102 protein-coding genes and 1 tRNA gene (2 of these 103 running past the window's edge) are annotated in these 113825 nt (G+C 68.5%); 47 read left to right on the plus strand and 56 right to left on the minus strand.

Annotated elements, in window-relative coordinates; genetic code table 11:
• A protein-coding gene (locus ASG62_RS00910) for a translocation/assembly module TamB domain-containing protein (RefSeq protein WP_056694641.1) crosses the window boundary here: on the plus strand, positions 1–1160 show its final stretch. It extends 4804 nt beyond the left edge of the window; the window shows 1160 of its 5964 coding nt (coding positions 4805–5964); its start codon lies off the left edge, out of view; its stop codon occupies positions 1158–1160.
• A 216-nt stretch (positions 1161–1376) separates the two neighbouring features.
• Here ASG62_RS00910 and ASG62_RS00915 read toward each other — a convergent pair whose 3' ends face one another.
• Positions 1377–1685, minus strand: a complete 309-nt coding sequence (locus ASG62_RS00915) for a hypothetical protein (protein WP_056694639.1) — start codon at positions 1683–1685, stop codon at positions 1377–1379.
• 370 nt (positions 1686–2055) lie between these two features.
• On the opposite strand from ASG62_RS00915, the gene pgi reads away from it, so the two are divergent.
• From pgi to ASG62_RS00960, 9 genes are all read left to right on the plus strand, one after another.
• Complete coding sequence (pgi, locus tag ASG62_RS00920) at positions 2056–3675, plus strand: glucose-6-phosphate isomerase (protein ID WP_056695002.1); 1620 nt, start codon at positions 2056–2058, stop codon at positions 3673–3675.
• The gene (locus tag ASG62_RS00925; RefSeq protein WP_082537194.1) at positions 3672–6176 is read left to right on the plus strand and encodes a glycogen/starch/alpha-glucan phosphorylase; all 2505 of its coding nucleotides are present in this window, start codon (positions 3672–3674) and stop codon (positions 6174–6176) included. The genes pgi and ASG62_RS00925 overlap by 4 nt, the downstream gene beginning before the upstream one ends.
• Before the next feature lie 197 nt (positions 6177–6373).
• Positions 6374–7639 carry a glucose-1-phosphate adenylyltransferase gene (gene glgC / locus ASG62_RS00930; protein ID WP_056694638.1) on the plus strand — a complete coding sequence of 422 codons (1266 nt, stop codon included), beginning with the start codon at positions 6374–6376 and terminating at the stop codon, positions 7637–7639.
• A gap of 5 nt (positions 7640–7644) precedes the next feature.
• Positions 7645–9090 (plus strand): glycogen synthase GlgA, encoded by a 1446-nt coding sequence (glgA, locus tag ASG62_RS00935; RefSeq protein ID WP_056694636.1) that lies wholly within the window; start codon positions 7645–7647, stop codon positions 9088–9090.
• Complete coding sequence (locus tag ASG62_RS00940) at positions 9087–10718, plus strand: alpha-D-glucose phosphate-specific phosphoglucomutase (protein WP_200944695.1); 1632 nt, start codon at positions 9087–9089, stop codon at positions 10716–10718. Before glgA ends, ASG62_RS00940 begins: the two co-directional genes overlap by 4 nt.
• A gap of 137 nt (positions 10719–10855) precedes the next feature.
• Entirely contained in the window at positions 10856–11248 is a 393-nt protein-coding gene (locus ASG62_RS00945) for a VOC family protein (protein ID WP_056694631.1), read from the plus strand.
• Between the two features lie 138 nt (positions 11249–11386).
• The gene (gene glgX, locus ASG62_RS00950; protein WP_056694629.1) at positions 11387–13438 is read left to right on the plus strand and encodes a glycogen debranching protein GlgX; all 2052 of its coding nucleotides are present in this window, start codon (positions 11387–11389) and stop codon (positions 13436–13438) included.
• Positions 13439–13742: 304 nt separating this feature from the next.
• A complete protein-coding gene (gene mutL / locus ASG62_RS00955) occupies positions 13743–15563 on the plus strand; it encodes a DNA mismatch repair endonuclease MutL (RefSeq protein WP_056694627.1) in 1821 nt (606 codons plus the stop codon).
• An 84-nt stretch (positions 15564–15647) separates the two neighbouring features.
• Complete coding sequence (locus ASG62_RS00960) at positions 15648–15884, plus strand: DUF2093 domain-containing protein (RefSeq protein ID WP_056694625.1); 237 nt, start codon at positions 15648–15650, stop codon at positions 15882–15884.
• Positions 15885–15897: 13 nt separating this feature from the next.
• Here ASG62_RS00960 and ASG62_RS00965 read toward each other — a convergent pair whose 3' ends face one another.
• The 7 genes from ASG62_RS00965 to ASG62_RS00995 form a co-directional block, all read right to left on the minus strand.
• On the minus strand, positions 15898–16386 hold the full coding sequence (locus tag ASG62_RS00965) for a GNAT family N-acetyltransferase (protein WP_056694623.1): 489 nt from the start codon (positions 16384–16386) through the stop codon (positions 15898–15900).
• 89 nt (positions 16387–16475) lie between these two features.
• On the minus strand, positions 16476–17507 hold the full coding sequence (gene lpxK / locus ASG62_RS00970; RefSeq protein ID WP_056694622.1) for a tetraacyldisaccharide 4'-kinase: 1032 nt from the start codon (positions 17505–17507) through the stop codon (positions 16476–16478).
• A 40-nt stretch (positions 17508–17547) separates the two neighbouring features.
• On the minus strand, positions 17548–18879 hold the full coding sequence (gene waaA / locus ASG62_RS00975) for a lipid IV(A) 3-deoxy-D-manno-octulosonic acid transferase (RefSeq protein ID WP_056694619.1): 1332 nt from the start codon (positions 18877–18879) through the stop codon (positions 17548–17550).
• Positions 18876–19679 (minus strand): lysophospholipid acyltransferase family protein, encoded by an 804-nt coding sequence (locus tag ASG62_RS00980; RefSeq protein WP_082537193.1) that lies wholly within the window; start codon positions 19677–19679, stop codon positions 18876–18878. Before ASG62_RS00980 ends, waaA begins: the two co-directional genes overlap by 4 nt.
• A 5-nt stretch (positions 19680–19684) precedes the next feature.
• A complete protein-coding gene (locus ASG62_RS00985; RefSeq protein ID WP_056694617.1) occupies positions 19685–19921 on the minus strand; it encodes a DUF4170 domain-containing protein in 237 nt (78 codons plus the stop codon).
• Positions 19922–19970: 49 nt separating this feature from the next.
• Positions 19971–20786 carry a 3'(2'),5'-bisphosphate nucleotidase CysQ gene (locus ASG62_RS00990; protein WP_244487569.1) on the minus strand — a complete coding sequence of 272 codons (816 nt, stop codon included), beginning with the start codon at positions 20784–20786 and terminating at the stop codon, positions 19971–19973.
• Positions 20787–20791: 5 nt separating this feature from the next.
• Positions 20792–22156: a TldD/PmbA family protein gene (locus tag ASG62_RS00995; RefSeq protein WP_056694996.1), complete on the minus strand. Its 1365-nt coding sequence runs from the start codon at positions 22154–22156 to the stop codon at positions 20792–20794.
• Positions 22157–22291: 135 nt separating this feature from the next.
• Between ASG62_RS00995 and ASG62_RS01000 the strand changes: the two genes are divergently transcribed.
• On the plus strand, positions 22292–24067 hold the full coding sequence (locus tag ASG62_RS01000; RefSeq protein ID WP_056694994.1) for a monovalent cation:proton antiporter-2 (CPA2) family protein: 1776 nt from the start codon (positions 22292–22294) through the stop codon (positions 24065–24067).
• A 20-nt stretch (positions 24068–24087) separates the two neighbouring features.
• Here the strand turns inward: ASG62_RS01000 and ASG62_RS01005 are convergent, their stop codons facing one another.
• The 6 genes from ASG62_RS01005 to ASG62_RS01030 all read right to left on the minus strand — a co-directional run bounded on the left by ASG62_RS01005 (position 24088) and on the right by ASG62_RS01030 (position 30700).
• Entirely contained in the window at positions 24088–24309 is a 222-nt protein-coding gene (locus tag ASG62_RS01005; protein WP_056694614.1) for a DUF2945 domain-containing protein, read from the minus strand.
• Between the two features lie 157 nt (positions 24310–24466).
• The gene (locus tag ASG62_RS01010; RefSeq protein WP_056694613.1) at positions 24467–25330 is read right to left on the minus strand and encodes a patatin-like phospholipase family protein; all 864 of its coding nucleotides are present in this window, start codon (positions 25328–25330) and stop codon (positions 24467–24469) included.
• Positions 25331–25358: 28 nt separating this feature from the next.
• Positions 25359–26702: a M16 family metallopeptidase gene (locus tag ASG62_RS01015; RefSeq protein WP_056694612.1), complete on the minus strand. Its 1344-nt coding sequence runs from the start codon at positions 26700–26702 to the stop codon at positions 25359–25361.
• 20 nt (positions 26703–26722) lie between these two features.
• A complete protein-coding gene (locus ASG62_RS01020) occupies positions 26723–28171 on the minus strand; it encodes a M16 family metallopeptidase (RefSeq protein ID WP_056694610.1) in 1449 nt (482 codons plus the stop codon).
• A 66-nt stretch (positions 28172–28237) separates the two neighbouring features.
• On the minus strand, positions 28238–28810 hold the full coding sequence (gene rsmD / locus ASG62_RS01025) for a 16S rRNA (guanine(966)-N(2))-methyltransferase RsmD (protein WP_056694608.1): 573 nt from the start codon (positions 28808–28810) through the stop codon (positions 28238–28240).
• 6 nt (positions 28811–28816) lie between these two features.
• Positions 28817–30700, minus strand: a complete 1884-nt coding sequence (locus tag ASG62_RS01030; RefSeq protein ID WP_056694606.1) for a pseudouridine synthase — start codon at positions 30698–30700, stop codon at positions 28817–28819.
• 82 nt (positions 30701–30782) lie between these two features.
• Between ASG62_RS01030 and ASG62_RS01035 the strand changes: the two genes are divergently transcribed.
• Positions 30783–31229 carry a nucleoside deaminase gene (locus ASG62_RS01035; RefSeq protein WP_056694605.1) on the plus strand — a complete coding sequence of 149 codons (447 nt, stop codon included), beginning with the start codon at positions 30783–30785 and terminating at the stop codon, positions 31227–31229.
• A 6-nt stretch (positions 31230–31235) separates the two neighbouring features.
• Here the strand turns inward: ASG62_RS01035 and ASG62_RS01040 are convergent, their stop codons facing one another.
• The 4 genes from ASG62_RS01040 to ASG62_RS01055 all read right to left on the minus strand — a co-directional run bounded on the left by ASG62_RS01040 (position 31236) and on the right by ASG62_RS01055 (position 37203).
• Positions 31236–31922, minus strand: coding sequence for a hypothetical protein (locus tag ASG62_RS01040; RefSeq protein ID WP_056694992.1), 687 nt, complete (start codon positions 31920–31922; stop codon positions 31236–31238).
• Between the two features lie 168 nt (positions 31923–32090).
• Positions 32091–35117, minus strand: a complete 3027-nt coding sequence (gene ileS, locus ASG62_RS01045) for an isoleucine--tRNA ligase (protein ID WP_056694604.1) — start codon at positions 35115–35117, stop codon at positions 32091–32093.
• A 248-nt stretch (positions 35118–35365) separates the two neighbouring features.
• The gene (locus ASG62_RS01050; protein ID WP_056694603.1) at positions 35366–36346 is read right to left on the minus strand and encodes a bifunctional riboflavin kinase/FAD synthetase; all 981 of its coding nucleotides are present in this window, start codon (positions 36344–36346) and stop codon (positions 35366–35368) included.
• Complete coding sequence (locus ASG62_RS01055; protein WP_082537192.1) at positions 36343–37203, minus strand: TIGR01459 family HAD-type hydrolase; 861 nt, start codon at positions 37201–37203, stop codon at positions 36343–36345. Before ASG62_RS01055 ends, ASG62_RS01050 begins: the two co-directional genes overlap by 4 nt.
• Positions 37204–37798: 595 nt before the next feature.
• Here ASG62_RS01055 and ASG62_RS01060 point away from each other — a divergent pair.
• The 11 genes from ASG62_RS01060 to fumC all read left to right on the plus strand — a co-directional run bounded on the left by ASG62_RS01060 (position 37799) and on the right by fumC (position 48092).
• A complete protein-coding gene (locus tag ASG62_RS01060) occupies positions 37799–38095 on the plus strand; it encodes a co-chaperone GroES (protein ID WP_056694601.1) in 297 nt (98 codons plus the stop codon).
• 79 nt (positions 38096–38174) lie between these two features.
• Positions 38175–39830: a chaperonin GroEL gene (gene groL / locus ASG62_RS01065; protein ID WP_056694988.1), complete on the plus strand. Its 1656-nt coding sequence runs from the start codon at positions 38175–38177 to the stop codon at positions 39828–39830.
• Positions 39831–40095: 265 nt separating this feature from the next.
• Positions 40096–40821, plus strand: coding sequence for a DNA helicase (locus tag ASG62_RS01070; RefSeq protein WP_056694600.1), 726 nt, complete (start codon positions 40096–40098; stop codon positions 40819–40821).
• A gap of 183 nt (positions 40822–41004) precedes the next feature.
• Positions 41005–41775, plus strand: coding sequence for a sulfite exporter TauE/SafE family protein (locus tag ASG62_RS01075; protein ID WP_056694597.1), 771 nt, complete (start codon positions 41005–41007; stop codon positions 41773–41775).
• 96 nt (positions 41776–41871) lie between these two features.
• Complete coding sequence (locus ASG62_RS01080) at positions 41872–42057, plus strand: CsbD family protein (protein WP_200944683.1); 186 nt, start codon at positions 41872–41874, stop codon at positions 42055–42057.
• A 284-nt stretch (positions 42058–42341) separates the two neighbouring features.
• Positions 42342–42800 (plus strand): (2Fe-2S)-binding protein, encoded by a 459-nt coding sequence (locus tag ASG62_RS01085; protein WP_056694596.1) that lies wholly within the window; start codon positions 42342–42344, stop codon positions 42798–42800.
• A 4-nt stretch (positions 42801–42804) separates the two neighbouring features.
• The gene (locus ASG62_RS01090; RefSeq protein ID WP_056694595.1) at positions 42805–44958 is read left to right on the plus strand and encodes a xanthine dehydrogenase family protein molybdopterin-binding subunit; all 2154 of its coding nucleotides are present in this window, start codon (positions 42805–42807) and stop codon (positions 44956–44958) included.
• Between the two features lie 11 nt (positions 44959–44969).
• Positions 44970–45608 (plus strand): hypothetical protein, encoded by a 639-nt coding sequence (locus ASG62_RS01095; RefSeq protein WP_056694985.1) that lies wholly within the window; start codon positions 44970–44972, stop codon positions 45606–45608.
• Positions 45609–45678: 70 nt separating this feature from the next.
• Positions 45679–45900 (plus strand): hypothetical protein, encoded by a 222-nt coding sequence (locus tag ASG62_RS01100; RefSeq protein WP_056694592.1) that lies wholly within the window; start codon positions 45679–45681, stop codon positions 45898–45900.
• Between the two features lies 1 nt (position 45901).
• Positions 45902–46510 carry an AAA family ATPase gene (locus ASG62_RS01105; protein ID WP_056694588.1) on the plus strand — a complete coding sequence of 203 codons (609 nt, stop codon included), beginning with the start codon at positions 45902–45904 and terminating at the stop codon, positions 46508–46510.
• Between the two features lie 142 nt (positions 46511–46652).
• A complete protein-coding gene (gene fumC / locus ASG62_RS01110; protein ID WP_056694587.1) occupies positions 46653–48092 on the plus strand; it encodes a class II fumarate hydratase in 1440 nt (479 codons plus the stop codon).
• A gap of 137 nt (positions 48093–48229) precedes the next feature.
• Here fumC and ASG62_RS01115 read toward each other — a convergent pair whose 3' ends face one another.
• From ASG62_RS01115 to ASG62_RS01140, 6 genes are all read right to left on the minus strand, one after another.
• A complete protein-coding gene (locus ASG62_RS01115) occupies positions 48230–49540 on the minus strand; it encodes a GGDEF domain-containing protein (protein ID WP_244487567.1) in 1311 nt (436 codons plus the stop codon).
• 140 nt (positions 49541–49680) lie between these two features.
• On the minus strand, positions 49681–50379 hold the full coding sequence (gene hisG, locus ASG62_RS01120) for an ATP phosphoribosyltransferase (protein WP_056694586.1): 699 nt from the start codon (positions 50377–50379) through the stop codon (positions 49681–49683).
• Positions 50376–51509 carry an ATP phosphoribosyltransferase regulatory subunit gene (locus tag ASG62_RS01125; RefSeq protein WP_056694585.1) on the minus strand — a complete coding sequence of 378 codons (1134 nt, stop codon included), beginning with the start codon at positions 51507–51509 and terminating at the stop codon, positions 50376–50378. The genes hisG and ASG62_RS01125 overlap by 4 nt, the downstream gene beginning before the upstream one ends.
• A gap of 4 nt (positions 51510–51513) precedes the next feature.
• Positions 51514–53127: a histidine--tRNA ligase gene (hisS, locus tag ASG62_RS01130; RefSeq protein ID WP_056694584.1), complete on the minus strand. Its 1614-nt coding sequence runs from the start codon at positions 53125–53127 to the stop codon at positions 51514–51516.
• Positions 53128–53248: 121 nt separating this feature from the next.
• On the minus strand, positions 53249–53941 hold the full coding sequence (locus ASG62_RS01135; protein ID WP_056694583.1) for a DNA-3-methyladenine glycosylase I: 693 nt from the start codon (positions 53939–53941) through the stop codon (positions 53249–53251).
• Between the two features lie 55 nt (positions 53942–53996).
• The gene (locus tag ASG62_RS01140) at positions 53997–54194 is read right to left on the minus strand and encodes a hypothetical protein (protein WP_056694582.1); all 198 of its coding nucleotides are present in this window, start codon (positions 54192–54194) and stop codon (positions 53997–53999) included.
• A gap of 364 nt (positions 54195–54558) precedes the next feature.
• Here ASG62_RS01140 and ASG62_RS01145 point away from each other — a divergent pair, with 364 nt between their 5' ends.
• From ASG62_RS01145 to ASG62_RS01155, 3 genes are all read left to right on the plus strand, one after another.
• Complete coding sequence (locus ASG62_RS01145) at positions 54559–55263, plus strand: DUF2927 domain-containing protein (protein WP_056694581.1); 705 nt, start codon at positions 54559–54561, stop codon at positions 55261–55263.
• A gap of 182 nt (positions 55264–55445) precedes the next feature.
• Positions 55446–56315 carry a L,D-transpeptidase gene (locus ASG62_RS01150; RefSeq protein WP_413814166.1) on the plus strand — a complete coding sequence of 290 codons (870 nt, stop codon included), beginning with the start codon at positions 55446–55448 and terminating at the stop codon, positions 56313–56315.
• 194 nt (positions 56316–56509) lie between these two features.
• Positions 56510–57229, plus strand: coding sequence for a L,D-transpeptidase (locus ASG62_RS01155; RefSeq protein WP_056694580.1), 720 nt, complete (start codon positions 56510–56512; stop codon positions 57227–57229).
• A gap of 68 nt (positions 57230–57297) precedes the next feature.
• Here ASG62_RS01155 and glcF read toward each other — a convergent pair whose 3' ends face one another.
• The 5 genes from glcF to ASG62_RS01180 all read right to left on the minus strand — a co-directional run bounded on the left by glcF (position 57298) and on the right by ASG62_RS01180 (position 62445).
• A complete protein-coding gene (gene glcF / locus ASG62_RS01160; protein ID WP_056694579.1) occupies positions 57298–58635 on the minus strand; it encodes a glycolate oxidase subunit GlcF in 1338 nt (445 codons plus the stop codon).
• On the minus strand, positions 58636–59391 hold the full coding sequence (locus ASG62_RS01165) for an endonuclease NucS domain-containing protein (RefSeq protein WP_056694578.1): 756 nt from the start codon (positions 59389–59391) through the stop codon (positions 58636–58638).
• A complete protein-coding gene (locus ASG62_RS01170; RefSeq protein WP_057180248.1) occupies positions 59381–59602 on the minus strand; it encodes a DUF433 domain-containing protein in 222 nt (73 codons plus the stop codon). Before ASG62_RS01170 ends, ASG62_RS01165 begins: the two co-directional genes overlap by 11 nt.
• A gap of 35 nt (positions 59603–59637) precedes the next feature.
• Complete coding sequence (gene glcE, locus ASG62_RS01175) at positions 59638–60867, minus strand: glycolate oxidase subunit GlcE (protein WP_056694576.1); 1230 nt, start codon at positions 60865–60867, stop codon at positions 59638–59640.
• An 84-nt stretch (positions 60868–60951) separates the two neighbouring features.
• Positions 60952–62445: an FAD-linked oxidase C-terminal domain-containing protein gene (locus ASG62_RS01180; protein ID WP_056694575.1), complete on the minus strand. Its 1494-nt coding sequence runs from the start codon at positions 62443–62445 to the stop codon at positions 60952–60954.
• A 157-nt stretch (positions 62446–62602) separates the two neighbouring features.
• Between ASG62_RS01180 and ASG62_RS01185 the strand changes: the two genes are divergently transcribed.
• The 5 genes from ASG62_RS01185 to ASG62_RS01205 all read left to right on the plus strand — a co-directional run bounded on the left by ASG62_RS01185 (position 62603) and on the right by ASG62_RS01205 (position 66434).
• On the plus strand, positions 62603–63403 hold the full coding sequence (locus ASG62_RS01185) for a (Fe-S)-binding protein (protein WP_056694981.1): 801 nt from the start codon (positions 62603–62605) through the stop codon (positions 63401–63403).
• An 82-nt stretch (positions 63404–63485) separates the two neighbouring features.
• Positions 63486–63989: a DUF29 domain-containing protein gene (locus tag ASG62_RS01190; RefSeq protein ID WP_056694574.1), complete on the plus strand. Its 504-nt coding sequence runs from the start codon at positions 63486–63488 to the stop codon at positions 63987–63989.
• Positions 63989–64318 carry a DUF29 domain-containing protein gene (locus tag ASG62_RS01195; protein ID WP_056694573.1) on the plus strand — a complete coding sequence of 110 codons (330 nt, stop codon included), beginning with the start codon at positions 63989–63991 and terminating at the stop codon, positions 64316–64318. The genes ASG62_RS01190 and ASG62_RS01195 overlap by 1 nt, the downstream gene beginning before the upstream one ends.
• On the plus strand, positions 64309–65757 hold the full coding sequence (locus ASG62_RS01200; RefSeq protein WP_056694572.1) for a LutB/LldF family L-lactate oxidation iron-sulfur protein: 1449 nt from the start codon (positions 64309–64311) through the stop codon (positions 65755–65757). The genes ASG62_RS01195 and ASG62_RS01200 overlap by 10 nt, the downstream gene beginning before the upstream one ends.
• Positions 65754–66434 (plus strand): LutC/YkgG family protein, encoded by a 681-nt coding sequence (locus ASG62_RS01205; protein WP_056694570.1) that lies wholly within the window; start codon positions 65754–65756, stop codon positions 66432–66434. Before ASG62_RS01200 ends, ASG62_RS01205 begins: the two co-directional genes overlap by 4 nt.
• Before the next feature lie 51 nt (positions 66435–66485).
• On the opposite strand, the gene xseA is transcribed toward ASG62_RS01205, so the two are convergent.
• Positions 66486–68078: an exodeoxyribonuclease VII large subunit gene (xseA, locus tag ASG62_RS01210; RefSeq protein WP_056694567.1), complete on the minus strand. Its 1593-nt coding sequence runs from the start codon at positions 68076–68078 to the stop codon at positions 66486–66488.
• 46 nt (positions 68079–68124) lie between these two features.
• Complete coding sequence (locus tag ASG62_RS01215; protein WP_056694975.1) at positions 68125–69075, minus strand: LysR family transcriptional regulator; 951 nt, start codon at positions 69073–69075, stop codon at positions 68125–68127.
• A 249-nt stretch (positions 69076–69324) separates the two neighbouring features.
• Between ASG62_RS01215 and ASG62_RS01220 the strand changes: the two genes are divergently transcribed.
• Complete coding sequence (locus tag ASG62_RS01220; protein WP_056694565.1) at positions 69325–69591, plus strand: DUF1127 domain-containing protein; 267 nt, start codon at positions 69325–69327, stop codon at positions 69589–69591.
• Between the two features lie 88 nt (positions 69592–69679).
• On the opposite strand, the gene ASG62_RS01225 is transcribed toward ASG62_RS01220, so the two are convergent.
• From ASG62_RS01225 to ASG62_RS01240, 4 genes are all read right to left on the minus strand, one after another.
• Positions 69680–70996 carry a hemolysin family protein gene (locus tag ASG62_RS01225; RefSeq protein ID WP_056694563.1) on the minus strand — a complete coding sequence of 439 codons (1317 nt, stop codon included), beginning with the start codon at positions 70994–70996 and terminating at the stop codon, positions 69680–69682.
• A gap of 240 nt (positions 70997–71236) precedes the next feature.
• Positions 71237–72169: a hypothetical protein gene (locus ASG62_RS01230; RefSeq protein WP_156385353.1), complete on the minus strand. Its 933-nt coding sequence runs from the start codon at positions 72167–72169 to the stop codon at positions 71237–71239.
• Between the two features lie 207 nt (positions 72170–72376).
• A complete protein-coding gene (locus tag ASG62_RS01235) occupies positions 72377–73750 on the minus strand; it encodes a glutamate--cysteine ligase (RefSeq protein WP_056694560.1) in 1374 nt (457 codons plus the stop codon).
• Positions 73751–73874: 124 nt separating this feature from the next.
• The gene (locus ASG62_RS01240; RefSeq protein ID WP_056694558.1) at positions 73875–74621 is read right to left on the minus strand and encodes a 16S rRNA (uracil(1498)-N(3))-methyltransferase; all 747 of its coding nucleotides are present in this window, start codon (positions 74619–74621) and stop codon (positions 73875–73877) included.
• Between the two features lie 99 nt (positions 74622–74720).
• Between ASG62_RS01240 and ASG62_RS01245 the strand changes: the two genes are divergently transcribed.
• Complete coding sequence (locus ASG62_RS01245; protein ID WP_056694556.1) at positions 74721–75518, plus strand: SDR family NAD(P)-dependent oxidoreductase; 798 nt, start codon at positions 74721–74723, stop codon at positions 75516–75518.
• 110 nt (positions 75519–75628) lie between these two features.
• Here ASG62_RS01245 and ASG62_RS01250 read toward each other — a convergent pair whose 3' ends face one another.
• The 6 genes from ASG62_RS01250 to ASG62_RS01275 form a co-directional block, all read right to left on the minus strand.
• Positions 75629–77140, minus strand: a complete 1512-nt coding sequence (locus tag ASG62_RS01250) for an ABC transporter substrate-binding protein (RefSeq protein WP_056694554.1) — start codon at positions 77138–77140, stop codon at positions 75629–75631.
• Positions 77137–78207: an ABC transporter ATP-binding protein gene (locus tag ASG62_RS01255; RefSeq protein ID WP_082537188.1), complete on the minus strand. Its 1071-nt coding sequence runs from the start codon at positions 78205–78207 to the stop codon at positions 77137–77139. The genes ASG62_RS01250 and ASG62_RS01255 overlap by 4 nt, the downstream gene beginning before the upstream one ends.
• Complete coding sequence (locus tag ASG62_RS01260; protein ID WP_056694552.1) at positions 78204–79202, minus strand: ABC transporter ATP-binding protein; 999 nt, start codon at positions 79200–79202, stop codon at positions 78204–78206. The genes ASG62_RS01255 and ASG62_RS01260 overlap by 4 nt, the downstream gene beginning before the upstream one ends.
• Positions 79199–79966, minus strand: coding sequence for an ABC transporter permease (locus tag ASG62_RS01265; RefSeq protein ID WP_082537229.1), 768 nt, complete (start codon positions 79964–79966; stop codon positions 79199–79201). Before ASG62_RS01265 ends, ASG62_RS01260 begins: the two co-directional genes overlap by 4 nt.
• A gap of 98 nt (positions 79967–80064) precedes the next feature.
• Positions 80065–81003 (minus strand): ABC transporter permease, encoded by a 939-nt coding sequence (locus tag ASG62_RS01270; RefSeq protein ID WP_056694550.1) that lies wholly within the window; start codon positions 81001–81003, stop codon positions 80065–80067.
• A gap of 35 nt (positions 81004–81038) precedes the next feature.
• A complete protein-coding gene (locus tag ASG62_RS01275; protein ID WP_056694548.1) occupies positions 81039–81932 on the minus strand; it encodes a proline iminopeptidase-family hydrolase in 894 nt (297 codons plus the stop codon).
• A gap of 163 nt (positions 81933–82095) precedes the next feature.
• Here ASG62_RS01275 and ASG62_RS01280 point away from each other — a divergent pair, with 163 nt between their 5' ends.
• Positions 82096–82857 carry a LuxR family transcriptional regulator gene (locus ASG62_RS01280; RefSeq protein WP_056694547.1) on the plus strand — a complete coding sequence of 254 codons (762 nt, stop codon included), beginning with the start codon at positions 82096–82098 and terminating at the stop codon, positions 82855–82857.
• Positions 82858–82967: 110 nt separating this feature from the next.
• On the opposite strand, the gene ASG62_RS01285 is transcribed toward ASG62_RS01280, so the two are convergent.
• The 4 genes from ASG62_RS01285 to ASG62_RS01300 form a co-directional block, all read right to left on the minus strand.
• Positions 82968–83243 (minus strand): BrnA antitoxin family protein, encoded by a 276-nt coding sequence (locus tag ASG62_RS01285; RefSeq protein WP_056694546.1) that lies wholly within the window; start codon positions 83241–83243, stop codon positions 82968–82970.
• Entirely contained in the window at positions 83203–83475 is a 273-nt protein-coding gene (locus tag ASG62_RS01290; protein WP_056694544.1) for a BrnT family toxin, read from the minus strand. Before ASG62_RS01290 ends, ASG62_RS01285 begins: the two co-directional genes overlap by 41 nt.
• 406 nt (positions 83476–83881) lie before the next feature.
• A tRNA-His gene (locus ASG62_RS01295) sits at positions 83882–83958 on the minus strand.
• Between the two features lie 162 nt (positions 83959–84120).
• A complete protein-coding gene (locus ASG62_RS01300) occupies positions 84121–84630 on the minus strand; it encodes a phasin (RefSeq protein WP_082537187.1) in 510 nt (169 codons plus the stop codon).
• Between the two features lie 274 nt (positions 84631–84904).
• On the opposite strand from ASG62_RS01300, the gene ASG62_RS01305 reads away from it, so the two are divergent.
• The 3 genes from ASG62_RS01305 (at position 84905) to ASG62_RS01315 (ending at position 91831) form a co-directional block, all read left to right on the plus strand.
• A complete protein-coding gene (locus tag ASG62_RS01305) occupies positions 84905–88753 on the plus strand; it encodes a histidine kinase dimerization/phospho-acceptor domain-containing protein (RefSeq protein WP_056694542.1) in 3849 nt (1282 codons plus the stop codon).
• Between the two features lie 224 nt (positions 88754–88977).
• Positions 88978–90024: a Fe(3+) ABC transporter substrate-binding protein gene (locus ASG62_RS01310; RefSeq protein WP_056694541.1), complete on the plus strand. Its 1047-nt coding sequence runs from the start codon at positions 88978–88980 to the stop codon at positions 90022–90024.
• A gap of 112 nt (positions 90025–90136) precedes the next feature.
• Positions 90137–91831 (plus strand): ABC transporter permease, encoded by a 1695-nt coding sequence (locus tag ASG62_RS01315; protein ID WP_056694539.1) that lies wholly within the window; start codon positions 90137–90139, stop codon positions 91829–91831.
• Between the two features lie 37 nt (positions 91832–91868).
• On the opposite strand, the gene ASG62_RS01320 is transcribed toward ASG62_RS01315, so the two are convergent.
• Entirely contained in the window at positions 91869–92837 is a 969-nt protein-coding gene (locus tag ASG62_RS01320) for a quinone oxidoreductase family protein (RefSeq protein WP_056694537.1), read from the minus strand.
• A 92-nt stretch (positions 92838–92929) separates the two neighbouring features.
• Between ASG62_RS01320 and ASG62_RS01325 the strand changes: the two genes are divergently transcribed.
• Positions 92930–93766, plus strand: coding sequence for a LysR family transcriptional regulator (locus ASG62_RS01325; RefSeq protein WP_056694535.1), 837 nt, complete (start codon positions 92930–92932; stop codon positions 93764–93766).
• Between the two features lie 7 nt (positions 93767–93773).
• On the opposite strand, the gene ASG62_RS01330 is transcribed toward ASG62_RS01325, so the two are convergent.
• Positions 93774–95729 (minus strand): acetoacetate--CoA ligase, encoded by a 1956-nt coding sequence (locus ASG62_RS01330; RefSeq protein WP_082537185.1) that lies wholly within the window; start codon positions 95727–95729, stop codon positions 93774–93776.
• Positions 95730–95976: 247 nt separating this feature from the next.
• On the opposite strand from ASG62_RS01330, the gene ASG62_RS01335 reads away from it, so the two are divergent.
• Both ASG62_RS01335 and ASG62_RS01340 read left to right on the plus strand, forming a co-directional pair.
• Positions 95977–97752, plus strand: coding sequence for an AsmA-like C-terminal region-containing protein (locus ASG62_RS01335; RefSeq protein ID WP_057180252.1), 1776 nt, complete (start codon positions 95977–95979; stop codon positions 97750–97752).
• A gap of 48 nt (positions 97753–97800) precedes the next feature.
• Entirely contained in the window at positions 97801–98922 is a 1122-nt protein-coding gene (locus ASG62_RS01340) for a hypothetical protein (protein ID WP_056694530.1), read from the plus strand.
• Positions 98923–98962: 40 nt separating this feature from the next.
• Here the strand turns inward: ASG62_RS01340 and ASG62_RS01345 are convergent, their stop codons facing one another.
• From ASG62_RS01345 to ASG62_RS01375, 7 genes are all read right to left on the minus strand, one after another.
• Positions 98963–99781, minus strand: a complete 819-nt coding sequence (locus tag ASG62_RS01345) for an ABC transporter permease (protein WP_056694528.1) — start codon at positions 99779–99781, stop codon at positions 98963–98965.
• A complete protein-coding gene (locus ASG62_RS01350) occupies positions 99781–100701 on the minus strand; it encodes an ABC transporter permease subunit (protein ID WP_056694526.1) in 921 nt (306 codons plus the stop codon). The genes ASG62_RS01345 and ASG62_RS01350 overlap by 1 nt, the downstream gene beginning before the upstream one ends.
• A gap of 12 nt (positions 100702–100713) precedes the next feature.
• Positions 100714–101865: an ABC transporter ATP-binding protein gene (locus ASG62_RS01355; protein WP_056694525.1), complete on the minus strand. Its 1152-nt coding sequence runs from the start codon at positions 101863–101865 to the stop codon at positions 100714–100716.
• 240 nt (positions 101866–102105) lie between these two features.
• The gene (locus ASG62_RS01360) at positions 102106–103200 is read right to left on the minus strand and encodes a polyamine ABC transporter substrate-binding protein (RefSeq protein ID WP_056694524.1); all 1095 of its coding nucleotides are present in this window, start codon (positions 103198–103200) and stop codon (positions 102106–102108) included.
• Positions 103201–103324: 124 nt separating this feature from the next.
• The gene (locus tag ASG62_RS01365; protein ID WP_056694523.1) at positions 103325–103885 is read right to left on the minus strand and encodes a hypothetical protein; all 561 of its coding nucleotides are present in this window, start codon (positions 103883–103885) and stop codon (positions 103325–103327) included.
• Positions 103882–104682: an aspartyl/asparaginyl beta-hydroxylase domain-containing protein gene (locus ASG62_RS01370; RefSeq protein ID WP_082537228.1), complete on the minus strand. Its 801-nt coding sequence runs from the start codon at positions 104680–104682 to the stop codon at positions 103882–103884. Before ASG62_RS01370 ends, ASG62_RS01365 begins: the two co-directional genes overlap by 4 nt.
• Positions 104683–104767: 85 nt before the next feature.
• Positions 104768–106186 (minus strand): helix-turn-helix domain-containing protein, encoded by a 1419-nt coding sequence (locus tag ASG62_RS01375; RefSeq protein WP_056694519.1) that lies wholly within the window; start codon positions 106184–106186, stop codon positions 104768–104770.
• Positions 106187–106431: 245 nt separating this feature from the next.
• Here ASG62_RS01375 and aceA point away from each other — a divergent pair, with 245 nt between their 5' ends.
• The 4 genes from aceA (at position 106432) to ASG62_RS01395 (ending at position 108918) form a co-directional block, all read left to right on the plus strand.
• Positions 106432–107718, plus strand: a complete 1287-nt coding sequence (aceA, locus tag ASG62_RS01380) for an isocitrate lyase (protein WP_056694518.1) — start codon at positions 106432–106434, stop codon at positions 107716–107718.
• A gap of 204 nt (positions 107719–107922) precedes the next feature.
• Positions 107923–108186, plus strand: coding sequence for a hypothetical protein (locus ASG62_RS01385; RefSeq protein WP_056694517.1), 264 nt, complete (start codon positions 107923–107925; stop codon positions 108184–108186).
• Between the two features lie 149 nt (positions 108187–108335).
• On the plus strand, positions 108336–108590 hold the full coding sequence (locus ASG62_RS01390; RefSeq protein WP_056694516.1) for a BrnT family toxin: 255 nt from the start codon (positions 108336–108338) through the stop codon (positions 108588–108590).
• Positions 108574–108918 carry a BrnA antitoxin family protein gene (locus ASG62_RS01395; RefSeq protein WP_056694514.1) on the plus strand — a complete coding sequence of 115 codons (345 nt, stop codon included), beginning with the start codon at positions 108574–108576 and terminating at the stop codon, positions 108916–108918. The genes ASG62_RS01390 and ASG62_RS01395 overlap by 17 nt, the downstream gene beginning before the upstream one ends.
• Positions 108919–109090: 172 nt before the next feature.
• Here the strand turns inward: ASG62_RS01395 and ASG62_RS01400 are convergent, their stop codons facing one another.
• Positions 109091–109546, minus strand: a complete 456-nt coding sequence (locus tag ASG62_RS01400; protein WP_056694512.1) for a hypothetical protein — start codon at positions 109544–109546, stop codon at positions 109091–109093.
• A 1-nt stretch (position 109547) separates the two neighbouring features.
• Entirely contained in the window at positions 109548–109754 is a 207-nt protein-coding gene (locus ASG62_RS26140) for a hypothetical protein (RefSeq protein WP_156381911.1), read from the minus strand.
• A 219-nt stretch (positions 109755–109973) separates the two neighbouring features.
• Between ASG62_RS26140 and ASG62_RS01405 the strand changes: the two genes are divergently transcribed.
• The 3 genes from ASG62_RS01405 to ASG62_RS01415 form a co-directional block, all read left to right on the plus strand.
• Complete coding sequence (locus ASG62_RS01405) at positions 109974–111515, plus strand: glutamine synthetase family protein (protein ID WP_082537184.1); 1542 nt, start codon at positions 109974–109976, stop codon at positions 111513–111515.
• The gene (locus ASG62_RS01410; protein ID WP_056694509.1) at positions 111515–112831 is read left to right on the plus strand and encodes an NAD(P)/FAD-dependent oxidoreductase; all 1317 of its coding nucleotides are present in this window, start codon (positions 111515–111517) and stop codon (positions 112829–112831) included. The genes ASG62_RS01405 and ASG62_RS01410 overlap by 1 nt, the downstream gene beginning before the upstream one ends.
• A 405-nt stretch (positions 112832–113236) precedes the next feature.
• Positions 113237–113825 carry the 5' portion of a biliverdin-producing heme oxygenase gene (locus tag ASG62_RS01415; protein WP_056694507.1) on the plus strand. The gene runs 125 nt beyond the window's last position, so the window shows 589 of its 714 coding nt (coding positions 1–589); it begins with the start codon at positions 113237–113239; its stop codon lies off the right edge, out of view.

Raw genomic sequence — 113825 nt, forward strand, 5'->3', positions numbered from 1 at the left:
CCGCGCCGGAGGTGAACGGCACGATCCGTGCGAGCGGCGCCTCCTTCGTCGACACCGGCTCGAACGTCGCGGTCAACAACATCAATGCCACGATCACCCTGGCCGGCAAGACGGCGACGATCAGCGCCTTCTCCGCCAATCTCGCGGCCGGCGGCACGATCGCCGTCTCCGGCACGATCGGGCTCGACCAGGGCTTCCCCGCCGATATCCGCATCCGGATGAACCAGGGGCGCTACAACGACGGCGAGCTGATCGCCGCGCGTCTCGACGCGGACCTCACCATCACCGGATCGCTGATCGGAACGCCCCTTCTGGCCGGCACGATCGACGCGCGCCAGATCGACATCCTCGTCCCCGACCGCCTGCCGACCTCGCTCGCCCGCATCGACGTGCGCCATGTCAACACGTCCGAGGCCGTCCGGAAGCAGGCCCGCGAGATCGCGCCGAAATCGTCGGGCGGCGGCGGCGGGGGCGGCATCGCGCTCGACATCCGCTTCAACGCGCCGAACCAAGTCTATGTGCGCGGCCGCGGACTGGACATCGAGCTTGGCGGCGCCATCGCCATTGCCGGCACGGCATCGGCCCCCGCGATCACCGGCGCGCTGGAGCTGCGGCGCGGACGCTTCAACATCCTGGCGAACCGGCTCGACTTCACGCGCGGCATCCTGACCTTCAGCGGCGATCTCGTGCCGACGCTGGATCTCGTGGCGACCTCGGATGCCGGCGACGTCACCGTCCAGATTTCCGTCACCGGCCCCGCGACGGACCCGAGCTTCAACTTCTCCTCGACGCCGGCCCTGCCGCAGGACGAGGTGCTGGCTCGGCTGATCTTCGGCCAGGGGACGGCCGACCTCTCGCCGCTCCAGATCGCCCAGCTCGCGGAGGCGGCCTCGCAGCTGGCGGGCGTCGGTGGCTCGACGGGCCTTCTGGAGAACCTGCGCGCCCAGCTCGGCGTCGACGACGTCGACATCAAGACCAATGCCGACGGCAAGACCTCGGTCGGCGTCGGCAAATATCTTAACGACAACACCTATCTCGGCGTCGACTCCACCGGCCGCGTCTCGATCGACCTCGATCTCGGCGCCGGCCTGAAGGCCAGGGGCGCGGTCTCGGCCAGCGGCGGCGGCGAGGTCGGCGTCTTCTACGAGAAGGAATACTGAGGGCGCGTTCTAGGCATGGCGGGATCGCAGGGTCCCGCCGAAGGATTCGGCGGCAGAGACTCTCCTAAGAGAGCGCGACTCCTCTGCGCCGACGGTCGAGACCTCGACGGTCGGCGCCGTCATGCAGGATGCTTTCGACCTTGAAGGTTCTCCAAACGAAAAAGGCGCCGTCCGAAGACGACGCCCTTTCCATCAAAGTCCGATCTCGATGAGAGATCAGGAACCCTTGCCGTAGAGTTCGACCTGGCCGTTCGGCTTGATCTGGATCGAACCGATGTCGGCGGTGTTGATGCCGTTGTTCTTCAGAGCCTCGGCGAGACCGGGGTTGGCGTCGATCGTGCGCTGCACCTGCGCCATGTCGGTCTTCGTGTTCGTCGGGTTCTGGGCCGCGAGGTTGTTGACGATCGTGTAGTTGCCCGTGAGATCCGTCGACGCGGTCGTCGCGTTGTCGGTGGCCGTCTGCGCGAACGAAGCGGCGGGGATCATGAACGTGGCGACGGTGGCGGCGAGAATGAGCTTCTTCATGGATCTGAAACCTTTCGATGTTGGCTTCCGGATCACTCCCCGTCTCCGGGGACTGCAGCGGGCTAAAAGCCTCGCCGCGTCCGGTGTCGGGCTGATAACTGGCTCTTCCGACTTCCGTTCCCGATGGAATTTCCGAAAGTCGGCGCGATAACGCGCCTGTGATCGCCCTGCCCTGCCGGGATGCGGTCTTGCGCTCTGCTTTTTCTGCAGGCAAAAATCGCTCGTGCCCTTGAGAGTTCATTATCGTTCGCAGCTATACTGACAGAGGCCGGGCGGTTAAGCGTCTGTCCCCGATAGTGGAGCCTCGCTCCTCGTTCCAGCTCGGACCGATGCCTTGACCGACCATGTTGCGGACTTCAGAGGGGATCGGATCGCGGCGCTCGCGACGTCGGGGAGCGCCGCGCGCGCCGCCGGCATCGCGGAGCGGTTTACCGCCGATCCCGCCCGTTTCCAGACCTTTTCCTACCGTCTCGACGATCTCCTGATCGACGTGTCCAAATGCGCGATCGGCGATTCGGACCTCGAGGGTCTCTTCGATCTCGCGCGCACGGTCGGGCTCGAGGAAAAGCGCGACGCCATGTTCGCCGGCGCTCGCATCAACGCGACCGAGAACCGTTCCGTCCTCCATGTCGCCCTGCGCGGCCACGAGAGCGACGGCTTTTCGGTGGACGGCCGGCCCGTCGGCGGCGATGTCGAGGGCGTGTTCCAGGCCATGGGCGCCTTCGCCCGCAGCCTGCGCGACGGCACGCGCAAGGGCGCGACCGGCAAGGCCTTCACCGATGTCGTCAACATCGGCATCGGAGGCTCCGATCTCGGGCCCGCCATGGTCACGCTGGCGCTGGCGCCCTTCCACGACGGGCCGCGCGCGCATTTCGTCTCCAATGTCGACGGCGCCCATATCGCCGACACGCTGAAGACCCTCGATCCCGAGACGACGCTGTTCATCGTCGCCTCCAAGACCTTCACCACCATCGAGACCATGACGAACGCGGCGACCGCTCGGCGCTTCATCGCGGAGGCGCTCGGCGAGGCGGCCGTGTTCCAGCACTTCGCCGCCGTCTCCACCGCGCTCGAAAAGGTCGCGGCCTTCGGCATCGATCCCGACCTCGTCTTCGGCTTCTGGGACTGGGTGGGCGGACGCTACTCGGTCTGGTCGGCGGTCGGCCTCCCCGTGATGATCGCGATCGGCCCCGAGCGATTCCGCGCCTTCCTCGACGGCGCGCGCGATCTCGACCGGCACTTCAAGTCCGCGCCGCTGGAGGAGAACCTTCCCGTCATCCTCGGCCTCGTCGGCTGGTGGCACCGCGTCGCGCAGGCCTATCCCGCCCGCGCGATCCTGCCCTACGACCAGCGCCTCCTGCGCCTGCCCGCCTATCTCCAGCAGCTCGACATGGAATCCAACGGCAAGCGCGTCGGGCTCGACGGCGAGCCGGTGACGACGCCGACGGGCCCGCTCGTCTGGGGCGAGCCCGGCACCAACGGCCAGCACGCCTTCTATCAGCTGATCCACCAGGGCACCGACCCGATCCCGGCCGAGTTCATCGTGGCGGCCAAGGGCCACGAGGCGAGCTTGAGCATCCACCACGAGCTGCTTCTGGCCAATTGCCTCGCCCAGAGCGAGGCGCTGATGGTCGGCCGCTCGCTGGAGACGGCGCGCCGGCAGCTTCTCGACAAGGGCGCGGACGCGGCGGAGGCCGAGCGGCTGGCGCCGCATCGCGCCTTCCCCGGAAACCGGCCCTCCATCACCATTCTCCACGAGACGCTCGACCCCTATTCCCTCGGGCGCCTCGTTGCGCTCTATGAACACAGGGTCTTCGTGGAGGCCCAGCTTTTCGGGATCAATGCCTTCGACCAGTGGGGCGTCGAACTCGGCAAGGAACTCGCCACCGGTCTCCTGCCGGTGGTGCAAGGACAGGTCGCAACCACGGGACGGGACGGCTCCACGGCCGGGCTCGTCGGCGTTCTGCGCGAGATGAGGAAGACCAAATGACGTCCGCACTCGAAGCCCGCACGTCCGAGGGCGAACCCGCCACCGAGCGCCCGACCCCCATGGCCGAGCCCCGCCGCAACGACGCGGACACGCTGGCGCTGGAAATCCTGGAAAAGCTCACCTACGCCGTCGGCAAGGACCCGGCCGCCGCCCGCCGCCACGACTGGCTGGAGGCGACGACGCTCGCCGTGCGCGACCGCATCATCGACCGCTGGTTCAAGTCGACGCACGAGATCTACGAGAACCAGCAGAAGCGCGTCTGCTACCTCTCGATGGAGTTCCTGATCGGCCGTCTCCTGCGCGACGCGATCAACAATCTCGGTCTCACGGAGGAGGTGCGCGCCGCCCTCTCGCGCTACGACGTCGACATCGACATGATCGAGCTTCTCGAGCCCGATGCCGCGCTCGGCAACGGCGGTCTCGGCCGCCTCGCCGCCTGCTTCATGGAGAGCATGGCCTCGACGGGCGTCCCCGCCTTCGGCTACGGCATCCGCTACGTCCACGGCTTCTTCCGGCAGGAGATCGTCGGCGGCGAGCAGGTCGAGCTGCCCGAGACCTGGCTCGCCCACGGCAACCCCTGGGAGTTCGAGCGCCGCGAGGCCTCCTACGAGATCGGCTTCGGCGGCAAGGTCGCGGCCATCGACGAGCCCGGCAAGCCGCCGCGCCAGGTCTGGCGCCCGGCCGAGCGCGTTCTCGCCGTCGCCTACGACACGCCCGTCGTCGGCTGGCGCGGCAAGCACGTCAACACGCTGCGCCTCTGGAGCGCGCAGTCGCTCGATCCGATCCTCCTCGACGCCTTCAATTCCGGCGACCATATCGGCGCCGTGCGCGAGGCGAACAAGGCAGAGGCGATCACCCGCGTCCTCTATCCCGCCGATTCCCATCAGGCCGGCCAGGAGCTGCGCCTGCGCCAGGAGTATTTCTTCTCCTCGGCCTCGCTGCAGGACATCATCCGCCGCCATCTCAGCCAGTACGGCGACCTGACGAACCTCTCCGACAAGGTCTCGATCCAGCTGAACGACACGCATCCGGCGGTCTCGGTCGCCGAGCTGATGCGGCTTCTGATCGACGTCCACGGCTTTGCCTGGGACGACGCCTGGACGCTGACCAAGTCGACCTTCTCCTACACCAACCACACGCTCCTGCCCGAAGCGCTGGAGACCTGGCCGATCCATCTCTTCGAGCGCCTCCTGCCGCGCCAGATGCAGATCATCTACGCGATCAACGCGCAGGTCATCCGCGAGGCGTCCCAGGAGAAGGGCCTCGACGGCGCGCGGGTCGCCGCGATCTCCCTCATCGACGAGAACCACGGCCGGCGCGTGCGCATGGGCCAGCTCGCCTTCGTCGGCTCGCACACGATCAACGGCGTTTCCGCCCTCCACACGGAGCTGATGAAGCAGACCGTCTTCCACGATCTGCATGTGCTTTATCCGACGCGCATTCAGAACAAGACCAACGGCGTCACGCCCCGGCGCTGGCTGATGCAGTGCAATCCCGGCCTCACCGACCTCGTGACGGACGCGGTCGGCCCCGCCTTCCTCGACGACATCGACCGTCTGGCCGATCTCGACAAGCTCGCCACGGACGGCGCCTTCCGCGAGCGCTTCATGGGGGTCAAGCGCGAGAACAAGGCGCGGCTCGCCCAGACGATCGAGGACCGGCTCGCCATCTCGGTCGATCCGTCCGCGATCTTCGACATCCAGGTCAAGCGCATCCACGAATACAAGCGCCAGTTCCTGAACATCATCGAGGCGGTCGCCCTCTACGACCAGATCCGCTCGCATCCCGAGCTGAACTGGCAGCCGCGCGTCAAGATCTTCGCCGGCAAGGCGGCGCCGAGCTACGCGCAGGCCAAGGAGATCATCCACCTCATCAACGACGTCGCACGCGTCGTGAACTCCGATCCTTCGGTCCGCAATCTCCTGAAGGTCGTGTTCATCCCGAACTACAATGTGAGCCTCGCCGAGATCATCATGCCGGCGGCCGACGTCTCCGAGCAGATCTCGACGGCGGGCCTGGAAGCATCCGGCACCGGCAACATGAAGTTCGCCCTCAACGGCGCGCTGACGATCGGCACGCTCGACGGCGCCAATGTCGAGATGCTGGAGCATATCGGCGAGGAGAACATCTTCATCTTCGGCCTCACCGCCGACGAGGTCGCCCAGCGCCGGCGCGAGACCCATAGCGGGCGCTCGATCATCGAGTCCTCGCAGATCCTGCAGAACGCCCTCTCCTCCATCACCAAGGGCGTCTTCTCGCCGGACGGCGCGGAGCGCTTCCAGGGTCTGGTCGAAAATCTCTACAACAACGACTGGTGGATGATCGCGGCCGACTTCGAAGCCTACTGGAAGACGCAGCGCCAGATCGACGAGACCTGGATCGACACGGCGTCCTGGGGCGAGAAGGCCGTGCGCAACACGGCCCGCATGAGCTGGTTCTCCTCCGACCGCTCCATCCGCGAATACGCCAAGGACATCTGGCGGACCGGCAGCGACGCCTGACGAAGCGTCAGTCGGCCGGTGGCACGTTTTGCCGCCGGCCGATCCGTTTTCCGGGTGCGGAACCCGTGGATGAAAAGCCACTGAACCCTATGTTTCGAGGCGTGGCCGTGTAGGATGGCCAAGAACGCCGAAACGGCGACCGGGTCGGGCGGTGCCAGCCGAGATCGCCTCCGGGACCACATCTGGGAGGATGACGAATGGTACAACGCAAGCCCGGACCGATCTCGCGCGATACGATGGCCTATGTGCTGGCGGGCGGCCGTGGAAGCCGGCTGATGGAGCTGACCGACACGCGCGCCAAGCCCGCGGTCTATTTCGGCGGCAAGACGCGCATCATCGATTTCGCGCTTTCGAACGCTCTGAACTCCGGCATCCGGCGCATCGGCGTCGCCACGCAGTACAAGGCGCACTCGCTGATCCGCCATCTGCAGCGCGGCTGGAACTTCCTGCGGCCCGAGCGCAACGAGAGCTTCGACGTGCTGCCCGCCTCGCAGCGCGTGTCCGAGGACCAGTGGTATGCCGGCACGGCCGACGCGGTCTATCAGAACATCGACATCATCGAAGACTATGCGCCCCAGTATATCGTGATCCTGGCGGGCGACCACGTCTACAAGATGGACTACGAGATCATGCTCCAGCAGCATGTGGATTCCGGCGCCGACGTCACCGTCGGCTGCCTGGAGGTCCCGCGCATGGAGGCGGTCGGCTTCGGCGTCATGCATGTCGACGAGACCGGCAAGATCACCGATTTCGTGGAGAAGCCGAAGGACCCGCCCGCCATTCCCGGCCGGCCCGACACCGCGCTCGCCTCCATGGGCATCTACGTCTTCGAGACGAAGTTCCTGATGGACCAGCTGCGCCGCGATGCCGCCGATCCGAAGTCGGACCGCGACTTCGGCAAGGACATCATCCCCCACATCGTTCGCCACGGCTACGCGCAGGCCCATTCCTTCAGCAATTCGGTCGTGCGCTCGGCCAACGAAACCGATGCCTACTGGCGCGACGTCGGCACGGTGGACGCCTATTGGCAGGCCAATATCGACCTGACCGACGTCGTTCCCCCGCTCGACATCTACGATCGCGACTGGCCGATCTGGACCTATTCGGAGATCACCCCGCCGGCCAAGTTCGTGCACGACGTCGACGGGCGGCGCGGGCAGGCCGTGTCCTCGCTCGTCTCCGGCGACTGCATCATCTCCGGCGGCTCGCTGAACCGCTCGCTCCTCTTCACCGGCGTCCGCCAGCGGTCCTATTCGCATCTCGACCACGCGGTCGTGCTGCCACAGGCCCATATCGGCCGCAACGTGCGCATCAGCAAGGCGGTCATCGATCGCGGCGTCCACATCCCGGACGGACTGGTGATCGGCGAGGACCCCGAGCTCGACGCGCAGCGCTTCCGCCGCACGGAGAACGGGGTCTGCCTCGTCACCAAGCCGATGATCGACCGGCTCAACTACCGGTGAGCGCAATGAAGGTCCTTTCGGTCGCTTCCGAGGTCTATCCCTTCGTCAAGACGGGCGGGCTCGCGGACGTGGCGGGCGCCTTGCCTCTGGCTCTGACCGAGCGCGGGAAGGAGGTGAAGACCCTCCTCCCGCTCTATCCGGAGGTCGCGGCCGCGATCCCGCTCGGCGACGGCGAGCCGGTGCTGGCTCTGGAGGACCTTTTCGGCGGCCCCGCGCGGATCCACGCCGCGACGGCGGCCGGGCTCGACCTTCTCCTCATCGACGCGCCCCATCTCTACGATCGGCCGGGCGGCCCCTACCTCACCACCGCCGGCCAGGAACACCTGGACAACTGGGCGCGCTTCGCCGCTCTCGGGCGCGTCGGCGCGATGATCGGCCAGGGCGCGACGGGCTGGCAGCCCGACATCCTCCACGCCCACGACTGGCAGGCCGCGCTCGCACCGGTCTATCTCTCCTTCTCGGCCGGCCCGCGCCCGAAGACGGTCCTGACGATCCACAACCTCGCCTTCCAGGGCAATTATCCCCGCGAGATCCTGCCCGGGCTGAACCTTCCCTCCTCCGCCTGGTCGCTGGAGGGGCTCGAATATTACGGCTCCGTCGGCTTCCTGAAAGGCGGCCTCCACGCCGCCGACGCGGTGACGACGGTCAGCCCGACCTATGCCGAGGAGATCGTGACGCCGGAGGGCGGCATGGGCCTCGACGGGCTCCTGCGCGGCCGCTCCAGCCGCCTCGTCGGCATCGTCAACGGCATCGACACCGCCGTCTGGGACCCCGCCTCCGATCCGCTGATCGACACGCGCTACGGCGCCAAGACGCTGAAGACGCGCGCCGCCAACAAGCGCGCGATCGAGGCCGAGTTCGGCCTTGCGCCGGGCGAGGGCCCGATCTTCGCCGTGGTGAGCCGCCTCACCTGGCAGAAGGGCATGGACGTTCTCGCCGGCCTCACCGAGGAGATCGTGGCGCTCGGCGCGCGTCTGGCCATCATCGGCTCGGGCGAGCCGCTGATCGAGGGCGCCTTCCTCGCCGCCCATGCGCGTCATCCGGGGCAGGTCGGCGTGCGCATCGGCTATTCCGAGCCCCTGTCGCACCATCTCCAGGCCGGCGCGGACGGGCTGCTCATTCCCTCGCGCTTCGAGCCCTGCGGCCTGACCCAGCTCTATGCCCTGCGCTACGGCTGCATCCCCGTCGTCTCCAAGGTCGGCGGGCTCGCCGACACGGTGATCGACGCGAACTACGCCGCCGTCGCCGCCAAGGTCGCGACGGGCGTCATCTTCGACACCGTGGCCCCGACCCCGCTTCTCGACGCCATCTCCCGCGCCTGCCGGCTTTACGAGGATGCGCCGGTCTGGCAAGCCATGCAGCGGCGCGGCATGGCGACGGATGTCGGCTGGACCGCCAGCGCCGCCCGCTATGCCGACCTCTACGCCTCACTGTTGAAGGATGCCGCCTGATGCTCCAAACCGTCGCGACGACGCCGTTCGACGACCAGAAGCCGGGCACGTCCGGCCTTCGCAAGAAGGTCCCCCACTTCAGCCGGCCGAACTATGCCGAGAACTTCATCCAGTCGATCTTCGACGTCGCCGAACGGGGCGCCGGCGCGACGCTGGTGATCGGCGGCGACGGACGGTTCCTCAACCGCGAGGTCATCGGCAAGGCGATCCGCATGGCGGCGGCGAACGGCTTCGGCCGCGTCGTGGTCGGCCGGGACGGCATCCTCTCGACGCCGGCCGCCTCCAACCTCATCCGCAAGCGCAAGGCCGCGGGCGGGCTGATCCTCTCGGCCAGCCACAATCCCGGCGGCCCCGACGGCGATTTCGGCATCAAGTACAACATCGCCAATGGCGGCCCCGCCCCCGAGGCGATCACCGAGGCGACCTACCGCCGCTCGCGCGAGATCGACGCCTACAAGATCTCCGACGCGCCGGAGCCCGACCTTTCGACGATCGGCGAGACAACGATCGAGGACATGGTGCTCGAGGTCGTCGATCCCGTCGACGACTATGCCGAGCTGATGGCCGAGCTCTTCGATTTTCCGAAGATCCGCGCGCTGATCGCGGGCGACTTCACGCTCTCCTTCGACGCCATGCACGCCGTCACCGGCCCCTATGCCAAGCGCATCCTGGAAGAGACGCTCGGCGCGCCCGCCGGCACGGTCGTCAACGGCGTGCCGCTGGAGGATTTCGGCGGCGGGCATCCCGATCCGAACGCGGTCTATGCCGCCGATCTCATCGCCCGCCTGATGGCGCCGGACGGTCCCGACTTCGGCGCGGCCTCAGACGGCGACGGCGACCGCAACCTGATCGTCGGCCGCGGCATCGTCGTCTCGCCGTCGGACTCGCTGGCGATCCTCGCGGCCAACGCGCATCTGGCGCCCGGCTACGCCAAGGGCATCGCCGGCATCGCGCGCTCCATGCCCACGAGCCAGGCCGCCGACCGCGTCGCCCGCAAGCGCGGGCTGAACATCTACGAGACGCCGACGGGCTGGAAGTTCTTCGGCAATCTTCTGGACGCCGGCAAGGTGACGATCTGCGGCGAGGAGAGCGCGGGAACGGGCTCCGACCACGTCCGCGAGAAGGACGGGCTCTGGGCCGTTCTCCTCTGGCTGAACATCCTGGCCGAGCGCGGCGAGAGCGTGAAGGCGATCGTCGAGAGCCACTGGACCGAGTTCGGCCGCACCTACTACCAGCGGCACGACTATGACGAGATCGACAAGGAGAAGGCGGACGGCCTGATGGGCTCGCTGCGGGACCGGCTCGCCTCCATGTCCGGCCAGCGCTTCGGCACGCTCGTCGTCTCGGAGGCCGACGACTTCTCCTACAAGGACCCGATCGACGGCTCGATCTCGACCGGCCAGGGCGTGCGCATCCTCTTCTCCGGCGGCTCGCGCATCGTCTACCGCCTGTCCGGCACGGGCACGGTCGGCGCGACGCTTCGCGTCTATATCGAGCGCTACGAGCCCGACACGTCCCGCCACGGCGCTGCGCCGGAAGAGGCGCTGAAGGAGCTGATCGAGACCGCCGACGTCATCGGCGAGATCAAGAAGCGCACCGGCCGCACCGCGCCCGACGTCGTGACCTGATCCGCTCCGCCCGGCGACGCCTCCATGCGGTGCCGGACGACTTCGGCAGCGGCACGAACGCGTGCAGGCGGGATTGCCAACGGGCCGACGCCGGGCTTTCATGAGCGATCGGCCGCTCAGTCTTGCTCGGACCCCGCATGCTGCACCATGTCGAACTCTATGTATCCGACCTCGATGCATCGCTCGCCTTCTGGGCAAACATCCTCGGCATGATCGGCTACGAGAAGACAGGGCATTGGGATGACGGCTTCACGCTGTCCAACGGCAAGGACGCCTATCTGACCTTCGTGCAGGTCGCGGAAAAGCATCGGTCGCACCCCTATCACCGGTGCGGGGTCGGACTGAATCATCTCGCTTTCAAGGTCGATGCCCGCGAAATCGTCGACCGTCTGCGGCGGTACTGCCTCGACCATGGAATCCAGAACCTCTACGACGAGCGATATCCCTTCGCGAATGGCGGCGATGCGTATTACGCCTTGTTCGTCGAGGACCCCGACCGCATGAAGGTCGAGTTCACCGCGAGCGATTGAGGCTGACGAAGCGGCCTTCCCCCTCGACAGGGGCCTCGGCTCGTCCGAGGTTCAAAGGCAGCGTCGTCGCCGGCAGCCACGCTGGCACGGCGCGGCGTCCCGCCCCCATCCCTTGCTACGCTCCGAAGGGCTCTCCGCATGGCGACATCCATCACCGCCGAGCGCGGCAAGCCCGCCAGCCTCGGCGCGACGATCGAGGCGGACGGCGTCCATTTCGCCGTCTATTCCGAGAATGCGGACGCGCTCGAGCTCTGCCTCTTCGACGAGGCGGGCACGCTGGAGACCGAGCGCCTGGAGCTTCCGGGCTCGGACGGCGGCACGCGCTTCGGCTTCGTGCCGGGTCTGGCAGAGGGCGCGCGTTACGGGTTGCGCGCCAAGGGCCCGTTCGATCCGAGGGCCGGCCACCGCTTCGACCCTTCCAAGCTTCTCGTCGATCCCTATGCGCTCCGGCTCGACCGGCCCTTCCTCTACGAGCCCTCGCTGGCGGCGCCGCCCGAGCGGGAGCTGGACAGCGCCGCCTTCCTGCCGCGCGCGATCGTCACCGCGCCCCCGCGCGATGCGGAAGCCCTTCCCTTCGCGGCTCCGGGCTTCACCTACGAGCTTCTCGTGCGCGCCTTCAGCCAGGCCGATCCCGAAATCTCGTCCGAGCTTCGCGGCACGATCTCCGCGCTCGCCGAGCCGCGCACGCTCGACCATCTCGCCCGGATCGGCATCGACACGATCGAGCTGATGCCGCTCGCCGCCTGGATCGACGAGGGCCATCTGACCGCCCGCAACCTCACCAATGCCTGGGGCTACAATCCCGTCACCCACATGGCGCCGGACCCGCGCCTCTCGCCGGGCGGGCTCGCCGAGATCCGGCGGGTGGTGGCGGCGCTGCACGAGCGCGGCATCCGCGTTCTTCTCGACGTCGTCTTCAACCATTCCGGCGAAGGCGACGATGCCGGCCCGACCATCTCCTATCGCGGCCTCGACAACCGGCTCTACTATGCGCACGAGGAGGAGCGGCCGGACGTGCTTGTCAACGTCACTGGCACTGGCAACACCTTCGCCGCCTGGAAGGAACCGGTCGCGTGTCTTTTCGTCGATGCCGCGCGGACCTGGGTCGAGACGACCGGCATCGACGGCTTCCGCTACGATCTCGCCACCGTGCTCGGCCGCTTCCCCGAGGGCTTCCGCGAAGACGCGCCGTACTTCCGCATGATCGCCGAGGACCCGGTGCTGAAGGACCGCATCCATCTCGCCGAGCCCTGGGACATCGGCATGGGGGGCTATCAGGTCGGCCGGTTCCCGAAACCCTTCCTCGAATGGCAGGACCGGTTTCGCGACGACGTGCGCAAGTTCTGGCGCGGCGAGGACGGGCGCATTCCGGGCCTCGCGACACGCCTTGCCGGCTCGGCCGATCTCTACGACCGCGAGGGCCGCAAGCCGTCGGCCAGCGTCAACTTCGTCGCGGCGCATGACGGCTTCAGCCTGGCCGACCTCGTCATGTACGAGGAGAAGCACAACGAGGCGAACGGCGAGGACAATCGCGACGGCTCCAACGACAACCATTCCTGGAACAACGGCGCGGAAGGGCCGACCGACGATCCCGCCATCATCGAGGCCCGCGGCCGCGACATGCGCGCGCTTCTGGCGACGCTGATGGTAGCGCGCGGCAATCCGATGATCGTCGCCGGCGACGAGTTCGGCCGCACGCAGAAGGGCAACAACAACGGCTATGCCCAGGACAACGAGATCACCTGGCTCGACTGGGCCGGGGCCGACGAGAACCTGATCGCCTTCACCGCCGATCTCGCCGCCCTTCGCCGCAGCCATCCCGCCCTTGTCGCCGACGCCTTCCTGACCGGGACGGCACAAGGAAGCGCCCTGCCGGACGTCGTCTGGCGCCGCGAGGACGGCGCGGCGATGGCCGAGCCCGACTGGCACGATCCCGCCCGCCGCTTCCTCGCCATGGACCTCGCCGCACCGGGCGCGGACGGGACGACGGAACGCGCGCTGGTCTACCTCAATGCCGGGCGCGACGACGCGACCGTCACCCTGCCCTCGCCGCAGCCCGAGCGCCACTGGACGCTGCGCCTCCAATCGGACTGGCCGGCCCTCGAGCCGCGCTCGCTGGACGCCGGAGCCGGGCTCATTGTGAAGGCGCGCTCGGTCTTCGTGCTGGTGGAGCGGACGGAGGGCGGATGAGCTTGGGAGAACCAGCCGGCGAGGTTGTGAGGGACACGAGCCGGTGAGGTTCGGTGCGAGCACCCTCCTCTGCCCTGCCGGGCATCTCCACCGCAAGGAGGGAGATGACGCTCGTCGCCGACACCGGCGAGTTCGATCCGCCGGCAAAGCTGCCGATCTCCCTCCTTGCGGGGGAGATGGCCGGCAGGCCAGAGGGGGGTGCCTCCCGCCGACCCGTCAAATTGCACCGGCGTCTAAGAGACCGAAGACCGCACGTCACCGCACCCCGTTGTGACCCGCCGCGCAAACCCGTAAAACCCGCCCCATGCCCATTCGCGCCCTCACCGAGACCCAGATCGACCAGATCGCCGCCGGCGAGGTGGTGGAGCGGCCGGCGAGCGTGGTGAAGGAACTGGTCGAGAACGCGGTGGACGCGGGCTCGCGGCGGATCGAGATCGTCACGGCGGGCGGCGGCAAGAGCCTCATCCGCGTCTCCGACGACGGGTCCGGCATTCCCGCCGACGAACTGCCGCTCGCCGTGCGCCGCCATTGCACGTCGAAGCTCGACGGCGGGCTCGCAGCGATCGAAACGCTCGGCTTTCGCGGCGAGGCCCTGCCCTCGATCGGCTCGGTCGCGCGGCTGACGCTGCGCTCGCGCCATCGCGGGGCGGAGGGCGCGCACGAGATCGAGGTCCATGGCGGGCGCACCTCGCCGGTCCGGCCGGCGGCGCACGGCGCGGGCACGATGGTCGAGGTCCGCGACCTCTTCCATGCCGTCCCCGCCCGCCTGAAGTTCCTGAAGACCGAGCGGGCCGAAAGCGCGGCCATCGCCGATGTTATCAGGCGCATCGCCATCGCGGCGCCCGCGATCCGCTTCGAGCTCTCCGGCCCCGACCGCACGACCCTGACACTGGAGGCGGGCGACGATCTTTCCCGCATCGCCGCCGTCGTCGGCGACGACTTCGCCGAGGATTCCATCCCGCTCGACGCCGCGCGCGAGGGCGTCGGCCTCGCCGGCTTTGCGGGCCTGCCGAGCACCGGGCGGGGCAATGCGCAGTTCCAGTATCTCTACGTCAACGGCCGCCCCGTCCGCGACAAGATGATGCTCTCGGCGCTGCGCGCCGCCTATGCCGACGCCATGGCGCGCGACCGGCATCCCGTCGCCGTCCTCTTTCTCTCCATCGATCCGGCGCTGGTCGACGTCAACGTCCACCCCGCCAAGGCCGATGTGCGCTTCCGCGACCCCGGCCTCGTGCGCGGCCTCATCGTCGGCTCGATCCGTCAGGCGCTGGCCGAGCGCGGCCTTCGGCGCTCGGCCGCGGGCGCCTCGGACATGCTGCAGAAGTTCCAGGCCGGCGCCCCGGCGCCGTCTCCCGCCTGGCAGTCCTCCTTCGCGGGCGGGCCGCGCGCCTTCGGCGAGCGGCCGCAGGCGCCCTACAGCACGGAGGCCTCGCCCTTCCGCCCGCTGGAGCCGCGCGCCGCCGCCTTCGAGACCGCGGCCGAAGCCGGCTTCGCCCCGGCCGCGCGCATCGCCGACGAAACGCCCGTCGAGATCGGCGCCGCCGACCATCCGCTCGGCGCGGCGCGGGCGCAGGTCCACGACAATTACGTCATCGCCGAGACGCCGGACGGCATCGTCATCGTCGACCAGCACGCCGCGCACGAGCGCCTCGTCTACGAGACGCTGAAGACGGCGATCCACGGGCGCCCGCTCCCCGCCCAGCTCCTGCTTCTGCCCGAGATCGTGGATGTGGCGAGCGACGATGCCGATCGGCTGGCGCTGGCGGCCGAGAGCCTGGAGCGCTTCGGCCTGTCGCTCGAGCGCTTCGGCCCCGGCGCCGTCGCCGTGCGCTCGACGCCCGCGATTCTCGGCGCCGTCGACGTGCCCGCCCTCGTGCGCGATCTCGCCGACGAACTGGCCGAGCACGAGACCGCCGACGGGCTGAAGGGCCGCATCGACGCGGTCGCGGCGACGATCGCCTGCCACGGCTCCGTGCGCTCGGGACGGCGGCTGCGCGGCGAGGAGATGAACGCGCTCCTGCGCCAGATGGAAGCGACGCCGGGCTCGGGCACCTGCAATCACGGACGCCCCACCTTCGTGGAACTGAAGCTCGCCGATATCGAACGGCTCTTCGGGCGCCGATGACCTCTTCCGAGGCGCATGTTGACAGGCCGGGAGCGATCCTGTTTCACGGACGGCGATGAGGCAAGCGAACGGAGCCGGCCGGCGATGATGAACCGCATGGAAAGCTCGGGCGAGGCGCGCGTGCGCTACGGCGACGGCGACTTCGAGATCCAGCGCCCCGGCGCCTATGTGCGCTGCGCCGTCACGGGCGAGACGATCCCGCTCGACATGCTGCGCTATTGGAGCGTCGCGCGCCAGGAGGCCTATGTCGACTGCGCCGCCTCGCTGAAGCGCGAACTCGCCTGCAACCCCAAGCTCGCCGCGATCGCCGCCAGGGCGTAGGCCGTGGCCGGCCTCATGGAGAGCCGTTTTCCACCGCGTAGATGTTGACCCCGCCGACATCGGCTTCGACGAGGCTCCAGCCGAGCTTCTCGTAGAGCGCGGAGACCGCCGGCACGGCGTTCAGGTAGAGCCGTTCGATCGGCAGGCGAAACGCCCTTTTTGTCGCGTGCCGCACGAGCGAGGCCGCGATCCCGGCTCCGCGCGCCTCAGGCTCCACGAAGACCGCCGCGAGCCAGGGCGTAAAGGCCGGCCGGGCCGCCAGATCGTTCGCGATGACCGAGGCCGTGCCGAGGAACGTGTCGCCGCGATGCGCGACGAGCGTGAAGGGCAGAGGCGCGCCGCGAAGGCTCTCGCCGACCAGCGCCTCCATCCCGGCCGCCGACAGGCCCTCCGCGCGCCACCAGGCCTGCCAGAGCCGATCGGCGACGACGGGCAGGAAGTCCGGCCGGTCCTTTAGGTCGGAGATGGCATGACCGGACATGGCAGGGCTGGAAAGGTCCATGTCTTCGGTCTCCGAACGATGCGCCTTTGCGCGAAGGATGCCACTCTTTCGCGCCGAGTCGGCGAGGCGTCCACGCCTTGCGGCCAAGCCTATAGACCGCGCAGGCGCCGGTCCGCGAAGGCCTGCAGCGTCTGGCGGATCAGCCTCGGCCCGAGCGTCGGGGGATCGAAGACGAGGTCGATGTCGAGCACTGCGACCTCGCCTGCGAAGGCTCTGGCCGTCGCCCCGCCGCCGGCAAGGCGCGCGTGATCCTTGCGCGTCGTCACCAGGGTCAGCCCGTCGCGTTCGGCGCTGGCGCGCAGCTCGGCGATCTCGGCCTCGCTCAAAGGGTGGTGGTCGGGAAAGTCGGCCGTGGCGGCGAGTGTCGCGCCGAGCCCTTCCAGGCTGCGATAGAGCTTCTCTGGATCGGCAATGCCGGCGAAGGCGAGAACCCGCTCGCCGGCGAAACGCTCGGCATCGCGGGGCAGAACCCGCGCCTCGTGGATCGGCTTGGCCGCCCGCGCGCCCGCGCGGATCGCCGGATCGCCGGCCGCGCCCGTGCCGACGAGGAGAAGCGCGTCCGCATGGCGGATCTGGTCGAGAAGCGGCGCGCGCAAGGGGCCGGCGGGGAGGACGCGCCGGTTGCCGAGCCCCCGCCCGGCATCCACCACGAGAAGCGCCAGATCGATCGCGAGGCGCGCGGACTGGAACCCGTCGTCCATGATGACGATCTCGACCCCGGCTTCTTTCAGAAGCGCCGCGCCCCGCCGCCGGTCGGCGGAGACGGCGGTCGTGGCGAGGGCGGCCAGAAGCATCGGCTCGTCGCCGACGAGGCCGGCGCCGTGCCGAGCGGGATCGACGATCATCGCCTCGCGCGCCGAGCCGCCATGGCCGCGCGACAGGAACCCGGGCTTCAGGCCGAGCTCAATCGCGGCGCGGCCGAGCGCCAGCGCCGTCGGCGTCTTGCCGCCGCCGCCCACGGTGAAATTGCCGACGCAGAGGACGGGAAGCCCGGCATCGGCGCGCTCGCCATGGTCGAGACGCCAGCGGGCGGCCGTGCCATAGGCCCGGGCGACGGGCCAGAGAAGGGCCGACTGCCAGCCCGGCTCCGACCACCAGAAGTCCGGCGCCTCCCGCGTCACGGAATCGGCCGGGGCCGCGCGAGACCGCCGTCCGCCGCCCTCATCGCCCCTGCGCCCCGCGATCCGACCGCTCCAGCCGGATCGCGAGCTTCATCGGATGGAGGAAGGGTTCGAGCGCCTGCATGGTCCGCTGGAGCGCGCCGCGCATTTCGCCGACCGTGTTGGCGGCCGATTCGATCATGCGGCGGCGAAGCGCGGGATCGCCGAGCAGCTGGCCGACCATGTCGCTCAGCCCGTCCTCGTCCTTCACCAGCCGCGCGCCGCCGTTCTTCAGAAGCCGCTGATAGGCGTCGCGAAAGTTCTGGACGTAGCGCCCCGATAGGATCGCGGTGCCGAGCATGGCCGCTTCCAGCGGGTTCTGCCCGCCCTGCCCCTGCAGCGAGCGGCCGACGAAGGCGATCTCGGTCAGACGCAGATAGAGCCCCATCTCGCCCATCGTATCGCCGAGGAAAATGTCGGTTTCCGGCGGCACCGGCTCGTAGGCGCTGCGCCGCGCCACGGTCAGCCCTTTGGCGATAAAGGACTTCTCCAGCGCGTCCGCGCGCTCGACATGGCGCGGCACGATGATCGTGACAAGGCCGGGATGGCGCACCTTCAGCGTCCGGTGAACCTCGGCGGCGATCTCCTCCTCGCCGGCATGGGTCGACACGGCGGCCCAGACCGGACGCCCCTTCAGATCGGCCTTCAGCGCCTGAAGCGCGATCGGCTCGAAGGGCGGCGGGTTGGTGTCGGCCTTCAGGTTGCCGGCAACCGTCACCGCCCGCGCGCCGAGGAGGTGATAGCGCTCGCCGTCGATGTCGGACTGGGCGACGACATGCGACAGGTTCTCCAGAAGCGCCTCGGCGAGCGAAGGCGCCGCCTTCCAGCGCTGGAACGACCGGTCGGACAGGCGCGCGTTGACCAGGACCTGCGGAATGCGCCGGCGGCCGAGTTCGAGCACCGTCATCGGCCAGATCTCGCTTTCGGCGACGATGGCGAGATCGGGCCGCCAATGGTCGAGGAAGCGCATGATCGAGGGCTTCAGATCGAGCGGCACATATTGGTGGATCACGGCGCTGCCGAGCCGGTCCTGCACCAGGGCGGCCGACGTCACGGTGCCCGTCGTCATGACGATGTGGATGTTCTCGGCCGCGATCTCGCGCACCATCGGCATGACGGCCGTGCTCTCGCCGACGCTGGCGGCATGGACCCAGACGAGCGGCCCCGCGCCCGGGCGGTCGGCGCCGGGATAGCCGTAGCGCTCGCGGCGGCGCGCACGCTCCTCCTTGCCGCGCGAGGCGCGCCAGCCGACATAGGGTCCGATCAGCGGATAGGCGGCCGCACCGAAGAGGCGATAAGCGCCGAGCGCGGCGCGCGCGAAGGCATCGCTCATGGGCGCGCTCCCGCCAGTTCGATGGCGCGGTGGTTCGCCGCTTCGATCGCGAGCGTCACGGCGACGCGCTTCTCCTCCAGAAGCGCGTCGTCGGCATCGGCGGGAACGTGGATCGGCTCGCCCAGCACCACGGCGATGCGCCCGAAGGGCAGCGGCAGGGACGTCTTGTCCCAGGAGCTCATCACGATGCGGCGCCGGCTCGTCACCGCGGCGGAGGGGATGATCGGCCGGCCGGAAATGCGCGCCAGCGTCACGATGCCGAGCCCCGCCTGGCGCGGAACGCCCTTCGGCACGTCGGCGATCATGCAGACGCCGACGCCGTCATGCAGCATCCGCCGGAGCACGATCAAAGCGCGCGCGCCGCCCTTCTGCGCGACCGCGCCGCGCACCCGCCCGCCGGAGCCGCGCACGGTCCCGATGCCGAAGCGCTCGACGACGGCAGCGTTGATCGCCGCGTCCGCGTTCTTCGACAGAAGCGCCACGTAGGGCAGCGACTTCGGGCGGAAGAAGGGGGCGAGCAGATGCTGCCCGTGCCAGAGGGCGACGATCGCCGGATGCTCGCGGGCAAGCACGGTCTCGAAGTCGCTGGAGCCCTCGGCCTGCCTCTGCGTGCCGTGGATCGCCCGAAGCGCGCCGTAGATCACCCCGCCGATGGCCGCCGTCGCCCGGCGGTCGCGCGTCAGCTTGCGGCCGAGCTGCTTCCAGCGGCGCGCGAGCGCGCGGAAGATGGGGCGCGGCGTCTCCGGGACATCCGGCTTTCCCGCCTCCACCTCGGCCGGCTGGACCCTCGGCGCGTCCATGATCGCTAAAGACCGTCCGGCTCGAGAAGGCGGTGCATGTGGACGATGAAGTAGCGCATCGCGGCATTGTCCACGGTCTGCTGCGCCTTGGAGCGCCAGGCGGTCAGCGCGGAGGCGTAGTCGGGGAAGATGCCGACGATGTCGAGACCGTCGAGATTCTTGAAATCGACCGAGTCGAGGCTCTTCAGCTCGCCGCCGAAGACGAGGTGAAGCCGCTGCTTCGATTCCTGTTCGCTAACCATGGGCAATCCTTCAGCTCGGAAGAGGACGGCGTCGTCGGTGAAAAAGGCGTCAGGCCGGGCTCGATGCCTCGGCCATGGATGTCAGGCGCGATAGAGCATGTTCGGCCGCCGCGACCAAGAGCCCGTGCTTGCGCCCGGATATATCGTAGAGCCGGGCGGCACCGGAGAGGTCCACCAGCGAGCCGCCGGCCAGCTCCAGAATGAGGTCGCCGGCCGCGATGTCCCAGTCGTTGGCGTTCGGCCGGATCACCGTTCCGTCGAAGCGCCCGGCGGCGATCTCGGCCAGCCGGTAGGCGAGCGAGGGCGCGGCCTTGGCGAAGGCCAGATGCCCCGCCGCCCGCTCCGGCTCGAAGCGCTTGACCATTCCGTCCGGCACGGCGACGGACAGGATGCCGCCGCCCGCCGGGGCGACGCGGATGGGCGCGCCGTTCAGCAGCGCCTCGCCGCCCGAAACCGCCGTGAAGACCTCGCCCTTGGCCGGCGCGTCGATGACGCCCGCATGCGGCCGCTTGGCGTCGATCACCGCGACCGAGACGCACCAGGTGCTTTCGCCGCGCAGGAAGGACCGCGTCCCGTCGATCGGATCGACCACGAAGAAGCGCTCCGCGCCGGCCGCGCCGAGCACCGTCTCGGTCTCCTCCGAGAGCCAGCCATAGGTCGGGCGGGCCGCCAGCAGCACGCGCTTCAGATAGGCATCGACCGCGAAATCGGCCTCGGAGACCGGCGAATTGCCGGTCTTCATCCAGACCTCCGGCGCCGCGCCGAAGAAGCCGAGCGCGATCCGCCCGGCCTCGTGCGCGGCCGCCGTCAGGAGCGCCAGATCGTCGGCGGCCGTGAAGGTCTCCATCGGAGCGGTCGAGCCCAAGTCCGTCATTCTCCCGCGACGGTCATGGCCTCGATGCGCATGGTCGGCGCGACGACCGAGAAGCGCGGGTCGAGGTCGTCGGCGAGCGTCAGACCGAGGAGCATCTCCTTCAACGTGCCCGCGATCGTCACCTCCGAGATCGGCACGGTCAGCTTTCCGTCCTCGATGAGGAAGCCGGAGATGCCGCGGCTGTAGTCGCCGGTGACGAGGTTGACGCCCTGCCCGATCAGTTCGGTCACGTAGATGCCGCGATGCGTCTCGGCGATCAGCGCCTCCGGCGAGAGCGCGCCGGGCGAGACGAGGACATTGGTCGAGGCCGGCGAGACGCCGCTCGACGAGCGCGAACCGCGCCCGTTGGTGACGAGGCCGAGTTCGCGCGCGGTGGCGCCGTCGAGAATCCAGCTCTGGAGGACGCCGTCCTCCACCAGCGCCAGCCGCTCGCCGCGCACGCCCTCGCCGTCGAAGGCGCGCGAGCCCGGGCGCCGCGCCAGGAGAGGGTCGTCGGTGATGGAGACGCCGGAGGGCAGGATGCGCTCGCCCATCCGGTCCTTCAGGAAGCTCGTGCCGCGCGCGATGGCCGCGCCGTTGATCGCGGAGAGGACATGGCCGACGAGCCCGCGCGAGACGCGGGGGTCGAAGACGATCGGATAGCGCCCGGTCGGCACCTTTCGCGGGTTCGCACGGCGCACCGTGCGCTCGCCGGCCCGCCGGCCGATCGCCGCCGCCTCGTCGAGATCGCCGTAGTGGATGCGCGAATCGAAATCGTAGTCGCGCTGCATGGCCGTGCCCTCGCCGGCGATGACGCCGACGGAGCGCGAGAAGCCCGAACGCGTCCGCTCGCCCGAAAAACCCGCGGAGGTCGCGAGAACGAGGCCGGACACGCTGTAGCCCGCGCCCGCGCCGCTGGAGTTCGACACGCCGGGCACGGCCCGCGCGGCCTCCTCCAGCGCCATCGCGGCGTCCACGAGATCGCGCCCGGAGAGCTCGGTCGGATCGAAGAGGTCGAGATCGACGATCTCGGTCGCCAGCTGCCCCGGCTCGGCGAGCCCTGCGAACGGGTCCTCCGGCGAGACCTTCGCCATGGCGACGGCGCGCTCGACGAGCGGCGCGAGATCGGCATGGACATCCGCCGAGACGGTGGCGACGCGCCGGCCGACGAAGACGCGCAGCGCGACGTCCTCGCTCTCGGAGGATTCGGTATCCTCCACCCGGCCGAGGCGCACCGAGGCGCCGGCGGAGCGCGAGCGCACCACGGCGACGTCGGCGGCATCGGCCCCGGCCTTGAGGGCCATCTGGATCATCCGGTCGGCGGTGTCGAGAAGACCGCCCGCCCCGTTGCCCCGTTCGCTCGTGTCGGCTGGTTTTAGCATCCGAACCATTTATGGTGCCGTGCGGTGGGCAGCAATGCCCTTCGCGACGATGGCGGGCCGAACCCGCCGCTTTCTTTCCGCCAATGGAACGGCCCGCCCCCCGTGGAACAATCGCAGCTCTTTCTCGGCGTCCTCATGCTGCTGGGCGGAGGCATTCTCGCCGGCACGCTCTTCAAGCGCATCGGGCTCGGTACCGTGCTCGGCTATCTCTTCGCCGGCGTCGTCATGGGGCCGATCCTGCGCCTCTTCGAAGGCCGGGGAGAGGAGATTCTCCATGTCGGCGAGCTCGGCGTCGTCTTCCTTCTCTTCATCATCGGCCTGGAGCTGAAGCTCAGCCGGCTCTGGTCTCTCCGGCGCCAGATCTTCGGCCTCGGCCTCGCGCAGGTCGTGCTGACCGGCGCCGTCCTGGTTCTTGCGGCGGGCGCGCTCGGCATCGGCTGGCCGGCCGCCACGATCATCGGCTTCGGCCTCGCCCTCTCCTCCACCGCCTTCGGCCTCCAACTCCTGGAGGAGGCGGGCGAGACGAACACGCGGCACGGGCAGGCCGCCTTCTCGATCCTCCTCTTCCAGGATCTCGCCGTCGTGCCGCTTCTGGCGCTGGTGCCGTTCCTGGCGCCCTCCTCGGGCGCGGCGGGCTTCGATCCCGTGCAGATCGCCATCTCCGTCGGCGCCATCCTGGCTCTGCTCGCCGCCGGCCGCTATCTTCTCAACCCGCTCTTCTGGCTGATGGCCCGCTCCGGCGCTCGCGAGGTGATGATCGCGGGCGCGCTCTTCGTGGTGCTCGGCTCGGCGCTCCTGATGGCGGCGGCTGGCTTCTCCATGGCGATGGGCGCCTTCATCGCGGGCGTGCTTCTGGCCGAGTCCACCTATCGGCACGAGCTGGAAGCCGACATCGAGCCGTTCCGCGGCATTCTCCTCGGCCTCTTCTTCATCGGCGTCGGACTCTCGCTGGACCTGTCGATCCTCATTCGCGACTGGCTGGCGATCCTCGTCGTCACGCCCGCGCTTCTCCTGGTGAAGGCCGGGCTTCTCTTCGGCCTCTCCCGCCTCTTCGGCGAAAGCCCGCCGGCCGCCGCGCGGATCGCGGCCCTCCTGCCGCAGGGCGGCGAGTTCGCCTTCGTGCTCTTCGCGGCGGCGGCGGCGGCCGGCATCTTTCCGGGCGAGACCTCCTCGCTCCTCGTCGCCATCGTCACGCTCTCCATGGCCCTGACGCCGCTCACCGCCTTTATCGGGGCGCGCTTTTCGGCCGTGCCGGAGGAAGAGCAGCTGGAGGAGGACTTCGACGGAGCGGGATCGGAGGTGCTGATGATCGGCTTCTCGCGCTTCGCCCAGATCACCGCGCAGGTGCTTCTGAGCCAGGGCACGGACGTGACGATCATCGACAATTCCGCCGAGCGCATCCGCAACGCCGCCCGGTTCGGCTTCCGCATCTATTTCGGCTCGGGGCTTCGGCGCGACGTTCTGGAGGCCGCGGGCATCCGCAAGGCGCGCATCGTCGCCGTCTGCACGAACAGGCGCGAGACGACGGATGCGATCGTCGATCTCGTCCGCTCGGAATTTCCGAACGTGCGCCTCTACGTCCGGTCCTACGACCGCAACCACTCGCTCTCGCTGCGCGAGCGGGGCGTCGAATACGAGATGCGCGAGACGCTGGAATCGGCCCTCGTCTTCGGCGGCGACGCGCTGGTCGGGCTCGGCGTCGATCCCAAGGTCGCGCGTTCGATCGTCTCGGACGTGCGCCGCAGGGACCGCGAGCGCCTGACCATGCAGTCGAGCGAGGGCACCTTCGCGGGGCCGGATCTCGTGACGACGAAGAAGGCGACGCCGGAGCCGCTGGTCAAGCCGAAGGCCAAGCATCACCCGACGGACGCCCCCGGCAGGCCCGTTTCCGAACCGGCCGAAAGCATCTGATCGGACGAAGAAGGTCGGCCCTACTTCGTCTTCTTCAGTTCCGTCTTGCTCTTCAGCGCCTTGGCGCCGTCATCCTGCTTCACGAGCACGGCCGGCTTCTCCTCGCTGGCATTGCGCGTGATCTCCTTGCCCTTGATGGTCTTCGTGACCTTCTCGGTGAAGGTCTGCTCGACCTTGCCCTCGGCCTTGCCCTTGCCGAACTTCCACTCGACCTCGTCGCCCTTCTTCAGCGTCTCCGCCATATCCCGTCTCCCGCTCGCGTTGGAACCAAAACGGAAATCGCCGGCCGGCCCCGGCCGTTCCCGCCTCCAAACGTCGCGGGGGTCGGATGGAACCGAAGGCACGCAGATGGCACGAGGCCCTGTTGGCCGGAACGAGCCGACGAAGGACGGCGGGCCGTTACTCCTGCGCGTCGTCCTCGGCGTCGCTTCGCTCCAGCCGCCGGCCGATCGCCACCTTCACCTCCTCGCGAAGGCTCGCCGTGTCCGAGAGGATCGTGCGCGCCCGCATGAAGTCGAGGACGCCGTAGCGCGAGACCTTGGGGGCGACGAAGACGTCGGGGGCCCGGATCAGCATCTTGGTGTGGATGACAGAGCGCATCATCAGCTGCGACGAGCCGACCAGCGCCTCCACCGGCGTCGGGACGCGGCCGGGCGCGAGGCCTTCGGGCCCGCCCGTCACGTCGCAGGCGACGACGAGATCGTAGCGGCCGCAGAGGAGATCGAACGGCAGGGGATTGAAGATGCCGCCGTCGATGAGGATGCGCCCGTCGCGCTTGACCGGGCGGAACAGAGCCGGGAGCGCGGCGGAGGCGGCGAGCGCGGAAAAGAGCGGGCCACTCTCGATGGCGACCTCCTCGCCCGCGCCGAAATCGGTCGCCATGACCGTCAGCGGGATCTTCAGGAGAGCGAAGTCGCGCGGCATCGTGCGCGGCAGGAAGGCGGAGAGCACGCGCTCGGCATTGAGCTGCCCCAGGCGAAAGCCGCCATCGGCGAAGAAGTCGGCGAGCGAGGGCGGGCGCGTCGCCCAGATGCGGCTGGCGACGAGCCGCGCCGTGCCGAAGGCCTCGAGCGCGTGCTCGCGGATCTCCGCGCCGCTGAGGCCCGCCGCGTAGGCGGCGCCGACGATCGCGCCGATCGAGGTCCCGGCGATGTGCTGCGGCTTGAGGCCGAGATCGTCGAGCGCCATGAGGACATGGATATGGGCAAGGCCCCGCGCCCCGCCGCCGCCGAGCGCAAGGCCGAGCGTGGGGCTCTCGCTCACCGTCCGATGTCCTTCATAGCAGCCCGTCTCAGGACGCGGCGGGGCCGACGGTGACGACCGAGGGCTCCAGCGAGAGCAGCTTCTTCCCGATGCGCTTCACGTCGTCCATGGTGACGGCGTCGATCAGCTCCTGCCGCTTGTCGATGTAGTCGATGCCGAGGCGGTCGAGCTGGATGCCGACGAGGGTGGAGGCGATGGAGAGCGAGGAGTCCAGGTTCTGGATCGCATAGGCGCCCTTCACATAGGCCTTAGCCTTGGCGAGCTCCTCCTCGGTCGGACCGTTCTCGGCCATGCGCTTGATCTCGGCGCGGATGATGTCGACGCTTTCCTGCGCCTTGTCCGCCCGCGTCGCGGTGCCGGCGCCGAGGACGGCGGCATGGTCGTAGGAAGCGAGATAGGACGAGGCGCCATAGGCAAGACCCCGCTTCTCGCGCACTTCCTGGTAGAGGCGGGACGAGAAGGAACCGCCGCCCAGAACGTGGTTCATCAGATAGGCGGCGAAGAAGTCGGGATCGTCGCGCTTCACGCCGGGCAGCGCGAACTGGATCTGCGTCTGCGGCACGGCGAGCGGCACGGCGACCGTCTTGCCCGTCACCGGCGCGACATCCGGCACCTTGGGAAGATCGGCCTTCTCCGGCAGCTTGCCGAAGACCGTGTCGAGCTTCTCGCCGAGCGCCTTGGCGTCGATCGCGCCGACGACGCCAACGACGAGGTTGCCGCGCGCGAAGCCCTTGGTGCGGAAGGCCTGGAGATCGGCCTTGGTCACGGCGGCCAGCGTCTCCGCCGTGCCCTCGCTCGGGCGCGAATAGGGATGGCCCGGAAAGACCGCCTGGCGCCAGGCCTTGCTGGCGAGAGCGCCGGGATCGTTGAGGTTCGAGACGATCTGCGTGACGAACTGCGCGCGCATGCGCGCCACCGGCTCGTCGTCGAAGCGCGGCTCGTTTAGGGCGAGGCCGAGGAGATCGAAGGCCTCGTCCTCGTTTTCGACGATCGTGCGGAAGGAGCCCGTGAAATTGTCGAGGCCGACGTCGAAGGAGAGGCTGACGCCGAGCTCGTCGAGCTTCGACTGGAAGGCCGCGCTCTCGATCGGGCCCGCGCCCTCGTCGAGAAGACCGGTCAGAAGCGTGCCCGTGCCCTCCTTGCCAGGCGCGTCCGAGGTGGAGCCCGCGCCCTCGAAGGCGAAGTTCACCGCGATCAGCGGATTGGTATAGTCCTCGACAAGCAGCGCCTTGATGCCGCCGGGGCTCGTGACCTCCTGGATCTCGACCGCCTCGGAGGGCGTCGCGAAGGCAAGGCCGAGCCCGAAGGTGAAGGAGAGGACGGCGCCGGCTCGGGCCGCCGTGGAGACCGCGAAAGTCTGGGAGATCGTCATCGCATTATCCTCGCGCGGGCTCAGGACCGGTTCAGGGTGGCGGGCGCCGCCTCTGCCGCGGCAGGCGCCGGCAGAAGGTAGCCCGTGACCGAGCGCTTCTTCTGAAGGTAGGTTTCGGCCGCCGCCTTCACGGCGTCCACCGTCACCGCCTCGATGCGCTCGGGATAGCTGTCGACATCGGCGATCGTGCGCCCGGTCGAGAGCGCCGCGCCGTAGCGGCGGGCGAGCGAGGTCTGGCTGTCGCGCTCGTAGATGACGGCCTTGCGCACGCGGTTCTTGGCGCGCTCCAGCTCGTCGGCGGTGATGCCGTCCTTCTGGACCTTGGCGATCTCCTCGTCGATCCCCGCCTCCAGCGGCGCGATGCCGGCCTCGCCGAGCGGCGTCGCGTAGAAGCCGAACTGCCCCTCCTTCAGCGCCGAGGAGGCGTTGAAGGCGCCGACATTGGCGGCGATGCCCTTGCCGACGACGAGTTGGCGATAGAGCCGGCTGGTCGCCCCGCCGCCGAGCACGTCCGCGAGCACGTCAAGCGCCTCGGCTTCGCCGGGCTTGGCGGTCGTGTCGGAGGGCACGAGATAGGTGCGGCTGAAGGACGGCTGCGTGACGCGCTCGTCGGTCAGCGTCACCGTGCGCGCGGCCACCGGCTCCGGCTCGGTCGCGCGAAGGGCCGCACGGTCGCCGGGCTCGGCGCGCCGCTGCACCTTGCCGAAGGTCTTTTCAGCCAGCGTCTTCACCTGATCGGCCGTCACGTCGCCGGCGACGATCAGCGTCGCGTTGTTCGGCGTGTAGAACTTGTCGTACCAGGCGATCGCGTCCTCGCGCGACAGCTTCTCCATCTCGTGGCGCCAGCCGATGACCGGAATGCCGTAATGGCTGTTCTGGAAGAGCGCGGCCTGAACGGCTTCGGACAGCTGCGAACCCGGATCGTTGTCGGTGCGCTGGCGGCGCTCCTCGAGGATCACGTCGCGCTCGGGCAGCACGGCCTCGTCGGAGAGAACGAGGTTCTCCATCCGGTCGGCCTCGAAGCCCATCACGGTCTCCAACGCCTCGGCGGGCACCTGCTGGTAATAGGCGGTGTAGTCGGACGTGGTGAAGGCGTTCTCCTCGCCGCCGATATCGGAGACGGCGTTGGAGAACTGGCCGGCCGGATGGGTCTTCGTGCCCTTGAACATGAGATGTTCGAGGAAATGCGCGATGCCCGACGTGCCCGCGACCTCGTCGGCCGAGCCCGCCTTGTACCAGACCATCTGCGTGACGACCGGCGCGCGGTGGTCGGGCAAGACGACGACGTCGAGCCCGTTGGCGAGCTTGAAGGTGGAGACCTTCTCGCGCTTGGCCTCCGCCTCGGCCATGCGCGCGGCCGGCGTCGTCGCATCGGGCTTGGTCGGCGCGGTCTGCGCCTGGGCCGCGAGCGGCATCGCGATCAGAAGCGCGACGAGGGAGGCGCCGGCGCGCCGGGCATGTCTGGTCATCGTCGATCCTTCGGGCCGTTGGCTCGTTGAGGCCGCTGTATGGCCGAGGGCGGAGATGGCCGCAATTTACGTTTTTGTTAGGGTCGCCGCCGCGCGCAGGAAGCGCAGCACTGTGTCGCCCATGGCGCGCGTGTCCTCCAGCACGAAGCCCTCCGGCAGGGCGAAGGGCGCCGAGCCCGCCTCCTCCAGAACGCAGAGCGCCTCGGGCGCCAGCCAGCCGCCCTCCAGCGCGCTGGCGAGCGCGGCTTCGCCGAGGCCCTTTCCATAGGGCGGATCGGCAAAGAGAAGATCGAACGTGCCCTGCCCGCCCGCCGGGCCGAGCCGCGTGGCGTCGCGGCGGAAGATGCGCGTCGCCCCCGTCAGGCCGAAGGCCTCGACATTGCCGCGCACGAGGCCGCGCCCCTCCGCGCCCTCCTCGACGAAGAGGCAGAACTTCGCCCCGCGCGACATCGCCTCCAGCCCGAGCGCGCCCGTGCCGGAGAAGAGGTCGAGCACGCGGGCGCCCACGAGATCATGGCCGATCCCGTGCTCGATGATGTTGAAGAGGCTCTCCCGCGTCCGGTCCGTCGTCGGCCGGATGCGATCGGTGGAGGGCGTCAGAAGACTGCGCCCGCGAAAGGCGCCGCCGACGATCCGCATGGGCGCTTAGGCCTTCGGGCCGCGCTTCGGGCCGCCGGGACCGCCGGGGCCTCTGGTCCTCGGCCGATCGCCGCCGGGCGCCCCGTCGCGGGGGCCCTTGAAAGGCGCGCGCGCGGGCCGGTCGCCCTGCGGCGCGCGGGACGGACGATCGCCCTGCGGCGCGCGGGACGGACGATCGCCCTGCGGCGCCCAGGTGCGCTCGCCCTGCGGCGCGGACCGGCGCTCGCCCTGCGGCGCAGAATTGCGCTCGCCCTCGGGCTTCGCCCCGCGTCCTTCGCCGCCGCCTTCGGTCTTGCGCCCGAAGGTGGGCTTCGGCCGATCCTGCCGCTTGGCGCGGTCCTCGCGGGCGAGCGTCTGCTTCTCGCTCAGCGGCCGCGCGCCCGGCGCCATCCAGACATTGGCCATGCGGCGGCCGCCGCCCGGGCGCTTCGGCGCCTCGGCCTCCTCGCCCTCGCGCGGCGGGCGATCGCCCCGCGGCGGACGGTCTGGCCGCGCGCCGCGATCCGGGCGGGGACCACGGTCCTGTCCGCGATCGGGCCCGCGCGCGGAGCGATCGCCGCCCGGCTTCTCGAAGCTCTTGCGCTGCGGGCGCGTGTCGAGGCGCCCGAGCGCATCGTCGCGCTTGGCCGCGCCGAACTTCTTGCGGTTCAGCCGGGGCGGCTCGGAGGAGGTGGCCGACACCCACTCGCTGGCCTCGGCGGGCTTGGCCTTGCGCTCGGCCGGGTCCGGCCGCTCGGCCTCCACGACCTTGTTGGTGAAGGTGTTGACGATCGGCGCGTCGAAATCGGCGCCGGATTCCTCGATCAGGCGCTCGCCGAGCTGGTCGCGCAGCATGCGGCCCTTGATCTCGCGCACCGCGCCCTCAGGCAGGTCGCTCAGCTGGAACGGGCCGAAGGAGAGGCGGATCAGGCGGTTCACGTCGAGGCCGAGATGGCCGAGGATGCGCTTGACCTCGCGGTTCTTGCCCTCGCGAAGGCCGAGCGTCAGCCAGACATTGTGCCCCTTCTGTGAGTCCAGCGTCGCCTCGATGGCGCCGTAGAAGACGCCGTCGATGGCGATGCCCTGGCGAAGCTCGTCGAGCTGTCCTTGCGTCACCGAGCCGAAGGCGCGCACGCGATACCGCCGCAGCCAGCCCGTCGCGGGCAGCTCCAGAATGCGCGCAAGACCGCCGTCGTTGGTCAGGAGCAGCAGCCCCTCCGTGTTGATGTCGAGACGGCCGACGCTGAGAACGCGCGGCAGATCCTCCGGCAGGCGGTCGAAGACCGTCGGCCGCCCTTCGGGATCGCGGTTCGTGGTGACGAGCCCGGCCGGCTTGTGGAAGAGCCAGAGGCGCGTGCGCTCGATCGCCGGCAGCGCCTCGTTGTCGACCTCGATCCGGTCGGACGACGTGACGGTGACGGCGGGCGAATCGAGAAGCCGGCCGTTCAGCTTGATGCGGCCATCGGCGATCATGCCCTCCGCGTCGCGACGCGACGCGATGCCGGCGCGCGCCAGACGCTTGGCGATGCGCATGGAGCCGGCGGGCTCGTCGCTCGCAGCGGCTGCAAGCCGGGGCTTGCGGAAACCCTCGGACGAAGACGATCGCGCCTCGTCACGCTTGCCGGACGACCTCGGTCCGTCGCCCTTGCCCGACGACCGGGGCACGCCGTCCGCGACGAGCGGCCGGGGCTTGGGCGGGCGGCCGTCGCGGCCGCCGGTCGATTCCACCGGCCGGCCGAAGCTCTTGCGCGGGGCTCCGCCATCGGGCTTCTCGCCGCGCGCGGGGCGCGGGCCTTCGCCGAGCGGGCGCGGCTTGAACACGCGGCGCTTTTCGCCGTCTCCTCCGGCACCGCCCCGTCCGGGGCTGCGCGGGCGGGAACCCTTGTCGTCGTTGTCGGTCTTGTCGGTCATCGGCTTGGCCCTTTTCGCAACGACCGATATCAGGTCCGGCAGGCCCGTGCGAGTGACGCGAGGGCGAGAGGACGCGGGAACGATGGCGCGCGGAAATCCCATGGAACTGGCGCTTCGCGAAGCGCATGCGGCGGCCGGGCGGGGGGAAGTGCCCGTCGGCGCGGTGATCGTGTGCGAGGAGGTGGTGGTGGCGGCGGCCGGAAACCGCACGCGCGAATTGTTCGATCCGACGGCCCATGCCGAGATCCTCGCGATCCGGCAGGCCTGCGCCCACTTGAGCCGGGAACGGCTGACGGGCTGCGATCTCTACGTGACGCTGGAGCCTTGCGCCATGTGCGCCGGGGCGATTTCCTTCGCCCGGCTGCGGCGGCTCTATTTCGGCGCCGGCGACATCAAGGGCGGCGCGGTGGAGAACGGGCCGCGCTTCTTCGCGCAACCCACCTGCCACCATGCGCCCGACGTCTATTCCGGCATCGCCGAAAGCGAGGCGGCCGCGATCCTCACGGATTTCTTCAAGGGCCGCCGATAGGCGAGGTCAGAACGGCAGGATGCCGCGGATCTTGGAGCCGAGGCTCTCGTCCTTCTTGTAGCGCGCTTCCTTCACGCGCTCGTCGAGGCCGGGATCGCCGGCCGGGGCGGAGGCTGCCGGCTGGCGATAGGCGATCGGCGGCTCGGAGAGATACTTGCGCTGGGTCGGGCTGCCCTGGCGGCTTTCCTTCAGACGCTCGCGGAAGCCCTCGCCGCCGCTCTTCATCTCCTGCACGGACAGGGTGGTCGAGCCGTTGTCGCGCGACGAGCCGGCATTGTAGGTGTTGGCGGCGATCGCCTCGTCCTCGATGCCTTCCTTGCGCGAGAGCATGACGTCGACGGGCAGAGCGCCGTCGGCCTTGCCGGCCTTGGCATCCGCCGCCGCCTTGATGCGGGCGCTGCGCTGCTCCGGCGATTCCGGCCAGCTCGGATCGCGCGTGGCGTCGATCTTCTCCTGCGGCGCGGGAAGCGCCCCGATCTGCTTCGGCCGCACCAGCTCGGCGCGCGGCGCGTAGTCGATCTTTTCCTTGTTGGTCGAGGAGCCCAGCGTCAGCATGCCGTCGAGATCGTTGAACAGCTGCGCTCCCTGCGACTGGCCCGTGCCGTAGGTCGGCCCGAGGCAGCCCGAAAGCGCAAGGCCCGCGCAGAGAACGAGACCGGTGGTGGCGAAGCCGCTGAACTGTCGAAGCATCATCTGGCGCTCGGCCCCCTTGCCGATCGGTTCCCTGCCGGATGCGGGGATCACCGTCATAGTGCCCGGCCCGTCGCATGGAAATTGGTCCAATTGCGGGCTCTCCTTAAAGAAGTTCCCGCGATCAGACAAGAAACGCGCCGCTGTTGCCGGCCGGCAACGGCGGCTTGTTCACAGCCGGCCGAGCGCCGCCAGCTCGCGAAGCGCCGACGCATCGCGCGCCGAGACGTCGGGATAGGCGGGGTCGGAGCCGACATCGTCGGTGATCCGCCAGGACCGCGCGCATTTGGTGCCGGCCGCAAGCTTCGGCAGAACGGCGATGCCGGGCGTGTCGGGAAGCGTGAAGGCCCCTTCCGGCGCGGCCTCGCCCGAAATCTCGATGCCGCTGGTGATGGCGATCTCGGAGAAGTCGAGGGAGGCGACGAGCGCGCGAAGCTCGCCATCCGCGATGAAGACGGTGGGCGCTGCCTCCAGCGAGGAGCCGATCCGCTTGGCGCGGCGCTCCTCTTCCAGCGCGCCCAGCACGACGCGGCGCACGCGGCGGATCTTCGCCCATTTCGCCGCCAGCGCCTCGTCGGTCCAGGCCGCCTCGACCGGGAGGAACTGCTCCAGATGCACCGAGCCCGAGCCCGGACGGCGCGAGCCCCAGGCCTCCTCCATGGTGAAGGGCAGCATCGGCGCCAGCCACGTCACGAGCCGGTCGAAGATCTCGCGCACCACCTGGAGCGAGGCCAGCCGGCGCCGCGAGGACGGCGCGTCGCAGTAGAGCGTGTCCTTGCGGATGTCGAAATAGAAGGCGGAAAGCTCGACCACGGAGAAGTCGAGCAGCGTGCGCGCCACGCGCTTGAAGTCGAAGGCGTCGTAGCCAGCCCGCACCACGCCGTCGAGCTCGGCGAGACGATGCAGCATCAGCCGCTCCAGCTCCGGCATGTCGGAGAGGGGCAGGCTCTCGCCGGTGTCGTGCGCGAGCGTGCCGAGCATCCAGCGGATCGTGTTGCGCAGCTTGCGATAGGCGTCGATGTTCGTCTGGAGGATCGTCTTGCCGAGGCGCAGATCCTCCGAATAATCCGACGAGACCACCCAGAGCCGCAGGATGTCGGCGCCCGATTGCTGGATCACCTCCTGCGGCGTCACGACATTGCCGAGGGACTTGGACATCTTGCGCCCCTCCTCGTCCATGACGAAGCCATGCGTCAGCACCGCGTCGTAGGGCGCCCGCCCCCGCGTGCCGCAGGATTCGAGCAGCGAGGAGTGGAACCAGCCGCGATGCTGGTCGGAGCCTTCGAGATAGAGGTCGGCGGGCCATTTGAGGTCCGGCCGCTTCTCCAGGCAGAAGGCGTGGGTCGAGCCGGAATCGAACCAGACGTCGAGAATGTCGCGGACCATGGTCCATTTCGCGCCGTCATGCGCATTGCCGAGGAAGCGCTCCTTGGCGCCCTCCGCGAACCAGGCATCCGCGCCCTCGACCTCGAAGGCCTGAAGAATGCGCGCATTGACCGCCTCGTCCTTCAGGACATCGCCGTCCGCATCCACGAAGACGCAGATCGGAACGCCCCAGGCGCGCTGCCGGGACAGGACCCAGTCCGGCCGGTCCGCGATCATGGCGTGCAGGCGGTTCTGTCCGGCGGCGGGCACGAAGCGCGTCTCGGAGATCGCCTTGAGGGCGCGGCCGCGCAGCGTGTCGCCTTCGGCCAGCGCGCCTTCCGGCAGGCCGTAGCCGCCGAGGTCCTTGTCCATATGGACGAACCATTGCGGCGTGTTGCGGTAGATGATCGGCTTCTTGGAGCGCCAGGAATGCGGGTACTGATGCTTCAGCCGCCCGCGCGCCAAAAGATTGCCCCGGGCGACCAGCGCCTCGATGACGCGCTTATTGGCGTCGCCTTTCTTGCCCTTGTCGTCGATGACGCGCGCCGGCCCGCCCTCGGCGCCCGGGCCGAAGCCGGGGGCATCCTTGGTGTAGAAGCCGTCGTCGTCGACGGTAAAGGGGATCGCCGTGTCGATGCCGCGCGCCTCCATGGCGCGCCGCGCATCCATGAAGGCGTCGAAATCCTCCCGGCCATGGCCGGGCGCGGTGTGGACGAAGCCCGTGCCGGCATCGTCCGTCACATGCTCGCCGAAGAGCAGCGGCACGGCGAACTCGTACCCGCCGCCGAGCCCCTTCAGCGGATGGTCCACGGTGAGGAGTTCGAGTTCGGCGGCCCCGACATCCGCTACGCGCACGAAGCCGCCGGCCTCGACGCGCGCCTTGGCGAAGACCTCGGCGGCCAGCTTGTCGGCGAGGACGAAGCGCTCGCCGAAGCGCGCCCAGCGGGGGTTTTCCGCATCGTCGGGCGCCGTCACCTCGTAGAGGCCGTAGGCGATCTTCGGGTTATAGGTGATGGCGCGGTTGCCCGGCATGGTCCAGGGCGTCGTCGTCCAGATGACGACCGAGGCGCCGTCGAGCGGGCCGGCATCGGGCGATCCGGCCTTCGGAAAGCCGGAAATGCCGCCCTTGAAGGCCGGCGCGAAGCCGTTCTCGGCCGGCCGCACCGGAAACTTCACCCAGACCGTGTCGGACTCGTAGTCCTCGTACTCGATCTCGGCTTCCGCGAGCGCGGTCTTCTCGACCACCGACCACATGACCGGCTTGGAGCCGCGATAGAGCTGGCCGGACATGGCGAATTTCAAAAGCTCGCCCGCGATCACGCTCTCGGCGGGAAAGGCCATGGTCAGGTAGGGGTCCTTGAAGTCCCCCTCGACGCCGAGGCGCCGGAACTCGGCCGACTGCACGCCGACCCAATGCGCGGCGAAGGCGCGGCACTCGGCGCGGAACTCGTTGACGGGAATTTCGTCCTTGTTCTTGCCCTTGGCGCGATACTGCTCCTCGATCTTCCACTCGATGGGAAGGCCGTGGCAGTCCCAGCCCGGCACGTAGTTCGCGTCGTAGCCGCGCATCTGGAAGGAGCGCGTGATGACGTCCTTCAGGATCTTGTTCAGCGCGTGGCCGATATGGAGCTGGCCGTTGGCATAGGGCGGGCCGTCGTGGAGCACGTATTTCGGCCGGCCGGCGGCCTCCTCGCGCAGGCGCTTGTAGAGGTTCTCGCTGTCCCAGCGAGCGACGATCTCCGGCTCCTTCTGCGGCAGACCCGCGCGCATCGGGAACGCGGTCTCGGGAAGATAGAGGGTCTTGGAATAGTCGATCGCGGCGTCGGCGCTCATCGGATGGAACTTCTCGGCTGGTGCGGCCCGGCGCGCCGGAGGGCGGGCGCTCGATGACCTCGAAAACGGGAAACGACGCCCGGCCGATGCGGCGGGGCGGACGGTCGGCGGGGCTCCCGGTCCCCGCGCGTCCGGGCCTTGGTCAGGCCGCGCGCGGAGCCGGGCGAATAATTCGCCTTATATCCGTATGAAAAGAGCTCATCGGGGCTTCTCTACCGCCCCGCCCGCCGCGGCGGCAAGGTCTTTCGTCAGAAGGCGATCGCCCGGTCGAGCGGCGAGAGCGGCTCGGCGCCGGCAAGAAGCCCGCGCGCGACCTCCGAATCCTTGTCCATCTGGCGCACCAGCGCCTCCACGCTCTCGAAGCGCTCCTCGCCGCGCAGGAAGGCGAAGAGCGAGATCTCGCAGACCTCGCCATAGAGATCGCCGGAAAAGTCGAAGACGAAGGTCTCGAAGATCGCCGCCCCGTTGTCGAAGGTCGGCCGGCGGCCGTAGCTCGCGACGCCCCCATGGAGCGTGCCGTCGGCGCGGCGCAGGCGCACGGCGTAGATGCCGTGGCCGAGCATGTCGTCGGAAAGAACCATGTTGGCGGTGGGATAGCCGAGCGTTCGCCCGAGCTGCTGCCCGCCCGTGACCGGGGCCTCCAGCGTCCAGCGATAGCCGAGAAGGGCGGCGGCCTCCGCGGGGCGCCCGGCGGCCAGATGCTCGCGGATGCGGCTGGAGGAGACGGTCGCCCCGCCCTCGTCGAGAAAGGCCTCGACGACGGTGACGCCGAACCCGTGGCGTGCGGCGGATTCGGCGAGGAAGAGCGGCGTGCCGAGCCGCCCGGCGCCGAACTGGAAGTCGAAGCCGACGACGACGTGGCGCGCCTTCAGCCGGTCGAGCAGCACGATCTTCACGAAATCCTCGGCCGACAGCGAGGCGAAGTCGCGGTCGAAACGGTGCTCCACGACGGCGGTATAGCCGAGCGCCGCCAGAAGTCGCGCCTTCATCGGCGCCGGCGTCAGGCGCGGCACGGGCCGCGAGAGCGCGAAGACGGTGCGCGGATGGGGCTCGAAGGTGAGGCAGACCAGCGGCCGCCCCAGCCCCTCGGCAATGCCCCGCGCGGTTTCGAGCACGCTCTGGTGGCCGCGATGCACGCCGTCGAAATTGCCGATGGCGACGACGCAGCCCGCAAGGTCGGCGGGCAGGTCGGCCGGATCGGCGAAGCGGCGGATCGCGGGCTCGCTCATGCCAGCGTCGGCATGAAGTAGCGGGCGGAGAGGCCCTGGCCGGACAGTGCCTCGGCCAGCGCCGCCGCGCCGGCATGGGCGCCGCCCAGCTCCTCGCCGTGAATACCGCCGACGACGAGCAGCGCGTCGATCCCGGCATTGTTGGCGCCGCGGATATCGGTGTTCAGCCCGTCGCCGATGGCAAGGATCGCCGAGCGGTCGGAAAGGCCGGCGCGATCCTCGGCGACCGCGTAGATCGGCGCATGCGGCTTGCCCGCCATGCGCACCTCGCCGCCGAGCGCGGCATAGTCGCGTGCCAGCGCCCCGGCGCACCAGATGAGGCGCCCGCCGCGATGGACCACGATGTCGGGATTGGCGCAGATCATCGGCAGGCCGCGCGCGGCCAGCCGCGCCAGCTGGTCGGCATAGTCCTCCGGCACTTCCCGCTCGTCGTCGAAGAGACCGGTCGCGACGATCACCTCGGCCTCCGCCTCGCCGACGCGCGCGACGTCGAGGCCCTCGAAGAGATCGGCGTCCCGCGCGGGGCCGAGATGATAGACGCGGCGGCCGCCCGCCGAGATGAGGGCGCGCGTCACGTCGCCGGAGGTCACGATCGCGTCGTAGGCCTCGCGCGTCACGTCCAGCATATCCAGCTGCGCGCCGACGGCGGCGGAGGTGCGCGGCGAGTTGGACACGAGCACCACGGTGACGCCCGCCTTGCGGGCGGCGAGCAGCGCGGCCTCGGCGGAGGGCGACTTCTCCTCGCCATTGTGGAGAACGCCCCAGATGTCGCAGAAGATCGCGGAATAGGCGCCGGCGATTTCGGCAAGGCCCGGCGTCGCGACCAAGGCCGGCGCGGTCGAAGCGCCCGCCGTCATGGGAAGACCTCGCCGGCCGCCTTGCGGGAAGCGGGCCGCGCCGTCCAAAGCCTTGCGGCGCGCTTCGAGTGATCCGGTGTGGTCCGCATCGGTCCGCCTTCCAGGCCTTGCCCTCCGGCCGGCTTTCCGGCGGTCGGGCATATGGGTCTTCAGGGCTTTGGCGATAGTCAGGCCCGCGCCCGGGGTCAAGCCGAGCCGGGCCGCGTCACGATCGCCCGCGCGCTTCCGCGCGGCTTACGGCGGCGAGGCCATGTCGGATGGCGGTTTGACCGGAAAGGCCGGCGATCCCGCACCCGGCCAGGAATGTCCCGACCGACTTGCAGCGACAAGCTTAAGGATTCGCTCTCCAAGGCCGCGAGCCGTCGACGAATTTGCAGAGACAGGTCAAGCCGTTGAAGGCGCGATGGAAAACATGGGAAGACCGGCATCCCGGGCCTCGCCGGAGCGGCTCTAAAGCTGGCGCGAAGCTTGACAGAAGCGGGGGGAACCGCCTATCTCCGCCTCGCTAGCACTCGCCCTCGGTGAGTGCCAACCAATAGGACCGGACGCCGCTCGAGGGTCCGGCCTCTGTTTATCGAGCTGAAGGTTCCAGACCATGGCTACAACCAACTTTCGTCCTCTTCATGACCGCGTCGTCGTCAAGCGCGTCGAGTCCGAGACCAAGTCGGCCGGCGGCATCATCATCCCCGACACCGCCAAGGAGAAGCCGCAGGAAGGCGAGATCGTCGCAGCCGGCCCCGGCGCCCGCGACGAGAGCGGCAAGATCCAGCCGCTGGACGTGAAGACGGGCGACCGCGTCCTCTTCGGCAAGTGGTCGGGCACCGAGGTCAAGCTGAACGGCGAAGACCTTCTGATCATGAAGGAATCCGACATCATGGGCATCGTCGGCTGAGCCTTCGCCGCGACCTCTGATTCCCTTTCATCTCATCTGAAACGGCGTGGCCTTCGGGCACGTCGAGGAGACCACCAACATGGCAGCCAAAGAAGTCAAGTTCGGCCGTGACGCTCGCGAACGCATGCTCCGTGGCGTCGACATCCTCGCGGATGCCGTCAAGGTAACGCTCGGCCCCAAGGGCCGTAACGTCGTGATCGACAAGTCCTTCGGCGCTCCGCGCATCACCAAGGACGGCGTCTCCGTCGCCAAGGAGATCGAGCTCGAGGACAAGTTCGAGAACATGGGCGCGCAGATGCTGCGCGAAGTGGCCTCGAAGACCAACGACAAGGCCGGTGACGGCACCACCACCGCGACGGTCCTGGCCCAGGCCATCGTCCGCGAGGGCGGCAAGGCGGTCGCCGCCGGCATGAACCCGATGGATCTCAAGCGCGGCATCGACATGGCCGTCGCCAAGGTCGTCGAGTCCCTGCTCTCCTCGGCCCGCAAGATCGAGACCTCCGACGAGGTCGCCCAGGTCGGCACCATCTCCGCCAATGGCGAGAAGGAAATCGGCCAGATGATCGCCTCGGCGATGCAGAAGGTCGGCAACGAGGGTGTCATCACCGTCGAGGAAGCCAAGACCGCCGAGACCGAGCTCGAAGTCGTCGAAGGCATGCAGTTCGACCGCGGCTACCTCTCCCCCTACTTCGTGACCAATGCCGAGAAGATGGTCGCCGAGCTCGAGGACCCCTACATCCTCCTGCACGAGAAGAAGCTCTCGAACCTCCAGGCTCTGCTGCCGGTTCTCGAGCAGGTCGTCCAGTCGGGCAAGCCGCTCCTCATCATCTCCGAGGACGTCGAAGGCGAGGCCCTGGCCACGCTCGTCGTCAACAAGCTGCGTGGCGGCCTGAAGATCGCCGCCGTCAAGGCGCCCGGCTTCGGTGATCGCCGCAAGGCCATGCTCGAGGACATCGCCGTTCTCTCCGGCGGCCAGGTCATCTCCGAAGACCTCGGCATCAAGCTCGAGAACGTCACGCTCGACATGCTCGGCCGTGCCAAGAAGGTCTCCATCACCAAGGAGAACACCACGATCGTCGACGGTTCGGGCGAGTCCGCCCAGATCCAGGCGCGCGTCGGCCAGATCAAGGGCCAGATCGAGGAGACGACCTCGGACTACGACCGCGAGAAGCTCCAGGAGCGTCTGGCCAAGCTCGCCGGCGGCGTCGCGGTCATCCGCGTCGGCGGCGCGACGGAAGTCGAAGTCAAGGAGAAGAAGGACCGCGTCGACGACGCCCTCAACGCGACCCGCGCGGCCGTCGAAGAAGGCATCGTGGCCGGCGGCGGCGTCGCTCTCCTGCGCGCTTCCAACGCCCTGACGATCAAGGGCGAGAACCAGGACCAGGAAGCCGGCATCACCATCGTGCGCCGCGCTCTTCAGGCTCCGCTTCGTCAGATCGTCATCAACGCGGGTGCCGAAGGCTCCATCGTCGTCGGCAAGGTTCTCGAGAACGCCTCGCAGACCTTCGGCTACAACGCGGCCACCGGCGAGTACGGCGACATGATCCAGATGGGCATCGTCGATCCCGTCAAGGTCGTGCGCTCCGCTCTTCAGGACGCGGCCTCGGTCGCCGGCCTGCTCGTCACCACCGAAGCCATGATCTCCGAAGCTCCCCGCAAGGACTCGGGCTCGGCCGGCGGCATGCCGGGTGGCATGGGCGGCGGCATGGGCGGCATGGGCGGCATGGACTTCTAAAGTCCGGCCTCTCGGCCATCCGGTCGAACGCATTAGAAGGAAAGGGCCCGGCGGCAACGCCGGGCCCTTTCCGCGTTTGGAAGAACGATCCCTCGTTCACAGCTCGTCGGGAATCGATTAGCTTTGCTCTCCAAGGCGAGACCCACGCCTCCTCCCTCCGATCGGGAAGCATCCGACATGCAGGGTCACGGCACCGACGAACCGACTATTCGAGCATCGCGCACAAGGAGGGACTGCAAGGATCGCTCGCGATAGGAGGGTTTTCATGCATCTCTCGGCGCCCATCGTCCGGCTGCGTGCAAAGGCCAGGCAGCGGTCGCGCATCACGAACATTCCGCTCCACGCGGCCCTCGATCAGGTCGCTGCCGAGGAGGGCTTCGAGCGCTGGAGCCTCCTTGCCGCCAAGTCCTCCCGCGCCCACGCAGCCGACGCGATCTTGAGACGGCTCCGGCCGGGGGACATGCTCCTCCTCGCCGGACGTCCCGGCGAAGGCAAGACGCTCTTCGGTTTGGATCTGGCCGCTCAGGCCATGCTGGCCGGCCGGTCTGCGGCCATGTTCTCCCTGGTCTATACCGCGAGAGACGTCCTTGCCCGCCTTGCCGATCTCGGGTGGCAGGCGCAACGGTTCGACGCGCTCTTCCGGTTCTATGATTCCAGCGACATTTCTTCGCGCTACATCATCGAAACTTTGGCGGACGCATCCGTCGGAACGCTGGTGGTGATCGACTATCTTCAGCTGCTCGATCAGAAGCGCGAGCATCCGCCGCTTCTGGATCAGGTGCGGCAGTTGAAAGACTTCGCCATCAGGAAGGGGCTCGTCCTCGCCTTCCTCAGCCAGATCGACCGATCCTACGATCCCGCTGCAAGTCCGATGCCCAGTCTCGGCGACATCTCCACCCCCAATCCTCTCGACCTGTCGCTGTTCGACAAAGCGTGCTTCCTCAACGGCGGCAACGTCCATTTCGAGGCTCTCGCACCGACAGCGGTCTAGAGCCTCAGGTTCATTCCCAACCAGACAGGCTCCAGCTTCCTTTGTCGTTGTTCGTCTTTTCGGAATAACCGGTTTCCACGTATCCGTGAGAAACTCTAGGCGGATACAAAGGCCGGCGGCCTGCCCCATCTAACGCCCCCATGTCGTTCCGGTCGCCTCCGGACGGCACGGCATGGGAGCGGCATGAGCGAGTTTCTTCTGTTCTTCTTCGTCGGCGCCCTCGCCCAGCTCGTCGACGGCGCGCTCGGCATGGCCTATGGCGTCATCTCCTCCACCGTCCTTCTCTCCTTCGGCATTCCGCCGGCGCAGGCCTCGGCTTCGGTTCATGCAGCCGAACTCTTCACCACGGCCGCATCCGGCACTGGCCACATCGTCAATCGCAACATCGACTGGAAGCTCTTCCGGCGGCTGGTGCCCTTCGGCGTCGTCGGCGGAGCGCTCGGCGCCTATGTCCTGACCAGCGTCGACGGCGATGCGATCAAGCCCTACATCGCCGCCTATCTCGGCGCGATCGGCGTGTTCCTCCTCGTGCGCTCGATGCGCGAGGTGCCGCGCCGGCCCGTGCCCCCGCTCGTCGTGCCGCCGATCGCCACGGCGGGCGGCTTTCTCGACGCGATCGGGGGCGGAGGCTGGGGACCGATCGTCACCTCCGGCCTGCTCGGCGCCGGCGGGCAGCCGCGCTACGTCATCGGCACCGTGAACACGGCGGAGTTCCTGGTCGCGCTTACGGTCTCCCTCAGCTTCGCCTTCGCGCTGATCACCGGCCATTGGACGGATGCGCCCGACCTCTTTCAGAATGCGCGCGCCGTCGGTGGACTGATTCTCGGCGGCCTCGTCGTCGCGCCGCTCGCGGGCTACATCGTCCGCAGGATTCCGCAGGCTTGGCTGCTGCGCGCGGTCGCGATCCTCATCTGCGTCCTCTCCGCGACCCAGGCCTACCAACTCCTCGAATGAACCTTTGGTTAGGTTGGAACGCGCTGGCCGGACCCGCATTGTAGGAGGGAAGCCAAGCGCGACCGGCGCGGGCACAAAAGCTCAAGGATGATCACCATGGCCATCGACAAGCACGAAGTTTCCGGCACCCTCAAGCAGGCTGGCGGCGCCATCAAGGAAGCGGCCGGCAAGCTGGTCGGCAACGAGCGGATGGAAGCAGAGGGCGAAATCCAGCAGACCGAAGGCAAGGTCGAGAAGAATGCCGGCAAGGTGAAGGGCGCGGTGAAGGATCAGTTCAGCTGATCCGACGACCCCCGACATCTGTCTGACAAGGGCCGCTTCCGAAAGGGAGCGGCCTTTTTCGTCGCCTCCGCCCGCCTCGTCTTTGTCCTTCGTTTTCCGAACGGTCCGTCAACCGAACGAATGGAATTTGCCAGTCGCCCTTGCCTTCCCGCGAAGGGAACCATCTGTCACTTTGGAACCATACCAGAGAGCGGTCCTGCGGGCGGGCCCTGCGACGACCTTGGTCGCGGCAACGCCCGAGCCCCAACGCACCGCCGACAACCCCTTTCGGAAGGAGAACGAGCTTGATCACCTTCACGCTCAACGGCTCGGAACGCAGCTTCGACGGCGATCCGGAGACCCCGCTCCTCTGGGTGATCCGCGACGCCGAGAAGCTGACCGGCACGAAATACGGCTGCGGCGTCGCCCAATGCGGCGCCTGCACGGTCCATATGGACGGCATGACCCGTCGCTCCTGCATCACGCCGATCTCGACGGCCGAGGGCTCCGACATCGTCACGATCGAGGGCGTCGAGGGCGCCGAGGCCGAGGCGATCCGCAAGGCCTGGGTCGCGATCGACGTGCCGCAATGCGGCTACTGCCAGTCCGGCCAGATCATGTCGGCCGTCTCGCTGCTCCAGACCGTGCCGAAACCGACGGACGCCGATATCGACGGCGCCATGGCCGGCAACATCTGCCGCTGCGCCACCTATCAGCGCATCCGGCAGGCCATCCACGATGCCGCGAATTCGATGGAGGGCTGATTCCATGACGATCCAGAATTTTCGTCCGACCCGCCGCGCCTTTCTGGCCGGCAGCGGTCTCGTCATCGGCCTCAGCCTCGCGCCCAAAGCCTTCGCGGGGCCTGCCAGCCAGGGCGTTCCCGCCGGCGGCGCGGCGGGCTTGAAGGAGATCAACGCCTTCGTGAAGATCGGCACCGACGACACGGTGACGATCCTCTCCAAGCATATCGAGTTCGGCCAGGGGCCCTTCACCGGTCTTGCCACGATCGTCGCCGAGGAGCTCGACGCCGACTGGGCGCAGATGCGCGCGGTCCACTCGCCCGCCGACGACAAGGTCTACGCCAATCTCGCCTTCGGCCTGCAGGGCACGGGCGGCTCCACCGCCATCGCCAATTCCTACGAGCAGATGCGCAAGGCCGGCGCCACGGCCCGCGCCATGCTGGTCGCCGCCGCCGCCGAGGACTGGGGCGTCCCGGCCGCCGAGATCACGGTCGAGAAAGGCCGCATCCGGCACGCCGCCTCGGCCCGCGAGAGCGGCTTCGGCGCTTTCGCGGACAAAGCCGCGGCCCGGACGCCGCCGGAGAATCCGACGCTCAAGGACCCGTCGACCTTCCAGCTGATCGGCACCGATCGGCCGAAGCTCGACACGATCGAGAAGACCACCGGCAAGGCCGTCTTCACCCTCGATGTGCTCGCCGACGACATGCTCTATGCGAGCGTCGCCCACCCCGCTCATTTCGGCGCGACGGTCGCCTCCGTCGACGCCTCCGAGGCGCTCGCGATCCCCGGCGTCGTGGACGTCAAGCAGATCCCGCAGGGCGTCGCGGTCTTCGCCGAAAACACGTTCGCGGCGCTGAAGGGCCGTCAGGCGCTGAAGATCGAGTGGAATCTCGACAAGGCCGAGACGCGCTCCTCCCGGCAGATCGAGGCCGACTACGTCAAGCTCTACGACGAGACGGGCTTCGAGGCGGCCAAGACGGGCAATGTCGAGGAGGCCTTCGCCAAGGACGGCTCGATCTCGCTCGAAGCCGACCTTGTCTTCCCCTTCCTCGCCCATGCGCCGATGGAGCCGCTGGACGCGGTCTTCGTGCCCGCAGATGACGGATCGGTCGATCTCTACAACGGCGCGCAGTTTCCGGGCCAGGACAAGGCGGCGGTGGCCGACATTCTGGGTCTCGACCCCGCCAAGGTCCGCGTCAACACGCAGCTCGGCGGCGGCTCCTTCGGCAGGCGCGCGCAGTTCGGCTCGCCCTTCATCCGCGAAGCGACCGAGGTCTTCAAGGCGAGCGGCGCCAAGCGCCCCGTCAAGTTCATGTGGACGCGCGAGGACGACATTCGCGGCGGCTTCTACCGCCCGATGTACGCCCACCGCATGAAGGCCTCGATCGACGCGCAAGGCCGCATCACCGGCTGGCGCCAGTCGATCGTCGGCCAGTCGATCATGGCGAAGGCCGAGCTCGACGAGACCTCCGTCGAGGGCGCGGCGAACCCGCCCTACGACATCCCGAACCTCCACGTCGTCTCGCACAACACACAGCTGCCCGTGCCCGCCCTCTGGTGGCGCTCGGTCGGCCACACCCATACGGGCTTCGCCGTCGAGACCTTCGTGGACGAGCTTCTGGAGCGCGTCGGCAAGGACCCGGTCGAGGGCCGCATGGCCATGCTCGGCAAGGAGCCGCGCCATCGCGGCACGCTGAAGACCGTGGCCGAGATGGCCAAGTGGGGCGAGCCCGTGCCGGAGGGCCGCTCGCGCGGCGTCGCCGTCGTGAAGAGCTTCGGCACCTATGTCGCGCAGATCGTGGAGGTCTCCTCCGAGAATGGCAGCCCGCGCGTCCACAAGGTCTGGGTCGCGGTGGACTGCGGCGTCGCGATCAATCCGAACGTCATCCGCGCGCAGATGGAAGGCGGCGTCGGCTACGGGCTGGGCGCGGTGCTCTTCGACGAGGTGACGCTCGGCGAGGGCGGGCGCATCGTTCAGTCGAACTTCCACGACTACCGGTCTTTGCGCATCAACGAGATGCCGGAGGTGATCGTCGAGATCGTGCCCTCCGCCGAGCCGCCGACCGGCGTCGGCGAGCCCGGCGTTCCGCCCGTCGGCCCCGCCGTCGCCAATGCCTGGCGCCGGCTCACGGGCACGCCGGTGCGCCGCCTGCCGATCGTTCCCGTGGTGGTCTCGTGAAGGTCTCGCCGATGAAGAGCATGCTCCTGACGGCCGGCCTCGTCGCCGCCTTCGGCCTGCCGCTGGTCCTGCCCGCCCCGGCGCAGGAAGCGGCGGCCCCGGCCGCACCTTTGAAGACCGTGTCCGACTTCGATTCCATCGCCGACGAGACTGAGCGCTCGATCGCGATCTTCGAGGAGACGGGCAAGGTCCTTCAGCATCCGCGCTGCGTGAACTGCCATCCGGCGGGCGATCGCCCCTTGCAGAACATGGACATGAAGCTGCACCAGCCGCCGGTCTTCCGGGGCGATGCGAATTTCGGCCTGCCCGGCATGCAGTGCACCACCTGCCACGGCCCGGCCAACGTGGACGTCGTCGCGCAGGCGGAGGGCATCCAGTCCATTCCCGGCGATCCCAACTGGCATCTGGCGCCGATCGAGATGGCTTGGCAGGGCAAGACGCTCGCCGAGATCTGCGTCCAGATCAAGGACCAGAACCGCAACGGCGGCAAGACCTTGGCAGAGATCGTCGAGCACATGGGCAAGGACCATCTCGTCGGCTGGGGCTGGAACCCCGGCAAGGGACGCGAGCCCGTGCCCGGAACGCAGGAACAGTTCGGCGCGCTCTACGAAGCCTGGGCCGCGACCGGAGCGCATTGCCCGGCGGGGTAAGGCGCGGGCGGATTGGCATCGGGAGACCTTGTCGCCTACATTGGAGATGTGAGGCGACGAGGGTTCTGCCATGATGATCTTGGATAAGTGGCGCGAGAACAGGACGCAGGTCGAGAATGCCGGTCGCGATGCTCTTTCGCTCGCGAAAGAAGCCGATGTCCCCGCCTATTACATGGACGACACTCTCGGGCGGGGAATCGTGAAGGAGATGCCGGATGGTCGCCGCTTCCTTGTCAGCTACGGGGACGGGCGGGAGAACGTGGTAGCCGCTCTCGGTCCCCGTGACCGGTGATGTGAGGCCCGCCGCCTACTGCACGATCTTCGCCGGACCCAACGGCTCCGGCAAGTCGACGCTCTATCCGGCATTGGACCCCGTCGGCGAGTTCGTGAACGCCGACGTTGTCGCTCGTCAGATAGCTCCGCATGATCCGGCCGGGGCTTCGATGAACGCAGGACGCCTCGTCCTTGCGAAGATCGACAATGCGCTGAACCAAAAAAGAAGCTTCGTCTACGAAACGACGCTGAGCAGTCGGCAGTCCATCGCCGTTATGGAGCGATGCAGATCGCTCGGTTACGAAATTGCCCTCGTCTACGTCACCCTTCGCAGCCCGGACCTGAACGTCCAGCGAGTCGCAGAACGTGTCGCGCGCGGCGGCCATCATATCGAGGAGGCGGTCATCCGCCGCCGATATGAGACGGCCTTCAGCCGTCTGCCGTCCGCCCTTGCGTTGGCCGATACGGCCCTGATCTTCGACAACAGCGATATCGGTGCCGTCCTGCTTCTGGCGGTCGAAAAGGGCCACATCGCCAGCAAGCATCTCGATCGAGACACGCCGCTTCATCTGCGACTGGCCCATGCCGCGGCAGACGCCCTTCAGACGGACGTCGAAGCTTTCTTCTAGAAAGACGCGATCGTCGGGCGAAAGCGCGGCGTTCGTATTCGAACGAGAGGGAGGATCGATCACCTCCGGCCGACCTCCTGCCGAGCGACCTCAAACCGATTTTACCCCTGCCCTCCCCTTCCGATCCAGGCCCCGCGCGCTTATGGCTTCGCTCCAGACACCTGTCCGTGATCTGAGGGAAGGCACCGCCGACATGAGCACACGCCGCGAGACCGATACGTTCGGCCCGATCGAGGTCGAGAGCGACAAGTACTGGGGCGCGCAGGCGCAGCGCTCGCTCGGCAATTTCAAGATCGGCTGGGAGAAGCAGCCGCTGCCGATCGTGCGCGCACTCGGCATCGTGAAGCGGGCGGCGGCCGAGACCAATCTGGCGCTCGGGCGGATCGACAAGGGCATCGCCGAGGCGATCGTGAAAGCCGCCGACGAGGTCATCGAGGGCAAGCTCGATCAGCATTTCCCTCTGGTCGTCTGGCAGACGGGCTCGGGCACGCAGTCCAACATGAACGCCAACGAGGTGATCTCGAACCGCGCGATCGAGATGCTGGGCGGCGAGATGGGCTCCAAGAAGCCGGTCCATCCGAACGACCACGTCAACATGAGCCAGTCGTCGAACGACACCTATCCGACGGCCATGCACATCGCCTGCTCGGAAGAGCTGGTGCACCGGCTCGTGCCCGCGCTGAAGGTCCTGCACAAGGCGCTGGACGACAAGGCAAAGGCGTTCGAGCCCATCATCAAGATCGGCCGCACCCACACGCAGGACGCAACGCCCCTGACGCTCGGCCAGGAGTTTTCCGGCTACACGACGCAGGTCGCCAACGGCATAGCCCGCATCGAGATGACCCTGCCCGCGCTGATGCAGCTCGCCCAGGGCGGCACGGCCGTCGGCACCGGGCTGAACGCGCCGATCGGCTTTGCCGAAGGCGTCGCCGAGCGGATCGCCGCCATCACGGGCCTCGCCTTCACCACCGCCCCGAACAAGTTCGAGGCGCTCGCGGCTCACGACGCGATGGTCTTCAGCCACGGCGCCATCAACACGGTCGCCGCCTCGCTCTTCAAGATCGCCAACGACATCCGCTTCCTCGGCTCCGGCCCCCGTTCGGGCCTCGGCGAGCTGCAGCTGCCGGAAAACGAGCCGGGCTCCTCGATCATGCCGGGCAAGGTCAATCCGACCCAGTGCGAGGCGCTGACGCAGGTCTGCGTCCAGGTCTTCGGCAACCATGCCGCCCTGACCTTCGCCGGCAGCCAGGGCCATTTCGAGCTGAACGTCTTCAACCCGGTCATGGCCTACAACTTCCTCCAGTCCGTCCGGCTTCTGGCGGATGCCGCCGTCTCCTTCGCGGAGAACTGCGTCGTCGGGATCGAGGCGCGCGAGGACAACATCAAGGCCGCGCTCGACCGCTCGCTGATGCTCGTGACGGCGCTGGCTCCCACGATCGGCTACGACGCGAGCGCCAAGATCGCCAAGACCGCGCACAAGAACGGCACGACCCTTCGCGAGGAGGCCCTCGCCACCGGTCTCGTTTCCGGCGAGGACTACGACCGCATCGTCGATCCCGCCGCGATGACGCGCCCGGGCTGAAGGTCCAAGACCGGCCTCGCCCAGGCGCAAGCCAGGGCGGGGCCGGACGTGGCTTCCATGGGGCCGACGAGGATGCCCGCGCTTTCGGCGCGCCCGGCGCAAGAGCCGGGCCCGAAGCGGCTCGCTTCAGGTGTTTCTCAACCCGCGCTCGCGAGACCCAGAAGAGGCAGCCGCGCCGTGTCGGCGGCGCCGTCGAAGCTGACGACGCGGTTTCGGCCGGCGGCCTTGGCGCGGTAGAGGGCCTCGTCGGCCTGGCGCTGGAGACTGTCGGCCGAAAGCGCCGTCTCCGGCGTCGCGCTGGCGACGCCGATGCTGACGGTGACGTATCGCGAGACGGTCGAGCCGGGATTGGCGAGGAGGGAGGCCTCCACCGTCCGGCAGATGCGCTCGGCGGTCAGCATCGCGTCGAAGCCGTCGACGTCGCTGAGGAGAACCAGGAACTCCTCGCCGCCATAGCGCGCGACGTGATCGACCGTCGGGCGGATGCAGTCGGTCAGGACGTTGGCGACCTCGCGCAGGCAGCGGTCGCCCTCCATATGGCCGAGCGTGTCGTTCAGGCTCTTGAAGTGATCGATGTCGCACATGAGGATCGCGACGCGTCCGGGCATGGCCGCTCCGCCGCTCCAGAGTGCGTCGAGCCTCTCCGTCATCCAGCGCCGGTTGGCGACCCCGGTCAAAGGGTCCGTGCGGGCCAGCGTCTCCAGGCGCTGGTTGGCGACGGCGAGATCGGAGACGTGCTTCAGGTCGCGCAGCGAGAGGAGAAACGACTTCTGCGCCAGGATCGCCGTCGTCTGGCTGGCGACGACCGCGCCGGCGAGGCCCGCCGCGAAGATGAGGACCGTCGCCACCGCGCTGGCGGTCTCCACCACCGGATTGCCGAACTGCACGCCGGTCAGGATGAAAATGGCCGATGCCGCGATCGTCCAGGTCCAGGCGGTCGGAATCGAGAAGATCACGATCGCCGTCAAGGCGACGAAGATCATGATGCTCGTGTATCGCTCGTAATATTCGGGCCCTGCGATGACCCCGACCAGCGCGACCGAACAGAGGATCACGAAGGTTCCGCCGACGAGACCGGCATCCTTGAGGACCATGGTCCCGTCGCCGCGATAGAGCGTCACGACGCAGAGGGCGCAGGCCAGGATCATGCCGCCCGGCATGAGAGCGGCGATCAGGACGTCGCGCGGCAGGAAGGTGCAGTTCAAGACGGTGCCGAGGATGTCGATGGCGACGATCCACATCATCCAATGGCGCACGAGCTTGCTCGACTGACGGAAGGTCCGCTCGCGATAGAGCTCGTGCAGCCGGCCTCGCAGGCGGATCTTGCGGGTGCGCCCGGACAGGAGCCGGTCGACCTCGTCGACGAGAACCGGATCTTCCACGAAGGCCCTGCAGCGCTCTATCGCGGCTTGCGCTTCCATGCCGTTCGAGAGACTTCTGAAGACCATATGGAGCGCTCGCTTGACCTCCGCGCATGGTGGGGGCCAAGTCTGAACGAGCCGCTAAAAGACGACCTTCGAGGCGAGAGAGCTCGTCTCAGCGTGAAGAGCGCCTTAAGCTGATCGCGCGAAGCCGCCCCGTTCGGCGCTCACGCGACCGAAGCGAACCGCTTCCGCAGCTCGGCCGTCCGGGCCTCGTCTTCGGCCGAGCGCGCGGCGCGCGTCATCACGAGGCAGGCCTCGGACGCCAGAATCAGACCGTCCGACAGGATCTTCAGCCGGTTGGCGCGCAGCGTCGAGCCGGTCGAGGTGATGTCGACGATGATGTCGGCGGCGCCAGCGGCGGGCGCTCCTTCGGTCGCGCCGAGGCTTTCCACCACGCGATAGCTCTGGATGCCGTGGCCGCGCGAGAAGAAGCCCTGCGTCAGCCGGGCGTATTTCGTCGCGATGCGCATGCGCCGGTGATGGCGGGCGCGAAAGCTGGCCGCGACGTCGTCGAGATCCTCCATGGTCGAGACGTCGACCCAGGCCTCCGGCACCGCCACGATGACGTCGGCCCGGCCGAAGCCGAGGCGCGCGACGATCTCCGTCTTGGCATCGGCATCCGCGATCGTCTCGCGCAAGAGATCCTCGCCGGTGATGCCGAGATCGATGGCGCCGTCGCGCAGCTCGCGCGCGATCTCGGAGGCCGAGAGCAGCACGACGTCCAGTCCGTCGAGCCCCGAGACGGTGGTGCGGTAGCTGCGCGCGTCCTCGACGGGCGCGATGTGGATGCCGGCGCGGGCGAGCGAGGCGACGGCGTCGTCCTTCATGCGGCCCTTGGAGGGGATGGCGAGGGTCAGCGTCATGCTCGGGCTCCGCGCGCGGCCTCGATCCGGTCGAGCCAGACGGAGAAGCCGACCGCCGGGATCGGCGCCTTGGCGCCGAGGAAGGTCAGGAGCCGGTCGTAGCGCCCGCCGCCGGCCAGCGCCTCTGCCGCGCCCGGACGGCGCATCTCGAAGACCAGGCCCGTGTAATAGTCGATCGGCCGGCCGAAGGCGGCGCGGTAGCGGACGGCGCCGAGATCGACGCCCGCCGCCTGAAGCGCCCGGTTGCGCGCCTCGAAGGCGGCGAGCCCCGCCCCCAGCTGCAGGCCCTGGCGTCGGGCAAGGCCGTCGAGGGCGGCGCTCGCCTCCGCCAGCGGCCGGTCGATGGCGAGGAACTCGGTGAGGAGCGCCAGCGAGCCTTCCGACAGGCTGGCCTCGGCGATCTCGACCTTTTCCACGAGCCGCGCGACGATCTCGCCGGGCGTGCGGCCGGCATGGGCGGAGAGCCCGCCCTCCTCCATCCGCGCCTCGACGGCGGCCTTCAGGCTGGCGAGATCGCGGCTCCGGGCGAGCCGGTGCAGCTCGGGGTCGAGCCCGTCGAGAGCGCGTTTGTCGCGGCGGGCGAGATCGTCCAGCGCCGCGCCGAGCAGCTTGTCGTCGCCGAAGGTGCGCACGAGCCGGCGCTGCCAGCCGTCGGGCAGGCCGAGCGCGGCCAGCACCGCCTCGAAGAGGCCCTGGTCGCCGAGCACGATGTCGAGGTCCTCCGGCGCCCCCGCCGCCTCGAGCGCGGCCAGCGCATCGGCCACGGCCCGCGCGTCGGCCGCGGCGGGGTCGGCATGGCCGAGATCCTCGATGCCGGCCTGGCGGAACTCGGAGCCTTCCGCGCGAAGCTGGCGGAAGACGAGGCCGCAATAGGCGTAGCGGCCGGGCAGCACACCCTCCGCCGCGATATGGGCGAGGCAGACGGGAATGGTGAAGTCGGGCCGAAGGCAGAGCTGCTCGCCGCCCTCGCCGCGCGTCAGGAAGATGCGCCGCCGCAGCGCCTCGCCGGCCGTGTCGAGATAGGGATCGGCCGGCTGGAGGATCGGAACGGTGACGACAGCGGCCCCGCGCGCCGCGAAGAGACGGGTCAGCGCGGCGTCCGGGCCGGCATCTTCGGCGACGGGGCTCAAGCGATCAGGCCTTTTCGCCCGAAGCGCCGGCTGCCGAGGACAGGCGATCGGCGGCCTGCGCGTCGAGAATGGCGCGCACGGCGGCGACCAGCTCGGCCTCGGGCACCGTCACCTGCGCCGGGCGCGAGGCGCGCCATGTGGCATTGTCCTCGATCGTCTCGGAGAGGCGCTTGCCCTCCACGAGATCCTTGACCTGAACCGTGCCGGCCGCCTTCTCGTCGCCGCCCTGGATGACGACGCAAGGCGCGTTGCGGCGGTCGGCATATTGGAGCTGCTTGCCGAACTGCTTGGGATTGCCCTGGAACATCTCGACCGGCACGACCGAGCCGGTGTAGCGCCCCTGCGCGTCGCGCGGGTTCAGGCCCTCGCGCAGGCTGACGGTCAGGCGCTGGTAGTCGGCGAGCCGGTCGCGGTCCATGACGGTGACGACGACCGGGCCGGTGCGCTCGTCGGCCTTCAGACGCCCGAGATTCTTCAGCGCGGTCTGGAGACGCGAGACGCCGATGGAAAAGCCGGTCGCCGGCACGGCCTCGCCGCGAAAACGCGCGATCAGCCCGTCATAGCGCCCGCCGCCGCCGACCGAGCCGAACTGAACCTTGACGCCCTTCTCGTTCGTGACGTCGAAGAGCAGTTCGGCCTCGTAGACAGGGCCGGTGTAGTATTCGAGGCCGCGCACGACGGACGTGTCGATCGAGACGCGCGCGTCGTCGTAGCCCGCAGCCCTGCACATGTCGCGGATGGTTTCGAGTTCGCCGAGCCCTTCTGCGACACGCGCATTCTCGCCGAAAGCCTCGCGCGCCTTGGCCAGACGGACACTGCCCGCGCCGTCCGCATCGACGGCCTCGGAGGCAAGACCCGAAACGTCGAAGAGGCGGAGCACGCGGTCGATGCTGTCGGCGTCGAGTTCGGCGCCCTTGGTGAAGTCGCCCTTGCCGCCGCTCTCGTCCAGCCGGCCCTTGCCGAGAAGCTCGCGCACGCCGGCAATGCCGAACTTGTCGAGCTTGTCGAGGGCTCTGAGCACGGTCAGCCGGCGCTCGGCATTCTCGTCGCCGCCGAGGCCGATGGCCTCCAGCACGCCGTCGAGCACCTTCCGGTTGTTCACCCGGATCACGTACTGCCCGCGCTCGATGCCGAGCGCCTCCATCACGTCGGCCATCATCATGCACATCTCGGCGTCGGCGGAGACGCCGGGCGAGCCGACGCTGTCGGCGTCGAACTGCATGAACTGGCGGAACCGCCCCGGCCCCGGCTTCTCGTTGCGGAAGACGTAGCCCGCGCGATAGCTGCGATAGGGCAGCGCGATGTCGTTGAAGTTCTCGGCCACATGGCGGGCGAGCGGCGCGGTGAGGTCGTAGCGGAGCGACAGCCACTCCTCGTCGTCGTCCTGCAGCGAGAAGACGCCCTCGTTCGGCCGGTCGCTGTCGGGCAGGAACTTGCCGAGTGCGTCGGTATATTCGAACATCGGCGTCTCCACCGGCTCGAACCCGTAGCGTTCGTAGACGCCCTTGATGATCTCGATCATCTCGCCTTGCGCCCGAAGATCCGCCGGGCCGCGATCGCCGAAGCCGCGCGGCTGGCGCGCCTTCACCTTGAGGGGTTTTCCGGGCTTGGGAGCCATGAGACACATCCGAGGGACTGGATCGACGACGGCTGGTCGCACCAACGACGGATCGTCAATCAATTTTGACTGATTTTGACCTGCCTCCTATCCGATCGCCCGGAGGATGGAAAGGCGCGCCCTATTCCGCCCGGAGCGCGGGTCGCGTCAGCGCAGCGCGCTCGGCCTCGCAGGCGTCTCTCGCGATGCAGCCCTCGATATGGTCGTTCACGAAGCCCATGGACTGGAGGAAGGCGTAGATCGTGGTCGGCCCGACGAAGGTGAAGCCCCTCGCCTTCAACGCCTTGGAGAGGCGCGTCGAGGCCGGCGTCACCGTGTTCGCCCTCGCATAGGCGATGTCCATCCGGGCCGGGCGCTCGTCCGGGCCGGGCTCGAAGCTCCAGAGGAAGCCGGCGAAGGACAGCCCTTCCGCGCGCATCGCCTCAATGCGTCCGGCATTGTTGATCGCCGAGAGAATCTTGGCGCGATGGCGCACGATGCCGGCATCCAGCACGAGCCGATCGACGTCCTCCGCCGTCATGGCGGCCACGCGCTCGATCCGAAATCCCTGGAAGGCCGCGCGGAACGCCTCGCGCTTGCGCAGGATTGTCAGCCAGGAGAGGCCGGCCTGGAAGCCTTCGAGGCACAGCTTCTCGAAGAGCCTGTCGTCGTCGGCGGACGGGCGGCCCCATTCCTCGTCGTGATACCGCACGTAGTCGGCCAGCCCGCCATGCCAGCGGCAGCGCAGGCGGCCGTCCGGCCGGCGCGTCAGCCCATCCTCGCGCGGCTCGCCCTCGTCGAACGCCCCGCTCTCCTGCGTCTCGATCTCGCCCATGCCTCTTCATGCGCGTGCCCGCCGGCACTTGGCAAGACGCAGAGGGACGCGCCGGTCAGGCCGAGCCTTGGCGCCCGGCAATGCCGCAGGTGAACTTGCGAAGCCGCCATTTGGGGTGCTTGGAAATCCAATCCGCCGCCAGGGACTGGCCGAAGAGGGCGCAGCTCATCAGCGAGCCGTCGAAGGAGACGGGTTCCGGCCGGCATTGCGCGGGGGAGGCATGGAGGCAGACGATCAGCGTGAGCGCGATCATGGCGGCGATCCTGAACGGAATGCCGATGCGCGGACACCGCGCGCATGGGCGATGAAACCAGCCGGGCCGCCCCAAGCGCCGGCATCGGCGCAGAGCGGCACGAAGCGAAACCGCTCCTCCCGGCATTCCCGTTCACCCGCGGATCTGAAGCCCGCGCGACATGCCCGTCATCCGCCCGGCCAGCCTTCATAAGCCTGCCGACACAAGAGGCTAACACGTCTTTTGCAGTGCACAATCGCCCGATCGACAAGCGTCGGCGAACTGTTGCAGATCGGCATCGGCCGCCGGAACCGGGCCTTGCACCGCAGCGTCCTGCGCGGCACGGTCGGGCCTTCGCAACCGCGCCCCGAATCGACCCCGTTCCATGACGCCCCGTCTCCTCGCGACCGTCCTTCTCTTCCTCGGCGCCACCGCCGCGAGCGCGGCGCCCCTGCCGAAGGACGCGGTCTTCGTCGAGGCCTTCGCCGAGACCGCCTTCGGCTCCGAGATCCCCGGCCTCTTCGGCGGCGGCGCCTATCTCAAGCGGTTCGCGGGGCCGATCCGCTTCGCGGTCGAGGACGGCGCGAGCCAGCCGCGGCGGCGCGAGGCGGAAGGCTTCCTTCGGCGGCTCGCCCGCGACCTGCCGGGGCCCGGCGCCCGCCTCGCGCGCGGCCGGGAGGCGGCGAACTTCACCGTCCACATCGTCGATTCCAAGGATTATCAGGCGGTCGGCCGGCGCATCTACGGCAATCCCTTCCTCCGCGTGCCCGGCGCCTGCATCGTGCGATCGAGCTTCGGGCGCGGCGGCATCCGCCGGTCCGACGCGCTGATCGTCTCCGACATGGGCGACGAGCTCTTCCGGCGCTGTCTGTCGGAAGAGGTCGTGCAGGGGCTCGGCCTTCTCGAAGACACCGACCGTCTGCCGGACAGCGTCCTCAACGGCGCTTCGGCGGCCGAGCAGCCCATGCGCTCCGATCGCATCCTCCTCGAAATGCTCTACGACCCCCGCCTCTCGCCGGGCATGTCGCTGGACGACGCCCGCCCGCTGCTCGGCGAGATCGTCGAGGACGCGCGGCGCAAGACGCGCTGACGCTTCCTTAACCACCTTTCCCAACCAACTGTTAACCATAACGAAATACGACCGCGCATCCGGCCCCTCGCGGCCGGAAATTCACCATTCGCTTGCCATTCTTCGTCAGATTCGAGGCGACCCGGGAGACGGGACGCCACCGGCGCCGTCTCCCGCCCATCCGATCCGAGGAGGCCGCCAGCATGCCCGCCACGATGCCCCGTTTCCTTCGCCGACGCCTCGCCGGCACGCTGGCCGTCACCCTGGCGCTGCTCGTGGCGAGCGGCGTCGAAGCGGAGGCGCGCGACCGATACCCCGCCGTCGCCGTCGCGCCGGACCTTGCCAGCGCCTGGACGCTCCAGCTCGCGCCGGGCAGCGGCGTGCGCCCGGGCTATGCGCGGCCCAGCCTCGACCGCCCCGCTCGCACCACGGGTGCCGCGTCGCAGCCGAACGGCCTGCGCTACGGCGCGCGCCGGCCGGCCGCTTCTGCCGTCGCGCCGGGCGTGCGCGGCGTAGAGGCGGCGAGCGCCAGCGGCGTCGCCGCCGCCTACGACTGGACCTGGCGCTCCACGAGCCCGCGCAGCACCGGGCGCGCCGTCAACCGGAGCGACAGGTTCGACCCGGCCTTCCTGCCGCAGGTCGTCGACTATGCCGGCTCCGAAGCGCCGGGAACGATCGTGATCGATACGGAGGCGAAGTTCCTCTATCGAGTGGAAGGCGGCGGCAAGGCGCGGCGCTACGGCGTCGGCGTCGGCAAGCCCGGCTTCGAATGGGCGGGCACGCACCGCGTCTCGCAGAAGAGGGAGTGGCCGGCCTGGACGCCGCCCTCGCAGATGCGCGCCCGCGAGGCCGCCAAGGGACGCATCCTGCCGGTGCGCATGGACGGCGGCCCGGAAAACCCGCTCGGCGCACGCGCCATGTATCTCGGCTCCAGCCTCTACCGCATCCACGGCACGAACCAGCCCTGGACGATCGGCCAGGCCGTCTCCTCCGGCTGCATCCGCATGCGCAACGAAGACGTCATGGATCTCTACGAGCGCGTTTCCGTCGGCACGCGCGTGATCGTGCTATAAGCGCAACAGTTTCATCGAAAGCAGGCGGCGGCGAATCGCTGCCTGCAACATCAAACGGATCGTGCGAGTTCTCTTCCAACCGCATTCTCACGAACCCGTCGCATCGCCAGACACCGCCGCCACCAGACACCGCCCCGAGGACTCGCCCGATCGCGCGCGAGGCCGAAACACTCGACGAGGGACCAAGAGCCTCCATGACCCGCACCCTATCGGCCGCCATCGCCGCGGCGACGCTCCTCACCACGCTGGCCTTCGCCGCACCCGCCGAAGCCGGCAACCGCTACTTCAACCACGCATCCGGCCAGTGGGAGGCCGAGAACCAGCGCCGCATGTCGCCCTCCATGCGCAAGGTCTCGCCGGAGTTCAAGCGCCGCTCCGTCGTCATCGAGACCGGCGAGGCACCGGGCACGATCATCGTCGATAGCGAGCGCAAGTTCCTCTACTATGTCGAAGGCCAGGGCCGCGCGACGCGCTACGGCGTCGGCGTCGGCCGCGAGGGCTTCGGCTGGTCCGGCCAGATGAAGGTCGGCCGCAAGGCGGAATGGCCGGGCTGGACGCCGCCCAAGGAGATGATCGCCCGAGAGCGCGCCAACGGCCGCATCATCCCGCCCTACATGGAAGGCGGACCGCAGAACCCGCTCGGCGCTGCCGCCCTCTATCTCTATCGCGGCGGCCAGGATTCGATCTTCCGCATCCACGGCACGAACCAGCCCTGGACGATCGGCCAGAACATGTCCTCCGGCTGCATCCGCATGATGAACGAGGACGTGCAGCACCTCTACGGCCGCGCCGACCGCGGCACGAAGGTCGTCGTGATCGGCCCGGACGGCGCAGGCCGCGAGCGCGTCTACCGCGAAGCCGGCATCGCCGCGCGCGGCGCCAACCTGCTCGACACGATCTTCGGCGGCGGCTGAACGGTCTTTCGTCACGCCAACCGAAAAGGGCTCGCCGGCGACGGCGGGCCCTTTTCGTCTCGCAATGCTTACTCGGCGGCTTCCAACACCGGCGAGACGCCCGCCAAGCTGGCCGGGCGGGCGCCGCCATAGGCCCAGTCCAGAAGCTCCACCGTGTGGACGATCGGGATCGCGGTGCCGGAGCCGATCTGCGTCATGCAGCCGATATTGCCGGTCGCGATCACCTGCGGCGCCACGCGCTCGATATTGGCGACCTTGCGGTCGCGCAGCCGTGCCGCGATCTCCGGCTGGAGGATGTTGTAGGTGCCGGCCGAGCCGCAGCACAGATGCCCTTCCGGCACGTCGCGCACGGCAAAGCCCGCCGCCGCCAGCAGCGCCTTCGGCGCTTTGACGATTTTCTGCCCGTGCTGCATCGAGCAGGCGGAGTGATAGGCGACGACGAGGCCCGTCGCGCCGCTCGGGCTCGGCAGTTCCATCGCGGCGAGGAACTCGGTCACGTCCTTGGCCAGCGCCGAGACGCGCGCCGCCTTTTCCGCATAGGCGGAATCGAGCCGCAGCATGTGTCCGTAATCCTTGATCGTCGTGCCGCAGCCCGATGCCGTGATCAGGATTGCGTCGAGCCCGCCCGCCTCGATCTCGCGCGTCCAGACGTCGACATTGGCCCGCGCGAAGTCGAGCGCCTCCTCCTCGCGCCCCATATGGTGGACGAGCGCCCCGCAGCACCCCTCGCCCTTCGGCACCACGACCTCGACGCCGAGCCGGCCGAGCAGCCGCACGGTCGCCTCGTTGATGCGCGGGTCCAGCACGGACTGCGCGCAGCCCCGCAGCAGCGCCACGCGCTTCGACGCCGCGCCCGCCGCACTCGGCCGGTGGACGGAGGGCTCGTTCACCGCCGATGCGGCGGGAATCGATGTCGGGGCGAGGCGCAGCATCGCGGCCAGCGGCTTCAGCGGCGCGATGCCGGCGAAGAGCGGGATCAGCGGGCGCGCGAGCCTTGCCAGGACGAGGCTCGCCCGGAACCGCCCGGGATAGGGCAGCACCCGCGCCAGAACCTCGCGGATCGCCCGGTCGATCAGGGGCCGCCGATAGGTCTTCTCGATATGGGTGCGCGCGTGGTCGACGAGATGCATGTAGTTCACGCCGGACGGGCAGGTCGTCATGCAGGCGAGGCAGGACAGGCAGCGGTCGATATGCTTGACCACCTTTTCGTCCGCCGGCCGGTCGTTTTCCAGCATGTCCTTGATGAGGTAGATGCGCCCGCGCGGACTGTCGAGCTCGTTGCCGAGCGTCACGTAGGTCGGACACGTCGCCGTGCAGAACCCGCAATGCACGCATTTGCGGATGATGGATTCGGACTCCGCGACGGCGGGATCGGCGAGCTGGGCGGGGGAGAAGGTGGTTTGCATTCAGGCAATCGTCTCCATCGCGGACTCGGACTCCGACTCAAACAGAAATTCGATCGAGTAGCGCATCAGCTCGATGCTCGGGACCACCCGCGCCGCCGCTTTGACGCGCCGGTCGAAGTCGTGCGCGACGAGGATTCCGCGCACGACGCGCCCTGCTTCCTCGACCGCCACGTCGCCCATGTAGCCGAGGATCTGGCCGATGGCCCGGCTATCGGCCGTACCCGCCTTGAGTTCGATCACGACGAGCTCGCCCGCGTCGTTCTCGCACATGATGTCGATGAAGCCGGACGAGACGGAGCGTTCGGCACCATCGTCGATGATCGTCAGCGACGCATCGAGCTTGGCGATACTCCGGCGCAGTTCGGCTTGCATATCCCGCTCCAGCGCGAATCGCTGCCGAGCCTGATCGGCATCGACGGGTGCGTGCACGATGCTGGGCGCAACTTTGTCCGGGACGGAGGCGTCGGCGTTGGACGACAGGAAGGTCGCATAACGCAGCGCGGCGCCTTTGTAGGATTGCAGGCTCTTGCGAATGCTGCCTTCGAGCTGGAGCTTGGATGGATTGGGAAGATTGCGTCGCTCATCTTCGACCCCGTAGGTCAATTCCTTGATGACATTTCCCAAGGTGCCGCTCGCGAGATGGGCCGCCAGATCGCCGTACGCTTCTTCGACTTTACGAACCCGGTAGAGCTGAGCCACGCGGGTGTTGACGGCATATTGGCGGGCAACGAGCCAATCCTGATAGTCATCGCGCATGGAAGCGCTCGGCGATCCGCAAGGAGGCCAGCCTGAGCGTAGCCCTTGCCCTCTCGAGCCCCACTGATGGAAACTCTTCGGCGATGTCGAGGATCGTACGTCCGGCGATCAGATTTTCGAAAAGCGCGCTTACGGGAACCTCGGTTCCCTTGAAGACCGGGAGCCCACCGAGGTCATCGATCTTGCGCTCGAAAAGATCGTTCTCTTCCATGGCGTAAAGTTCCTTCCCGGGCATGTCGCTCGACTCTAACCCATCCGCCCTGGATTGAGCACGCCCGCGGGGTCGAACTGGTCCTTCAGACGCCCCGCCAGCGCGGCCAGAGCCGCCGGCTGAGGCTGGAAGACCGGCGTCGCGGCGCGGACGGCGTCGCTCGCCCGAACCAGCATCGCATGGCCGCCGCCATGGCGCTCGACCGCGGCGCGCACGAGTTCGGCTTCCGGCTCGCCCTCGAGGCGCAGCCAGACGAGACCGCCCTGCCAGTCGTAGAACGCATCGACCGCCATCGCCATGCGAAGGGCCAGAACCACGTCCGGCCCGCGCGTCGGCGCGACCGAGAGCCGCCAGACCGGCCTGTCCGTGCCGTCGGCGAAGGGAACGACGTCGCGGATGTCGCGCCAGAGGGCCCGGCTCGCCTCGCGCTCCAGGACCTCCAGCCACCCGACCCGGGCGAGCGCCGGCCCGAGATGGGCCGCGCGTGCGGCGACGGAAGGGCCGAAGCCCTCCAGCCGCAGACAGGTCGCCGCCTCCGCGCCGAGCGCTCCCGCGGCAACGCGCGACGCGACGTAGCGCGGCAGGTGGGCGGCGCCCGAGACTTCGGCGGAAGAGCCCATGGCCGCCGCCATCGCGCCGGCCGCGGCGGCATCGTCGAGCCCGCGCAGGACCAGCGTCGTCTCCGTCTCCGCCTTCGGCAGAACCTTGATCGTCGCGTCCGTCAGGACGGCGAGCGTGCCGAAGGAGCCGGTGAGACCCTTGGAGAGGTCATAGCCGGTGACGTTCTTCACGACGCGCCCGCCCGCCTTGAAGACTTCGGCACGGCCGGAGACGGCGGCGACGCCGAGCACATGGTCGCGGGCCGCACCCTGCTTCAGCCGGCGGGGGCCGGAGAGGTTGCAGGCGAGAACGCCGCCGAGCGTCCCCTGCCCTCGGGCCATGCCGAACAGCGGCCCATAGTCCAGCGGCTCGAACTCCAGCCGCTGCCCCGCCTCGTCCACCAGCCGCTCGATCTCGGCGATCGGCGTGCCGGCCCGCGCCGAAAGGACCAGCTCGTCCGGCTCGTAGAGCGTGACGCCCGAAAGGCCGGCGAGCGAGAGCGTGCGCGCCGCCTGCACGGGCCGTCCGAGCCCGCGCTTCGAGCCGGTCCCCTCGATCGCCAGCGGCTCCCTTTGCGAGACGGCGGCCGCGACGATCTCGCGCACCTCCTCGACGCTCTGTGGAACGAGGACCGTGCGGTCTGAGGTATCGATCGCAAGGCTCATGGGAAGACGGCACCGTGGTGATGGGCTGCAAGGCGGGCGGCAAAGCCGAGACGGGAGCGGTTCCTAAAGCTCATCGCTCGTCTCTCAGAACCGCGGCAGGTCGGGAAAGGCGACCTGGCCCTTGTGGACATGCATGCGGCCGAGTTCGGCGCAGCGATGGAGGACGGGAAAGACCTTGCCTGGATTGAGGAGGTGCTTGGCGTCGAAGGCGCATTTGACGCGCTGCTGGTGCCGGAGATCGTCCTCGGAAAACATTTCCGGCATGAGGTCGCGCTTCTCGATGCCGACGCCGTGCTCGCCCGTCAGAACGCCGCCGACGGAGACGCAGAGGCGCAGGATGTCGTTGCCGAACTCCTCGGCCGCCTCCAGCTCGCCCGGCTTGTTGGCATCGTAGAGGATCAGCGGGTGGAGGTTGCCGTCGCCGGCATGGAAGACGTTGGCGACCTTCAGACCGTATTTTTCGGACAGCGCCTTCATGCCGGCCAGCACGGTCGGCAGTTCCTTGCGCGGAATGGTCCCGTCCATGCAGTAGTAATCCGGCGAGATGCGCCCGACCGCCGGAAAGGCGGCCTTGCGCCCGGCCCAAAAGGCGGCGCGCTCTTCCTCGCTCGTCGAGACGCGGCAGGTGCCGGACCCGTTGGCGAGCGCGATGGCCTCGACCTCGGCGAGAAGATGATCCACCTCCGCGCGCGGCCCGTCGAGCTCGACGATCAGCAGCGCCTCGACGTCGAGCGGATAGCCGGCATGAACGAAGGCCTCCGCCGCTTCGATGGCGGGCCGGTCCATCATCTCCATGCCGCCGGGAATGATGCCCTTGGCGATGATCGCCGCGACGCAGGCGCCGGCCTGTTCGGAGGAGGGAAAGCCGATGAGCACCGCGCGCGCCGTCTCCGGCGCCTGCAGGATGCGCACCGTCACTTCCGTCACGACCCCGAGCAACCCTTCCGACCCCGTCATCAGGCCGAGCAGATCGTAGCCTTCCGAATCCAGATGCTTGCCGCCGAGCCGGACGACCTCGCCCTCGATCGTCACGAACTCGATGCCGAGCACGTTGTTGGCGGTGAGCCCGTATTTCAGGCAGTGCACGCCGCCCGAATTCTCCGCGACATTGCCGCCGATCGAGCAGGCGATCTGCGAGGAGGGATCGGGGGCGTAGTAGAAGCCGCGATGCTCCACCGCGCGGGTGATGCCGAGATTGGTGACGCCCGGCTGCACGGTGGCGCAGCGATTGTCGAAGTCGATGTCGAGCACGCGGTCGAAGCGCGAGAGGACGAGCAGCACCCCGTCCTCCAGCGGCAGCGCGCCGCCGGACAGAGAGGTGCCCGAGCCGCGGGGCACGACGGGAATGTCGCGCTCATGGCAATAGCGCAGCACCGCCGCGACCTCGGCGACCGTCTCCGGCAGAACGACCGCGAGCGGCAGCTGGCGATAGGCGGTCAGCCCGTCCGTCTCGAAGACGCGCATCTCCTCGCGCGCCTCCACCACGCCCTCCCCCGGCACGATCGCCTTCAGGCCGGCCACGATCTCGGCGCGGCGGCTGAGGATGGCCTCGCTCGGCTTCGGCATCAGGACGGACATGGAACAGGCTCCTTCTCGCCCGGACGAGGCGCCGCGATCACCGAATCTAGAAGCATGCGGCTTCGCGTCCATGAAGCGCGGCAACTGGTAGCCCAGTCTCGCATTCGGTTTGGAATCCGTCTACATCAAGCCTGACGCGAACTGGGAGATCAATGGGATGGGCAGCAACGCAGCGACAGGCCCGGCCGGCCCGGCCTCGAAGACCGGCCCCCGCGTCGGCCTCTTCGTGACCTGCCTCGTCGACCTGTTCCGCCCGAGCGTCGGCTTCGCCGCGCTGAAGCTCCTGGAGGATGCCGGCTGCACGGTCGAAGTGCCGGCGAACCAGACCTGCTGCGGCCAGCCCACCTATAATTCCGGCGACCGCGCGGACACGGCCGCCATCGCCAAGTCGGTCATCGAAAGCTTCGAGGGCTTCGACTACGTCGTCGCGCCCTCCGGCTCCTGCGCGGCCATGCTGAAGCGCCACTATCCCGAGCTCTTCACGGGCGATGCCGAATGGGAGCCCCGCGCCGACGCCTTCGCGCCGCGCGTCTTCGAACTCGTCAGCTTCCTCGTCGACGTTCTCGGCGTGACGGAGGTCGAGGCGGCGGTGAGCGCCACGGCCACCTATCACGATTCCTGCTCGGGCCTTCGCGAGCTCGGCGTGCGCGCCCAGCCCCGCGCCCTCCTCGGCAGCGTCGACGGGTTGGAGCTGAAGGAGTTGCGCGACGCCGACGTCTGCTGCGGCTTCGGCGGCACGTTCTGCGTGAAATATCCCGACATCTCCAACGCCATCGTCACCAAGAAGTCGAAGGCGATCGAGGAGAGCGGCGCCGACATGCTGCTCGCCGGCGATCTCGGCTGCCTCATGAACATGGACGGCAAGCTGAAGCGCCGGGGCGTCGCCATGGAGGTCCGCCACGTCGCGGAGGTCCTCGCCGGCATGACCGACACCCCGCCCATCGGTGGCAAGCTGTGAGGTCGATGACCCTGCGATGCGCGTGCGCCCTTGGCTTCGATGAGTTAGAATGCCCGTCGATCCACGATCGCGGAGCCCGACCATGAGCCTGGCGAAGGACAGACCCTATTATCCGCAGCCGGCGGACTACGAGGACGACACCTATTCCTGGGCGATGGAGCAGGCGCAGCTCTTGAGACTGGGCCGCTTCTCGGAACTCGATCTTCCCAACCTGATCGAGGAAATCGAGGGGATCGGCCTCGAGACGAAGCGACAACTGAGCTTCCACTATCGCGATCTCGTCGCTGCACTCCTCGAATGGCAGGCTTTGCCGGCGGATCGAAGACCGGCACTCGGCCGGGAAATCCTGGAGGCGCGGATCGGCATTCTGGACGAGGAACGCGAAAGTCGCTGGCTCCGCGACAACGCTGGCAGAATGATTCAGGAGGCGTATCCGCCTGCCGTACGGCTTGCGATGGCGGGAACAGGCCTGCCGCGAGAGCGCTTCCCCTACGAGTGTCCCTATTCTCTGGCCTTCCTTCGCGATCTCGATGCCATGCCCATGGGCTCGTTCTCTTCAACGATTTCGAAGGATGACGCGGCCTGATGGTCGGCAAGAGCAAGAAGCGAGGTCAAAGATCAAGCTATCGATTGCTGATGCTGCATCTCCTGAAATGGGAATTTCAGCCCGAACGCCGTTCGCGCTCCTGGCGAAACACCATCGACCGGGAACGGGAGAACATCATCGATTACGAAGAAAAGGGCAAAGGGCGCAGGATCGGCGAGGCCGACTTCGATGACCTCTACCAGTCCGCTCGTCGGCTGGCCGCGGACGAAACCGGTCTCCCCCTCGGCGCTTTCCCGTCCTTATGCCCCTATTCCCTCGACATGCTCCGCGACCTTTCAGCGATGCCGGACCCAAGCCCATGCAGATGACATCCCACGCCTTCAAGGCGAACTCCGTCGCGGCGCTGGCCGACCCGGCGCTCCAGCGCGCCATGGCCAATGTCGAGACGAAGTTCGTCGACAAGCGGCGCCTCGCGGCCGAGGCGCTGCCGGAGTTCGACGCGCTTCGCGACAATGCGGTGGCGATCAAGAACCACACGCTGAAACATCTCGACCTCTATATCGAGGCCTATGCCGCGAAGGTGGAGGCGGCCGGCGGCGTGGTGCACTTCGCCGAGGACGCGGCCCATGCGCGCGCCATCGTGCTCGACATCGCGAGGCGGCGCGGCGCCAAGACCGTGACCAAGGGCAAGACCATGGTCTCCGAGGAGATCGGGCTCAACGATTTCCTGACGGAGAACGGCATCACCCCCGTCGAGACCGATCTCGGCGAATACATCATCCAGCTGCGCGGCGAGCATCCGAGCCACATCATCGCGCCCGCCGTCCACGTCAACCGCGACCAGGTGGAGGCCGACTTCCGGCGGTTCCACACCCATCTCGATCCCGCGCGCGACCTCACCGAGCCGGTGACGCTCCTTTCCGAAGCCCGCGCGATCCTGCGCCAGAAGTACGGCGAGGCCGATATCGGCGTCACCGGCGCGAACTTCCTGATCGCCGAGACCGGCACCTCCGTCATCGTCACCAACGAGGGCAACGGCGACCTGACGCAGCTGCTCGGCAAGTGCCACGTCGTGCTCGCCTCGATCGAGAAGATGGTGCCGACCCTGGAGGACACCGCGCAGATCCTGCGCCTCCTCGCGCGCTCGGCGACCGGCCAGGAGGCGAGCGTCTACACGTCCTTCTCCACCGGGCCGAAGCGGCCCGACGACCCGGACGGGCCGGAGGAGTATCACGTCATCCTCCTCGACAACGGGCGCACGGCCATGCTCGGCACCGAGTTCGAGGAGATGCTCCGCTGCATCCGCTGCGGCGCCTGCATGAACCATTGCCCGGTCTACCATGCCGTCGGCGGCCACACCTATGGCTCGGTCTATCCGGGCCCGATGGGCGCGGTGCTGACGCCGAGCCTGTCCGGCATCCACAAGTCCGGCCACCTGCCGAACGCCTCCACCTTCTGCGGCCGCTGCGAGAGCGTCTGCCCCATGCGCATTCCGCTGCCGAAGATGATGCGCCACTGGCGCGAGAAGGAGTTCGAGGGCGGCCTCCAGGCCAAGCCCGCGCGCGCCGGCCTCCTGCTCTGGGCCTATGCCGCCCGCCGCCCGCGCCTCTACCGGCTGGCCGTCTCGCTCGCCATGCCGATCCTCTCGCGCATGGCGGGAAGCCGCCACCGCTTCAAGAGCCTGCCGCTCGCCGGCGGCTGGACGAAATGGCGCGATCTTCCGGCGCCGGAGGGCCGCACCTTCCAGCAGCAATATGCCGAGCGCTTCGGGCGCGATCCCGCCGCCAAGACGGGAGCGGCGCGATGAGCGGCTCTTCGAGGGACGCGATCCTCTCGCGCATCCGCGGCGCGGTCGGCGCGCGGCCGCGCGACCCCGAGCGCCTCGCCCGCGTCGAGGGCAGGCTCGCCGGCGCCCCGCTCGGCATCATTCCGGCACGTGGGCAATTGCCGCCGGAGGAGCGCGTGACGCTCTTTTCCGCCATGGTGGAGGCCGCGAGCGCGACGCTCTCGCGCGTCGCAAGCTACGAGGAGGTGCCGGCCGCCGTCGCCGAATGGCTACGGGCGGCGAACCAGCCGGCGAGCTTGCGCGTCGGCGCCGACGCGCGCCTCGCCAAGGCCGATTTCGGGACCACGACGCTCGACGTCAGCCACGGCCCGAGCGCGGGCGACGATCTGAACGGCCTCTCCCATGCCGAGGGCGGCATCGCGGAAACGGGCACGCTGATCCTGCTCTCCGGGCCGGACAATCCGACGAGCCTCAACTTCCTGCCGGAGAACCACATCGTCGTCGTCGCGGCGAAGGATGTCTTCGGCGACATGGAGGCGCTCTGGCCGCGCCTGCGCGAACGCTACGGCAAGGGCCAGATGCCCCGCTCGGTGAATTTCATCACCGGCCCGTCCCGGTCCGCCGATATCGAGCAGACGCTGCTTTTGGGCGCCCATGGCCCGAGGGCACTGCATGTGGTGATCGTCGGAGACGCCTGATGTCTCGAGGCTGGTGCCGGGAGAACCCGGCTCCAGCCTCGATCGAGCGCGTCAGAACAGCGTTCCCTGGCCGCCCAGCACGGCCTTCGCCGCCCGTTTCGCGGGGCGCGGCTTTGCCGCGGTCGCCGCCGTCGCGTCCGGGCTGATGGCGCCGGTCGCGATGGCCGAGCGGCGCTGGTCGGCGGAGAACTCGACCTCGAACTCCAGGCCGGGCACGAGGTCCTCCGCGCGGGTGATCGGGCGGTTGTCGGCATCGCGGATGATCGCATAGCCGCGTTTGAGCACCTGACGCGGGTCGAGGCTCGCCGCGATGCGCGCGGCCGACAAAAGCGCGGCCCGGTTGCGCGTTTCCAGCCCCTCCATCGCGCCGTCGAGCCGGGTGGCGAGCGTGTCCAGCCGGTGGCGCGAGGCGGCGGCCATGGCGCCGATCTGATGCGGGCGCAGCTCCGCCACCGTGCGGTCGAAGGCCTGGCGCCGCTTCCAGACGAGGCTCTGGAGCGCGTGCAGCGCGCCGCCCTCGCCATGGCGCAGCTCAGCCCGCTTGTGCCGCACGAGCGCTTCCAGATTCTGCGGCGACAACCGGGCCGCCGTGCCGCCGAAGGCGCGGCGCTTTTCGCCGACGGCGAGCGCGAGGCAGCGGCCGATCTCGTTGGCGCTCTCGTCGAGCCTTCGGCGCGGCAAGGCCAGCAGCATGTCCGGCGTCGGCAGGCCGCGCGCCAGCGCCGCCACGCCCCGGCGCTCCTCGGCAAAGCGGCGCGAGATCGCGGCGGAATGGCGCGCGTGAAGCGCGGCGATGCCGGCGAGGAGATCGGCGCGCACGGGCACCGCCATCTCGGCCGCGCCCGTCGGCGTCGGCGCGCGCCGGTCGGCGGCATGGTCGATCAGCGTCCAATCGGTCTCGTGGCCGACCGCCGAGATCAGCGGAATGTCGGACGCCGCCGCCGCGCGCACCACCGCCTCGTCGTTGAAGCCCCAGAGGTCCTCCAGGCTGCCGCCGCCGCGCGCCACGATGATGAGGTCCGGCCGGGGCAGGCCGTTCGAGCCGTCGAGCGCATTGAGGCCCGCGATGCCGGCGGCGACCTCGTTGCCCGACGTCTCACCCTGCACGCGCACGGGCCAGACGAGGAGATGGACGGGAAAGCGGTCCGCGATGCGGTGGCGGATGTCGCGGATGACGGCGCCGGTCGGCGAGGTGACGATGCCGATCACGCGCGGCATGTAGGGGATGGGCTTCTTGGCGCTTTCGGCGAAGAGCCCTTCCGCTTCGAGCTTCTGGCGCCGCTCGTTCAGGAGCGCCATCAGCGCGCCCGCGCCGGCGGGCTCCATCTGCTCGATGACGATCTGATACTTCGAGGAACCCGGATAGGTCGTGAGCTTGCCGGTCGCGATCACCTCCAGCCCTTCCTCGGGCTTGAAGGCGAGCTTACCGAAGCTCGTGCGCCAGACGACCGCCTCGAGACGCGCGCGGTCGTCCTTCAGCGCGAAATAGGCGTGGCCGGAGGAATGCGGGCCGCGATAGCCGGAAATCTCGCCGCGAACGCGCACATGGTCGAACCGCTCCTCGACCGTGCGCTTCAGCGCGCCCGAGAGTTCGGAGACGGAATATTCGAAGAGATTGGAGGCCGGCTGGTCGGTCTGGCTCATCGGATGCTTTTCGGGAAAGCCGCGCCGTTTGGCAAGCGGCCGGTCCTCACCAGCCGGCGGCGGCCATGGAAGGGCGCGGGCGCGGCGCGCGGATCACGCGCGCCTCGGGCAGGCGCCGCGTCGCCGGCGGCTCGGCGGGCTGCGCGAGATTCTCCAGGCTGTCGCGGATGTGCGAGACCAACGCGTCGATGACGGGCTTGTCCGACGTCTTGCCCCGCAGCATGCCGATCTCGGCATCGGGCAGCGTCGGAAAGCCGTCGGCCTCGCCGAGAACGCGCATCCCCGAGCGCAGCGCGCATTCGGGCAGGACGCTGACCGCGAGCCCCGACAGGACCGCGGAGGTGACGATCGTCGCCGACCAGGAGGTGAAGAGGATGCGGTGCGGGCGCCCGATCGCCTTCAGCGCATCGATGCACTGCGTGCGCCACTGGCAGTCCGACCGGCCGATGGCGAGCGGCAGGACCGGCTCCAGATGCACGTCGTGGGCGGCGGAGGTGACGAAATGCAGCGGCTCGCGCCGCACGATCTCGGCCTGCGCCGAGCGGCTGACGCAGACGAGCGCGACATCGAGATGGCCCTTCTCGACATGCTCGATGAGGTTGATGGAAGGCTCGCAGGCGATCTGCAGCTCGACCTTCGGGTTGGAGCGCGAGAAGCGCGCCATGATCTCGGGCAGGAGACGCTCGGCATAGTCGTCGGGCAGGCCGATGCGCACATGGCCCTCGATCTGCTCCTCGTCGAAGGCCGACAGGGCCTCGATGCTCAGGCTCATCATCTTGCGGGCATAGATCAGGAGCCGCGAGCCCTCGTCGCTGAGGCGCACGTTCCGCCCCGTGCGCTCGAAGAGCTGCACGCCCAGCCGATCCTCCAGCTTGCGCATCTGCATCGAGACGGCCGACTGCGTCTTGAACACCTCGTCGGCGGCGCGCGTGAAGCTGCCGGTGTCGACGATGGCGACGAAGGTGCGCAACTGGTCGAGATCGAGCGGAGCTGCCATCGAGAGATCCTCATGCCGGACGAAGGCCGCCGCAGGAAAGGGAGCCGGCCGTCGCATCATCGAAGCTGATACCGATCATAAGCAACATTCGTTGGATTGATCAATCGCTCCCCTCTAAATCTCATCCTGTCAGACAAGACCGACGCCGACCCCAGCAACCGCCGGAAGATGAACCTTCCCGTGGACCGGCGGAGCCTTGCCCGACGAGACCCGCGATGAACGCCTGAGGGCCCGAAGGAGCCTTGCGCCATGACCATCTTCACGAGACAGACGCCGACCCGGCGGCTCACGTTCCACCTGCCCTCGCCGATGATTCTGTGGGCGGCCGCACGGGCCATGGTGAAGACGGCCATGAACCGCCGCGCCGCGCGCCATGTCGGCGATCTGCCGGACTACCTTCTCACCGATATCGGCCTGAAGCGTGACGACGTCCACGAGGCTCTGCAGCAGAGCTGGAGAAGCGATCCCACCTATCAACTCGCGATGACAGCTGCCAAGCGCCGCCGCTCGGCATGATCGACCGCCAGTCCCGCAACCCCGATACGTGAACGGCCCGCATCTCGCGGGCCGTTTTCGTTTGGGGGGGACGATGTCTCGACGCCGATCAGAACGAGGTGCCGTCGTCCTCGTCGACGCTCGGCAGCGGCGCGGTCGCCATGACCTTGTCGATCCGGCGACCGTCGAGATCCATGACCTCGAAGGTCCAGCCCTCGTATTCGACGCTCTCCCCGACCTCCGGGATGTGACCGAAGCGCTCCAGCATGAAGCCGGCCAGCGTCTCGTAGTCGCGCTCCTTCGGCATGCGCAGCTTCTCCACCACGCGCTCCACGTCGTCGATCGGCATGCCGGCGTCCAGAAGCCAGGAGCCGTCGTTGCGCTGCACGGCGCTGTACTCGTCCTCCAGCCCCTCCGGCATCGAGCCGGCAATGGCGACGAGAATGTCCGTCGGCGTGACGAGACCCTCGAAGGACCCGTATTCGTCGAGCACGATCGCCATGTGGAGATGGGAGGACCGGAAGCGCTCCAGGAGCTTCAGGATCGGCATGGTCTCGTTGACGAAGAGCGGCTCGCGCAGCGCCAGCGTCAGGTCGATCGTGCCGGTGCGGCGCATCTGCTGGAGAAGGTCCTTGGCCTGGACGACGCCCACGATGTCGTCGTTCTCCACCCCGATCACCGGCAGGCGCGAATGGCCGGACGAGTTGACCTCGTCGAGAATGTCCTCGGGCGTGTCGGTCGATGAGATCCAGGCGGCGTCCGGGCGCGGCACCATGATGGAGCGCACGGTGCGGTCCGCGATGCGCAGGACGCCCTCCAGCATCTCGCGCTCCTTCTGCTCGAAGACGCCGGACTGCGTGCCCTCCGCGATCATCGCCTTCACGTCCTCTTCCGTCACCATGTTCGTGTCCTCGGTCGAGGCGCCGAAGATGCTGGAGACGGCCATGGTCGAGACGCGCAGGAGCCAGACGACGGGCGCGCCGACGACGGCGAGGCCCGCCATGAAGGGCGCGACGAAGGCCGCGATGCCCTCCGGGTGCTTCATCGCGAAGCGCTTGGGCACGAGCTCGCCGAAGATCAGCGAGAGATAGGTGATGATGATGACGACGATGATGAAGGCCGCCGTATCGGCATAGGCGCCGACGCCCGTGATCGGGCGCAGGAGATCGGCGAGCGGCGTGGCGAAGACCGAGCCGCCGTAGGCGCCCGCGAAGATGCCGACGAGCGTGATGCCGATCTGGACCGTGGAGAGGAAGCCCGTCGGGTCCTCGGTCAGTTCGAGCGCGCGCTTGGCGCCGCGCTTGCCTTCGGCCGCCATCTGCTGGAGGCGCGAGCGTTTCGCCGAGACCATGGCGAGTTCGGACATCGCGAAAAAGCCGTTCAGAACGATCAGCAAAAACACGATCAGGGCATTGAGCAGAAGCATCGGTCCACCGGTCACGGGCCGAATGGCCCAGGCGTCGTTCCAGATAGGACGGCAGCCCGGCAAGCCAACCACGATGCGCGAGGGGATCGCACGCCGAGTGGCCCGCAAGCGGACGCGCGGACACGGCAAGCGCCCGACGACGCCCTCCCATACCAGAGGATCGGGTGCAGCGCGATATGGAATGCTGGAACCTGCAAGCTTCGGCGGGCGGACGGCTCGTCCGCGGCGGTCGCGCCGGCGTCAGGACGCCTTGGACGGCCGGCCGTAGCGCTCGAACAGCGCCGCCATCTCGCGCGCATAGCCGTCGCCGAGACTCTGCCCCGAGCGCATCAGACCTTCCACGAGATCGCCGGACGGGGCGGGTGCCGCGGGCTCTGGGGCCGGCGGCGGCGGCGGCTCCTTCTGCGCGGCCGCGCCGCTCATGCCGTCGGCGAAGGCCTTGAACATGGCCGCGAAGGGCGCCATCGGGTCGATCGGCGGCGGGGCCTTGGGGCTTTCCGGCTTCTTCGCTTCGGCGGCCGGGCCGGGCTGCATCCAGGAGAGGCTCGCCTTCAGCGACTGCGAGAAGACGTCGGCCATGCCGCCGAGGGGGCCGGCCATCGGGTTCGCGAAGGCGGCGCCCCGCCCGCTGTCGGACGGGCGCGAAAGCGCCTCGACGGCGTTCGCCCCGCGCCGCATCATCTCGGCCGTCGCCCCGCCGAGATCGCCGGTGGCAAGGCCCGCCGGCGCGTTGCGCGTCAGATTTTCCATCGAGGTGCGGACCATGGCCTGCATCGTCAGGGCGGCAAGCCCCGGCATCAGCTTCTGCAGCGTGTCCGGCGCGATCCCGGCGACGAGCGAGGCCTGTCGCGCGACGGCCGAGACGAGCGCATCCGAGCCGAAGAAGGTCTTGGTGAAGATCTCACCGGCATGGCCCTGCCCGGGCGTCGCGCCGGACAGCCCGGGCACGAGGCCGTAGAAGGCCTTCGACAGGTCCTGCCAGCTCTTCGGGTCGGCCAGCGCGTTCTGGAAGCCGATGGCGAAGGCGGGTGCCAGCGCCTGCGTCGCCTTTTCCAGCTCCTTCTGGCTCAGCCGGAACTGTTCGGCCAACGCCTCCCCGAAGAGCCGGGGATCGGTGACCGTCAACCAGTCGTCGAAGCTCGCCATGACCGTCTCCCGAGCGCTTCGCGTCATGTCCCGCGAAATGTCACGCTCCGATGCCGAGCATGACCGCCTTCGACCCGCCTGCCAAGCGGAAGGCGCACGCCGCACGTTGTGCTCACATGCTTTTCGCGCATTCCAAGCCGCGCCGGCATGTGTTTGCGGTTTCGCGCGACCGGCGAAGCTGCCGACCTCCCCTTTCAAGGGAGGAGATCAGGCCGATCGCAAACGCTTGCCCGATCAGTAGGTGAGGTGCCGGAAGAGACGGTCCATGGAGCCGTCCCACTCGCCCTCGTAGCGCCGGACCAGCTCCTCGGCCGAGGTCGTGCCGCGGCCGACGATGTCCTCGAGGGGGCCGAGGAAGATGCTTTCGTCGAACCCGTCCTCGTTCAGCCGCTTGCGGGAGACGAGCCCCCGGCGGGAGATGTCGAGAACGGCGCGCGCGACGTCGAGCATCGTGCCGCCGCGGAACGGGGTGCGAAGACCGGAACGCGGAACCTCGGCGCGCAGCGCCGCGACCTCCTCGAAGCTCCAGTCGGCGGTCAGGCTCGCGGCGTCCGCCAGCGCGGCCTCGTCGTAGAGAAGGCCGACCCAGAAGGCGGGCAGCGCGCAGATGCCGCGCCAGGGACCGCCGTCGGCCCCGCGCATTTCCAGGAAGCGCTTCAGGCGAACGTCCGGGAAGAGCGTCGAGAGATGGTTCGTCCAGTCGCCCATCGAGGGCTCGGGATCGGCGATCTCGCCCTTCAGCGCCCCGTCGAGGAACTGGCGGAACGTCACATGCGTGGCGTCGTGATAGCGGCCCTCGCGCATGACGAAGTACATCGGCACGTCGAGCGCCCAGGTCGCGTAGTCGGCATAGGTGAAGCCGGGCTCGAAGACGAAGGGCAGAAGCCCCGAGCGCCGGTTGTCCACGTCCGACCAGACGTCGGAGCGCCAGGAGACGAGACCGTTCGGCGTTCCCTCCGTGAAGGGCGAATTGGCGAAGAGCGCGGAGGCCAGCGGCTGCAGGCGCATGCCGACCTGCATCTTGGTGCGCATGTCGGCTTCGGAGGAGAAGTCGAGATTGACCTGGATCGTCGTCGTGCGAAACATCATGTCGAGGCCGCGCGTGCCGACCTTCGGCATGTAGCGCTCCATGATGGCGTAGCGCGACTTCGGCATGCGCGGCGTCTCGGCCAGCGTCCAGAGCGGGCTGGAGCCGAGGCCGAGGAACTCGATGCCGAGCTCGCTTGCGACCTTGCGCACATCCGCCAGATGCCGGTTCGATTCGCGGCAGGTGTCGTGGATCGTCTCGAGCGGCGCGCCGGAGAGCTCGAACTGGCCGCCCGGCTCCAGCGAGATGGCGCCCTCGCCCTCCCCGCCGGCAAGGCCGATCAGCTTGCCGTCGTCGACGATCGGCTCCCAGCCGGAGATCGCCTGCATGCCCTCCAGAAGCTTGCGGATGCCGCGCTCGCCTTCGTAGGGAACGGGCGAGAGGTCGCCGGGATAATAGCCGAACTTCTCGTGCTCGGTGCCGATCCGGAAATCCGCCGGCGGCTTCTCGCCGCCCTTCAGATGGCCGACGAGGTCGTCGAACGACGCCACCGGCGTCATGTCGGTCGTGTCGCGCGCCATGCAGTCGTCCTCGAAACGCTCGGGCCCGCCGCTCGCGGCCTCCCTATGGTTCCGGCTGTCTCCATTTTTTCAGGCGCGGGCGCAAGAGCTTTCGATTGAACGCCGGGTTGCGCGAGGGCCGCCTTCAACCGTCCGACCAGTCCCCGACGCTGGCCTGCACGACGGCGAGCGCGGCCACCGCCGCCGTGTCGGCGCGAAGAATGCGCGGCCCGAGCGAGATCGCGAGCGTCGCGGGATGGGCGAGGAGAAGCGCGCGCTCGGGTTCCGAGAACCCGCCTTCCGGGCCGATCAGAAGCGAGATCGGCCGGCGCGGCGCCGCCTTCAGCGCCTCGATCGCGCTGCCCTCCGGCGCCCGCTCGTCGCAGAAGACGAGGCTGCGGCCGGCATCGAAATTCGCCAGCACCTCGGCGAGCCGGATCGTCGGCGCGATCTCGGGCAGCGCCAGGATGCCGCACTGCTCGGCCGCCTCCACCGCATTGGCGGCGATGCGGTCGAGGTTCACGCGCGGCGCCTGGACGTGCTGCGTCAGCACGGCCTGCAGCCGTCCGGCGCCCATCTCGACGGCCTTCTGCACCATGTAGTCGAGCCGGGCCTGCTTCAGCGGCGCGAAGAGATAGTGGAGGTCCCCCGCCGGCACCTGTTCGCGCAGGCGCCGGAGCGGGCGAAGCGTCAGGCGCTTCTTGGAGAGCGGCACGAGCTCGGCGCGCCACTCCCCGTCGCGTCCGTTGAAGAGAAGCACGGTGTCGCCGGCGCCGAGGCGCAGGACGTTCTGCAGATAGTTCGCCTGGGCCGGCTCGGCCTCGATCGCCATGCCCTCGGACAGATCCGCCGCCACGTGAAGGCGCGGGCTCTTGAAATCGTGATCGGGCATGGACGGCGATGCGCTCCGCGAAACGGGGGGTCGCCGAAACCTATGGGGGCCGGGGGCCGTTGTCACGCTTCCCGCCAACGCGCTCGATCGGACCACCGCATGGATCTCGGAATCAAGGACAAGGTCGCTCTCATCACCGGCGCCGACGGCGGCATGGGATTTGCCACGGCGCAGATCCTGGCGGCGGACGGCGCCAAGCTCGTTCTCACCGACCGGAGCCGGTCTGCCCTGGCCGAGCAGGCGCTCCTGCTCGGAACCGAGACGCTGTGCATCGCCGCCGACGTCACCAAGCAGAGCGAGGTGGACGGCGTGGTCGAGGCCGCGACCGAGCGCTTCGGGCGGATCGACATCGTGGTGCACACGGCCGGCATCACCGGCGCCAAAGGGCATCCGCTCGAGATGAAGGACTCCGACTACGAGGAGGCCTGGCGGACCGACTTCCTGTCCGCCGTCCACGTCGCGCGCGCCACCTTTCCGCAGATGCGCGAGCGCCGCTGGGGCCGATTCGTCTGCATCGCCTCCGAAAACGCGGTGCAGCCCTATTGGGAGGAGGCGACCTACAACGTCGCCAAGGCGGCGCTCGCGACCTTCGTGAAGAACCTCTCCTACAGGGAGGCCGAGCACGGCATTCTCTGCAACACGGTCTCGCCCGCCTTCATCGCGACCGACATGACCGACGAGATGATGAAAAAGCGCGCCGAGGAACGCGGCACCTCCTTCGAGGAGGCGGTCGAGAGCTTTCTCGAGGAGGAGCGGCCGGGCATCGTTCTGAAGCGCCGGGGCCGGGCCGAGGAGGTCGCGGCCGTCATCGCGCTGCTCGTCTCCGAACGCGGCTCCTTCGTCAACGGCTCCAACGTCCGCGTCGACGGCGGCTCGGTCCAGTCGGTCCAGAGCTGAGACCGGCGAACGCCCGAAACGAAGACGCCGCCCCTTTCGGAGCGGCGCCTCGGTTTTTGTCAGGTATCAAGTGGGAACCGGTTATCCCTGAGAAACTCGAGCGGGACCGGTCAGTTCTTCTTGACGTCTTCCAGCCAGAAGCGGCCGAGCGGGTTCTGGTAGAAGCCTTCGATATTGGCGCGCGTCACGTTGATATAGGGGCTGTAGTAGAGGTCGATCCAGTTGACGTCGTCCTTCGCCGTCTTCTGCAGCTCGACATACATGGCCTCGCGCTTGACCGGATCGGCCTCCGTGCGCGCCTTGGCGACGAGGTCCTTCACCGCGTCGTTCTTGTAGCGCGTCATGTAGTTGAGGTTCGAATCGTGGCCGAGGACGAAGGTCGTCTTCTGGTCGGGATCGAGCACGTCGTTCGTCCAGTAGCCGACCGCGACGTCGAAATCGCCGGCGACGAACATGTCCCACTGCGAGGCGGCGTCCACCTTGTTGATGTTGACGGAAACGCCGGCGGCGGCGAGCTGCTGCTGCATGAGGACGGCGATCTGCTCGTCCACCTCGTCGCCCGCCTTGACGTTGTAGTCGAGCGTCAGGTCCGTGGCGCCGGCGGCCGCCAGCATTTCCTTGGCCTTTTCGGGCTCGTAGGGACGGCGAAGATTGTCGGCGTAATAGTAGAGCGCGCCCTTCGGAACGTAGGAGTTCGCGACCTCGCCGATGCCGAAGGTCACGGCATTGACGATCGCCTGCTTGTCGATCGCCATGTCCAGCGCCTGGCGCACGGCTTTGTCGGCGAGCTTGCCCTTCTCGTGATTGATAAGAAGCGCGTCCTCGCGGGTGGACGTGTCGAGGGAGACCTTCAGATTGGCGTCGGTCTTTAGCTGCTCGACGCGCGAGAAGGGAACGAAGATCGCCGCATCCAGCTCGCCCGCCTGCACGTTCAGCATGCGCGTGTTGTCGTCGGGCACCGAGATCCACTCGACGCCGTCGAGGCTGACCTTGTCGGCGTCCCAGTAGTTCGGGTTCTTCTCCAGGATGACCCGGTCGCCCCGGACCCATTCCTTCACGGAGAAGGCGCCCGAGCCGATCGGCGCGGAGGCGAACTCGGCCCCCTTGGCCTCGACCACGGCTTTGGGAAGAACCGAGACGTTGGGCAGCGCGAGCGAGGCGAGGAAGGGCACGGAGGGCTCCTTCAGCTTGACCACCAGCGTCTTCGGATCGCTGGCCACGGCCGATTCCACGACCGAATAGGACGAGGTCCAGAGCGAGGCCGGATCGTCGCGGATGCGCAGGAGCGAGAAGGCGGCATCCTCGGCGGTCACCGGCGAGCCGTCCGAGAACTTCGCGTCGCGCAGCTTGAACGTGTAGGTCAGCTTGTCGTCGGAAACGGTCCAGCTCTCCGCGATGCCCGGCTCGAGCTTGGTGCCCGTCTTGTCGACGCGCACGAGCACGTCGAAGACGTTGGAATAGACCCAGTTGTCGACGTTCTGGGCGGTGGCGATCGGATCGAACGTGGTGGAATCCTCGCGCCGCCCGATGGTGAGAATGCCGGCGGCCTCGGCGATCGAGGTGCCGAGGGTCAAAGCGGCGAGCACGGTCGCGGCGAGAAGGCGGGCCTTGGATCGGGTCATGCGGATATCTCCAGGGTTTGATGGCGGGCAGGCGTCGGGGAGGGCGAAAGAAGGGTGCCGGGCGCCAGGATGCAGGCCCAGCCATGGCCGTCGCGGCGCGCCAGGATCGGCGGGGCGCCGGTCCGGCAGGGCTCCTCGGCATGGGCGCAGCGCGGATGGAAGGCGCAGCCGTCGGGCAGCGCCATCGGGCTCGGCGGCTCGCCGCCCATGGCCGCGTCTGGCAGGCGCATATCCGGGTCGATCTCCGGAATCGCGGCGATGAGGGCGGCCGTATAGGGATGGCGCGGGGCGGCGAAGACGGCCTCCGTCGGCCCCTCCTCCACGATCCGGCCGAGATACATGACCGCGACGCGGTCGCAGAGCCGGCGCACGATGGCCAGATCATGCGCGATGAAGACGAGCGTCAGGCCGATCCGCTCCTGCAGGTCCAGGAAGAGGTTGATGATCTGGCCCTGGATCGACACGTCGAGCGCGGCGATGCACTCGTCGGCGATGACGAGATCGGGCTCCACCGCGAGCGCGCGCGCGATGCCCACCCGCTGGCACTGGCCGCCGGAGAGCGCGCGCGGCCGCCGGTCGCCGAGCGCGGGATCGAGGCCGACCAGCGACAGGAGCTCGGCGACGCGCGCCGCCTCGCCGCCGCGCGGAACCTTGCCATGCACGCGCAGGACCTCCGCCAGCGTCTCGTTGACAGTGAGGCGCGGGTTCAGCGAATTGGCGGGGTCCTGGAAGACCATGGCGGTTCGCCGCCGAAGCGTCGCCAGCGCGGCGCGCCGGCCGTCGGAAACGCGGATGCCGTCGAAGGTGACATGGCCGGAGCCGACCTTTTCCAGCCCGAGCAGCGCCCGCCCGAGCGTGGACTTGCCCGAACCGCTCTCGCCGACGATGCCGAGCGTCTCGCCCCGCCGCACGCTGAGCGAGACGCCGTTCACCGCGCGCACCTCGCGCTTGGAGAGCCCCAGGAACCCGCCGCCGGGCGCCGTGAAGCTGACCGTCACGTCGTCGGCCTCCAAGATGGGCGCCTCGGATGCGGGCTCCGGGGAGCGATGCGGCTTGACGATCCTCATGGCCGGATCTCCGCCGCCGCGGACAGGCCGGCCGGATGGAAGCAGGCGACGTCGTGTGCCGGACCGAAGGCGGCGAGCGGCGGCTGGGCGCTCCGGCAGTCCTCGGCCGCGCTCGGGCAGCGCGGATGGAACCGGCAGCCCGGCGGCATGGCGCCCGGCGAGGGCGGCTGGCCCTCGATCGTGCGAAGCCGCCTCAGACCCGCGCTCGACGCCGGCTGGCAGGCGACGAGCCCGGCCGAATAGGGATGGCGCGGCGCCAGGAGCACCTCGCGCTTCGGCCCGCTCTCGCAGAGCCGGCCGGCATAGAGGACCGCGATCCCGTCGCAGAGCTGGGAGACGACGCCGAGATCGTGCGTGACGAAGATGATGGAAAGCCCCCGCCGGTCGCGCAGGTCCTGGAGAAGCCGGAGGATCTGCGCCTGCACGGTCACGTCGAGCGCAGTCGTCGGCTCGTCCGCGATGAGGAGTTTCGGATCGGAGGCGAGCGCGACGGCGATCATGGCGCGCTGGCGCATGCCGCCGGAGAATTCGTGGAGATAGGCCTTCGCCCGCTGCTTGGGATCGGGAATGCCGACCTGCCGCAGAAGCTCCACCGCCTCCCCGTCCGCCTCGCGCCGCGAGAGACCCTTGGAATGGCGCACGGTCTCGGCGATCTGCGCGCCGATGCGCATGACGGGGTCGAGATGGCTCGACGGGTTCTGGAAGATCATGCCCATGCCGCGCCCGCGCAGCTTGGCAAAATCGGGTTCGGCGAGCCCGCCGATCTCCGCGCCGTCGAAGCGGACCCGGCGCGCCTCGATCGCCAGCGTCTCCGGCAGAAGCCGCATCAGCGCCCGGCATGCGACCGTCTTGCCCGATCCGCTCTCGCCGACGAGGCCGAGGATCTCGCCGCGTCCGAGCGTGAAGGAAAGCTCGTCGACGATGCGCCGCTCGGCGCCCCCGACATGGGCCGCGACGGTGAGGCCCTCGACCTCCAGGAGGATCGACCCGCTCATGCCCGCTCTCCCAGGACCTCGCCGAGCCCGTCCGCGACGAGGCTGAAGGCGAAGGCGAGCGTGACGATGGCAAGGCCGGGAAAGGCCGATATCCACCAGGCGCGCGAGATGAAGGCCTGCCCCTCCGCGACCATGATGCCCCATTCCGCCGCCGGCGGCTGAACGCCGAGCCCGAGATAGGAGATTGCCGCGCCCGACAGGAGCACGAGCACGCAGTCGGACATGGCGAAGACGATCGAGGCGGTCAGCGCGTTCGGCAGGAGATGGCGGAACATGATGCGGGCATGGGAGAAGCCGAGAGAGCGGGCGGCAAGCGCGAAGTCGCTGTTCTTGAGGACGAGGATCTGCGCCCGCACGAGCCGCGCATAGGAGACCCAGCCGACCAGCGCCATGGCGATGAAGAAGCTCTGCAGGCCGGGCCCGAGGATGGTGATGACGGCAAGCATCAGGACCAGGAACGGGAAGGCGATGACGACGTCGACGATCCGCATGAAGACCGTATCGACGAAGCCGCCGAAATAGCCCGCGATCGTGCCGACCGCCGTGCCGATCGCGAAGGGGAAGACCACGCCGAAGACGGCGATCTGGAGATCGACCCGCATGGCCGCGACGACGCGGGAGAGAACGTCGCGGCCGTAATTGTCGGTGCCGAACGGATGGAGGAGAGAGGGCGGCGAGAGCCGCGCGGTCGCGTCCTGGAAGATCGGATCGTAGGGCGCGACGAGATCGGACAGGAGCGCGACGAGGACGAAGGCCAAGAGCATCGCGAGGCCCGCCGCGAGCGGCACGGGAAGCCCCGCGATCCGCCGCGACGGCCGCGCCCGGGCGACCGCGAGCACCGCCGGCGAGGGCGCGAGCGCGCTCACAGCTTCACCCGCGGATCGACCGTGACGGTCAGGATGTCGGCGGTGAAGTTGACGATGACGGTCGCGACCGCAAAAGCCATGGCGACGCTCTGGACCACCATGTAGTCGCGCGAGAAGATGGCGCGCACCAGGAGCTGCCCCATGCCCGGAATGGCGAAGACCTGCTCCACCACGACCGTGCCCCCGATCAGCCAGCCGATGTTGACGGCGAGGAGGTTGAGCGTCGGCAGGATGGAGTTGGGCAGGACGTGGCGGCGGAAGATGATCCGCTCCGGCAGGCCCCGGGCCCGCGCCGCGAGCGCCACGTCCGAGCGCATCTGCTGCACCAGCGTGGCGCGCAGGCTGCGCGTCAGCACCGCCGAGAGCGAGAGCGCGATGGTGAGCCAGGGCAGGACCATGTGATGCAGCTTCTCGGGCAGCGTGCGCCCGTAGCCCGAGACGGGGAACCAGCCGAGACCGACGCTGAAGAGGATGATCAGCATGATCGCCAGCCAGAAGTTCGGCAGGCCCAGCCCCGCCGTCGAGAAGAAGCGCACGGCGCTGTCGGCCAGACTCCCCGGCCGCTGCGCGGACAGCGAGGCGAGCGGCACGGCGATCAGGAGCGAGAGGAGGACGGCGCCCGCGACGAGGACCAGCGTCGGCTCGATGCGCTGGAGGACGAGGCCGAGCACGTCGATCTTGTAGAGAATCGAGCGCCCCATCTCGCCCTGGAAGAGGTTCTTGAGGAAGTAGACATATTGCATCGCCAGGGACTGATCGAGCCCGAACTCGGCGCGCACCCGCGCCAAGGCCTCCGGCGTCGCCCGCGTGCCGAGAATCAGCCGGGCGGGATCGCCCGGGATCGAGCGCACGAGCACGAAGGTGATCACGCTGATCCCGAAGAGGACCGGGATCATCTGCAGCGGACGCTTGAGGACGAAGCCGTAGCGATGCATCTCTCAGATGGCTCCCCTCAGATCCGCCATCCTCATCAGCCGCGCCCGCCCCGACGCTTCAGGAAGTCGATGAGGACGGGGAAGAAGGCGTCGGGCTCCTCGAAGAAGGGCATGTGGCTGGAATTGGGGAAGACCTTGATCTCGGCATCGGGCAGCGCGCGGTGCATGCGCATGGCGCAGGCCGGCGTCAGCTCGTCGTGCTGGCCGACGGTGACGAGCGTCGGAACCGTGATCCGGTGCATGTCGGGCACGCGGTTCCAGTCCTTGAGATTGCCCGTATAGGTGAACTCGTTCGGCCCCTGGATCGTCTCGTAGGGCCCCATGTTCCAATCGTCGAGCGAACGGCGGACGGGCGCGGGCCATTCCGAAAGACGGCAGACATGGCGGTAGTTGAGGACCGTGATGGCGCCCTGGTATTCCGGGTGGTCGAGCGTGCCCTCCGCCTCGTGCCGCTGCATCATGGCGGTCGTCTCCGGCCCCAGCGCCTCGCGCAGCCGGTTCAGCTCGCCGACGAGATGGGGAATGTCGGCGGCGGTGTTTTCGAGGACCAGCGTCTTCAACGCGTCCGGATGCGTCAGCGCGTATTCCACCGAGAGCCAGCCGCCCCAGGACTGGCCGATCAGGTGGACCTTGCCGAGGCCGAGCGCCTGGCGGACGGTCTCGACCTCCGCGACATAGCGCGTGATCGTCCAGAGCGCGGGATCGGTCGGCCGGTCGGACCGGCCGGTGCCGAGCTGGTCGAAGGCGACGACGCGGTAACCCTCGTCGATGAGGCAGGAATGCGAATCGCGAAGATAGTCGCAGGGCAGGCCGGGGCCGCCGTTGAGCAGGAGCACGACGTCGTCGCCCGAGCCGAAGGAATAGGTCACGACCTTGCCGCCCTCGACCTCGACCTCTTTCGTCTCGTCCGGCTGGATTTCACGCCACATGCCAAGCTTCCGTCGTTCGATTTCGCCTTCGTGAAGACCTTAGTCGACCGACGCCGGCCCGCGTAAGCTATCAAAAACGATAGGGTCGAGCAGGAGTGCTTGCACAAAGCCGCCTATAATGTGACCATGCCTCATCGACAGGCATAGCCTTTAAGCGACGGCGATGGCACGACATATCTCCTATTACGAAGAGCTTCTCGAAGGCGCCGCCACGATCGACGGCAAGCTCGACCGGGCCAAGGCCGAGATGGAGCATCTCGGCCTGACCGCGCTGATCTACGACTACACGCCCGTGACCTTCTCCCACACGGGCGACCTGATCACGCCGTCCTTCTTCGGCATGCGCGACGTGCCGGAGGATATGTCGAAGCTCTGGTCGGACAGCGGCTTCTACCAGATCGACCCGGTGCAGCAGCTCGCCCTGCGCTCGGCCAAGCCCTTCGTCTGGAGCTATCGGCCGGAAGACGAGACGGTTCTGGCGCGCACGATCACCGATCTCCACGCGCCCGTCGTCGGCTATGTCCGCGACACCCGCATCACCTGCGGCATGACGGTGCCGATCCACCTTCCGCGCGGCGACTGCGCGACGGTGACGGGCATCCGCCACGACGCCTCGAGCGGCTTCGACCGCGAGGCGCAGGAGTTCCTCGCCGACTTCGCGATTCTCGCCCATGTGCTGCACGAATCGGTGGAGCCGCTGTTCGGCCCGGGCGAGCGCGCCTCGCGCGCCGCACGTCTGACCCCGCGCGAGACCGAATGTGTCCGCTTCTCGGCCGAGGGCCTCTCGGCCAAGGAGGTCTCGCTGAAGATCGGCCGCTCCGAGCCCACCGTCCAGATGCACCTCAACGCCGCCGCCCGAAAGCTCGACGCCCGCAACAAGGCCCAGCTCATGGCCCGCGCCGCCCATTACCGCCTGCTTGCCTGAGTCTCTCGCCGTCGAGCTCTGCGCGCCTGCCGCATGACGGCGCTCGAAGGCGTGAGCACCTCTGGACCAGGCGACACAGCTCCCTGACCGAACGCATCCGCGTCTCGAAGCTAAAGCGGCTCGGAAGGACCATCCGTCACCCATTTCCGAAGTGCGGCGTTGAGGCGGGTCTGCCAGCCCTTGCCGCTTGCCCGAAGCGCTTCGGCGACGTCGTGATCGACGCGGATGGTCAGACGCTCCTTCGGGTGGACGAGCGGCGGCCTTCCGCGCCGGACCAACACGCCATTCTCATGAAGATCGGCGCGTTCGAACATTTCATCGGTCCATTCCGGCGCGTCGTCGGGATCAACCCAGCCGATCGCGGACTTTTCTGGCTTCGCGTTCATGGCAGTGCCTCATGGAAATGACGTGCCGTCCCTCGCCGCGCGGCGTCCACACGATCATCACGACGCGCCCGGCGAGGAGGCCGTAGGTCTGGAAACGCGCTTCGCCATAGTCGAACCGGTCGTCGCGAAGATCGAGCGTACGGCCGGCGAACACCTCTCCGGCCTCGGCGAAATCGAGACCCCGTTCGATCAGGGTTCGGTCACGCTTGGCGGGATCGAACGTGATGTCCATTCGAATTCTTGTGCCGACATTATGCATCGGCGTCAAACATTATCGTGCGCACAATATCTTCGGTTCGACCGAGAGGACAGAGATCGGCGACGCGGGAGTGGCGCATCGGATCATCTGCTCGAACATGCGCAGGACGCCATCATCGATCGCGGGATCGCAATCGAAGAGATCAGCCGGCGTATGGCAGAGCGACGAGAAGGCTCTCTTACGGCACGACAAACGACTCTGGATGATGAGGGTGGCGAATGGCGGTCCACATCTTGCCACGCTCGTGTCGCCCGAAGCGGCCGAACCTTCGGGAATACCGTTCGAAATCGATGGCGTCAGATGTCAGCATGGACGCAACAGAAAGCCTCGCCTAGGGCGATCGACACCACGCTATCGTACCGAGAACACCGTGGCTTTATGGTACGGTTGGGTGGGTTCGAACCACCGACCTCTGGAGCCACAATCCAACGCTCTAACCAACTGAGCTACAACCGCACACCAAATGCCCGCGGGCATTGCGTGGTCCCCATAAAATCTTTCGCTCCTTCGCGCAAGCGATAAGCGGCTCCGCGGGCGAAAGACGGGTGGGAAAATGCGATGGGGCCGGTGCGTGCGCCGCCCGGCCCCATCCGATCGATCCTCGAAGAGAGGACCCTCTTAGTAGGACTTCGCCGAGTCCGTCGCCTTCTGGAAGGCTTCGCGGCCGGGCTTCATCAGCTCCTGGGCGACCTGCTGGGCGAGCGACTGGATGTCCTTGGACTGGTCGGTCGCAAGCTCCACCTGCTTGCGCAGGTACGAGGTCTGCAGCTCGATGACCTCGGAGAAGGACTTGGCCGCCATCAGCTTGTCGAGGTGCTGGAAGCCGACCTCGGCATTGTTGCGGAGCGCGTCGATCGCCTTCTTCGACAGCTGGAGCGAACCCTGATGGGCGCTTTCCAGGGTCGTCTCGAGCGTCTTGGTCGCGTCGTCGGCGGCCGACTTCATGCGCGAATAGGCCTCCTTCGACTGCTCGACGGACTTCTGCGTCATCGCGCGGAAGGTCTCGGTCATCTTGGAAGGGTCCATCATGGATTGTGCGGAACCCATGAACTCCTGCGCGTTGCGCAGAGAAGCTTCGCCGGCGGCCTTGGCTGCGTCCGACGCCTGGTTGAAATCCTGCTCCGACATGGCTGCATCTCCCTAAACTCGTTGAAATCAGTGCCAGATTGGGCGTTTTGCGGGCCCACCCACCCTAGAACGAGCCCACGTTTACCAACGTTCATTGTGCAATGCAACATAGAAGCTTCCTTGCCCTCTTTCGGTTGCATTCGGGATTAACCCTTTCGAAAGGGAATGGTGCCGCAGGAACAGTTGATTCTGGCCAGCGAAGCGTCGCGTCCCTATTAAGGTCATGTTAAGCAAATCCGGCATCCGGCCGCAGAAACCGCATGGATCCGCACCGATGACGACGAGGACGACACCTTCGACGAGCGAGATCGTCGCCGATGCGAGCCTGCGCGACGCAGCGCTGGCCGGCGCGGCCGTGATCGCTCTCGACGTCGAGTTGAACGCCGTTCTCTTCGCGGATGCAGCAGGCCGTGCGATCGTCGGCCCGCCCGGAGCGGCGGCGACGCCGACCCTGCGGCAGGTCCGCTCCGCCGCGCGGCAGCTGGCGGAAGCCGGCCACGCCCGCGTCTCGCTGCGCCAGTCGACCCGCGCCGGCACGAAGATGATCGAGGCGGCGCTCATGCTTCGCCCGGCGGATGGGGCCCGCGCGCCCTTCGTGCTCCTGACCATCCCCGATCTCGGCCGGCCGCTCGACGACGCCGATCTCGTCGCGGCCGTGGCTCCGCCCGAAAGCGCGGCCTGCACCTTCGTCGAAGGCCTCCTTCATTACGCGACGGCCTCTTTCGACGCCGCCTCCGGCAGCGCTCTCGCCGCCGATGTCGCCGCCTTCGAGGCCGGCGAGGACGCGATCGCGACGCGGGATGCGGGCGAGATCCGCTGGACGCTCGTGCGCGCCCCCTTCGGCCGCACCGTCGCCTGGGCCGAAGCCCGCCCGGCGCCGGCTGCGGAGGTTCCAGCGCCTGAACGCCTGCCTTCGCAGGCGCCGGCCTCGCTTCCATCGGCCGAAGCCCCCGAGGCATCGGCGGGGTTCGCGACCTTTTCCGTCAAGCGCGCGAAGCTCGGCGAGCGCCGGCCCGGCATGTCGATGGGCGCGCTCCTCGAGCGCTGGCATTCGCGCGGCCCCGAAGCGCCGGCGGAGCGCACCGGGCCGGAGACCGGATCGGCCCTGCCGGACGCAACCGAGCGGACGGACGCGCCAGCAACGACCGCAGAGGAAAACCCCGCCGAGCTTTCGAGCCCGGCCGTGCTCGACGCGCTGCCCGGCGAACAGGCGCAGCCGGATGTGCAGGAGCTTGAAGACGATACGCCGCTCGACGTGATCGCCAGCGAGCCGGCGGACGACGAGACCCCGGCGGATCGGGAGACGCTGGACGCCGCAGACGGCGCGGAAGCGCCGGTTGTCCCGCCGACGACAGATGCGGACATTTCCACAGCGGCCGAACCGTCGGACCAGCCGGACACGACGCTGGCTTTGGAAGCGCCGGCCCCCATCGCCGAACCGGCTCTCGCAACCGATGCCGCGCCCGAAGAAGCGCGCGACGGCAGCGCGCCGGTGCGCAGCGTGGCTGCCGCAGGTGCGCCTGCCTTCGTTCCGCGTTTCGACGTGCCGCCCGTGCGCTTCGTCTGGCAGATCGACCGCGAGGGCGCGTTCCGCTTTCTCTCGCCCGATTTCGCCGGCGCGGTCGGCCCGAACGCGGCCGATGTCGTCGGGCGCAGCTTCGCGACCGTCTCCAAGGTCTTCGGATTCGACGAGACGCGCGAGATCGCGCGCCTTCTGGAGCGGCGCGACACTTGGTCCGGCCGCACCATCTTCTGGCCGATCGAGGGCAGCGACCGCAAGGCGCCGGTCGATCTGGCGGCCCTCCCCGTCTATGGCCGCGACCGCAGCTTCGACGGCTTTCGCGGCTTCGGAATCGTCCGGCTCAACGAATCCGTGCCGGACGAGGAAGGCCTCGGCCTGCATCTGACGCAAGGCCCCGCCCCCGCGCGCGACGATGCGCCGGACGCGACCTGCGGCGACGAAGCGCCGGCCGCAGAGCCGCCGCGCGAGAAGCCGTTCCTGCGCCGCTTCGAGGCGGAAAGCTTCGGCCGCCGGGTGGAACCGCCCGTCGAGCCCGAGGCCGCACCCGAGGCGGACTCGGCGCAGAAGGTCATCCGCCTGGAAGAGCGTCGGCGCCCCCGCGAGGGCGTGCTGTCGACGGCCGAGGAGGCCGCGTTCCGCGCCATCGGCGCCAAGCTCGGCAGCAAGGCGGAAGCCGAGTCTCCAGGCGCGCTGCGCTTCGAGGAGCCGGCTGTTCCCGAACAGGCGCCCGAAGACGCCGCCGGGGCACCTTCGCCGCAGATGGCGAAGGCCGGAACGGGCGCTGCCCTGTCCTCCGCCGTGACCGATCCGATCGAGCCTGCGCTCGAAGCTTTGTCGGAAAAGCTCGCTCGGGCCGAGGCGGAAGCCGATCGTCGGCTGGCCTCCCGCAAGCCTCCCGCCGAAACGGACGCGCCTCCCGCACCTGTCGAGGACACAGCGGCGCTCGACGCGCCCCTGGCGGCCGCGGAGCCCCAGCGCCTCGACGTCGCGGCAGAGGCCGGCGAGTCCTCGACCGCATCCGGTGAGGTTTCCGCCGGTCTGCCGGACGGTGCGGCAAGCGCCGTCGAAGCGCTTGCGTTCGAACCCGCCGCAGGCGCCGAAGCCCGCGAAACCGCACAGGACCTCGACGAGGACGACGAAGACGAACCGCCGCTCGACGTCGCGGTCTTCGAGCGCCTTTTCGCCGGCCTGCCTCTGGCCGTCCTCGTCCAGGTTCGCGAGACCACCGTCTACAGCAATGCCGAATTCGCGCGCCTCACCGGCCATGCCGATGCCGAGGCGGTGGAGGCGGCGGGCGGACTGGATGCGCTGGTGCTCGACCGGCAGGGCGAGGGCACGCTGGCGCTCGTGCGCGCCGATGGCGAGGTCGTGGAAGTGCGCGCGCATATGCAGCGGATCGCCGAAGGCGGCCGCTCCGCGCTGCTCATGTCCTTTCTCAGCGTCGCGGACGAGGAAGCCGCGGCCATCCCCGCGCTCGAGGACCTGCGCCAGGAGGTGGAGGAGCTCCAGGCCGTGCTCGACACGGCGACGGACGGCGTCGTCCTCCTCGACAGCAGCGGCAATATCCGCGCCATGAACGGCTCGGCCCACGCCCTTTTCGGCATCGGCGTGGACGAGGCCTTCGGCCGGCACCTGTCCAGCCTCTTCGCCCACGAGAGCCAGAAGGCGACCGTCGACTATCTGGACATGCTGCGCGACGACGGGATCGGCGGCATTCTCAACGACGGGCGCGAGGTCATCGGGCGCGTCTCGCAGGGCGGCTTCATTCCGCTCTTCATCACCATCGGCCGCCTCACCGGCGAGCGCGGCTGGTGCGTCGTCATCCGCGACATCGCCCATTGGAAGCGGATCGAGGAGGACCTCGTCAACGCCCGCCGGCAGGCCGAGGCCGCGAGCCTCCACAAGAGCCGCTTCCTGGCCAATATCAGCCACGAGCTGCGCACGCCGCTGAACGCCATCATCGGCTTCGCCGACGTCATGTCCTCGGAATGCTTCGGCCCGATCGGCAACGAGCGCTATCTGGAATATCTCGGCGACATCAAGCGCTCGGGGCACCACGTCCTCGACCTCGTCAACGACCTCCTCGACATTTCCAAGATCGAGGCCGGCAAGGTCGATCTCTCCTTCGAGGCCGTCTCGCTGAACGAGGTCATCTCCGAGGCCGTGTCGCTGATGCAGCCGCAGGCGAACCGGGAGCGCGTGATCGTGCGCTCCAACCTGCCCTCCTCCGTGCCTCCCGTCGTCGCCGACCGGCGCACCATGCGCCAGATCGCGCTGAACCTTCTGGCCAACGCCATCCGCTTCACGCCGGCGGGCGGGCAGATCATCGCCTCCACCACCTATGCGGCGGAAGGCGACGTGCTCCTGCGCTTCCGCGACTCCGGCATCGGCATGACCGAGCGCGAGATCGAGCTGGCGCTGACGCCCTTCCAGCAGGTCCATGCGCCCAGCGCCAACCGCGGCGAGGGAACCGGCCTCGGCCTGCCCCTCACCAAGGCAATGGTCGAGGCGAACCGCGCCTATTTCTCGATCCAGTCGACGCCGGGCGAGGGAACTCTGGTCGAGATCGTCTTCCCGGCTCCGCGCGTCCTCGCGGAGTGAGGCCGCCGGTCGGCGCCGGATGCGGAGGCGAGGCAGCGATCCGAAAAGCCTCTCCGAAACATGAGCTTGTGCGGCAACTTGGAATAGCTCCAATTTAGAGCCATTCCAAGTATTTGAAATCACTGATAATTCAATCTTCTCAAGCTTGCGTCGCGGCTCACGATCCGTCATGTCGCCAGGGTCGCCGCTGAACGCGGCCCTCTCGTCGCCGAGGAGATTTCGACATGACGACCCGATTCAAAGGCTTTCGCCGCAGCCTCGTTCTGGCCGCGCTCGCCTCGTCCCTGGCCGCTGGCACGGCCGCTGCCGCCGACGTCAACATCTACACCTCGCGCCAGCCCGCGCTGATCCAGCCTCTTCTCGACGCCTTCACCAAGGAGACGGGTCTTTCGACGGCCGCGATCTTCATCGACAAGGGCCTGCAGGAGCGCATCGCCGCCGAGGGCGCCAACTCGCCCGCAGACGTGATCATGACCGTCGATGTCGGCAATCTCGACGCCGCCAAGAAGGCCGGCATCGTCCAGCCCCTGACGAACGAGACGCTGGAGAAGAACATTCCCGCCGAGTTCCGCGACACGGACAAAGAGTGGTTCGGCCTCACCGCCCGCGGCCGCGTGATCTACGCCTCCAAGGACCGCGTGAAGGAGACCGCGATCACCTACGAGGAGCTCGCCGATCCGAAGTGGAAGGGCAAGCTCTGCACGCGCTCCGGCCAGCATCAGTACAACGTCGCCCTGATTGCGGCCTATATCGCCCATCACGGCGAGGAAGCCGCCAGGACATGGCTCACCGGCGTGCGCGACAATCTCGCCCGCAAGCCCGAGGGCGGCGACCGCGACCAGGCCAAGGCGATCGCGGCCGGCGAATGCGACGTGGCGCTCGGCAACACCTACTATGTCGGCCTCATGCAGACCAACGAGAAGGAGCCGGCGCAGAAGGACTGGGCGAAGGCGATCAGCGTCGTCATGCCGACCTTCGACAACGGCCGCACCCATGTGAACATCTCCGGCATCGCGCTCGCCAAGAACGCGCCGAACAAGGAGAACGCCATCAAGCTGATGGAATATCTCTCCGGCGACGAGGCGCAGCGGATCTATTCGGAGATCAACTACGAATACCCGCTGGAGCCCGGCATCGCGGTTTCCGACGCGGTGAAGGCCTTCGGCGATCTGAAGCCGGACACGCTGCCCTTGGCCGAGATCGCCAAGTTCCGCACCAAGGCCTCCGAACTCGTCGACGCCGTCGGCTACGACGACGGCCCGCAGAGCTGATCGCTCCGCCGACATGAGATGAGAGACGCACCGGCGCCCGGCGGCTCGACCGCCCCGGGCGCCGTTCGCCGTTTTCGCCCCTTCCAGCCCGGCCCATCGCGAGAGAGACGCCATGTCCGCGTCCGTGCCCATTGCCAAGCCGGCCGCCGCCGGCCCCGTCGGCCGCAGCCGGCACGACCGCGCCTATCTCGCCGCCGGCATCCTCGTCGCGCTGGCGGTGATCCTGCCGCTCGCCTCGCTTCTCGTCATCGCCCTGTCCGGCAGTGCAGCGAACTGGCCGCACATCGCCCAGTCGATCCTGCCGCAGGCGAGCCGCGTGACGCTTCTCCTGATGCTGGGCGTCGCGATCCTGTCGGGCACGGTCGGCGTCCTCACCGCCTGGCTGGTCGCGACCTTCGACTTTCCCGGCCGGCGCCTCTTCGCCTGGGCGCTCGTGCTGCCGCTGGCCGTGCCCACCTATATCGCGGCCTATTGCTTCGTGGAGTTCCTCCACTTCACCGGCCCCGTGCAGACGGGTCTGCGCGCGCTCTTCGGCTTCGAGACCCGGCGCGACTACTGGTTCCCGGACGTGCGCTCGCTCGGCGGAGCCGTCGTGATCCTCTCCTCGGTGCTCTACCCCTACGTCTTCCTCACCGTGCGCATGGTCTTCCTGATGCAGGGGCGCAAGGCGGCCGACGTCGCGCGCACGCTCGGCGCCTCGCGGGCGCGGGTCTTTTTCCGCGTGCTCCTGCCGATGGCGCGCCCCGCCATCGCCGTCGGCGTGACGCTGGCTTTGATGGAGGCGGTGAACGACATCGGCGCGGTCGAGTTTCTGGGCGTGCGCACCCTCACCTTCGCCGTCTATTCGACCTGGCTGAACCGGGGGGACCTCGAAGGCGCGACGCAGATCGCGCTTCTGATGCTCTCCGTCATCGTCGCCCTCGTCGCCATCGAGCGCTTCGCCCGCCGCCGCCAGCGCTTCACGCTGCACCGCGCGGACCGCCCCCGCGCAGGCCGCGAGCGGCTGGGCGGCGGCCGGGCCTGGCTCGCGACGGTGGCCTGCCTCCTCCCCATCGCGTCCGGCTTCGGCATTCCGGCCGTCGTCCTCGGCGCCTTCGCGATGCGGCGGCTGGACCAGGCGGCGGACCCGCAGCTCTGGCGCGCCCTCCTCCACACGGTCGCGATCGCGGGCGCGGCGGGCGCGGTGACCGTCGCGGCGGCCTTCGTCATGGCCTACGGCATCCGCCTGACGCATTCCAAGCGCCTCGCAACCCTCGCCCGCATCGGCGCGCTCGGCTACGCCGTCCCCGGCACGGTTCTCGCCATCGGCATCCTCGTGCCGCTCGCCGCCTTCGACAACGCGCTGGACGCCGCGATGCGGGCATCCTTCGGCGTCTCGACCGGACTTCTCCTGTCGGGCTCGGGCTTTGCCATCGTCTACGCCTGTTTCGTGCGGTTCATGGCGATGGGCCACGGCTCGGTGGAAAGCGGCTTCGCCAAGCTCTCCTCCCATTTCGACATGGCCGCCCGCACGCTCGGCCGCGGCCCCGGCGGAACCTTGCGCGAGGTGCTCCTGCCGCTGATGCGCCCCGCCGTCCTCACCGCCTTCCTCCTCGTCTTCGTCGACGCCTCCAAGGAACTCTCCGCGACCATCCTGCTCCGGCCCTTCGACTTCGAGACCCTCGCCACCTTCGTCTACGCCTCCGCCTCCCGCTCGGCCTTCGAGGACGGCGCGCTGGCCGCCCTTCTCATCGTCCTCGTCGGCATCCTGCCGGTGATCCTCCTCACCCGCTCGCTGACGGAGGCCGTCAGCGAAGAGGTCCACTGACGGTTCGGCCCGCCATCGCCGGGCCGTCCGGCCCGTCTCACGGACGAAGGATGGAGGCCCCGACCGTCGTCCCCGCTTCGAGATCGGCATGGGCGCGGGCGGCGTCCTCCAGCCGATAGGAAGCGCCCGGGCCGCTCGCGACGCCCGATGCGATCATGGAAAGGACGGCCCCGGCGGCCGTCGGATAGGTCGTCTCCTCCGCCGAATAGGCCATGACGCTCGGACGCGCGAAGACGGCCGAGCGCAGCGGCCCGACCTCTTCGACCGCCAGCGGCGGGATGGGGCCTGCCGCCTGCCCGATGCTGGCGACGGTGCCGAACCGCCGGATGCAGCCGAACGTCGCGACCAGCCTGTCGCCCCCGATGCCGTCGATCGCGAAATCGACGCCCCGTCCGTCCGTCAAGATCGAAACATCCGCCGCCCAGTCGGCATCGCGCCCGACGACGACATGGTCCGCCCCGTTCGCCCGCGCGATCTCGGCCTTGGCGGGAGAGCCGACGGTTCCGATCACGGTCGCGCCGAGACGCTTGGCCCATCGCGTCAGCAGCGACCCGAGACCGCCGGCCGCGGCGTGAACGAGCAGCACCGAGCCGGGCTCGACGGGATAGGTGCGCGTCAGGAGCATGTGAACGGTCAGGCCCTTCAGGAGCCAGGCGGCGGCAAGGTCCTCCGGCACGTCGGACGGCAGGGGCACGGCCCGCCAGGCCGGCAGACGCCTCGTCGCCGCATAGGCGCCGACGCTTCCGGCATACGCGACGCGCTGGCCGATCGAGAGGCCTTCGACGCCCTCGCCCAGCGCCTCGACGATGCCCGCGCCCTCCACGCCGGGAACGCCGTCCTTCGGAAGCGGGTAGAGGCCCGTGCGATGATAGACGTCGATGAAGTTGACGCCGATCGCGCGGTGGCGAATCCGTATCTCTCCGGGACCGGGCGATGCCGCCGGCCAGTCGATCGGCTTTAGTTCCTCCGGCCCGCCCGGCATCGTCACTCGAATGGCCTTGTCCATCGGTCTCTCCTTCGAAAGACGAAAGCCGTAGACGCGGGCCTTCCGATCGGAAATTCTCGATCTCCGCACAGCGTATGTGAGAAAACGACCGGATGGACTGGGAAGACCTTCGCCATTTCGGCGCCTTCGCAACCGGCGGAAGCCTGTCGGCGGCCGCAAGGGCCCTCGGCGTGGAACACGCCACCGTCGCAAGGCGGATCGCGGCGCTGGAAGCGGCCATCGGGTTGAAGCTCGTGGACCGGCGCGGCCGGCGACTCCTCCTGACCGCCGAGGGCGAACACATCGCCCGCATCGCCGAGCGGATGGCGGCGGAAACGCTGGCGCTCGGCCGATTCGCGGATGGCGCACGGTTGGACCTCACGGGCGAGATCGCGATCAGCGCGCCGCCGGCCTATGCCGCTCGTGTCCTCGCGTCTCGTCTCGCCGCGTTCCAAACCGGCCATCCCCGGCTTCGGATTCGCCTGCTCGGCGACGCGCGCTTCATCTCCCTCGATCGGCGCGAGGCCGATATCGCGATCCGTCTGACGCGGCCGACCGAGGGCGATCTGACGATCGCCAAGCTTGCGGATATGACCTTCGACCTATGGGGCAGCGCCGCCTATCTCGCCGCGACGCGCCCGCCGGACTGGCGCTTCATCGGATCGGACGGCGCTATCGGCGGATCGCCGCAGCAGCGGGCGCTGGAGCGCTGGGCCCTGACCGAAACCACCGCCTTCCGCTCGGACCACGCCGAGATCCAACTGGCCCTCGTCAAGGCCCATGCCGGCCTTGCCATGCTCCCGACCTTCATGACCGACGGCGAGCCGAACCTCGCGCGGGCGCGCCCCGAGGACGCGCCGCTGGTTCGGGAGGTCTGGGTGGCCGTGCACTCCGATCTGCGCAACTCCGCCCCCGTCCGCGCCGTCATGGACTGCCTGCGGGAGATCTGATCCCGCCTTATGCCTCCGAGAGCTCCGTCCGCCCCGCGAAAAGCTCCAGAGCCTCGGGATTGGCCAGCGCGTCCTTGTTCTTCACGGGGCGGCCGTGGACGACCTCGCGGACGGCGAGTTCCACGATCTTGCCGGACTTAGTGCGCGGGATGTCGGAGACGGCGAGGACCTTCGCCGGGACGTGGCGGGGCGAGGCGCCGGTGCGGACCGCGGTGCGGATGCGCTGGACGAGCGCGGCGTCGAGATCGACGCCCGAGGCCGGCCGCACGAAGAGGACGACGCGCACGTCGCCGTCCCAGTCCTGCCCGATGCAGATGGCCTCGACGACCTCCTCCATCTGCTCGACGATGTTGTAGATCTCCGCCGTGCCGATGCGCACGCCTTGCGGGTTCAGCGTCGCGTCCGATCGCCCGTGGATGACGATGCCGCCGGACGGGGTCCATTCGGCGAAGTCGCCATGGCACCAGATGCCCGGGAAGGTCTCGAAATAGGCGGCGCGATAGCGCGCCATGTCCGGGTCGTTCCAGAAGGCGATCGGCATGGAGGGGAAGGCCTTGGTGCAGACGAGATCTCCCTTCTCGCCGCGAACCGGACGGCCCTCGTCGCTCCAGACGTCGACCGCCATGCCGAGCCCGGCGCCTTGGATTTCGCCCTCGCGCACCGGCAGCCAGGGCACGCCGAGGACGAAGCAGGAGACGATGTCCGTGCCGCCCGAGATGGAGGCCAGATGAACGTCCGACTTGATGCCGGAATAGACGAAGTCGAAGCCTTCCGGCGAGAGCGGCGAGCCGGTGGAGGCGATGACCTCGACCGCGGAGAGATCGTGCGTCTCGATCGGCCGCAGGCCCTCCTTGCGCACGGCGTCGATGAACTTGGCGCTCGTGCCGAAGAAGTTCGCCTTCTCCGCGGCGATGTAGTCGAAGATCGCGTTGCCATCGGGGTGGAAGGGCGAGCCGTCGTAGAGAAGCAGCGTCGCGCCGGACCCGAGCGCCGAGACGAGCCAATTCCACATCATCCAGCCGCAGGTCGTGAAGTAGAAGACGCGCGAGCCCTCCACGATGCCGGAATGGAGCCGGTGCTCCTTCAGGTGCTGGAGAAGCGTGCCGCCCGCCGAATGGACGATGCATTTGGGCACGCCCGTCGTGCCGGAGGAAAAGAGAATGTAGAGCGGATGGGCGAAGGGCAGGCGCTCGAAGGCCAGCGGCGCGGGCTCGAAGGGCGCGAGGAACGCCTCCAGCGTCGTCCCGCCGGGCAGGCCGCCCGCAACGGCTGCGGCCTCGCCGATATAGGGAACGACGACCGTCCGGCCGACCTTCAGCGCCCCGACGATCTCGCTAAGCTTCTCCGCGATGCGGATCGTCTTGCCGGCGTAGAAATAGCCGTCGGAGACGAAGAGGAGCTTCGGCTCGATCTGCCCGAACCGGTCGGTGACGCCGCGCGTGCCGAAATCGGGCGAGCAGGAGCACCAGACGGCGCCGATCGAGGCCGCGGCCAGCATGGCGGCGACGGTTTCGGCCATGTTCGGCATCATGGCGGCGACGCGGTCTCCGGCGACGATGCCCTCCGCCCGCAGCGCCTGCGCCAGCCGGGAGACGAGCGCGCGGAGCCCGTCGAAGGAGAGCCGCGTCTCCACCTTGTCCTCGCCGCGAAAGACGATCGCCTCGCCCGAGCCCTCGCCGCGCAGAAGGTTTTCCGCAAAGTTCAGCCGCGCCTGCGGGAAGAAGCGGGCCGTCAGCATGTCGCCGGGCTCCACGAGCGTCTCTTCGCCGGGCTCGCCGACGGTGCCGCAGTGATCCCAGACCGCCCGCCAGAAGGCCCCGCGATCCTCGATCGACCAGGCGTGCAGCGCCTCGTAGTCGCCGAAGGACCGGCCGGATCGCCGCTCGGCTTCCCGGGCGAAGGCGGTCAGCGGATGGGCCGCGACGCGGTCCGCGCTCGGGCTCCAGAGCAGTCGTCCAGCCATGCGTCTCGCCCCCTTCGCGACCCGGGCGCCTCGCCCCGGCCGATCGCCCCGACATCCGGGCAGGCCGCCCGGTTCGGGCCAAAGGATTGGCATTGCCGAAGAGCCGCCGCAAGCGGGTATCGCGCCCTCCCCGCCCCCGCACCCGCGGGATGCGACGCCGCCATTGCGTCCTGCGCGTCAGACGTTAGAAGGTGAAGAGCCCCGGGGGGAAACGAGTTTGACGACAGAGCGGGAGAGCGATGCGCCGATGCCGCGAAAGTCGCGGCGCCGGCCGCTGGCATGGGCGATCCCGGTCGTGGCGATCCTCGTCTTTCTCGCGGCATCCGCCTTGCGCCAGATCTCGCTCGGCGGCGAGGCCGCGCGCCGGTCGATCGCGAGCGAACTCGGCGCCCTGACGGGGCTTCCCGTGACCTTCGGCGGCGGCCGGCCGGAATTCCGTCTCCTCCCCATGCCGCGCCTCGTCGTGGAGGAGGTCGTCATCGGCTCCCGCGAGAAGGGCCCCCGCCTGACCATTGCCGGGATGACGGCCGATCTCGACCTCTGGGCGGCGCTTCTCGGACGCACCGAGATCGACCGGCTCGTGCTCCTCGCCCCCGCTCTGTCCGTCCCGCCGGGCACGGCGCCCGACACCTCCCTGCGCAAGACCTTCGCGCCCTTCCTGTCCCGCCTGCACGGGCTCGGCGACGTGGAAATCCGCGACGGCGTCCTCTCCGGCCCGAACCCCGCCGACCCGGCCATCGTCTCCGCCGCCAATCTCAACCTGTCCTGGCCGCAGGAGGCCGCCGCGGCCAGCCTGTCCGGCACCTATTCCTGGAACGGCCAGCCCGTCCGGCTCGGCTTCCGCCTCGCCGCCCCCCAGGACTGGCTCGAAGGCCGATCGAGCACGGTCGATTTCGACATGACCTCGCCGCAGCTCGACCTCGCCTTCGACGGCACGGCCTCGGCGGACAGGCGCCTGTCGGGCCGCCTCCAGGCCTCGCTTCCCTCGCTTTCGCGCTCGCTCCGATGGCTCGGCGACCGGAGCTTCGCGGTGCCGGAGATCGGGCCGCTCTCCATCGCGGCCGATGTCGCCTCCGAGGGCGACAGGCTGAGCCTTTCCAATGCCAGCGTCACCGTCGACGGTTTTGCCGGTCGCGGCGCGCTGGACCTCGTCTTCCCCGCCGACCGCCGGCCGAGCCTCGGCGGCACGCTCGCCTTCGAGCGCCTGGATCTCGACGGTCTGGCCCAGGCCCTGGCGCCCCTGCCGCAGACGCCCTTCGAGGCGGCGCGGCCGATCTCCGTCGGCTTCGTCCGCGAGCTCGACATCGACCTTCGCGTCTCGGCGGGCGAAGGCCGGATCGGCGCGCTCGCGCTCACCGATCTCGCCGGCACCGTGAAGCTGACGGACGGCGTGGCGACGCTCGACATCGGCGATACCGGGCTCCTCGGCGGCAACGGACAGATGCGCGTCGCCATCGACACGCGCACCGCGCCGCCCGCGCTGAAGGGCTCCGCCTCGATGCGGGGCGTGGAAGCGGCCGGGCTCCTCTCGGCCCTCGGCCTTTCCGCCAACACGCTCTCGGGCGTCGCCGACCTGTCCCTGGGGGTCGAGGCGCCGGTCACGAACTGGGCCGACATCTTCAATCGCCATCGCGTCGCCGGCACGCTGCAGATCCGCTCCGGCGCGATCGGCGGGCTCGATCCGCAGGCCCTGCGTACGGCCGGCAGCGACATCTTCGATCCGGACTCGGCGACGGCCCTGCCCTTCTCCGCCCTCGGCGCCGAGATCGCCAGCGTCGGGCCGCGCGTGACGCTGACCTCGCTGCGCATCCGCGCGGAAGGCGGGACGATCGAGGGGTCCGGCCTCCTCGTCGACGCCGCCAACACGGCCGATCTCGAAGGCACGTTCGAGCCCGCCGCCGATCCCGCAGCCGACGGGTCGCAGGCTCCCGCGTTGACGAAGCCGAAACCAATCTCGTTAAGAATGCGAGGGACTTGGCCCCATCCCGCCATCCTCGCGTCGGCGTCCGCCGACGAGGAGTGAGAGCATCGCGGGGGCGCGGGCGACACCGGTTCGAGGACGAAAAGCCCCATGCGAAACCTGCGCGAAACGACGAAAGGCGCCACCGCCGGTGCCGCCTCCATCCTGACCCTCGCCGTTTCGCTTCTCGCTCTCTCCGTCCCGCAGGCTGGGGCCGAAGAGGCGAAGGGCGGGTCCGGCTGCTCGCAGCGCTACCATGCCTCGCTCGGCGAGATCGCCAAGACCGAATATCCCGCGCTGAAGGCCGCGACGCGCATGCCGGGAACGGTGCAGGCGGGCGATCCCGGCCTGCCCGGCAATCTCCTCTTCCCGCCCCTCTCCGTCGGCCAGCGCACGCGCGAGGAGACCGCGGCGCTGCGCTTCGCCGCCTCCCTCGCCCGCGCCAAGGGCCGCACGGGCGGGACGTCGGATGCCGACGCGGCCTGGATGGCCGATCGCCTGCGCACCGCGCTCGGGGACTATCTCACGCAGTCGCCCTCGCCCTATCTCTGCAGCGGCGTCGAGGACTATATCGCGGAGCTGCGCGGCGACGCGCGGCGCCTGGGTCCGCCGCCCATCCAGCGCGAGGCCCTGATCGCGGCGCAGACCTCGGTAGTACAGCGCGCCGTCTCGGCGGCGCTCCTCGCCATGAAGCCCGTGCCGTTGCCCGCCGACAAGCCGGCCGACCGCCCCGCCGGCGGCGCGCTGAGCGAGCTTCGGCCCACGATGGGCCCTGACCGGGTGGACATGACCATCTCCACCGGCTCGACCTCCAACACGCCGCGCCAGGACCCCGACCTGCCCGAGCGCGCGCCGGAGGTTCCGCAGCGCTTCGACACCGCCGCCGACCTCACGGGCGCCGTCGACCGCCTGACGGCGGCGGCCACGGCCGGCGGGTTCCTGGCAGCGAGCCCGCTGCCCGCGCCCGCAGGCCCGATGCCGGCGATCTCGCCGGCGACCTATCCGGTTCTGGCGCGTCTTGCCGAGGTCCGGCCCGTCGTCACCGGCACGCGCCCGGCCGTCACCGACCGCACGGTGCGCCTGCGGCTCGCGACCGCGCTCTCCGCCATCGAGACGCTGGACTATCTGATGCGCTCGCGGACCGAGGTGGTCGATCCCGTCGCCGCCGCGATGGACGCGACCTTCGGTGCGATCCTCAAGGCGCATGAGGCCGACTGCACCTGCCGCAACTGATCCGGCAAGCCGGAGCGAAGGGGCCGCCGGGGGCCGAGGCTCAGCCGCCGGCCGCCAGACGCTCGTCGCGCTCGCGCCGGACGAGCTGGCGCTTGGAGAGGATGCCGGCGATGATGACGCCGACGGAGACGATGGCGATCAGGATCGTGCAGATCGCGTTGATCTCCGGCGTCACGCCGAGGCGGACCTGGGAGTAGATGCGCATCGGCAGCGTCGTCGCGCCCGGCCCGGAGGCGAAGCTCGCGATGACGAGATCGTCCAGCGACAGGGTGAAGGCCAGCATCCAGCCCGACGCGACGGCCGTCCAGATCACCGGCAGCGTGATGAGGAAGAAGGTCTTGGCGGGCGGGCAGCCGAGATCCTGCGCGGCCTCCTCCAGGCTGCGGTCGACCGAGACGAGGCGCGACTGAACGACCACGGCGACGAAGCACATGGTGAAGGTCGTGTGCGCGATCGTCACCGTCCAGAAGCCGCGATCGAAGCCGAGGGCGACGAAGAGAAGAAGCAGCGACAGGCCTGTGATCACCTCCGGCATGACGAGCGGAGCGTAGATCATGCCGGAGAAGAGCAGCCGCCCCCGGAAGTTCGCGAACCGCACGAGCGCCAGCGCGCCGAGCGTGCCGAGAACGGTCGCGAACGTCGCCGAAAGCACCGCGACCCGCACCGTCACCCAGGCGGCGTCCAGCATCTGCTGATTCTGGAAGAGCTGGCTGTACCAGTGGGTCGAGAACCCGCCCCAGACCGTCACCAGCCGCGAGGCGTTGAACGAATAGACCACGAGCAGCACGATCGGCAGGTAGAGGAAGGCGAAGCCGAGAGTGACCGAGACGATGTTGAAGGGACGCCAGCCTTTGCCCATCACGCCACCTTCGCCTGAACGCGCTGGAAGATCACGATCGGGATCACCAGGACGAGGAGCAGAATGACCGCGACGGCCGAGGAGACCGGCCAGTCGCGATTGGAGAAGAACTCGTCCCAGAGCGTCTTGCCGATCATCAGCGTGCCGGAGCCGCCGAGAAGATCGGGAATGACGAACTCGCCGACCGCCGGAATGAAGACGAGGAAGACGCCGGCGATCACGCCGGGCAGCGAAAGCGGGAAGGTCACGGTCCAGAAGGCCTTGATGGGCGGGCAGCCGAGATCGGCGGCGGCCTCGATCAGCCGATGGTCCATGCGCTCCAGGCTCGCGTAGATCGGCAGGACCATGAAGGGCAGGTAGGAATAGACGATGCCGATATGGATCGCGATCTCGCTGTTCAGGATCTGCAACGGTTGCGTGATCACCCCGGCGAAGAGCAGGAACTGGTTGAGCAGCCCCTCCGGCTTCAGAATGCCGATCCAGGCGTAGACGCGGATGAGGAAGCTCGTCCAGAAGGGCAGGATCGTCATCATCAGGAGGATGGGACGAAGCCCCGCCGGCGCGCGCGCCATGCCGTAGGCGAAGGGATAGGCGACGAGGAGCGAGAGCGCGGTCGCGATGCCGGCGATGCGCAAGCTGGAGAGATAGGCGTTGAGATAGAGCGGGTCGTCCGCGATCCAGGAATAGTTCGCGAAGTTCAGCTGCCGGACGGCATCGAGAAAGCCCGACAGCGTGTCCAGCGGAAAGACCGGGATATAGGGCGGCTGGGCGATCGCGGTCTCGGACAGCGAGATCTTGAGGACGATCAGGAAGGGCGCGAGAAAGAAGAGCGCGAGCCAGAGATAGGGCAGGCCGATGACGGTGCGGCGATAAAGGCTGCCACCTTGCGTCTTCGGCGTGATCGGGCCGGAGGAAGCCATGTCGCCCGCCCCTCAGTTCGCGAGCACGATGCCGGCGTCCGGCGAGAAGGTCAGCCAGACCTCGTCGTCCCAGGACAGCGGCTCGGCGACGCTGCGCGAGGCGTTGATCGTCGTCGCCCGCAGGATCTCGCCGGTGGGAAGCTTCACGTTGTAGAGCGTGACGTCGCCGAGATAGGCGATGTCCCAGACCTCGCCCTTCAGCGCGTTGACCGAGGCATCCTCCGGCGGACGGCGGCCGATGCGCATCTTTTCCGGACGGATCGCGAAGAAGCCGGTGGAGCCGGGCTCGAGATCGCGCGGCGTCTCCACCTCGACGGTCGTGCCGGCCGCCGACAGCCGCAGGCGGCCCCCGACGCGCTCTTCGACGGCGCCTTCCAGAATGTTCACGTTGCCGATGAAGTCGGCGACGTAGCGATTGTCCGGCGCCTCGTAGATGATGGCGGGCGTCGCGACCTGCGCGATGCGCCCCTCGCGCATCAGCGCCACGCGGTCGGCCATGACCATCGCCTCTTCCTGGTCGTGGGTGACGACGACGAAGGTGAGGCCGAGCTGCTGCTGCAGGTCCATCAGCTCGAACTGCGTCTCCTCGCGCAGCTTCTTGTCGAGCGCGCCGAGCGGCTCGTCGAGAAGCAGCACCTTCGGACGCTTGGCGAGCGAGCGGGCGAGTGCCACGCGCTGCTGCTGCCCGCCCGACAGCTGCTGGGGCTTGCGCTTGGCGAAGGGCGTCAGCTTCACGAGCTTTAGCATCTCGGCGACGCGGTCGTCGCGCTCCGACTTCGCCATGCCGTCCTGCTTCAGGCCGAAGGCGATGTTCTTCTCCACGCTCATATGCGGGAAGAGCGCGTAGGACTGGAACATCATGTTCACAGGCCGCTTGTAGGGCGGCACGCCGACGAGGCTCCGCCCCTCCAGCGTCACGTCGCCGGTCGTCGGGTCCTCGAAGCCGGCCAGCATGCGCAGAAGCGTCGACTTCCCGCAGCCGGATGGCCCGAGCAGGGCGAAGAACTCGCGGGCATGGATGCCGAGACTCAGCCCGTCCACGGCCGTGAAGTCGCCGAAGCGCTTGGTGATGTCGGTGAACTGGATCAGCGGCTTGGCCGCCGGATCGTTCCAGGGCTCGAAGGCGCGCCGGATATTGCCGAGAGATTTGGGGGCGGCCGCCATGCGGGGACTTTCGTTCGGCAGAAATGGTGAAGGCGAGGAATGAACGGGCGCGGCACGACCGGTTCGGGACATCAAAGGATCGTGCGAGGCCCCCTCTGTCCTTGCCGGACATATCCCCCTGAAGGGGGAAATCACAGCTTCGAGGGCAAGAGACAAGCCTGATCTCCCCCCTTGAGGGGGAGATGCCGGCAGGCAGAGGGGGGCGCCGTCGAGCGCCGCCCCGAGCCGCCCGCCCGACCCTTACTGCCCGGTCTTCACCGTCGTGAACGCCCGCGTCACGAGTCGCTGCGTCTTCGCGTCGTAGGGCAGCTTCGTATAGAGGTTCGCCAGCGTCGCATCGTCGGGATAGACCGCCTTGTCGGCGAGCGTATCGGGATTGACGAGCGGCTGGGACGCCTTGTTGCCGTTGGCATAGGAGACGTAGTTCGTCGCCTTGGCGATGACCTCGGGCTTCATCATGTAGTTGATGAAGGCATGGGCATTGTCGACATGCGGCGCGTCGGCCGGGATGGCGAGCTGGTCGAAGAAGAGGAGCGCGCCTTCCTTGGGGATGGAATAGGCGACTTCGACGCCCTGCCCGGCTTCCGCCGCGCGGTCGCGCGCCTGGAAGACGTCGCCGGAGAAGCCGACCGCGACGCAGATGTCGCCGTTCGCGAGGCCGTTCACGTATTCAGACGAGTGGAACTTGCGCACGAAGGGCCGGACTTTGAGGAGCAGATCCTCGGCCTTCTGGACGTCCTCGGCGCTCTTGGCGTTCGGGTCGAGACCGAGATAGTGCAGCGCCGCCGTGATCATCTCGGCGCCCGAATCCAGCATGTCGATGCCGCACTTGGAAAGCACTTCGGCATTCTTCGGATCGAAGACGAGCGACCAGCTGTCGGTCGGCGCGTTCGGAAGAAGCTCCGCCACCTTCTTCTTGTTGTAGCCGATGCCCGTCGTGCCCCACATGTAGTTCACGGAATAGGCGTTGTCGGGATCGTAGGTCGCGACCTGCTTGGAGATCACGTCCCACATATTGGTGATGTTGGGCAGCTTCGACTTGTCGAGCTTCTGGAAGACGCCGGCCTCGATCTGGCGGCCGAGATACTCGGCGGAGGGAACGACGACGTCGTAGCCGGTGCCGCCGGCCAGAAGCTTGGTCTCCAGGATCTCGTTGGAATCGAAGACGTCATAGACGACCTCGATGCCGGTTTCCTTGGTGAAGTCCTTCAGGATCGAATCGTCGATATAGTCGGACCAGTTGTAGACCCGAACGACCTTTTCCTGCGCCAGGGCGGCGGTCGCGACGAGAGAGAGAACCGCCGAGGCGGCGATCAGGGCAAGTCTTTGCTTCATCGAGGAATTTGACCTTCTTCCATCGCGGTGCCGGCCACGGCCGCATGGGAAACCGATAAACCGAAGACGCCAGCGCTTCGGGAACCCGCCTCACTATTGAGCATTCGCCGCCGTCTGCCTAGCCCTATTGCAGGTCCGTCGCGGAACCTTCATGGAGCCCGGTGCGAAGCGCGCCGCTGCGCCGCACCATGTAGCGCGCTTCGGCACCGTAGGGGACGAGCTTGGCGGGATCGGCGGAGGCGGTCTCGTCGACGAAACCGAAGCGGCTCCAGAAGGGCCCGGTTCCGTAGACCGAGATCAGCATCACGGCCGGAAAGCGCTCGCCGACGCCGAGGATGCGCCCGATCGCCTCGCCCGCAAGACCCCGCCCCCGGCATTCCGGCCCGAGCGCGATGTCGTGGAGATAGAGCGCGTCCGCCTCCGGATCGAGCCGGCCGAGCAGCGTGTCGAGCGGCGGCGGCGCGCCGAGCTTGGCGGGATGGGAGAGGATGTAGCCGGAGAGGCGCGCCTCGCCCGAAAGGCCGGGCAGCGCGAGGCAGCCTTGCGGAAAGAGCGCCAGCCGCTCGGCCATGACCTCCGGCCGCTCGAAGAAGCCGGGATGGACGACGGCGGCCAGCGCGTCGAGCCCCGACAGATCCTCGGGGCGAAGCGGACGCCAGCGGGAGGTTCCGGCCGGTTCGCTCATCGGTGCTTGCGGCCTTCGCCGTAGAACATCTTCTCCCAGGCCTTGTGGGCCTTGTAGCCCTCGCGGATGAAAGGCGTGAAGACGGCGAGATTGAGCACCGCTTTGTTCGTGAGATTGGCGGGAAAGCGCAGCGGCTTCTCGAAATCGACGAAGAGCACCACGCGCACCTCGTCCGAGTGGTTCCAGGCCTCGTGCTCGTAGGCGTCGTCGAAGATCAGCGCCTCGCCTTCCTTCCAGTGCCGCGTCTCGGTGTCGATGCGGATGCCAACCTTGTCCGGCTGGTCCGGCACGATCAGGCCGAGATGGAAGCGCAGCACGCCGTTATACGGCCCGCGATGGGGCGGCAGGTGCTTGCCCGGCTCGAAGATCGAGAACATCGCGCTCTTGAGGCCGGGGATCTTCTGCAGGATGCGCCAGGTCTCGGGACACTGGCGGATCGCCTCCTCCGACTTGATGCCGTAGCCGCAGAGGAAGAAGGTCTTCCAGTTCTGGTCCGACGAGATGGAGCGCACCTCGGAAGAGATCTCGTGGAAGGCAGGCAGATCGCCCTTGCGCACCAGCACCTTGTCGAGCTCGGCGCGGATCGCCGTCCACTCCGCCTCGACCTCGCGCGCCCAGGGGAAATCGTCGGTCGGATAGACCGCCGGATTGCCGACCGCCGAATGGCGCAGATTGAGCTTCTCCGCCCCATCGACGAGCGTCTGCACGGCTTTGGCGACGAAGCCGCCGCGGGACATCGTGTCCTCGAGCCCTTCCGTCTTGGCCTTCTGCGTCTTCTGCTGGATGCGCTGGTCCATGCTGCTGCCCTCGCGTTCCGGTGCCGGCATCGCCGTCGCACCGATCGACACCGGACATAGCGGCGGCGACGCCCTTGTCACAAGTCTATTGAAAATCGAATCCGCCGAGCCCCGTCACCGCTTCGTCCAGCGCGAGCGGGCGCGTCAGGGGCGGGGCGGCGCGCGCGAGGCATCCCTGGCGCTCGCAGAGCCGGCAGGCGGGCCCGACCGGCGTCGCCCGGCGGCCCTCGCCCATCGCCCGGCCATAGACGGTCTGCCCGGCCAGCGCGGCATCGAGCCCGAGCAGGATCGCGGTGCGCCGGGGCCGCTCGCCGAAGCCCGCCGCCGGCCCCTCCACCGTGCGCGCGATGGTGAGGAAGGCCGCGCCGTCCGGCATCTCGACGGTCTCGACGAGCACGCGCCCGCCTTCCGCGAAGGTGGAATGGATGAGAAGCTTGGGGCAGTCGCCGCCGAAGCGCTGGGCGGGAAAGCCGCGCGCGCCGGCCCGGCGCAGCCGGTTGCCCGCGCCGTCCGCCTCCACGAGAAAGAAGGGCAGGCCGGGCGCGGCCTGACGCTGGAGCGTCGTCAGCCGCGTCGCCGCCTGCTCGAACGAGGCCTCGAAGCGATGGCTGAGAACCTCGATATCGTAGTGCACGCGCTCCGCGGCGGCCTGGAACGGCGCATAGGGCATGATCAGCGCATGGGCCGCATAGCGCAGAAGCTCGAACCTTGCGAGCCGCAGCGCCTCGGCGCTGGCGAAGCCGAAGGTCTCGGCCTCCGCGGCGATGGCGCCGCCGAAGGCGAGCAGCGCCACCTCCGTCGCGACCTCGCGCAGCCGGTCGGCGGGCGACAGGCGCTCGGAGACGAAGAGGCGACGCGAATGGCGGTCGAAGCGCCGGCGCCAGAGCGGCATGGTCTCGACCGGCAGGATGCGCACGGCGACCTCGTGCTCGCGCCGCAGCCAGCCCCGCAGGAGGCCCATCAGGTCGTCGCCCGCGCCGAGCGTCGCGCGAAAGGCCTCCGCCGCCCCCTCCACCACGGGAAAATGGTTCGGCCGGTTCTCGAAGACCTCCTGCACCTCGTCGCTCGGCAGGCGCGCGCCGGTGGCGCGGGTCTGGTGGCCCTCGTGGGCGAGCAGCGCCGAGAGATCGGAGAGCCGGTCCTGGCTCTCGCGATAGGCGCGGTAGAGCTTGGCGATTCCGGCTGCGATGTTGGGCGCGCCCTCCGCCACCTCCACCAGCTCGCCGTCGCCGGGAAGCTCGGCGGAGAGAAGAGGATCGGCGAAGACGGCGCGCAATTCGGCCGCCGTGCCCGGCCCGTCCCCGCGCAGGTCCGCCAGATCGAGATCGAAGACCTCCGCCATCTTGAGGATGAGCTGGACGGTGAGCGGGCGCTGGTTGCGCTCGATGAGGTTCAGATAGGAGGGCGAGATGCCGAGGCGCTGGGCCATGGCCGTCTGCGTCAGGCCGAGCCCGCTGCGCACGCGCCGGATGCGGGGCCCGGCGAAGATCTTGTTTTCGGCCAATATCCCGGCTCTCCGATGCGGCGTCGCGACGATTTGTGACAAACCTTGTCAAACTCTGACCGTGACAATCTTTACAGATTTACTGCGCCGCACCGTCACAAGCAAGACAGACCGACCCCTTTCAAGCCGGCGGATCGGCTTCTTGATCTGGACCGATCCGTCGCCGGATGTCACATCCTACACACGCCGAACGGAGACAGACTGAACCGACGGCTTCCGCGAGACCCGCAGTAGGATGGCACCAAATGACCGATTTTTACAATCTCGTCCCCTCCGCCCCCAAGGGCCGCTTCGATCATGTGACGCGCACCTACTCGGCCGATGACGTCAAGCGTCTGCGCGGCTCGGTCGAGATCCGCTACACGCTGGCCGAAAAGGGCGCGAACGCTCTCTGGAAGCTCATCCACGAGGAAGACTTCGTCAACGCGCTCGGCGCCATGACGGGCAATCAGGCGATGCAGCAGGTCCGCGCCGGCCTGAAGGCGATCTACCTCTCGGGCTGGCAGGTCGCGGCGGATTCGAACACCGCTTCCTCCATGTATCCCGACCAGTCGCTCTACCCGGCCAATGCCGCGCCCGAGCTCTGCCGCCGCATCAACCGCACGCTCCAGCGCGCCGACCAGATCGAGCATTCGGAAGGCGAGAAGTCCGTCGAGAACTGGTTCGCGCCGATCGTCGCCGATGCCGAGGCCGGCTTCGGCGGGCCGCTGAACGCCTTCGAGATCATGAAGGCCTTCATCGAGGCGGGCGCCGCCGGCGTCCATTACGAGGACCAGCTGGCCTCGGAGAAGAAGTGCGGACATCTCGGCGGCAAGGTTCTGATCCCGACCCAGGCCCATATCCGCAACCTCACCGCCGCGCGCCTCGCCGCCGACGTGATGGGCGTGTCGTCGCTCGTCATCGCCCGCACCGATGCCGAGGCGGCCAAGCTCCTCACCTCCGACATCGACGATCGCGACAAGCCCTTCGTCGACTACGAGAAGGAGCGCACGGCGGAAGGCTTCTACCATGTCAAGAACGGCCTCGAGCCCTGCATCGCCCGCGCCATCGCCTACGCGCCCTATGCCGACCTCATCTGGTGCGAGACGTCCAAGCCCGATCTCGATCAGGCCCGCCGCTTCGCCGAGGCGGTCAAGAAGGAGCATCCGCACCAGCTGCTCGCCTACAACTGCTCGCCCTCGTTCAACTGGAAGAAGAACCTCGACGACGCCACGATCGCCAAGTTCCAGCGCGAGCTCGGCGCCATGGGCTACAAGTTCCAGTTCATCACGCTGGCGGGCTTCCACCAGCTGAACTTCGGCATGTTCGAGCTGGCCCGCGGCTACAAGGATCGCCAGATGGCGGCCTATTCGGAACTGCAGGAGGCCGAGTTCGCGGCCGAGGTGAACGGCTACACCGCCACGCGCCACCAGCGCGAAGTGGGCACCGGCTACTTCGACGCCGTCTCGCTCGCCATCACCGGCGGCGCGTCCTCCACGACCGCGATGGGCGAATCCACCGAGAGCGCCCAGTTCCACGAAGCCGCAGAGTAAGATCAAGAGGCATTGAAAATGCCTCGCGATCAACCGCTTGCGAATGTCTCGAGCCTCTGACGCAATCGAGACATTCGCAATCTCTTCAACGGCCGGATGCGTGAGCATCCTCGAACGTTGGCATAATGCCTGACTTCGGGCGCCCCGTTCCGGGCGCCCGACCTTCGGCCACGACCAGACCCCATCCTTCTAGGGAGAGAGACCATGAGTGCTGTCGCCGAAACCACCGACCTTCGCCCCAAGACCCGCGTCCGCGAGCGCGCCGAGGAGCAGTCCTCCGCGATGGACGACACCCAGCAGTCCGCCATCCGCATGCTGGCCAACGACCTCCATCGCCTGAACCAGTCGGTCATGCGCGCCGTCGAGTCCGGCGTCTCCGTCGAACTCGTCCGCTCCGCCCGCCACCATTCCGGCGCCGGCAACTGGGGCGACCTTCTGATCCCCGTCGTCGTCAAGACGGAGAGCTGACGGCCGCGAAAACGGCAAAGCGCCGGACTGCGGAACGAACTCGTGACGGGGAGACACGCGAGGGGAGTGGATGCGCGAGCATCCGCTCCCTTTGTGTTTGGGATCGCATGGCGGAAGACATCCCGCATTCTAAGCCGTATATACGGGATATGGAGATCGTCTGGGACGAGCCGAAGCGACGCGCCAACCTTGCCAAGCACGGGATGGACTTCGTCGATCTCGACCTCCGCTTCTTCGAGGAGGCCGTGATCGGCCCCGCCAAGAACGGGCGCAGGCTCGCGGTCGGACGGCTCGACGGCATCGTGACGGTCGTCTTCGCACATCTCGGGACGGAAGGCATTTCCGTCATCAGCATGCGCCCGGCCTCCGCCAGGGAAAGGAAGAACCATGGCGAAACCCTTTGACCCCGCGCATGCCGCCGCGAACGGCTACACGCGCGACGACTGGGACGCGGTCGACAGTCCCGAACTGACCGAGGAGGAACTGGCGGAGTTCAAACCGATGCGCGAGGCCCTGCCCGACCTCCATGCCGCTCTTCGAGCGGCGCGACAGCGTGGACCGGCCCGAACGAAGACGCCGGTCTCCATCCGCCTCGACGACGATCTTCTCGCCAAGCTCCGCGCCTCCGGTCCCGGCTGGCAGAGCCGCGTCAACGATGCGGTCCGGCGCATGATCGAGGATGGCGGCGACACCGGCGAAGGAGATCGGGTTCAGCGGGCGACACGGTCGTAGGTCGAGTACGAGACCCGATGGCGACGGGGAGGATGCAAATCCGCTCGAACACACATGAAAAACGGGATTGGTCGGATTGCTCCCAACAAAGCTATCGAATGGGCCGACAAGCGGTTCGGGACCGTGAAACTTCATCGCAATAGCGTGCTCTTGGTCGACATGTGCCCGTCGATCAGCCGCCGATCGACTGGAAGATGGATAGAAGGTCGATGCCGGCAAATCGCAGGATCACGACGAGGCCTATCAGACAGAGCGTGTAGAGAGACGCTGCCACCATCGAGTTCCAGACCGCGGTCCAGAACGTTCCGCGCAATGCGTCCTCGCGGATGCGCGGCGTGTTCTCGTCGATGACGGAGCTTGCAAATGCGAGAAGGACGGCATCCGCCTCCTTCTGCGCGCCGGCGATGCGCGTGTTCGTCCAGGTGCGGATGTACTCGTCGAGTTCTCCGGCATTGGGCTTGCGCCCGATGCGCTCGAAAAAGTCCGTCGCCCACTCACGCTTCGCGATCTTATAGAGACAATAAGCGACCATTCCCGGAAGAACCTGATCTTCCGGAAGAGTGACGTTCACGAATCGTTCGAAGATAGGATTGTAGTGACGCTCCTCGGAGCCTCGCACGTCACTCACGTCAGTTTCCCGACTTGACCGTCTCGATAGCGGTTCGCAACCGAACGCCGGCCGCATCCTTTGCCGAAGCGAATGTGCCGCCCTTCACCACCTTGACGCGCCCCATTCCCGGCACATCGATCGTGTCGATGAAACGGCCCGAGGCAAGAGTCCTCGACGTCGTGGCGGTCCGACCTTTACGCGGCTCTGCGACCTTCGCGGACGTCATCGATTCAACTCCGAGGGAAGCCAGGCAAGAAACCGAGCCAAGTCACATTGTGCTAGCCGAGATAGGATATGGCAACGGGGGCCGGTGAGACAAACGCCGGAATCATCGATTCCGTCGATAGAGGGGTCGTCGGGTACGCGCCACTTCCGCCGTCGGCACCTTTCCCCCGGTTCGCGCCCCGGCTATGCTTCGGGCTCGATTCAGCCCCCGAAAGAATTCATGTCGGACACGACCAAATCGAAATCCTCGCGGCCCACGACGCCGGATAGGATCGACCGCAAGCGCTTGTCCGCGGGGGGAGCCGTGCCGGAGGCGACGGCGGTGAAGCCGGCCGCGAGCCCGCGCGATGCGGCGCCCGTCATCCTCCAGCCCGACGAGACCCGCGAGTTCGTGGAATCCAAGCGCGGCGTGCGCTCCATGGCGGAGGCGTCCGAGTGGCTGCGCGCCCGGGGCATCGAGGATATCGAGTGCATCACGCCCGATCTGGCGGGCGTGGCGCGCGGCAAGATGATGCCGGCCAAGAAGTTCACGGGCAACACCTCGCTCGCTTTGCCCTCGGCCCTCTTCATGCACACGATCTCGGGCGAATATCCCGAGGAGACCGGCGAGTTCCGCTATTCGCCGAACGACGGCGACCTGAAGCTCGTGCCCGATCTCTCCACGCTCTCGACCGTCCCCTGGGAGAGCGATCCGACCGCGCAGATCATCTGCGATCTCGTCGACACAGGCGGGGCCGCCGTCGGCTATACGCCGCGCAACGTCCTGAAGCGCGTGCTCGCCCTCTACGAGAACCAGGGCTGGGAGCCGATCGTCGCGCCCGAGATCGAGTTCTACCTCGTCTCCAAGAACGTCGATCCCGACTATCCGCTGACGCCCCCGATCGGCCGTTCGGGCCGGATGATCCAGAGCGGGCAGGCCTATTCGATCGGCGGCGTCAACGAGTTCGACGAGCTGATCGACGACATCTACCATTTCTCGGAAGCCCAGGGGCTCGAGATCGACACGCTGATCCACGAGGACGGCGCGGCGCAGCTGGAGATCAACCTGCGGCACGGCAGCCCGATCGAGCTTGCCGATCAGGTCTTCATGTTCAAGCGGACCATCCGCGAAGCGGCCATGAAGCACGACATCTACGCGACCTTCATGGCCAAGCCCATCCAGGGCCAGCCGGGCTCGGCCATGCACATCCACCAGTCGGTGATCGACAAGCGGACGGGCGCCAACGTCTTCTCGGAGGAGGACGGCTCGCCCTCGCAGCTTTTCTACCACTTCATCGGCGGCATGCAGCGCTACGTGCCGGCGGCGCTCGTGATGATGGCGCCTTACGTCAATTCCTATCGCCGCCTGACCTACGGCATGTCCGCGCCCACCAACAACGCCTGGGGCTACGACAACCGCACGACGGCCTTCCGCGTGCCGACCTCGGACGCCTCCGGCCGGCGCGTCGAGAACCGGCTGCCCTCCTCCGACGCCAATCCCTACCTGGCGCTCGCCGCCTCGCTGGCCTGCGGCTATCTCGGCATGGTCGGCGGCCTCCAGCCGGACGAACCGACCGACCGCACGGTCAACGAGGACGGCGTCATCTCGCTGCCGCGCGGGCTTCTGGAAGCCGTCGCCGTCTTCGAGGCGGAAAAGGCGTTCCACGAGGTCTTCTCGCGCGAGTTCGTCGGCACCTATGCCGGCATCAAGCGCGGCGAGTTCGAGACCTTCATGCAGGTGATCAGCCCCTGGGAGCGCGAGTTCCTGCTCCTGAACGTCTGATGGGAACGCCCCCCTCCTCCGGCCCGGCCGGCGATCCGCCCTACCAGTCTCCGATCTCGCCCGGCCGGTCCTGGTACGAGGATTCGGTTCCCGAGCGCCCGCGCTATCCCAAACTCGAGGGCGATCTCGATACGGACGTGCTGGTCGTCGGCGGCGGGTTCACGGGCCTTTCGGCCGCGGCCCATCTGGCGAGCGCTGGCATCGACGTCGCCGTGGTGGAAGCCGCCCGCTTCGGCGACGGAGCGTCGGGCCGCAACGGCGGCCAGCTCGGCACGGGACAGCGCCTCTGGTCCTCCGAACTGGCGGAGCGCTACGGCGCCGAGCGCGCCAAGGCGCTGTTCGACCTCGCCGAGGATGCCAAGGCCCATCTTCTCGACTTCACCGCGGCCCATGGCATCGAGGTCGATTTCCGCCGGGGCCAGCTCTCGGTCGCCCACAAGCAGCGCTACGTCGCCGATTACGAGGCGCAGGCGGAAGACCTGTCCGCCAACTACGACTATCCCCATGCCCGCTTCATGGGACCGGAGGAGACCGCCGCGCGCACCGGCTCAAAGCGCTATTTCGGCGGAATGGACGACCAGGGGACGGGGCACATCCACCCGTTGAAGCTCCTCGTCGGCACGGCGAAAGTGGCCGCGGCCGCCGGGGCGAAGCTCTTCGAGGAGACGCCCATCCTGTCGCTGACGGGAACGGGAAGCGTGCTCGCGACCACCCGGACGGGCCGCATCCGCGCAAGCCGCGCGCTCGTCGCGACCAACGCCCATGGCGGCGATCTCAGCGAGGCGGCGGCGCGCCACATCATGCCGATCCGCTCCTTCATCGGGGCGACGGAGCCGCTGGCCGAACCAGAACGCGTCATCCCGGGCGGCGAGTCCGTCGACGATTCGCGCTTTTCCGTGCGCTACTTCCGCAAGAGCGCGGACGGGCGCCTGCTCTTCGGCGGGCGCGAGGCCTATACGTCCGAGACCGGCGACATCTCGGCGCATATCCGCCGGCAGATCGCGGAGGTCTATCCGCATCTGAAGGACGTGCCGATCAGCCATGCCTGGGGCGGCTCGGTCGGCATCACCATGGAGCGGCTTCCCTATGTGCGCCAGGTCGAGCCCGGCATCACGGCGATCGGCGGCTTTTCCGGCCATGGCGTCATGATGGCGAACTTCGCCGGCCGTCTCTTCGCCGAGCGCCTGTCGGGAAACCGCGACCGGCTGGCCCTTCTGGAAGACCTCGAAATCACGCCGTTTCCCGGCGGACGCGCCCTTCGAACACCGCTTCTGGTCCTCGCCATGACGTGGTACGCCCTCAGGGACCGCTTCTGAAACGCCGGCGCGCCGCCGCGGTTTCGGAAGCTGGGAACGGATCGATCCTCCATGGTGGCGGTCGGCGAGACTTGCTTCGGAGCGTCTAGGTTCCACCTATGAGCATAGAGGCTGTTATGAATCTTGGACAGGTGATGTTCCGCTCGTGTTGGGTCGCGGGGTAGGAGCCCGATGCCGCCGGTAGCGGGGCTACCGGCAAAGAGGGTGACACACATCCGCGGCCCAACACGAGCGGCCCTTCGGGTCGTGTGAGAGACGCCATCCGGGGTGTCGGTAGATCAGAGAAGACGGATAGTCTTGCCTGATCTACCTCCTACCGGTCTGATCGTCGCTGACACGACACAACACCTGTCCAAGGTTCATAACAGCCTCTATGGCTCCGGGATGATGGATTCGGTACTTCCTTTGCTGACGAACGACCTGCCCGTGATGGCGCCGCCGGACCCGCAGGCGGACGCCCGATCGCTCCGCCGCCGCCTTCGCGCCGAAAGTCGCGAGAGCCATGAAGCGCTCGACGCGACGTTCGACGGGATGGCCGACGCTGCCGGACCGGACACTTACGCCCGCTTTCTCCTCGTCAACGAGGCCTGCCACCGCGCGATCGAGCCGATCCTCGAGAGAAGCCCGCTGCCCGACGTGGCGCCGGGTTTCCGCGTGAAGAGTCGTTCGCCGTCGCTCGCCGCCGATCTCGACGCCATGGGCCTTCGCCCGCTCGAAGCACCTGCCTTCCCGCTTTCCGCGCCGAATGCGGCCGAGACGGTCGGCATCGTCTACGTTCTCGAAGGCTCGCGGCTCGGCGCCGGCTTCATCCTGTCGCGCCTGCGCGGCCGGGATCTCGGCGAAGCCTGGTCGAAGGCCGCCTTCGCCTATCTCGAAGGCCCCGACGAGCCCCATGCCCTGCGAGGCTTTCTGATCGAGGCAACCGCTTCGCTGGGTAGCGGGGACGAGGGCGAGCGCAACGTCGACCGTGCCGTCGCGGCCGCGGATGCGACCT

It is taken from the genome of Aureimonas sp. Leaf427 (assembly GCF_001425485.1).
Classification (GTDB): Bacteria; Pseudomonadota; Alphaproteobacteria; order Rhizobiales; family Rhizobiaceae; genus Plantimonas.

Coding starts and splice junctions, on each gene's coding strand:
- ASG62_RS00915 (WP_056694639.1), bottom strand. CDS start 1,685: ATGAAGAAGCTCATTCTCGCCGCCACCGTCGCCACGTTCATGATCCCC.
- ASG62_RS00925 (WP_082537194.1), top strand. CDS start 3,672: ATGACGTCCGCACTCGAAGCCCGCACGTCCGAGGGCGAACCCGCCACC.
- glgC (WP_056694638.1), top strand. CDS start 6,374: ATGGTACAACGCAAGCCCGGACCGATCTCGCGCGATACGATGGCCTAT.
- glgA (WP_056694636.1), top strand. CDS start 7,645: ATGAAGGTCCTTTCGGTCGCTTCCGAGGTCTATCCCTTCGTCAAGACG.
- ASG62_RS00945 (WP_056694631.1), top strand. CDS start 10,856: ATGCTGCACCATGTCGAACTCTATGTATCCGACCTCGATGCATCGCTC.
- glgX (WP_056694629.1), top strand. CDS start 11,387: ATGGCGACATCCATCACCGCCGAGCGCGGCAAGCCCGCCAGCCTCGGC.
- mutL (WP_056694627.1), top strand. CDS start 13,743: ATGCCCATTCGCGCCCTCACCGAGACCCAGATCGACCAGATCGCCGCC.
- ASG62_RS00960 (WP_056694625.1), top strand. CDS start 15,648: ATGATGAACCGCATGGAAAGCTCGGGCGAGGCGCGCGTGCGCTACGGC.
- ASG62_RS00965 (WP_056694623.1), bottom strand. CDS start 16,386: ATGGACCTTTCCAGCCCTGCCATGTCCGGTCATGCCATCTCCGACCTA.
- waaA (WP_056694619.1), bottom strand. CDS start 18,879: ATGAGCGATGCCTTCGCGCGCGCCGCGCTCGGCGCTTATCGCCTCTTC.
- ASG62_RS00980 (WP_082537193.1), bottom strand. CDS start 19,679: ATGGACGCGCCGAGGGTCCAGCCGGCCGAGGTGGAGGCGGGAAAGCCG.
- ASG62_RS00985 (WP_056694617.1), bottom strand. CDS start 19,921: ATGGTTAGCGAACAGGAATCGAAGCAGCGGCTTCACCTCGTCTTCGGC.
- ASG62_RS00995 (WP_056694996.1), bottom strand. CDS start 22,156: ATGCTAAAACCAGCCGACACGAGCGAACGGGGCAACGGGGCGGGCGGT.
- ASG62_RS01000 (WP_056694994.1), top strand. CDS start 22,292: ATGCTGCTGGGCGGAGGCATTCTCGCCGGCACGCTCTTCAAGCGCATC.
- ASG62_RS01005 (WP_056694614.1), bottom strand. CDS start 24,309: ATGGCGGAGACGCTGAAGAAGGGCGACGAGGTCGAGTGGAAGTTCGGC.
- ASG62_RS01015 (WP_056694612.1), bottom strand. CDS start 26,702: ATGACGATCTCCCAGACTTTCGCGGTCTCCACGGCGGCCCGAGCCGGC.
- ASG62_RS01020 (WP_056694610.1), bottom strand. CDS start 28,171: ATGACCAGACATGCCCGGCGCGCCGGCGCCTCCCTCGTCGCGCTTCTG.
- rsmD (WP_056694608.1), bottom strand. CDS start 28,810: ATGCGGATCGTCGGCGGCGCCTTTCGCGGGCGCAGTCTTCTGACGCCC.
- ASG62_RS01030 (WP_056694606.1), bottom strand. CDS start 30,700: ATGACCGACAAGACCGACAACGACGACAAGGGTTCCCGCCCGCGCAGC.
- ASG62_RS01035 (WP_056694605.1), top strand. CDS start 30,783: ATGGCGCGCGGAAATCCCATGGAACTGGCGCTTCGCGAAGCGCATGCG.
- ASG62_RS01040 (WP_056694992.1), bottom strand. CDS start 31,922: ATGATGCTTCGACAGTTCAGCGGCTTCGCCACCACCGGTCTCGTTCTC.
- ileS (WP_056694604.1), bottom strand. CDS start 35,117: ATGAGCGCCGACGCCGCGATCGACTATTCCAAGACCCTCTATCTTCCC.
- ASG62_RS01050 (WP_056694603.1), bottom strand. CDS start 36,346: ATGAGCGAGCCCGCGATCCGCCGCTTCGCCGATCCGGCCGACCTGCCC.
- ASG62_RS01055 (WP_082537192.1), bottom strand. CDS start 37,203: ATGACGGCGGGCGCTTCGACCGCGCCGGCCTTGGTCGCGACGCCGGGC.
- ASG62_RS01060 (WP_056694601.1), top strand. CDS start 37,799: ATGGCTACAACCAACTTTCGTCCTCTTCATGACCGCGTCGTCGTCAAG.
- groL (WP_056694988.1), top strand. CDS start 38,175: ATGGCAGCCAAAGAAGTCAAGTTCGGCCGTGACGCTCGCGAACGCATG.
- ASG62_RS01070 (WP_056694600.1), top strand. CDS start 40,096: ATGCATCTCTCGGCGCCCATCGTCCGGCTGCGTGCAAAGGCCAGGCAG.
- ASG62_RS01075 (WP_056694597.1), top strand. CDS start 41,005: ATGAGCGAGTTTCTTCTGTTCTTCTTCGTCGGCGCCCTCGCCCAGCTC.
- ASG62_RS01080 (WP_200944683.1), top strand. CDS start 41,872: ATGGCCATCGACAAGCACGAAGTTTCCGGCACCCTCAAGCAGGCTGGC.
- ASG62_RS01090 (WP_056694595.1), top strand. CDS start 42,805: ATGACGATCCAGAATTTTCGTCCGACCCGCCGCGCCTTTCTGGCCGGC.
- ASG62_RS01095 (WP_056694985.1), top strand. CDS start 44,970: ATGAAGAGCATGCTCCTGACGGCCGGCCTCGTCGCCGCCTTCGGCCTG.
- ASG62_RS01100 (WP_056694592.1), top strand. CDS start 45,679: ATGATGATCTTGGATAAGTGGCGCGAGAACAGGACGCAGGTCGAGAAT.
- fumC (WP_056694587.1), top strand. CDS start 46,653: ATGGCTTCGCTCCAGACACCTGTCCGTGATCTGAGGGAAGGCACCGCC.
- ASG62_RS01115 (WP_244487567.1), bottom strand. CDS start 49,540: ATGGTCTTCAGAAGTCTCTCGAACGGCATGGAAGCGCAAGCCGCGATA.
- hisG (WP_056694586.1), bottom strand. CDS start 50,379: ATGACGCTGACCCTCGCCATCCCCTCCAAGGGCCGCATGAAGGACGAC.
- hisS (WP_056694584.1), bottom strand. CDS start 53,127: ATGGCTCCCAAGCCCGGAAAACCCCTCAAGGTGAAGGCGCGCCAGCCG.
- ASG62_RS01135 (WP_056694583.1), bottom strand. CDS start 53,941: ATGGGCGAGATCGAGACGCAGGAGAGCGGGGCGTTCGACGAGGGCGAG.
- ASG62_RS01140 (WP_056694582.1), bottom strand. CDS start 54,194: ATGATCGCGCTCACGCTGATCGTCTGCCTCCATGCCTCCCCCGCGCAA.
- ASG62_RS01145 (WP_056694581.1), top strand. CDS start 54,559: ATGACGCCCCGTCTCCTCGCGACCGTCCTTCTCTTCCTCGGCGCCACC.
- ASG62_RS01150 (WP_413814166.1), top strand. CDS start 55,446: ATGCCCGCCACGATGCCCCGTTTCCTTCGCCGACGCCTCGCCGGCACG.
- ASG62_RS01155 (WP_056694580.1), top strand. CDS start 56,510: ATGACCCGCACCCTATCGGCCGCCATCGCCGCGGCGACGCTCCTCACC.
- glcF (WP_056694579.1), bottom strand. CDS start 58,635: ATGCAAACCACCTTCTCCCCCGCCCAGCTCGCCGATCCCGCCGTCGCG.
- ASG62_RS01165 (WP_056694578.1), bottom strand. CDS start 59,391: ATGCGCGATGACTATCAGGATTGGCTCGTTGCCCGCCAATATGCCGTC.
- ASG62_RS01170 (WP_057180248.1), bottom strand. CDS start 59,602: ATGGAAGAGAACGATCTTTTCGAGCGCAAGATCGATGACCTCGGTGGG.
- glcE (WP_056694576.1), bottom strand. CDS start 60,867: ATGAGCCTTGCGATCGATACCTCAGACCGCACGGTCCTCGTTCCACAG.
- ASG62_RS01180 (WP_056694575.1), bottom strand. CDS start 62,445: ATGTCCGTCCTGATGCCGAAGCCGAGCGAGGCCATCCTCAGCCGCCGC.
- ASG62_RS01185 (WP_056694981.1), top strand. CDS start 62,603: ATGGGCAGCAACGCAGCGACAGGCCCGGCCGGCCCGGCCTCGAAGACC.
- ASG62_RS01190 (WP_056694574.1), top strand. CDS start 63,486: ATGAGCCTGGCGAAGGACAGACCCTATTATCCGCAGCCGGCGGACTAC.
- ASG62_RS01195 (WP_056694573.1), top strand. CDS start 63,989: ATGGTCGGCAAGAGCAAGAAGCGAGGTCAAAGATCAAGCTATCGATTG.
- ASG62_RS01200 (WP_056694572.1), top strand. CDS start 64,309: ATGCAGATGACATCCCACGCCTTCAAGGCGAACTCCGTCGCGGCGCTG.
- ASG62_RS01205 (WP_056694570.1), top strand. CDS start 65,754: ATGAGCGGCTCTTCGAGGGACGCGATCCTCTCGCGCATCCGCGGCGCG.
- xseA (WP_056694567.1), bottom strand. CDS start 68,078: ATGAGCCAGACCGACCAGCCGGCCTCCAATCTCTTCGAATATTCCGTC.
- ASG62_RS01215 (WP_056694975.1), bottom strand. CDS start 69,075: ATGGCAGCTCCGCTCGATCTCGACCAGTTGCGCACCTTCGTCGCCATC.
- ASG62_RS01220 (WP_056694565.1), top strand. CDS start 69,325: ATGACCATCTTCACGAGACAGACGCCGACCCGGCGGCTCACGTTCCAC.
- ASG62_RS01225 (WP_056694563.1), bottom strand. CDS start 70,996: ATGCTTCTGCTCAATGCCCTGATCGTGTTTTTGCTGATCGTTCTGAAC.
- ASG62_RS01230 (WP_156385353.1), bottom strand. CDS start 72,169: ATGACGCGAAGCGCTCGGGAGACGGTCATGGCGAGCTTCGACGACTGG.
- ASG62_RS01235 (WP_056694560.1), bottom strand. CDS start 73,750: ATGGCGCGCGACACGACCGACATGACGCCGGTGGCGTCGTTCGACGAC.
- ASG62_RS01240 (WP_056694558.1), bottom strand. CDS start 74,621: ATGCCCGATCACGATTTCAAGAGCCCGCGCCTTCACGTGGCGGCGGAT.
- ASG62_RS01245 (WP_056694556.1), top strand. CDS start 74,721: ATGGATCTCGGAATCAAGGACAAGGTCGCTCTCATCACCGGCGCCGAC.
- ASG62_RS01250 (WP_056694554.1), bottom strand. CDS start 77,140: ATGACCCGATCCAAGGCCCGCCTTCTCGCCGCGACCGTGCTCGCCGCT.
- ASG62_RS01255 (WP_082537188.1), bottom strand. CDS start 78,207: ATGAGGATCGTCAAGCCGCATCGCTCCCCGGAGCCCGCATCCGAGGCG.
- ASG62_RS01260 (WP_056694552.1), bottom strand. CDS start 79,202: ATGAGCGGGTCGATCCTCCTGGAGGTCGAGGGCCTCACCGTCGCGGCC.
- ASG62_RS01265 (WP_082537229.1), bottom strand. CDS start 79,966: ATGCTCTTGGCCTTCGTCCTCGTCGCGCTCCTGTCCGATCTCGTCGCG.
- ASG62_RS01270 (WP_056694550.1), bottom strand. CDS start 81,003: ATGCATCGCTACGGCTTCGTCCTCAAGCGTCCGCTGCAGATGATCCCG.
- ASG62_RS01275 (WP_056694548.1), bottom strand. CDS start 81,932: ATGTGGCGTGAAATCCAGCCGGACGAGACGAAAGAGGTCGAGGTCGAG.
- ASG62_RS01280 (WP_056694547.1), top strand. CDS start 82,096: ATGGCACGACATATCTCCTATTACGAAGAGCTTCTCGAAGGCGCCGCC.
- ASG62_RS01285 (WP_056694546.1), bottom strand. CDS start 83,243: ATGAACGCGAAGCCAGAAAAGTCCGCGATCGGCTGGGTTGATCCCGAC.
- ASG62_RS01290 (WP_056694544.1), bottom strand. CDS start 83,475: ATGGACATCACGTTCGATCCCGCCAAGCGTGACCGAACCCTGATCGAA.
- ASG62_RS01300 (WP_082537187.1), bottom strand. CDS start 84,630: ATGTCGGAGCAGGATTTCAACCAGGCGTCGGACGCAGCCAAGGCCGCC.
- ASG62_RS01305 (WP_056694542.1), top strand. CDS start 84,905: ATGACGACGAGGACGACACCTTCGACGAGCGAGATCGTCGCCGATGCG.
- ASG62_RS01310 (WP_056694541.1), top strand. CDS start 88,978: ATGACGACCCGATTCAAAGGCTTTCGCCGCAGCCTCGTTCTGGCCGCG.
- ASG62_RS01315 (WP_056694539.1), top strand. CDS start 90,137: ATGTCCGCGTCCGTGCCCATTGCCAAGCCGGCCGCCGCCGGCCCCGTC.
- ASG62_RS01320 (WP_056694537.1), bottom strand. CDS start 92,837: ATGGACAAGGCCATTCGAGTGACGATGCCGGGCGGGCCGGAGGAACTA.
- ASG62_RS01325 (WP_056694535.1), top strand. CDS start 92,930: ATGGACTGGGAAGACCTTCGCCATTTCGGCGCCTTCGCAACCGGCGGA.
- ASG62_RS01330 (WP_082537185.1), bottom strand. CDS start 95,729: ATGGCTGGACGACTGCTCTGGAGCCCGAGCGCGGACCGCGTCGCGGCC.
- ASG62_RS01335 (WP_057180252.1), top strand. CDS start 95,977: ATGCCGCGAAAGTCGCGGCGCCGGCCGCTGGCATGGGCGATCCCGGTC.
- ASG62_RS01340 (WP_056694530.1), top strand. CDS start 97,801: ATGCGAAACCTGCGCGAAACGACGAAAGGCGCCACCGCCGGTGCCGCC.
- ASG62_RS01345 (WP_056694528.1), bottom strand. CDS start 99,781: ATGGGCAAAGGCTGGCGTCCCTTCAACATCGTCTCGGTCACTCTCGGC.
- ASG62_RS01350 (WP_056694526.1), bottom strand. CDS start 100,701: ATGGCTTCCTCCGGCCCGATCACGCCGAAGACGCAAGGTGGCAGCCTT.
- ASG62_RS01355 (WP_056694525.1), bottom strand. CDS start 101,865: ATGGCGGCCGCCCCCAAATCTCTCGGCAATATCCGGCGCGCCTTCGAG.
- ASG62_RS01360 (WP_056694524.1), bottom strand. CDS start 103,200: ATGAAGCAAAGACTTGCCCTGATCGCCGCCTCGGCGGTTCTCTCTCTC.
- ASG62_RS01365 (WP_056694523.1), bottom strand. CDS start 103,885: ATGAGCGAACCGGCCGGAACCTCCCGCTGGCGTCCGCTTCGCCCCGAG.
- ASG62_RS01370 (WP_082537228.1), bottom strand. CDS start 104,682: ATGGACCAGCGCATCCAGCAGAAGACGCAGAAGGCCAAGACGGAAGGG.
- aceA (WP_056694518.1), top strand. CDS start 106,432: ATGACCGATTTTTACAATCTCGTCCCCTCCGCCCCCAAGGGCCGCTTC.
- ASG62_RS01385 (WP_056694517.1), top strand. CDS start 107,923: ATGAGTGCTGTCGCCGAAACCACCGACCTTCGCCCCAAGACCCGCGTC.
- ASG62_RS01390 (WP_056694516.1), top strand. CDS start 108,336: ATGGAGATCGTCTGGGACGAGCCGAAGCGACGCGCCAACCTTGCCAAG.
- ASG62_RS01395 (WP_056694514.1), top strand. CDS start 108,574: ATGGCGAAACCCTTTGACCCCGCGCATGCCGCCGCGAACGGCTACACG.
- ASG62_RS26140 (WP_156381911.1), bottom strand. CDS start 109,754: ATGACGTCCGCGAAGGTCGCAGAGCCGCGTAAAGGTCGGACCGCCACG.
- ASG62_RS01405 (WP_082537184.1), top strand. CDS start 109,974: ATGTCGGACACGACCAAATCGAAATCCTCGCGGCCCACGACGCCGGAT.
- ASG62_RS01410 (WP_056694509.1), top strand. CDS start 111,515: ATGGGAACGCCCCCCTCCTCCGGCCCGGCCGGCGATCCGCCCTACCAG.